We start from the raw sequence: 112,848 nt of genomic DNA on the forward strand, positions 1-112,848 counted from the left end.
TCATCGGACAGGGCCAGCGGCACGAGTTTCGGGTTCGGCACCAGCACAATCTAGTGCTGGCGCCGAATTAACGACTCAGGACACTAGAGAACGGCGCGCAGCTGGTCCGCGATGACCGCGATCCGGCCGAGCACACCGTTCACGAACCGCGGCGAGTCGTCCGTGGACAGGCCCTTGGCGAGCTCCACGGCCTCGTCGATCGCCACCGCGTCCGGCACGTCGGCCGCCCACAGCAGCTCGTACAGGCCGATGCGCAGGACCGCGCGGTCGACCGCCGGCATGCGCTGCAGGGTCCAGCCCTCGGCGTGCTCCGAGATGAGGTCGTCGATGCGTGCGCGATGAGCGTTGACGCCCTCGACGAGGGTCACCGTGTAGTCGTTCACCGGAGGAATGTCCGGGGAGCCGACTCGTTCGGCCAGCAGCGTCACCGGGTCGGTGCCCAGCAGGTCGGCTTCGTAGAGGAAGTCGACCGCGCGCTTGCGGGCCTTGCTGCGTGCGCCCATTACTTGTCGCTGACGCGGCCGAGGTAGCGGCCGTCGCGGGTGTCGACCTTGATCTTCTCGCCGGTCGTCACGAACAGCGGGACCTGGATCTCGGCGCCGGTCTCGAGCTTGGCGGGCTTGGTGCCGCCGGTGGAGCGGTCGCCCTGCAGGCCGGGGTCGGTGTGCTCGATGACGAGCTCGACCGACGTCGGGAGCTCGACGAACAGCGGCACGCCCTCGTGCGTGGCGACCATCGCTTCCTGGTTCTCGAGCATGTAGTTCGCGGCGTCACCGACGGTCTCGGTCGGAACCGGGATCTGGTCGTAGGTGTCACCGTCCATGAAGATGAAGTCGGTGCCTTCCTTGTACAGGTAGGTCATGCCGCGCTTGTCCACGGTGGCGGTCTCGACCTTGGTGCCCGCGTTGAAGGTCTTGTCGACGACCTTCCCGGTCAGCACGTGCTTGAGGGTCGTGCGCACGAAGGCGCCACCCTTGCCGGGCTTGACGTGCTGGAACGCGGTGACGGTCCAGAGCTGGCCGTCGAGGTTCAGCACCAGGCCGTTCTTCAGGTCGTTCGTGGTGGCCACGGGGGAATTTCTCCTGTGCTTGGACGGGGTGTCAGACGACCACGAGTTCCTTCGTGGTCAGGGTGAGGAGCTCCGGCCCGCTTTCGCGCACCACGAGGGTGTCCTCGATGCGGACCCCGCCCCGCCCCGACAAGTACACGCCGGGCTCGACGGTGACCGCCATACCGGCCGAAAGTGTACCGTCACCTGCCTTCGACAACGCCGGTGCCTCGTGGATCTCCAGCCCGACCCCGTGCCCGAGGCCGTGCAGGAAGTCCTCGCCGTGCCCGGCCTTCTCGATCACCTCACGGGACGCGTGGTCGACGTCGCTGAGCTTCACCCCCGGCTTGAGCGCACCACGCCCGGCCGCCTGCGACCGCGCGACCAGGTCGTACAGGTCGCGCTGCCAGTCGGCGGGCTTGCCGAGCACCAGCGTGCGGGTCATGTCCGAGTGGTAGCCGTCGACGAGCGCGCCGAAGTCGAGCTTGATGAAGTCGCCCGCGTGCAGGACGGCGTCCGTCGGCGAGTGGTGCGGCACCGCCGAGTTCGCCCCGAACGCGACGATCGACTGGAACGACCTCTCGTCCGCGCCGTGGTCGAGCATGCGACTCTCCAGCTCGCGCGCGACCTCGCGTTCCGTCGTGCCCGCCCGCAGCCCGCCGTGCCCGATCAACGCCGCCAGCGCCCGGTCGGCCGCCGCGCACGCCATCCGCAGCGCCTCGATCTCGATCTCGTCCTTGACCAGCCGCAGCTTCTCCACGAGGCCCGCGGCCTTCGTCAGCTCCGCCTTCTCCGCGGCGCTCGTGAGGGCTTCGAGGCCGTCGACCGTCACGTGGTGGCTCTCGAACCCGAGCCTGCCCTTGGCCTTCCTGGCGAGCGCGAGGTCGCACGGCCGGTCGATGACCCGCTCGAGGTCCGGCACCTGCTTCGCCGACTGCGTGAGATATCGGCCGTCCGTGCAGAACACCGTCTTGTCGTCACTCACCGCGTCGACGAGCACCGCGGCATTCGATCCGGTGAACCCCGTCAGGTACCGGACGTTCAACAGGTTCGTGACGAGCAGCGCGTCCAAGCCGGTGGCCTGGAGCTCCTGGCGCAGTGCGGTGCGACGTGCGGCGTAGGACGACATGTCTCGCAGCGTACGGCCAGTCCTAAGCTGTCCGCATGCGTCCTTGGTTCGTCCGTGCGTTGTGGATGGGGTTGCTCCACGGAGCCGTGCAGACCGGTGTGTCGGCCGTGGCGGTCCGCAGTCCCGAGGCGACCTCGGTGCGTCCCATCGCGATCGGATTGCTCGTGGTGGTCGCCGTGCTCTGGGGCGCGGTCGACCGGCTGCGCGAACTGCCGTCGCCGGGCATGCAGTGGTTCATCGCTTCGCTGATCGCCGGGCCGTTCGCCGGTGCGCTGGGCGTGATCGGGTCGGCGTTGCTGGTCGACCAGACCGGGCAGGAAGCTTTGTGGGTGGCGCTGACGGGTGGGGCGGCCTTCACGGCGTTGCTGGTGCTGGCGCCGGCCGGGCTCGGGTTGCTGCTGGGCGGGTTTCTCGGGTCCAGGGACTCAGCCCGCAACTAGCTCGACCTCGAAGCCGTCCTCGTTCTCCAGGAACGCGGCGTAGTGGTCTTCGCCGCCCGCGTGCGGGTGTTTGTCGGCGAACATCAGGTGCCAGCCGTTGTGCTGGGCCTGTTCGGTGAGGCGGTCGACATCCGCTTTGGTGCCCGCGTGGAGGGCCAGGTGGTTGAGGCCCGCTTTCATTCGATCGTGTGGACCTGTGCACGCCGGGGACTGCTCGACCACGACGTAGGTGCGATCGAGCCGCCACGACACGCCCGCGTCCCAGCGCTGGTGCTCGGCCCAGCCCAGCTCCTGGAAGAGCCACCCGAACGTGGCCTCGGCGCGAGCGAGGTCGGGCACCCACAGCTCGACGTGGTGCAGCACTTACTTCTGCCTGAGCGCCAGCCAGCGCAGCGCGAGCAGGTAGCCCTCCACGCCCAGCCCCACGATCACGCCGCTCGCGACCGCCGAGATGACGCTGTGGTGCCGGAACTCCTCGCGCTGGTGGATGTTCGAGATGTGCACCTCGACCAGGGGCGCCGTGAGCTGGGAGCACGCGTCGCGCACCGCGATCGAGTAGTGCGTCCAGGCGGCGCCGTTCAGCACCACCGGGATCGAGGCGTCGGCGGCCTCGTGCAGCCACCCGATCATCTCGCCTTCGTGGGCGGTCTGGCGGACCTCCACCTCGAAGCCGAGCTCCTTGCCCTCGGCCACGCACATCTCGACGAGGTCGGCGTGCGTGGTGCTGCCGTAGATGAGCGGCTCGCGGGTGCCCAGGCGGTCGAGGTTCGGGCCGTTGAGGACCAGGACCTTCACAGCAGCACCGTCCCCGAGGACTTGGGCTCGGCGGCGACGGCCGAGTAGGCGGCGGCGATCAGGGCCGGGTCCGGGCCCTCCAGGCGGCCCGGCTTGGCCAGGCCGTCGAGGACCACGAAGCGGAGCACGCCCGCCTTGTTCTTCTTGTCGACCTTCATGCCCTCCATCAGCTGCGGGAGGGCGTCCGGGTCGTAGGAGGTCGGCAGGCCGAGCAGTTCCAGGACGCGCTTGTGGCGGTCGGCGGTCTCGTCGTCCAGGCGGCCGGCCAGGCGGGCCAGTTCGGCGGCGAAGACCAGGCCCACGCTGATCGCGGCGCCGTGGCGCCAGCGGTAGCGCTCGCGGCGTTCGATGGCGTGGCCGAGGGTGTGGCCGTAGTTGAGGATCTCGCGCAGGGACGACTCGCGCAGGTCGTTCGAGACGACGTCGGCCTTGATCTGGATCTTGCGGCGGACGAGCTCCGCGAGCACGTCGCCGGTCGGGTCCAGGGCGGCCTGCGGGTCGGCCTCGATGAGGTCGAGGATGACCGGGTCGGCGATGAAACCGCCCTTCACGACCTCGGCCATGCCGGCGATGAGCTCGTTGCGCGGCAACGTCTCCAGCGTCGCGAGGTCGACGAACACGACCTCGGGCTCGTAGAACGTGCCGACGAGGTTCTTGCCCGCATCGGTGTTGATGCCGGTCTTGCCGCCGACCGCGGCGTCGACCATGCCGAGCATGGTGGTCGGGATGTTGACCAGGCGCACGCCGCGCATCCACGTGGAGGCGACGAAGCCGGCGAGGTCCGTGACGGCGCCGCCGCCGAGGCCCACGACCACGTCGGACCGCGACAGGCCGATCTTGCCGAGCACGTCCCAGCAGAAGCCCGCGACGGCCAGGTCCTTGCCGTCCTCGGCGTCGGGCACCTCGACGCGGTGCGCGTCGATCCCCGTCGCCTTCAGCTCGTCGACCAGCACCTCGGCCGTGGCGGCCAGGGGCGGCTGGTGCACGATCGCGACCTTGGCCGTGCCCTCGAGGTGCGCGACGATCTCGCCCAGCAGGCCCCGGCCGATCACCACGAGGTACGGCTTCTCGGCGTTGACCTCGACGGTCAGCGGCTCGGTCATGCTTGCTCTCCCTTGATCACCGCGTCGGTCACCTGTTCCGGATCGAGCGCGTCCGTCAGGACCTCGATCGTCGCGACCTCGCGGTACAGCGGCAGCCGCGCGTCCAGCAGCGCCTTGAACGTGGCGCGCGGGTTCACGCCGGACAGCAGCGGGCGCGCCGACGACAGGCCGGTGCGGCGCACGCCTTCCGCCATGCCCACGTTCAGGAAAACCACGGTGTGCTCACGAAGACGTTCGCGCGTGGCGGCGGACAGCACCGCTCCCCCGCCCAACGCCAGCACGCCCTCGTGTTCCACCAACGCTTTGGCGACGGCTTCTTCTTCCATGGCACGGAAAACGGGCTCGCCGTCGTCGGTGAAGACGTCCGAGATCGGCTTGCCGGCCAGTGCGACGATGTCGTCGTCGACGTCGCGGAACGGCAGGCCCAGGCGCGCGGCCAGCAACTGGCTGATCGTGGTCTTGCCCGCGCCGGGCGGGCCGACCACCACGTACCGAGGGCTCACATGCCCTCCCAACGGGCTTCCAGCGCCTTCAGGTACGCGTGGGCGTTGCGGCGCGTCTCGTCGAGCGAGTCGCCGCCGAACTTCTCCAGCGCGGCCTCGGCGAGCACCAGCGCCACGACCGACTCCAGCACGACACCGGCCCGCGGCACGGCGCAGACGTCCGAACGCTGGTGGATCGCGACGGCCGGCTCACCGGTGCGGACGTCCACAGTGGACAGTGCACGCGGGACGGTCGAGATGGGCTTCATGGCAACGCGCGCACGGAGGATCTCGCCGTTGGTGATGCCGCCTTCGAGGCCGCCGGCGCGGTTCGAGCGGCGGGTGACGCCGACCGGGCCGCTGCCGCGGTCGATCTCGTCGTGCGCCTGCGAACCCCAGCGCTGGGCCGACGTGAAGCCGTCGCCGATCTCCACGCCCTTCATCGCCTGCACGCCCATCAGCGCGGCGGCGAGGCGGGCGTCGAGGCGGCGGTCCCAGTGCACGTGCGAGCCGAGGCCGGGCGGCAACCCGTAGGCGAGCACCTCGATGACGCCGCCGACCGTGTCACCCGCCTCCTTCACGGCCTCGACCTCGGCGACCATCGCGTCGGTGCCGCGCTGGTCGAAGCAGCGCACCGGCGACTCGTCGATCGCGGGCAGGTCGTCGGGGGTGGGCAGCGCGCTGTCCTCGGGCGTCGCGGCCTTGCCGATCGACACCACGTGGCTCAGGATCTGCACGCCCAGCAGCTGCTGCAGGAACTGCCTCGCCACCGCGCCCAGAGCGGTCCTGGCCGCCGTCTCACGGGCGGACGCGCGCTCCAGCACCGGGCGCGCCTCGTCGAAGCCGAACTTCTGCATGCCGGGCAGGTCGGCGTGACCGGGCCGGGGCCGCGTCAGGGCCTCGTTGCGGCCGGTCGGCTTGAGCAGGCTCGGGTCGACGGGGTCCGCGGACATCACGGTCTGCCACTTCGGCCACTCGGAGTTGCCGATGGTGACCGCGATGGGGCCGCCCTGCGTCTTGCCGTGGCGCACGCCGCCGAGAATCTCGACCTCGTCCTGCTCGAAGCCCATGCGCGGGCTTCGGCCGAACCCGAGCCTGCGTCGCCCCAGCTGGGCGACGAGGTCGTCGGTCGTCACCTCGACACCGGCGGGCATGCCCTCCAGGACGGCGACGAGGGCAGGGCCGTGTGACTCTCCAGCGGTGATCCAGCGCAGCACGTTCACAATCCTTTCACAGCGTCGTCAACGCCCAGGTGGCGGCCAGCAAGCCTGGGCCGTGCGGCACTCTTCTGCTGCGCCTGACGGCCGCAACGCCGAGCGTGACCGCACTGGACAGAATCGCCGCAGGTAGCAGCGACGGCAGCGCGAGCGGCGCACCCAACCCGAACGCGAGCTTCACGTCGCCGCCGCCCATCAACGCGGGTCGGAAGCGTCGGACGGCGAGATGAGCGCCACCGAAGATCACCGCGGTGAACGCGGCTTCTCCCAGCCTGTGGAACTCCAGGAGCAGCAGCGCGGCGCCCAGGGGGAGGGTCAGCGCGTCCGGCAACCGGTGGTGCCGCAGGTCGATCAGCGCGAGCACGATGCCGAACCAGGCCAGCAGGTACGACGAGGGTGGTGCGTCCAGGGCGGCGGCGACCGTCCACAACGAACCCAGCACAGACGCGAGCAGGACCGTGGTCATGGCACCACGGTCCTGCTCGGTACGACTCGGGCACAAATCGCGCACCGTCGTGAACGGTCCATTCACGCACGGTCCAACGATGCCCTAGTTCGGGCTGGGAAAACGCCCGAACCGGCGGCACTGCAGGCTCGTGCAGGGGTACCCCCGGCCTGGGATCCCCTCGCAACCCAACCTAGCCAGCACCACCGACAAGATCAGCGAGACCAGTCGAAGAGGGCGTCGTTGGCCGTCACGTCCACGTCCAGCGCGAGGTCACCGAGGACGTCGGCGGAGGCGTCCAGCGCGATCACCGGGCAGATGGGCGCGAACCCGGCCGCCTCGACCTCGGCGGGGTCCCAGGTCACGATCCGCTGACCGGCCAGCACCTGCTCGCCCTTGACCACGTGCAGCTCGAAGCCCTCGCCCTTGCGCTTCACGGTGTCGATGCCCAAATGCACGAGCACGGCCGCACCGTCGCCAGTGGCCACGACGAACGCGTGCGGGTGCAACGTGACGACGGTGCCGTCGACGGGCGAGACCACATCGGACCGGGAACGGACCGGTTCGACGGCCACGCCGGGGCCGACCATCGCCTGCGAGAAGACCGGGTCCGGGACGGCGGAGAGCGCGACCACGCGACCGGCCACGGGGCTGCCGACGCGGAGGCTCACAGGAGGTCCTCGATGTCCGACGCGAGGGTGTCCGCCTCGGGGCCGACGACGACCTGGACGACGTTGCCGGAGCGCATGACTCCGTGTGCTCCCAACGCCTTCAGGGCCTTCTCGTCGACGACGGAACCGTCCTCGAGCTCACACCGCAGGCGGGTGATGCACGGTTCGATCTCGACGATGTTGGACGCGCCGCCCAGCGCGTCGATGATCTTCTGCGCCTTGTCGTCAGCCACGTTCGTACCTCTCGTTCCCGTAACAGCGGTTGACACCCGCTCAGTGTGCGGAGCATTCTCCCGCACCAACTGGTCTAGACCGGAAAGTACCACTAGCGAGGAGGTGAGCGAGTGCACGAGATCGTGGACGGGCCCAAGCCCAAGCACGCGCAGCTCCGCGAGATCCTGCGCAGGCTCGCCGAGCACGACCTCGCGCCCGGCTCGCCCATCCCGTCCGAGCGCGACCTCGCCGAGCGGTACGGAGTGTCCCGCATCACAGTGCGGGCCGCAGTCGGCCAGCTGGTCGCCGAAGGCCTGCTGACCAGGGCGAAAGGACGCGGGACGTTCACCGCACGGCGGCGCTACGACCTGCAGGTCCTGCTCAACTCGTTCACCTCGGAGATGCACGCGCGGGGGCTCGAACCCAGCACCGAGGTGATCAGCTGCGGTCAGGACGCGCCCGGCTCGAAGGCCTCGCTGGGCCTCGAGCCGGACGAGTACGCCTATCGCGTCGTGCGGCTGCGCAAGGCCGACGGGGCACCGCTGGCGCTCGAAGCCGGCTGGTACAGCCCGCACCTGCTGCCCGAGCTCGACCGGTGCGACCTGACCGGGTCCATCTACGAGCTCATCGCGGCGAAGTACGGGATTCAGCTCGACCACGCGCGGCAGACCGTGTGGGCCGAGACCGCCGACGCGGAGACCGCGAAGGCGCTCGACGTCCGCAAGGGCAGCCCGCTGCTCGTGTTCAGAAGGGTCGCCAGCTCGGCTGGGCGGCCGTGTGAAGACGTGACTTCCTGGTACCGGGGCGATCTCTACCAGGTGACCATGCAACTGGACCGGACCGTCCCGGGGACCGGACCGAACTCCGCCAAGGGAGGTACCCGATGAGCACCGACGCCGCACAGACAGGTGGTCGTGAGATCAAGGGCCTCGCCACGTTGCAACGCTTCGGTCGCAGCCTCATGCTGCCGATCGCCGTGCTGCCCGCGGCAGGTCTTCTGCTCCGCTTCGGTCAAGACGACATGCTGGGCAAGGACGGCCTCGGCTGGAACGAAGTCGCCGCGGTGATCGGCGCGGCGGGCGACGCGCTGTTCAGCAACCTCGCCCTGCTGTTCGCGGTCGGCATCGCCGTCGGGTTCGCCCGGCGCGGTGACGGTTCCACGGCGCTCGCCGGCGTCGTCGGTTACGTCGTGCTGACGAGCGTCTTCAAGGCCATGTCGCCGCTGGTCCTCGACCAGCCGACGGACCCTGCCGCGAAGCCCGTGCTGATCAACTACGGGGTGCTCGGCGGTATCGTCGTCGGTATCACGACGGCACTGCTGTGGCAGCGGTACCACCGCATCAAGCTGCCTCCGTACCTGGCGTTCTTCGGTGGCCGCCGGTTCGTGCCGATCATCGTCGCCGGTGTCATGGTGATCTTCGGTGTCGTGCTCGGCCTCGTGTACCCGTGGTTCAACGCGGGCATCACCGCGGTCGGCGAGTGGGTCACCGGCAGCACGGTCATCGGCGCGTTCATCTACGGCACGGTCAACCGCCTGCTGATCCCGCTCGGCCTGCACCACATCCTCAACAACGTCGTGTGGTTCCAGTTCGGCACCTACAACGACAAGACCGGTGACATCCCGCGCTTCCTCGCGGGTGACCCGACGGCCGGCACGTTCCAGACCGGCTTCTTCCCGATCCTGATGTTCGCCCTGCCGGCCGCCGCGCTCGCGATCGTGCACACGGCACGGCCGAACCAGCGCAAGATCATCGGCGGCATCATGGGCTCCGCCGCGCTCACCGCGTTCATCACCGGTGTGACGGAGCCGCTGGAGTTCGCGTTCATGTTCGTGGCGTGGCCGCTCTACCTGATCCACGCGGTGCTGACCGGTACCTCGCTCGCGATCTCGAACGCGCTGGGTGCGCACGACGGCTTCTCGTTCTCGGCCGGTGCGATCGACTTCATCCTGAACTGGAACATCGCGACCAAGCCGTGGCTGCTGCTCATTCTCGGCGCGATCTACGCGGTGATCTACTACGCCCTGTTCCGCTTCGTCATCACCAAGTGGAACCTGAAGACGCCGGGACGTGAGGACGACGAGTCCCCCGAGGCCGATGAGAGCATCGTCGGCAGCGGACGGGACGAGGCGAGCACCACGCGGACCGACGTGCGCAAGCCCAAGACCGACAAGTAAGCACCACAGCTCGAAGAGCTCTACCGAGAGGATCCATCATGGCCGAGCGACGGGTCACCGTGGCCAGCAAGGTCGGACTGCACGCCCGGCCTGCCGCATTGCTGGCGAAGGCCGCCGCCGACCAGCCGGTGACGGTCACCATCCGCAAGGACGGCGGCGAAGCCGTGGACGCGGCGAGTGTGCTGGGTCTGATGACCCTCGGCGCTATGCACGGTGACGAGGTGGTGCTCAGCGCCGACGGGGACGGAGCGGACGCCGCTCTGGACGCCATCGCCGAACTGATCGCCACCGACCACGACGAGTGATTCCGGTCGTGAGTGGTCATGGCCTCCCCGATCGCCATAGCCCGGTTTTCGGGAACCACTCACGGCCCACCCGAAGTGCAGCACGACGCCCGCAGTGACCACGCCGGAGAGAGTCGACGGCGTGGCCTGCGGGTACGTCACCATCAGCCACACCCCACCGGCCGCCAGCGCGGGCGGCACGACCAGCCCCGCGGTCCACCGGAACAGCACCAGGAACGCGATCGTCGAGACCAGCAGCGCCGCGCCGAGCGTGTCGCTGAACCGGTGCCAGCCGAGCGACACCGTCTCCGCGGCCACCGCACCGGCCCCGATCGCACCGGGCACCGCGACCCAGAGGGCGAACCGCTTCGGCACCGCCATGGTCACCGCGATCACCGACGCCACCGCGGCCGTGGTGTGTCCACTCGGGAAGCTGTTGTGCACCAGCACCGCGTCCTCGTCCAGTTCGGGCCGCACCAGCACGTAGAGCTTCAGCACCTGCGCGAGCAACACCGACCCGCCGAGCACCAGCAGCGGTGGAAACGCCTTCTTGCGCGCTATCAGGATCACGAGCAGCGCGGCGAAGATGATCGCCATGTCCACGTTGGACGCCCACGAACGCTGCAGTGACAGCTCGGGCAACGCGGCGTTCTCCGCCTTCTGCCCGAACGAGGTCCACACCAGCGCGAAGTACGTGAAGAGGAATCCCACCAAGCTTCCGACCATGCTGACGAGACTCCGCTGGTCGATCTACGGGAGCGTCCACGCGATGTCATGGTTCCGCTACAGAACCGGCACAGGTCCCGTCACACGCCGATAATGGATCTCGTGGCGATGGTGTTGCTGGTCGAGGACGACCCGTCTGTGCGTGAAGGGCTCGGGCTGGCGCTGCGCCGCCAGGGACACGACGTCCGGGCAGCGGGAACGGGCGAGGAGGGCGTGGAGCGGCTGCGCGAGTCCCGTCCCGACATCGTGGTTCTGGACATCATGCTGCCGGGCATCGACGGCTTCGAGACGTGCCGCCGGATGCGCGTGCAGGCCGAGGTGCCGATCATCATGCTCACCGCTCGCGGCGACGACTTCGACGTGGTCGCCGGTCTTGAGGCGGGCGCGGACGACTACGTGGTGAAGCCGGTCGAACCGCGCGTCCTGGAGGCCAGGATCCGCGCGGTGCTGCGGCGCACCGTCTCCGAACCGTCCAGTGTGGAGCGACACGGTTCGCTGCTGATCGACCGCGCGGGCCTGCAGGTGCTGAAGAACGACGTGAAGGTCGCGCTGACGCCCACCGAGCTCAAGCTGGTGCTCGAACTGTCCCGCACGCCGGGCCGCGTGCTGACCCGCCAGCAGATCCTCGAGGCCGTCTGGGAGCACGACTACCTGGGCGACTCGCGGCTCGTCGACGCCTGTGTCCAGCGGTTGCGCGCCAAGATCGAGGACGTGCCCTCCGAACCTCGCTACGTCCACACGGTGCGCGGCTTCGGCTATCGCTTCGGCCCGCGATGAGGTCGCTGCACCGCGGGCTCCGGCCCCGGCTGATGGCCGCGTTCCTGCTGCTGACCCTGCTGGGCGCGGTGGCGGCGGCGGGTGCCTCCTACGCGACCGCCCGCAACCTGTTGCTGGAGGACGCCCAGAACGGCTTCATGAACCCGCTGGTGGACGACGTCCGCTCCTACGCGACCCGGCTGCGGGTGCCGCCCACGCAACAGGACCTCGACGACTTCCAGTCCTCCCTGCGCAGCCCGACGGTCGTGGTCTTCGGCGACCTGCGTTCCCGCAACGGGCCTGATCCCAGAGCCACGCCCGCCGAGCTGCGCGAGGCGATGAAGTCGAGCAAGACGATCATCTGGCAACGCCGCACGGACGCCGTCGAACCGAGTGTGATCATCGGCATCCCGCTGCTGCGCGCCGACGGCACCGCCACCGGTGTCGAGGTGTGGGCGTGGGGCAACCTGGGCGGACCGCAGCGCGCCATCGACAGCTTCGCGACCGCCGCCTGGGTGGGCGTGAGCCTGGTGCTGCCGCTCGCGCTCGGGCTGGCGTTGTTCACGGCTCGGGGTGTGTTGCGACCGGTGCGCCGGCTGGGGACCGCAGCTCGCGCGCTCGGTTCCGGCCGCCTCGACACGCGGGTCGACGAACGGGGCTCCGACGAGCTCTCCGACCTGGCCCGCACGTTCAACCGGGCCGCGGCGCAGCTGGAGGCCTCGCAGGCCGCGTCCCGCCGGTTCGTGGCCGACGTGTCGCACGAGCTCCGCACACCGCTGACGGCCATGAGCGCGGTGACCGCGGTGCTGGACGAGGACGCCGACTCCCTTCCCGAGGACACCGCGGTGGCGGCACGTCTGGTGTCCTCCGAGACGCGCAAGCTCACCCGGCTGGTCAACGACCTGATGGAGATCTCGCGCTTCGACGAGGGCCGCAACCTCCTGGAGCTCGACGAATGGGACATCAGCACCGCGGTTCGAGACTCTCTCGCCGCACGCGGGTGGACCTCATCGGTGGAGGCCTCGCTGCCCGACGGCATCACGGGCCGGGTCGACCGCCGCCGGCTGGACGTGATCGTCGCCAACCTCGTCGGCAACGCGCTGAAGCACGGCGGCGCTCCCGTGCGGGTGGCCGTGCGGCCTGGTGTCATCGAGGTGTCCGACCACGGCCCCGGCATCCCGGCGGATGCCCTCCCCCACATCTTCGACCGCTTCTACAAGGCAGACACGGCCCGCGCCCGTTCCGAGGGCAGCGGACTGGGATTGGCGATCGCATGGGAGAACGCGCGCCTGCACGGCGGCAGCATCGAAGCGGCCAACGCGCCCTCGGGAGGCGCGGTCTTCACCTTGCGCTTGCCCTGGTGATGCTGGCGGGCTGCGGTATCCGGCCGACGCCCGTGCTGAGCGGCGCGGCGGCCCCGACCGTCTCCTCGCACGAGCTCACCATCTACCTGCTGACGGAGTCCCGGAACGAGCTGGTGCGGCGGACCCGGACCTACACCGGCAACGTCGACACCGCCACCGCCATCAACCTGCTGGTGCGGGGACCGGACGAGGAGGAGCGCAAGCTCGGGCTGACGACCGAGGTGCCGGCCACGACTTCGGCGGTGTACTCGCCGGTGTCGAACCTGATCGTGCTGCCCGACGACATGGGTCCGTTGTCGAAGATGGCGCAGTTTCAGCTGTACTGCACGGCGGTCGCGAGCCGGGCGAAGGTGGAGAACGTGCCGCTGTTGGGCATCAACTGCCCTTAACGCACGTAGACGACGTCCCGGAGGTCGTCGCGCGCGTACGCCGATGCATTGGTCAGATGACCGTCGAACGGGCCGACCTTCGTGATGCGCGCGCCGTCACGAAACACGATCTGCAAGCCGTGCTCCGGTTCCCACGCGCACTCGCACTCGACGGAGACGTAGACGGGCTCGCCGTCGTCGTCGCGTTGGACGCTGACCTCATGACGGTCGAACCGCACGTGGTTCCAGACCTCGCCGGGGCTCGCGATGGCCGGGAAGTCGTCCAGGTCGTCGCCGAACTCGTCCGCCATGTCCCGGTAGTACTCGAAAACCGCCGGACTCGCGTCCTCCAGCACCGTGCGGTCCAGGGCGAGGAACGTGCGGATCGCGGCGTGGAAGTCTTCCGGCGCCGGGTCGTCCGCGTAACCGTCGACCGCGAACGGCAGCGCCGCGTTGCCGAACACCGGTACGGGAATCGGCGCGCTGACGAGGCTGCCGTACTCGTCCTCGGTCACGGCCCCAAGCCCAGGAATCTCCACGCGGTGAGCATAGGGAAGGCGGGACGCACCGGCGGCCGTGGTGCTGCCGGTCAACCCCAGCGCCCGTGCGGAGTCCCCCGGCGGACACACCCGTGCGTCCCGCCCACCGGCACCCCTCGAGGCAGGGACGCCGGCATGCGATGACCCCGGAACGATCGGCATTCGTCCGGAGTCAAACGAGTCATGTCCAGGCAATCACACGACCCCGCACACCGGTGTTCCACAGCGCCGGAAGTGGACGAAAGTTGCGAACTACGAGCGTGCGGCCAGCTCGGCGGTCAAGGCGGCGCGCATGACGTCCCGCGGCGCCGGCTGACCGGTGAACTGCTCCACCTGACCGAACGCCTGGTGCAGCAACATGTCCAGGCCGGTGGCGAGCCGCGACCCGGACTCCTCGACGGCAGCGGCGACCGGCGTGGGCCACGGATGGTAGATCACGTCCAGCACGTACGGCGCCCGAGCCAGCGCGGAGGCCAGCGGCACCGTCGCCTCGGCGGGCACCGTCGACACCACGACGTCCGACGCGGCGGCCAGCGTCGCCAGGTCCACAGCGGACAGAGCGAGCACCTCGACCGCGACCCCGACGCGCGCCGCGGTCGCGACGGCCTCGGCGGCACGGGAAGGATCCCGCACCACAAGGGAAACCGAGGAGATCCCCAGCGAGGCGAACCCAGCGAGCACAGCGGTGGCCGTGCCGCCCGCGCCGATGACGACGCCGGCGGACCCGCCCGAGAAACCCTTCTCCCGCAACGCTCCCACCACACCGTCCACGTCGGTGCAGTCGGCGTGCCAGCCGGAATCGGTGCGCACCAACGTGTTCGCTGCACCGACCGCCGCGGCGCGCTCGGTGACCGACGAAGCGACGGCCAGGGCCGCGCGCTTCGTCGGCATCGTGCACGAGAGGCCGACCCACTCCGGTCCCAAGGAGGACACCAGCGCGGAAACCTCGGACTCGGCGCATTCCAGGCGCGTGTACTCCCAGTCGAGGCCCAGCGCGGCATAGGCGGCGTTGTGCAGCACCGGGGAAAGCGAGTGCTCGATCGGCGAACCGATCACTGCGGCACGACGCACTAGTAAATGCCGTCCTTCTGGGCCTTCTGGTCGTTCGCGTTGTGCTCGTCGAACGTCGTCGCGAAGCACGACGTGCCGTCCTTCTGGCACTTCACGAAGTACATGATGTCGCCGCCCTCCGGCTTCAGCGCCGCCGTCACGGCCTGCTGCGACGGCGAGCCGATCGGGGTGGGGGGCAGGCCCTGGCTGATGTACGTGTTGTACGGACCCGGCCGGTTGCGGTCCGCGTCCGACGTGCGGATGTGGGGCTGGTTGTTCTTGTAGTTGATGGTCGAGTCGAACTGCAGCGCCATCGGCTTCTTCAGGCGGTTGTAGATCACCTGGGAGACCTTGCTGAAGTCCTTCTCGATGGCTTCCTTCTCGATCAGCGAGGCGATGATCAGGACCTCGTACGGCCGGAAGCCGGTGTTCACGGTGCCGCCGGGGATGCCGGCACCCGCCAGCTTCTGCGCCGACGCCACGATCACGCTGCGGATCAGCTCGACCGCGGACACACCGGGCTTGACCTGGTAGACACCGCGCATGATCAGGCCTTCGAGGCGGTACTGGGGGTCGGCGCGCTTCACGTCGGCGATCGCCCAGTCCGGGACGCCGAGGGCGACCGGGTCGGTCTGCTCGGCCGCGGCCTTGATCTCGTCGACGGTCAGGCACTTCTTGGTGCCGTCCTTCTCCGTGCAGCTCGCGTCGGCCAGCTGGGAGTAGATGCCCTTGACGACCTTGTCGCCCACCTTGATGTCGGTGAGCTTGAGGCCGCCGACGATCTGCACGGCCGGGACGCGGGTCTTCGGGTCGACCATGCGGGCCACCGCCTGCTGGCCCGACATCTTCGTCTTCATCAGGTAGAAGCCGGGCTGGATCGACGTCACGCGGCCGTCGGTCTTGCTGGGCTCGGTGAAGGCGCGGGCGGAGGCGATGACGCCGTTGTCGTAGAGGGTCGACGCGATCTTGCTGACCACGTCACCGTCCTGGACCTCGACGATGACGTCGGTCTCGCCGCTGCCCGCGAAGTCGTCGTACGAACCGATGCCGCGCAGCTCCAGATAGCCGTAGTAGGCGCCGCCAGCGCCCGCGGCGAGCACCAGCGCCACGACGAGCCAGAGGATCGTCTTCTTGCGCCTCTTCGCCTTCGCGCGGGCCTTCTCGCGCTCACGGTCGCGTTTGAGCGGGCGTCGCTCGCGCGCGCGTTCGTCCACGTCGGGGTCGGTGAACAACCCGAGATCGTCGCTCACACCTCGTCCTTTCGGGCGGCCACAAAGCGTGCCCGTGCGTCCAGCCAAGACTGCAGGATCTCGACAGCGGCGGCCTGGTCGACCACGGCACGCTGCTTCTTGCCCTTCACACCGCGTTGCGCCAGCACCCGGCTCACCACGACCGTCGTCAGCCGTTCGTCGCTGAGCCGGACCGGCACCGGGGCGACCCGTCCGGCCAAGGCGGCAGCGTACGCGGTCGCCGCCTGGGCTGCCGGTCCGTGACGCCCCGCCAGTGTTTTCGGCAGGCCGACCACGACTTCGACGACGTCATGCTCGGCCACGAGACGTACGAGCTCGGTGAGGTCCGAGCCGCCCTTCTCGTCACGCTGGAGAGTAACCAGCGGAGTCGCCAAAAACGCACCCGGATCGCTGAGAGAAATTCCCACTCGAACTGATCCGACGTCGACGCCGAGCCTCCTGCCGAGGCCCGGATCGTCGACGCCGGCGACATCAGCGCTGCTCAAGCACCTTGTCCAGTTCGTTGGTGAGGGCCGTGATGGCCTCGGGAACACCGGCGGGGTTGGTGCCGCCGCCCTGGGCCAGGTCCGGCTTGCCGCCACCGCGGGCGGCGATGGCCGGGCCGAACACCGGGACCAGCTTGCCGGCGGCCAGGCCCAGGTCGCGGGCGGCGGCCGTGGTGGCGACCACGAAGCTCACCTTGTCGCCGTCGACCGAGAACAGGGCCACCACACCGGGCTTGTTGCCCAGGCGGTTGCGGACCTCGCCACCGAGCGTGCGCAGGTCGTTGCCCGACACGCCCTCCAGACCGAGGGCCACCAGCGACAGCCCGCGCACGTCGAGAGCCTGGTCGGCGAGCGACCCGGCGTTGCCGAGCAGCTGGGCGGCGCGGACCTTCTCGAGCTCCTTCTCAGCGACCTTCAGCCGCTCGACCAGGGACTCGATCCGCTCCGGCAGGCCCTCCGAACCGACCTTCAGCATGTCGGAGAGGTTCTGCACGATGGCGCGTTCCTTGGCCAGGAACCGCATGGCCTCGATGCCGACGTAGGCCTCGAGCCGGCGCACGCCGGAACCGACCGAAGACTCACCCAGCAGGGTGATCGGGCCGATCTGCGACGAGTGCTCGACGTGCGTGCCACCGCACAGCTCACGCGACCACGGGCCACCGATCTCGATGACGCGCACGGTCTCGTCGTAGGTCTCGCCGAACAGGGCGACGGCACCCATGTCCTGGGCACCGGCCATGTCGGTGTAGACGATGCTGACCGGCAGGTCCTTGCGCACGGCGAGGTTCGAGACCTCTTCGATCTCGCTCTTGGCCTCGGCGGACAGACCGCCGGTCCAGGCGAAGTCGAGCCGCAGGTAGCCGGGCTTGTTGTAGGAACCGCTCTGCAGGGCCGACGGGCCGAGCACCTGGCGCAGGGCGGCGTGCACGACGTGCGTGCCCGAGTGGCCCTGGCGGGCGCCGACGCGCCACTCCGGGTCGACGCGGGCCTCGACGTGCTCGCCCTCGCTGATCTCGCCGTTCACGACGCGCACCTGGTGCACCCACAGCTTGCGGGCGACCTTCTGCACGTCGAGCACCTCGAGCTCGGCGCTGCCCGTGACGATCGTGCCGGCGTCGGACTCCTGGCCACCGGACTCGGCGTAGAGCGGCGTGCGGTCGAGAACGACCTCGACGATGTCGCCTTCCTTGGCGGACTTGACGCGAGCGCCGTTCAGCACGATGCCGCGCAGCGTGGCCTCGGAGGCGAGCTCGCTGTAGCCGGTGAACTCGGTCGGGCCCTGCTCCAGCAGCTCCCGGTACACGGTCTGGTCGCCGTGGCCGGTCTTCTTGCCGGCGGCGTCGGCCTTGGCGCGGGCGCGCTGCTCGGCCATCAGCTTCCGGAAGCCGTCCTCGTCGACGCTCAGGCCGGCCTCGGAGGCCATCTCCAGCGTCAGGTCGATCGGGAAGCCGTACGTGTCGTGCAACTGGAAGGCGCGGTCACCGGGCAGCGTGGCCCGGCCGTCGGCCTTCACCTCGGCGGCGGCGTTCTCGAAGATCCGCGAACCGGCGTCGAGCGTGCGCAGGAACGTGTCCTCCTCGGCCTTGAGCACCTGCTGGATGCGGGCGAACCCGCTGACCAGCTCGGGGTAGGCCGGGCCCATGGCGTCGCGGACGACCTCGGCGAACTGCACCAGCACCGGCTCCGTCACGCCCAGCAGGCGGGCGGAGCGGACGATGCGGCGCAGCAGGCGGCGCAGCACGTAGCCGCGGGCCTCGTTGCCGGGGGTGACACCGTCGCCGACCAGCATGACGCCGGAACGAGCGTGGTCGGCGATCACGCGGAAACGGACGTCGTCCTTCTCGTCAGCGCCGTACTTGCGGCCGGAGAGCTCCTCGGCCTTGTTGATGACGGCGCGCACGAGGTCGGTCTCGTAGACGTTGTCGACGCCCTGGAGCAGGTAGGCGACGCGCTCGACGCCCATGCCGGTGTCGATGTTCTTGGCGGGCAGGGACCCGATCGGCTTGTGGCCCTCCTTGGGGCTCAGCTCGCCTCGGACGTCCTGCATGAAGACCAGGTTCCAGATCTCCAGGTAGCGGTCCTCGTCGACGACGGGGCCGCCCTCCTTGCCGTAGGCGGGGCCGCGGTCGAAGTAGATCTCCGAGCAGGGGCCACCGGGGCCGGGCACGCCCATGTCCCAGTAGTTGTCCTTGCCGTCGCGGCGCTGGATGCGCTCGAGCGGCAGCCCGGCGACCTTCTGCCACAGCTCGATGGCCTCGTCGTCGTCCTGGTAGACGGTGACCCAGATGCGCTCGGGGTCGAAGCCGTAGCCGCCGTCGTCCTGCGAGCCGGTGACCAGCTCCCAGGCGAACCGGATGGCGTCTTCCTTGAAGTAGTCGCCGATCGAGAAGTTGCCGGCCATCTGGAAGAACGTGAGGTGACGCGTCGTCTTGCCGACCTCGTCGATGTCCGGCGTGCGCACGCACTTCTGGATGCTCGTCATCCGCGGGGCCGGCGGCGGGGCCTCGCCGAGGAAGTACGGCTTGAACGGCACCATGCCGGCGTTGACGAACAGCAGGTTCGGGTCGTCGAGCAGCAGCGACGAGGACGGGATGTACTTGTGCCCGTTGCGCTCGAAGTGCTCGCGGAAACGCTTGATGATCTCGTGGGTCTGCACGGGAAGTTCCTTGCTATGTACTGGGAGTTGTCAGGGCGCGCTGATGAGGCGAACGGTGCTCTTAGTGCTTTCCGTTCGCCCTGGGCGCTCGACGCCCCGGCGTGAAGCCCGTCTGACGTTCCACGGTCTCCTGCAACTCCTGTTCCCGTTCGGCCATGCCCGCGCGCACCTCGGCCCCGAAGGAACCGATGGCGCCGGCGAGCTCACGCAGGCCTTCACCCACGTTAGCGCCGATACCGGCGGGAGTCGCCTGCTTTGTGACCTCGGCGGCCTTCTTGGCGACGAAGAGGCCCGCCGCCGCGCCCAGCCCGAACCAGAAGAGACGGCTCATTTCGCACCTCGCCTGCTGGGCCTGCGCTTGGCGTGCTTGTTCGGCTGCTCGGCGGCCTTGCGGCGGGCCTTCACGGCCTTGCTCACGCCGTAGGACAGCGCGGCGGCCTTGACCAGCGGCCCGCCGAGCGTGGCGGTGAAGAGGCTGGTGAGCGCGGAGACGTTGCCCGTGACGGCACGCGCGTTGGCCGTGATGCCGTCGACGCGCTCCAGCTGCGTGTTTACGTGCGTCAGCGTCGTGTTGGCCTCGGTGAACAACGGGTCGCTGTTCTCGTGCGCCTTGCGCATCGCGATCGTGGCCTCGTCGAAGAACCGCGCAGCCTTGACCGCCACGATCGCCAGCACGATGACGAGCAGCACGAACGCACCGGCGGCGACCAGCGCTGCGATCTGCCCTGGCGACACGGATCCTCCTGGTGACCGGCGTGGTGGCTTGATTGCCGGTGAGATTACCGGGTGGGTCCGACACCCAAATGAGCGGCACAGCGATTGATCTTCAGTTAGTTGATCTTCAGCGACCGGTGACGCCGTCGATCTGCTCCCGCAGGATGTCCGCGTGGCCCGCGTGCCGTGCGGTCTCTGTGGTCATGTGGGCGAGGATCCAGCGCAGCGTCATCCAGTTGCCGTCGATCGGGATCTTCATCAGCGCGTCCGGGTCGGCGGCGGTTTCGATGGCGCGGTCGCTGTCGTCGATCGCCGCGCGGTACGCCCCGATCACGTCGTCCGCACGGAGATCGGCGGGCACGGCCATGTCGAGCTCGTCCTCTTCGGACCAGTCGTTGCCGCCGAGGTGGTGGTCGAACCAGAGCCGCTCGGCCTCGGTGAGGTGCTGGATCAGGCCCAGGATGGACGTGCCGCTCGGCACCATCGGGCGGCGCAGCTGGTCCTCGGTCAGACCGGCCGCCTTCTTCAGCACGCAGTGGCGCTGGAACTTGAGGAACGCGTGCGCGACGTCGAGCTCGCCCGCGGTGACGCGCGGCACCGGTTCACGCTGGGTCTCCACCATGCCACGAACGTACCGAGGACCTTGGTTCGACCAAATGAAACGGACCACTCATTGACTCGGGCTTGTCACAGCCTGTGAAATACCCGTCACAGAGGGCTTGACACCGGCGGCTCTGCGCAGATGAAGTAAGGCAACCCTAAGTTGATCCGTGCAGGAGGCCCTGTGAAGCCGGTATCGCACCTGGACTCCTACCGGAAGCACGCCACGGCAGGCGCCCCGCCGATCCCGGAGCTCACGCACCCGTGGGAAGCCCGCGTCGCGCGGTCGGACGGCTACGACCTGCACCTCGTCCACCGCTGGCACCAGGCGCCGCACGTGGCTGCCTTCGCACGCCGGGCCTGGACGCTGCCGCAGTGGAAGACGCAGCTGGACCGGGACGACGTCCGCACGTTGCTGATCAGCTGGCACGGCCGCCCGGTGATCCACGCGGAGGTGTACCGGGCGGCGCGCAACGTCGTCGGGTCGAGCTACCAGGCGCGGCCGCACGACCTCGGGCTGACCGTGGCGGTCGGCGAGCTGGCGATGACCGACCAGGGACTCGTGCGGTCGCTGCTCCCCCGGCTCACCGACGCGCTGTTCGAGGCCGACCCGCACTGCACGCGGATCGTGCTGGATCCGGACGTGCGCAACACGCGCGCCATCAGGTCGTTCGAGGCCGGCGGGTTCGTGGCCGCGGACGAGATCATGCTGCCGGGGAAGGTCGCACTGCTGATGGTGTGCAAACGCTAGAACGCGGTGATGTCTTGCGGTGCGCGCTCTTTGCGGCTGAGCGCGCGCACGACGTCGATGGCCTTGTGACGGTTGAGCGACATGCGGGTCAGCAGGTCGATCACCGTCTCGTTGACGTGGCGCGGGAACTCCGGCGTGTCGAGGCCGACGCTCACGGCCAGGTCGTCGGAGTGCACGACGAACTCCATCAGTCGGGTGACCAGGTACTGGTCCAGCGACACCGCCCACGGACCCCAGTGCGGCATCCGGACGGGCCGGTTGTCCTGACCGGGCAACGTCTTCGCGAGCTCGTCCAGCGTCTGCTCGAACCGGTCGCACAACGCGGCCTGGCCTTCCGCCGCGAGCTTCTCACCGCCCGCGCGGATGCGGGTGTGGAACTCAGAGTCGACGTCCAGCTCCGTCCAGTTCGCGCGCGCGTAGTGCTCCATCAGGGAGACGACCGGCTCGTCGCCCACGGGTGCGGCGATCATCGACGGGAGCGGCAGCGCCTGGTAACCGATGTGGCCGGCGAGACCGCTGACGCCGAACTCAGGCAGCGCGCTCGGCTCGTCCCAGTTCTCGGCGACCTGCGGGTGGCGCAGGAGGTCCAGCGCGATGCGGGCGGTGGTCAGGAAGTCGTCTCTGATCGTCACTTCGCCGAACCTACGCGATATTTGGCGCAGACAAAGAGAATTAGGCCTTCCTGCGGCTCAGCGCCCACAGCATGACCGCCATCAGCACGATCCAGCCGATGACGGTCCCGGCGAGCGCCAGCCCCGCCAGGTTCGGACAGCGCCTGTAGTCGTCGTCGGCCACCAGGTCCCGGCCGCGGTGGACGGTGCTGACGGGAACCGGTTTCCCGATGTCGTCCGGGGTGAGGAAGCCGCGGGACTCCATGGTGCGCGGCGGTCCGCCGCGTTCACTCACGTCGACCTGGCAGATGTACCAGGCCTTGAAGCCACCGGTCAGCGTGATCGGGTCCTGCCGCTCGCACGACTTCGCGACCCCGAGCAGGATCTCGTTCTTCACCGCACCGTCGCCGACCTCGATCTGGTCCCCGAGGTGAGTCCACACCGTTGCCGCGGTCAGATAGCCGAGCGGCGGCATGACGAAGAGGACGAACATTCGATCAGCCAGCCGAAGCCCGCACTGATCAGGCCTGCCAGCGGGTCGGCAGGAAGCCCGCGACGCCCATCGCGCCACCGGCCGCGTTCATCAGGCCCTCTGCCCAGTTGCCCTGGCTGATCGCGGATAAGGTCTCGGCGGCGTCGTGGGCCAGGCCGAGCCCCTCGGTCGCCTTGGTCTCCTCACCTTTGACGTACAGCGGATTGCTCATCGGTGGATCCCGCCGAGGTGGGCGGCGTGCGCCTCGTCGCTGGACTTGATGTGCAGGGCCATGTCCGCGAACTCGCGGTAGTGCTCGACCGCGGAGTCCGACGCCTTCTCGACGGCGTTGGTGGCGATGGCGGCGGCCGCCGCGCAGATGCCGGCCAGCGGCATGCCGAGCAGGCCGAACGCCATCGGGTCCATCGTGGCGTTCGCGGAGGTGACGGCGGTGTTGATGCGGGCGCCCACGTCGTCGAGCTTGCCGAGGTGGGCCTTCATCTCCCCTTCGCTGCTGGCGTGCGTCATCGCAGGTACCCGCCCTCGCTGAAGTCGTCGTCGGGCAGGCGGGGCGGCTGCGGCGGGCGGGAAGCTTCGGGCTGAGCGCTGCGGAGCTTGTCCATCATCATGTGCATCGCCTCGGAGTCGGCACCCAGCAACGGCGCCATCGCCTCCTGCACGGTCGTGGCGACGCGGCCCTGCGCCGCCTGCACGACGCGGAGCACCTCGCGGCCGACGGTGTCGCCGTCCCTGCGCTGCAGGACATTGCCGAGCCTGAGGTCGACGAGGTTGCCCGCGTCGTTGACGGTGACCGAGATCTGGCCGTCCGTGCTGCGCTCGGTGACCTGCAACGTCGCCAGCGTCTCGCGGATCGCGTCACTGCGGCGTTGCGCCTCGGCGAGCGTCCCCCGTAGTTCGCCAGGACCTGATCGGGATCGGCTATCGTCGCTCCTGGTGTACGTGCGATCACTCAACGCGATCGCACTCCACTCCGTACGGCGCAACGTCACCCCGCGGCGACCACCTCGATCTCGACCAGCCAGTCGCTCTCCAGCGTCGTCACGACGATCGCCGTGGTCGGGACGACCCGCCCGCCGAGTGCCTGCACGCGTGCGGCGCCGTTGGCCTCGGCGTACGACGCGTCACGCAGGTAGCTGGTCAGCCGGACGATGTTGTCGACGGTCATGCCCGCCGAGGCGAGGATCGTGCGGATGTTGTGCCAGATCAGGTCGAGCTGCGCCGCGAGGTCGGCGCCGGGCCGGCCGGACGGGTCGAGGCCCATGGTGCCCGCGACGAACAGCAGGCGTTCGGCGCCGCGGACCTCCATGGCGTGCACGTAGTCGTCGGTGGCCGGGTAGATGCCGTCGGTCGGGTTGTGCGGCACGAGTTCCATGTGGCGATCATGCGACCCGGCGCCAAGCGATTTACTCGCCCCTGATCACCCGGCGCAACCGGGGCAGGCGCTCGGCCACCGCGCGTTCGGCACCGCGGCCGGTCGGCTCGTAGTAGTCGCGCCCCACCAGGTCGTCCGGCGCGTACTGCTGCGTCAGCACGCCCTCCGGCACGTCGTGCGGGTACCGGTACCCCTGCGCGTGCCCGAGTTTCGCAGCCCCCGCGTAGTGCCCGTCGCGCAGATGCGGTGGCACAGCGCCGATAGCGCCCTTCCGCACGTCAGAAATAGCGGCACCGATGGCGGTGGTCACGGCGTTCGACTTCGGCGCGGTGGCCAGGTGGATCGTGGCCTGCGCCAGGTTCAGGGTGCACTCGGGCAACCCGATCAGCTGCACGGCCTGAGCCGCGGCGACGCACGTCTGCAACGCGGTCGGGTCCGCCATGCCGATGTCCTCGCTGGCGTGGATCACCAGGCGACGCGCGATGAACCGCGGGTCCTCCCCCGCCTCGATCATGCGCGCCAGGTAGTGCAGCGCCGCGTCCACGTCCGAACCGCGGATCGACTTGATGAACGCCGAAGTCACGTCGTAGTGCTGGTCGCCGTCGCGGTCGTAGCGCACCGCCGCCTTGTCCACAGTGGACTCCAGCAACTCCAGCGTGATCACACCGGAGTTCGACGCCACAGCCGAGTCAGCCGCGGCCTCCAGAGCGGTCAGCGAACGACGCGCGTCCCCGCCCGCCAGCCGCACGAGGTGATCCTCGGCGTCCGGTTCCACGACGACCGAGTCGCCCAACCCGCGCGCGTCCGAGACGGCCCGGCGGATCACCGCGCGCACGTCGTCGTCGGTCAAAGACTTGAGTTGCAGCACCAAAGAGCGCGACAACAACGGCGACACGACCGAGAAGAACGGGTTCTCGGTGGTGGCCGCGACCAGCAGCACGATCCGGTCCTCGACCGCGCCCAGCAACGCGTCCTGCTGCGTCTTGGAGAACCGGTGCACCTCGTCGATGAACAGCACGGTCGCCTCGCCCGACCGCACGAGCCGGCGACGGGCCTCGTCGATCACGGCCCGCACCTCTTTGACGCCGGCGGACAGCGCCGACAGAGCGACGAACCGGCGCCCGGTCGCACGAGACACCAGGGTCGCCAGCGTCGTCTTGCCGGTGCCGGGAGGGCCGTAGAGCATCACGGACGCCGGGGTGGCGCCCTCCACCAGGCGGCGCAGCGGGGCGCCGGGGCCGAGCAGGTGGTCCTGACCGAGCACCTCGTCCAGCGCGGCCGGACGCATCCGCACGGCCAGCGGGGCGTTGGCCGCGATGCGCTCGGCCTTCTCCTCGTCGGTCGCGCCGAAGAGGCCCTCGTCGAACAGACCTTCGCTCATGCGTTCGAGCGTAGGCCATATGCGAAAATCGCGTCTCGTGCCCATCCCACGCGCAGTGCTGCTGGCCGGACCCTCCGGATCAGGCAAGTCGACCCTCGCCGCCCACCTCGGCTGGCCCGTCCTGCGCCTGGACGACTTCTACCGCGACGGCGACGACCCGCAGCTGCCGAAGGACGAGCACGGGCGCGCGGACTGGGACGCCATCGGCTCGTGGAACGCCGAGGCGGCGCTGAAAGCCGTCATCGAGCTGTCCGAGACCGGCAAGACCGAGGCGCCGGTGTACTCGATCAGCGAAGACCGGAAGGTCGGCACCCAGACGATCGAACTGGGCGACGCGCCCGCGTTCATCGCGGAAGGCCTGTTCGCCGACCTGCTGGTGGAAGGCGCGAAACAAGCAGGCGTCCTGAGAGACGCCGTGGTGCTCGCCCCCAGCGCCCCGGTCACGTTCGCCAGGAGGTTCGCCAGGGACGTGGCCGAGGCCCGCAAACCGGTCCCGACCCTGATCAGGCGCGGGCTCAGGCTCATGCGCGAACAGCCGCAGGTGGTGAAGAGGTGCGTCGACGCCGGCATGCGGCGCACGACACCGGGTAAGGCCAGGACCGAACTGGCCGTGTGAGACCAGCGACCACGGGTATCCGGAGCGAAAGTGAGGAGCTCCGGTGCGCAGAGACCTGGTGGTCGTCGGCGCCTCCGCAGGAGGTGTCGAGGCGCGGCGACTGCTCGTCGCCGCACTGCCGAAGGACCTGCCCGCCGCGGTGGTCGTCGTCCTGCACATGCCCGCGGGTGGCACTTCGGCGCTGCCCGCGATCCTGGACCGCAGCGGCCCGCTACCCGCGCAGGCCGCGGAAGACGGCGTGGAGCTGCGCAACGCCCACATCTACGTTGCTCGCCCAGACCACCACGTCATCGTCCAGGACGGCGTGCTGGGCCGGTCGAGAGGTCCCACGGAGAACGGTCACCGGCCCGCCGTGATCGGGGTGATCCCGTCCGGCGCGCGTCACAGTCGTGCAGGACCCGGGGGACGCCGTCCACCCCGGCATGCCGGAGAGCCTCCTGCAGCACGTCCAGGTGGACCACGTGCATCACTCGCGCATCGAATGGTCGACGTCTCCCGCGGCGCCGGTCGTGGCCTGGTGGCGGATCGGTACGTCAGGCAGGAAGAGGAAGCGCTGGCGGCGGCCGACATCCTCCGCAGGCATCTGCTGCGAGGCGGTGTGCGGGAGGAGACCGGCACATGAAGCTGGAGACGGCCGACTTCGCGGGTGTCGTGGTGGCGACCCCCGTGGGACGGCTTGATCTCGTTTCCTACAGCGCACTGCGCGACGGCCTGCTCAAGGCGGCGGCGGACGCACCGCTCGGCCTGGTGGTCCGGCTCGGCAGCGGCTTCGAGGTGCCGAGCCTGGCGATGTTGTCGGTGTTCACCACGGTGTGCGTGAAGGTCTCGCAGTGGCCTGACATCCCGATGGTGCTCCTCGCCGAGACCCAGCACCGCGAAGACCTGCGCGCCAGCGGCGTCACCAGGTTCGTGCGCACAGTGGCCGATCTCGAGGAAGCGTGGAAAGCCGTGGAACAGCCACCACCCTGCCAGTTCCGCCGGGTGCCGCTCCCCAACTCCCCCACCGCGCCGATCATGGCCCGCGCGGTCGTCCGGGAGGCGTGCGAGCTGTGGGACCTGCCGGCGCTCACCGAAGACGCTGTGCTGGTGGTGAGCGAGCTGGTCGAGAACGCGGTCCGGCACGCCCGCTCGGAGTCCCTGCTGCGAATCGAGCTGCGTCCGTCCGGCCTCTCGCTCGCGGTGCAGGACGACGACCCGGCACCACCGGTGCTGGAGTGGCCGGATCTGGACGTGCCGGGGCATCGGGGCGTGCAGCTGGTCGCCCGGATCAGCGTCGCGTGGGGTTGTGCGCCGTCATCCGACGGGGGCAAGATCGTGTGGGCGTTGCTCGGCCCGCGCGGGGGCGAGTAGGTCCTGCTGACGTGAGTGGCGGCCAGCCGGTCCCCGACGAGAACTTCGAAGAGGTACCGCACTACCTCTGAGGAGTCGCGCGGTTTCGACTTCACCGGGTACAAGCGCACCAGCCTGATGCGACGGGTGCGCCATCGCATGAACCAGATCGGTGTCGAGGACTACGCCGACTACATCGACCAGCTGCAGGTCAACGCCGACGAGTTCAGCGTCCTGTGCAACACGATCCTGATCAACGTCACCGCGTTCTTCCGCGACCCGGAGGCGTGGCAGCACCTGCGCGACGAGGTCGTCCCGGCGCTGCTCGCCGAACGTGGCCCGGACGACCCGGTCCGGGTGTGGAGCGCGGGCTGCGCGTCCGGCGAGGAGGCCTGCAGCCTCGCGATCGCGCTGGGATGCGGGTGCTGGCCTGGAACCGCGGCGCCGAGGAGCTGTGGGGGCATGCGCCGCGACGAGGCCGAGGGCGAGCACCTGCTCAACCTCGACATCGGGCTGCCGGTGGCGGACCTCCGCCCGGTCGTGCGGTCGGCGCTCAGCGACGGCGCGTTCATGGAGGAGGTCAAGCTCGCCGCGGTGAACCGTCGCGGCCGCGAAGTGGTCATCCGGGTGGTGTGCAGTTCGTTGCGCGCCAACGGAGGGGAACCGGACGGCGCGATCCTGGTGATGGGGCAGCAGGAGAACTAGCCCGTGGCGTCCTCGTCGCGCAGGAAGACTCCGGTGAACCCGCTGACCTCGAAGGTCCGCAGCACGCTGAACGAGCACTCGGCGAAGACCAGGTCGACGCCACGGCGCTTGCACTCGGCCCGCACCGCGAGCAACACCTCCAGGCCCGCCGACCCCAGGTAGTCGACACCGGAGAGGTCGAGCATGAACACGGCGCGTGTGTGGGCGAGCTGGTCGCGCAGGAACGCGTCGAACTGCGGCGCGGTGGCGAGGTCGATCTCGCCGGCCACCGTGACCACCGTCGACGATCCGGTGTGGTCGGCGCTGAGCTCGAGCGGTTCCACTTCGTGCACGCGCCCCACCTTCCTGCCCTGTTGGCTACCACGCACGCGGTCACGGCCAAACACGCTGAATCGTGATCAGATCCCGTTCAACTTGCGCTGTGACGTGCGCGTTGTTCTGGCAGGATGCCGCTCACACAACTACCGGGGGTAGCCGAGATGTCCGAAACGCCCGGCTGGTCCTCACCCGACCAGCAACCGAACCAGCCGCAGCAGCCGCCGCCTGGGCAGCCGCACAGCCAGCAGCCCGGTTACTACGCTCCGCCGCCTCCCCCGGCGCCGCCGACGATCAAGCCCGGCGTGATCCCGCTGCGCCCACTGGCCGTCGGCGAGATCATCGACGGCGCCATCACGACGATGCGCAAGTACCCGAAGCTGCTCATCGGCGCGGCGGCGATCGTCGCCGTGATCACGCAGGTGCTCGGACTGCTGGTGCAGCTGCCGTTCCTGGACGACATCGCCGCCGTGGCGACGCTCGACCCGAACACGGTGTCCCAGGAGCAGGCGCTGGACCAGGCCATGAGCGCCTTCGCCAGCGCCCTCACCGGCGCGGGGATCAGCGGCCTGCTGCTGCTCATCGGCACGGTGTTCCTGTCCGGCTTCATCACGGTGGTCGTGGGCCACGCGGTGCTGGGCCAGCCGGTCACCGCCAAGCAGGCGTGGGACGAGTTCAAGCCGCGGCTGCTGCCCCTGCTGGGCGCGACGCTGCTGGCCGCGCTCGTCATCGCCGTGGGCCTGGTCCTCTGCATCCTGCCCGGCATCTACGCCGCCGTCCTGTTCTCGCTCGTCGGCTCCGCGCTGGTGCTGGAGCGCTGCGGGGTCGGCACCGCGTTCGGCCGCTCGCGGGCCCTGGTGAACGGCGCGTGGTGGCGGACGTTCGGCATCCTGCTGCTGGCCAACGTGATCAGCTACATCATCAGCGGGATCATCAGCCTTCCGTTCGGACTGGCGAGCGGCCTGTCCGCGGGCCTCTCCGGCGACCCGACGGCGGCGCTGAGCGCGGGCTCGCTGGCGCTGTCGGCGGTCGGCGCGATCATCGCCTCGACGATCACGCTGCCGTTCACCTCCGCGGTCAACGTGCTGGTCTACGTCGACCGCCGGATGCGCGCCGAGGGCATGGACATCGAACTCCAGCGGGCCGCGGGACATGGCGGTAGCTGACGTACCGGTAGATCTCGACCGCGACGAGGCCAGGGAGGCGGCCGCACGGGAGCTCAGCAACCCCGCGTACGTCTCCGACGACCCGAACCCGATCGAACGCGTCATCAACTGGGTGCTGGAGAAGCTGGGTGAGCTCCTCGCGGGTGCGGGTGGCATGAGCGGCATCACCGCGATCACGATCATGGTCGTGGTCGCGGTGCTCATCGTGATCATCGTCAGGCTCCGCATCGGCCGCACCGCCCGAGCCGCGCGCTCACGGGCCGGTGAGGTGTTCGACTCCGAGCTGACGGCGGCCGAGCACCGCGCTGCTGCGGAACGTGCGGCAGCAGCCGGTGATCTCGCCGAGGCCGTGCGCGAGCGTTTCCGTGCTGTGGTGCGGGAACTGGAGCAACGCGGGGTGCTCGTGCCGCGGGCCGGCCGTACGGTGGACGAGGTGGCGATCGAAGCGGGGCAGGCACTTCCGGTGCTGGCGGACGACCTGCGCGGGGCGGCCGTGCAGTTCGACGACGTCTGGTACGGCGGCAGGACCGCGACCGAGCAGGGCTACCGGCAGCTGGTCTCCGTGGACGACAGGGTGCGCGGATGACGGCGGTGTCCCCCGACGCCGGGCGGATCTGGACGGCCGCGCGCGGTCCGCTGCTGATCGGCGTGATCATCCTGTTCGCGGCGATCGTGATCACGTTGCTGCGCGGCGGTGGTGAGGGCGGTTCGCTCGACCCCCGCTCGTACCGCCCGGAAGGCAGCCACGCGGTCGCCGCACTGTTGGAGCAGAACGGGGTTCGAGTCGAGCTCACCGACGACCCGTCCGCTGTCGACGGTGCGACGCTGTTCGTCCCGCGGCCGAACCTGATCGACCCCGAGCGGCTCGAGGACCTGAGCAAGCGGGCGGCGGCCACGGTGCTGCTCGCTCCCGCGCCCGGCATGCGTCAGGTGGAGGTCGACACCAGGCAACCGAACTGCCCGCTGGCCGCCAAGGCGGGTCCCGCCACGCTCGGCGGGCTCGTGTACAACGGCGAAGAGCGTTGCTACGACTCGACTTTGGTGCGCACCGGCACGGTCACGACGATCGGGTTCGGCGCGATCTTCACCAACCGCGACCTCGACGAGGAGGGCAACGCGGCGCTGGCGCTGACGTTGCTGGGCCAGCACGAACGGCTGGTCTGGTACGTGCCGTCGGCCGCGGACCGGTCGCAGCAGAAGGAGTTCACGGACCTGATCCCGGACGGCTGGAAGTTCGCCGCGTGGCAGCTGGGGATCGCGGCCGTGGTGATCGCGCTGTGGCGGGCGCGCAGACTGGGCCGGGTGGTCACCGAGCGGTTGCCGGTGGTGGTGCGCGCCGCCGAGACCGTGGAGGGCAGGGCGCGGCTGTACCGGAGGTCGCACGCATCGGCGCACGCTGCTTCGGTGCTGCGCCAGGCGACCCGCGACCGGCTGGCTCCGCTGCTGGGCCTGCCGGTGGGCGAGGACCAGACCGCGGAGGTCGCGCGCAGGACGTCGCGGTCCGCCGAGCGGGTGCGCACTTTGCTTTATTCGCAAGAGCCGGTGGACGACCGGGGGCTGGTCGCGCTGGCTGACGAGCTGGACGCTGTGGAGAACGAGGTTCGCAACGGATGACTGTCACCACTGAGGACGCACGCACGGCGCTGGTGGCGTTGCGCACGGAGATCGGCAAGGCCGTGGTGGGCAACGACTCCGCCGTGACGTCGTTGATCCTCGCGTTGCTGTGCAAGGGACACGTGCTGTTGGAGGGTGTGCCGGGCGTCGCGAAGACGTTGCTGGTGCGGGCGATGGCGCGTGCGCTGGACCTGTCGACGACGCGCGTGCAGTTCACGCCGGACCTGATGCCGGGTGACCTGACGGGATCGCTGGTCTACGACTCGCACAACGCCGCCTTCTCGTTCCGCGAGGGGCCGGTCTTCACGAACCTGCTGCTGGCCGACGAGATCAACCGGACGCCGCCGAAGACGCAGGCCGCGCTGCTGGAGGCGATGGAGGAACGGCAGGTGTCCGCGGACGGCAAGACGCGGCCGCTGCCCTCGCCGTTCATCGTCGTGGCCACGCAGAACCCGGTGGAGTACGAGGGCACCTACCCGCTGCCCGAGGCGCAGCTGGACCGGTTCCTGCTCAAGGTGAACATGCCGGTTCCAGCGCGCGAGCACGAGATCGACGTGTTGACGCGGCACGCTTCCGGGTTCGACCCGCGTGATCTTTCTTCGTTGTCTCCTGTCGCCGGTGCGGCGCATCTGGAGGCCGGTGCGGCGGCCGTGCGCGCGTTGACCGTGGCGCCCGAGGTCATTGCGTACGTCGTGGACGTCTGCCGGGCCACCCGGCAGTCTCCCGCCGTGCGGCTGGGGGTTTCTCCGCGTGGTGCCACGGCTCTGCTGGCGGTGGCGCGGGCGTGGGCCTGGCTGTCCGGGCGGGACTACGTGACGCCGGACGACGTGAAGGCGCTGGCCCGGCCGGCGTTGCGGCACCGGCTGGAGCTGCGCCCGGAGGCCGAGCTGGAGGGCGTGACGGCGGACGGCGTGCTGGACGGTGTGCTCGGCTCCGTCCAGGTGCCGCGCTGACGTGGCGCTCACGGGCCGCGCGGGGCTGCTCGCGCTCATCGGTGTCCTCGTCGTCGGGCTGCTCTTGCCGTCGTGGCAAGGGATTCTTCTCGTGCTCGGTGTGCTGCTGTTGTGCGTCTTCGTGGACCTGCTGTTGGCGGGCGGGGTTCGGCGGTTGACCTTCGTGCGCTCCGGGGCGTCCTCAGTGCGTACGGGTGAGCTCTGCACGGTGCTGTTGACCGTGCAGAACCCCGGACGTCGGGTACGTGGCGTTCTCCGGGACGCGTGGACGCCATCTGCCGGTGTGGTGGCCGACCGGGTTTTGGTCGACGTACCTGCCGGTGGCTCGCGGACGTTCTCTTTTGAGTTGCGACCCGTACGTCGTGGGGATCGCGTGTCGGACCGTGTGACCGTGCGATCCGTTGGCCCGTTGGGGATCGCGGCACGGCAGGGGTCGCACGTCGTGCCATGGACCGTGCGCGCGTTGCCGCCGTTTCACAGCCGTCGACACTTGCCGCCGTTGCTGGAACGCTTGCGCGAGTTGGACGGCCGTCGCGCTTCGCTGATCCGCGGCGCCGGCACGGAGTTCGACTCGTTGCGCGCCTACGTGATCGGCGACGACGTGCGCTCGATCGACTGGCGTGCGTCGGCGCGGTCGTCGGACGTCGTGGTGCGCACGTGGCGCCCCGAACGCGACCGCCAGGTGACGATCGTGCTCGACACCGCCCGCACGGCGGCTGGCCGGGTCTTCGGCTCGCTGGGCGGCCTCCCCCGGCTCGACACGTCGATGGACGCGGCGTTGTTGTTGTCCGCCTTGGCATCGCAAGCTCGCGACCAGGTCGACTTCCTGGCCTACAGCAACAAGGTCCGAGCGTCGGTGCCGCGCGCCTCCCTGCCCGTGCTGGTGCAGGCGATGGCACCGCTGGAAGCCGAGCTCGTCGAGTTCGACGCCCGCGGCCTGGTGGCGGAGGTGCTCCGGCGGGCCGGCCGCCGGTCGCTGGTCGTGCTGCTGACGTCGCTGGAACCGTCGATCGAGCACGGGTTGCTGCCGTTGCTGCCTGCTTTGGCGGCGCGGCACCGGTTGCTGATCGCCTCCGTGTCCGACCCCGCCGTGCACGCGATGGCTTCCGGTCGTGGCGACCTGGAGTCGGTTTATGCCGCTGCTGCTGCGGAACGGACGTTGGCTGAACGCCGCCATCTGACCGCTTTGCTCGCACGGCATGATGTAGACGTTGTCGACGCACTGCCAGACGACCTGCCGCGCGCTCTCGCGGACCGCTACTTGTCGTTGAAGGCCGCGGGCAAGCTCTGAACTTGTACCCGCTCCAAGAACTACTTCCTTCAGGGAGATTCCACCGGAAACGGTGGAGTGAAAGAGGTCCGTGCTCCTAGGTTCTGCGCCATGCCACGACGAAGCTCAAGCGTGGTGGGCAGGGAGTTCGGCAAAGGCGTTCGCAACCTGGTCGAACAGGAGCGCCTCGCCAACAAGATCTTCCACTGGGACCGCGAGTTCGTGTTCCTCAAGTCTGTTCCTCGAAGACAAGGCGTCAATCGGCCGATGGCGTTGCCCTATACGGCCGTCGGAGCGAGGTCCTCACGTTCGCTCGCATCCACGTCGCCCGTCTCCCCCGCCGCAGCCGCTCGCCGCCCGATCACGAACACGTACAACAGGAACAGCACCTCGGCCACGACCCCGATGCCGACGCGGGCCCACGTCGGCAGCCCGGACGGCGTGACGAACCCTTCCAGCACACCGGACACGAGCAGCACCACGATGAGCCCGAGCGCGACGGCCACCACCGCGCGTCCCTCGGCGGCCAGGGCGGCGGTGCGGGTGCGTTTGCCGGGGTCGATCACCTGCCAGCCCAGCCGCATGCCGATGCCGGCCGCGACGAACACGGCCGTGAGTTCCAGCAGTCCGTGCGGGGCGAGCAGTCCGAGGAACTCCGGGCCCCGGCCCGCCCCGGTCATCAGGCCGACGCCGACGGCGAGGTTCACCGCGTTGGTGAAGAGCAGGTAGATCGGCGGGAGCGCGAACAGCACGCCGAGCAACAGGCACGTGGCGGCGACCCAGGCGTTGTTCGTCCACACCTGCGCCGCGAACGACCCGGCCGGGTTGCTGGAGTAGTACGCCTCGTAGCCGCCGCCGACCTTGGTCATCTCGCGCAGCTCTTCCGGCGCGGCGATGGTGGCCTGCACGTCGGGGTTCGCCGCGATCCAGGCCGCCATGATGCCGGTGACCAGGTAGAACGCCACGCCGGCCGGTACCCACCAGCGCCAGCCGAGGTAGATCGCGGCGGGCAGCCGGTGCGTGAAGAACCTCGTGAAGACCCGCCACGCGGGCGTGTGCGTGCCCGTGATCGCCGACCGCGCCTGCGCGACCAGCGACGACAGCCGTTCCACTGTGGCCGGGTCCGGCGTCTGGCTGCGCACGACCGACAGGTGCGTCGTGACGCGCTGGTACAGCTCGATCAGCTCGTCGGCCTCGGCCCCGTTGAGTCGGTTGGCCCGCTTCACGAGCTGTTCGAGCCGCTGCCACGACGCGCGGTGGCGATCGATGAACACGTCCAGATCCACGATGAGTCACACTATCCGCGAAGTGACGTTTTCACACGTCAACCGCATGATGATCTTAGCGCGACTGGCCGATTCTTCTCTTGTAGGAGGTCGCCGCCGTGCCCGAGACCGTACGAACAGCGCTCGCAGCGTTCAAGATCACCGATCACTTTTTGCAGCTCTCCAAGAGCAGCCGTGAGCGGTACACCCTGATCTTGAACGAGGTCGAACGCGTTGCAGGCAGCTCCCTGCCGATCGGCCGTCTCAACCAGGGCCACGCGTCCGCTGCTCTCCACGCGCGACGACAGGCCGGAGCTGGTGAGGCCACGCTCAACACCTACCGAAGCGCGCTTCGTTCGATAGCTCAATGGTTGATTGATACGGGATACACCAAAACAAACTTTGCAACAGGTATCCGCAACGCCAAGACAGTGGTAGCGCGCTCGAAGCGTAAGCCGATCTCTGCTGACCAGGCACGGGAAATGCTGAAACTGGCGTTCGAGATTCACCCGCGTGATGGAGTAACCGTGGCACTTCTGTTGTTCACTGGTTGCCGTGGTTCTGAGGTTACGGGCCTGAAGTGGCATCACATCGATTTCGATTCCGGGATCTTGACAGTGTTCCGGAGCAAGGTTCGCGACGAAATCACTATGCTCATGCCAACCGAACTCCGCACCATCCTTTTGGACTGGTCTGCACACGAGCTGAACAACGGAGCTAAGCCCTCCGATTTCGTTGTGCCAGCACTCAAGAATCGTGGTTTCCACAAGGGACTGCCGTACCGCATGACGGCCGATTGGCCCCTGAACCACAGTGCCAAACAGACAGGGATGCGCAATCGGGTGAAAGAGCTTCTGAGGGATGTTGGGGAAACCGATTTGGTCGGCAAGGGCTCACACACGTTGAGGCGCACTTCAGCGAACCTGTTCCTCAACGCCACAGGGGACATTCGAGCCGTACAGCACTTGCTCGGACATTCGTCCGTCGCAATGACTGAAAAGTATCTCGACGTTGACGCACAAGCGGCCAAGTATGGCGCGATGATTCAAAGCTGGACCATCTGAGAACTCCCAGGTCATTCGTTCCTGGGCTATCTCAAACACACAAGTAACACCAAATAGAGAAGAGGAAACGCAACATGTTCACTTTCATTGGATTCATCGTTAAGGCTGGTCTGTGGATGGCAGCGGCTATCTCGTTCGGCAACGCTCTTGGCGAGGCCCTGATCTCCAACCAGGCTTACGCCGCGCTGGCGTGGCTCACGTACGGCGGTGCTGCCCTGGTCGCACTGGTCGTGATCCGCGTGGCTGGTAGGCGAACACGGCGAGCCTGACCCGCTTCACCCCCTGAGAGCCCTCCTGATCTCGTCAGGAGGGTTTTCTCATGCCCGCACTACAACCAGGCCTGCCAGAGGCCTACAGGACAGCGCAGCCTTGATCCACACACTTCGTAAGAGGGAGAAGTGCATAAGGCGGAGGAAAGCATAACCAGTACGACTTAGCGTGGTTCTTGACGTCTGCTCCGATTGGCTCATCATTGAGTAGCAATCAGTGCCAATCACAGGAGGTGTGAAGTGGACCGAACATCGGTGTCACTGAACACGAGAACGGTGGCGAGGTTGAAATCTCTCGCTTGGGACCTGTCCATCACACAGGGCCACAAACTTTCGATGAGCGCAGCATTGGACAAGATGATGATTGCGTTTGCGAAAGAGTTCTACAAAGAAGATCCGAACACACTACAAGAGCTTTTGAAGGAGTATGACAGTGAATAGACAAGGATTCCCTAAGGACACTGAGACGATATGGGTGCTTTCGATAGTGCCGAACATTCCCGTTGAGGTAGACGAACGTACCAACAGGGTTGTTTCAGTTCTGGGCCATCCTGGCACTCTGTCGCGCGCACAACGTCGCGACTGCGTGATCTACGTGACGAGCAAGGGTGATGAGGTCATGTGGTGGATCACGAGGAAGGGGAAGACCTCAGGCGATCACAAAGCGTTGGCCAACGCATCACGTGGGCGATGGCAACGGGTGACACGCACCAACAGGGCCTATGAATACCGAGAGATCGCCGACATTGACCCTCCGACGCTTCAGGTGTTGTCGGACGAACAAGCGTGGAAGGTGATCAGACACGAGTGGCCCGTCGAGTGAGGAAACGAAGAAAGCCCCCTACGTGTTCGACCGTAGGGGGCATTACTCTCAACTGGGAGAACTATCAGGTACGACCTCACCAAACCGCATTGTGAGGATAACACAAAATGGGCGAACACCTTGACCGCTTACGCCGTAGGGCGAACCGCCAGACACTTCACCTATTACGTGAAGTCGAGAGCATGCAAAAGGCCCACATAAGCGACGATGCCTCTTGGCTGAAAGCATTCATGCTATACCCAGACGTATCCGAGTACATCACCTCAAAGCATCCTGGTCGTGACCGTGGTGCCAAAATTCTTCAGCAGAGGGAAGCTATCGCCCTCTTAGAGAACGGAGTCGAATTCTTGTTCACAACACTGCCTGAACGCGTTGAATCGGTCTTCTCCTACTATGAAACGTCTGGCCTGTTCGACACCCTCCCGCTTAGCGACTCCCTCATGCTGAAACTCCTCCTCTGGAGACATCATGAGTTAGGAGAGTCGATTGTCACGGGATACGGATACATGGCTGTAGCGATTGAGAGTGCTTACGGGAAGAGACTCAGCCTCACACTAGTCGGTAAGTCGTTCCAACGCCTTCACAATCGAGGACTGATCCACTTCAGGAAGGGCAGGCCCGGAGGACTCCCCAGTCGGTGTGATCTGGTGGTCCCAGATGATCTCACTAGACCTCCTTCCCTGGGAGAAGGGTCTTCTACTGCTGGTCAGAGCATTCCAGCAATCATGGAGGGCTCAGGGAAAGATCACTTCCGAGCTTGGAAAGAGATCCACATAACGGATGATGTGATTGAAGCACTCGCGCGGTACGCGGCCGAGGCAACAGAGAACACAAAGATCCGCTATGAACGCTATGAGGAGGCTTCCAAACAGAAGGAATCAGCATGGTTGGAAGGAATCATCTGATGGACATTCCAATCCAGCGTGTGATGCTTGAAGTGGCGGATAGAGATAGACCAGAAGTCGTAACCGGCTCTGTTCTTTGTTGGATGAGTACGGCCGCGCCTGGTCCAGGTGTGGATCTCGATAACGAACAAGACATCACCGACGTAGCCATTGCCTGGTTCCGCAAGATTGTGCTTCCGAGAGATCCCGGTTGCAGCTTCACCGAAGTTCAATGCAGTGTGGACAACGGACTCCTCACGCTTGCGGTTCCCTGCACTGGGGCAATGTCGTGAGCGCTCGCATTCTGGGCGAATGGCCGTGCGAGGTGTCCTTTCAGGACGGGATAGGGCTCGTAGGGGAAGTCAAAGCGTTCGAACACCTCGTAGTCGTCGGTGACGGCCCGACGACATGCGATTGCTCGCTGTTCGAGCACAACGGCACCTGTAGGCATTCTGTGAAAGTCGCCGAACTCTGGGACAAGTTCTTAGCGGACACATACGGCATTGTGACAACTAAGAGGTACGGGAGACCCCACAAGCGGTTCGATGATCCCTCAGAGCCTGTGAAGTCCTGCCGTACGTGTTCTGTCACCAAACCACTCTCCGCGTTCTACAAACACCCCGCTAGCAAAGATGGCCGACAAACACAGTGCAAAGAGTGTGTCAAGGCTTACGAGAGAGCGCGCTATGTAGATTCCACCCGTTTGCAACTACCTTCGAATCCACCAACATGGCAGGAAGCTTTCAGCACAGATCCCACTTATGTGATAGCGATTCTGACAGAAGCCAGGAAGAGCCTACGCAGGAAAGCCACATGGCGCGCGAAGCGTGAGTCGCTAGGTGCCGATCTGTGAGGTATGGGCAAATCCATCAACTGGCCGAACGGTGGTTCCCGCACCTGGAGAAAGATCCGGGTTGCGGTACTCGAACGCGATAACCACACCTGTCAGTTACGCATATCGCCCAACTGTGAAGGCACTGCCACTCAGGTCCACCACACAAGGCCACGATCTCAGGTTGGGGATGACCCTCAATACCTGGAGTCCTCGTGCTGGCCATGCAACAGGATGGCCGGAGAACCGGGTAGCAATCAGGGCACCGAACCGCAACCTACTCACATGACGGAGTGGTGACACATGTCCACTCCCGAACGCATCGTGTCTATATCTGAACTCCTCGGGGAAGACACTTCACCCGAACACACACGTCAACCCGTTACAACTCCATTTTCCCCATCTATCCACACTCCTGGCCAGGCCGCCCTTTCCGTTTTTGTTTCCGCTGAGAATCCTGAAGCCGAGGAAACCTCCACAGAAGAGGAACCATCCTCGGAAGAATCCCCGAAAGACACACGATCCCTCGAACAAATCTTCCAGGATGTTTTGAACCAGGAACCAACGTTTCCTGAGCTTGTCGGTATCACAGAGCCTAGGCTGTGGACAGAACCGCTTCGACCCCTCACGCCTGAGACCTCTCTGGGGTTCGACGTGGTGCGCTGGTGCGTGCAAGAGGCGGGATGGATGCCGATGCCCTACCAGGCATGGCTCTATGTGCACGCATTGGAACTCCTCCCGAACGGATTCCTCCGTTTCTCGTACATCTTGCTTCTGGTGTCCAGGCAGAACGGGAAGACCGAATGGGCGAGTTACCTTATTGCGTATTTCATCGCACACGGCCGTAAGGCAGTGCTAGGGACTTCTGCCACGCTGGAAACCGCCCTTGAAAGCTGGGAAGACTGTGTTGCGGTACTGGAGTCCTTAGAAGACATCTTCGGTTCCGTGCACGTGGTGAAAGGCGCGGGTCGAGTCTGTGCCACGACACAAAAGCAAGGTGCCAAGTACAAAATCGCGAGTGCTAACCGTAAGGGCGGGCGTGGTAAGAAGCGGATTGACATACTGGTCGAGGATGAGTTGCGTGAGCATGAGACGTTCGAGGCACATGCCGCTGCGGACTCGACTACGACAGCGGTACCGGATTCGATAACGCTGCTCTTGAGCAACGCGGGCGATGTCCGCTCTGTGGTGCTGAATCACTTCCGCAATCTTGCGATAGCGGGCACAGATCCTCACGTGGGGCATTTCGAATGGTCGGCGGATGCCGAAGCACCCGGATTCGAGATCTCCGATAGACAACAGTGGCGGCAGGCAGATCCCGCACTGGGATTCACCATCACGGAGGATTCGTTAGCGTCGAAGATGACGGGACCGCCACAGATCTTCAAAACCGAGAACTTGTGCATTGGCGTCCCCATGCTGAAGGCGCTGGTTCAGCCGTCCTTCTGGGCCTCATGCCTGGACCCCGGCACCCTCGACCCCTACCGCCGTGCTCTGGCCGTGTGCGTGGCGCTGAGCCCCGATCTGAGCCACATCAGCTTGGTTGCTGCGGCTGTGCTGCCTGATGATCGGGTCAGAGTCGAGACCGTGAGGGTATGGGACTCCACCACCACTTTCCGAAGTGAGATCAAGGCACTCCTCACCCGCATCAATCCTCGGGTGTTCGGATGGCTCAAACAGATGCCAGCAGGACCGAACCCGTTATCTCAGGAGCTAGCGAAACTCCCGCGTAGCACTCCTCTCACTGCCGCTAACACAGCAGAAGCCGTTACCACCCTCGCAGAACTCATCGGTGCCGCACGTATCGCCCACAACGGGGATGAGTTGCTACAGCATCAGATCTGCGCGGCACCACCTAAGCCACAGGATGCGGTAACCGGTGTACCGCAAGACGGCACATTGGCCGTAGCGGGTGCTGTGTGGCTTGCGAGAGGACTCCCCAAAGCGCCGATGTTATGGATGGTGACAGAGAACGGCGTGATGGTGGGCTCCGATAAGGTGGAGTGAGCGAACGTGGGCTTTTGGCAGTGGTTAATGGAATCACCTGGTGTTGAGACTTCTCTCAATGCCGAATCTCCCGCTGTTCAATTCTCCGGCATGCCCGTTGGTAGTGACTATGAGACCTATAAGGCATTGGTAGGCAACGATTACGCAAGCGGAAGAGTCACTAGAGACCAGATTCGCAGAATCCCAGCTTTCCGTAGGGCAAGAGATCTCATCTGTGGCGTGCCCGCCCAGCTCCCTCTGCACGCGATCAGGGAGCGCGACGGCAAAGAGGTCAGTCACGATCTTCTGGTCCAGCCGGAGAGCCCCAACGGACTCGTACGCGTGGTCACGGTGGCCCGGACGCTCGAAGATCTCTGGTACGACTCCCGATCTCTGTGGCTTGTGTTGCAACGCAATGAGAAGGGGTTTCCTACTGCGGTCGAACGCATCCCTGTGGGCGAGTGGACGCAAGACGAGGACGGCTTGATCCGGGTACGCGGTAGGGAGCTGCGGATTGAGGATGGGAAGTTCCCTGGGATCTTGTTCATCTCACCAGCAGATCCGATGGTGGAGAGTGCCGCTCCGACCGTGAAACGGTTGCTGCGCTTGGAAGCCGCCGTGGAGCTGTACAACCAATCCCCAGAGGCCGCCGAGTACTTCACGGCCCCCGGCATCCTGCCGAATGATCCGATGCTGACTGAGTTCCTCACCGCGTGGAATGCCTCACGGCAGGCTCGATCCACCGGCTTCATTCCGGACGGCGTAGAGCGCCACGAGGTACAGCGGATGACTCCGCAGGAACTGTCCCTTATCGACAGTCGTGAGTTCGAGATCAAAGAGTGTGCGCGGTGCACTGGTATCGACCCCTCGTGGTTGGCAGTCAACCAAACTACGCGGTCATACACCAACGAACAGGACATCAGACGCGCGTTCACTGATCTCACAGTGGGACTGCTGACGTCCGCACTCGAACAACGCTTGAGCCTCAACGATGTCACCCCGCGCGGACACAAGGTCCTGATCAACTGGGATGCGTTCCTCCGTGGCAACACAAAGGAACGCTACGAGACATACAAGATCGCTGCGGAGATCGGGCAGATCACGGGCAAGCCTCCTGTCACGGGCGATGAAATCCGCGAGCTGGAGAACCGCTCTCCCTTGGGAGACAACAACAACGGGGAGCAGACCGATGAATGATCGCGTCACGTTCGAGTTCGCTCCGAGCACCACACTCAGCGTGGATCAGGAGTCCCGAATGATCTCGGGTATCGCCATCCCGTTGGGTCAGACAGCGTGGAAGAAGGGCAAGAAGTGGCGCTTCCTCCGTGACAGCGTCCAGTTCGGACAGCGGACTCCCGCACTGCACAACCACGACGTGAACCGTGGTGTCGGCAAGCTTGCCTCTCACGAGTGGACTGATGACGCTCTGCGCGTCAAGGTCAAGGTCAGCAAGACAGCACGCGGCGACGAGATCCTTGCCCTTGCTGAAGATGGCGCTCTCGGGTTCAGCGTTGGCCTCGATGTCCCGCGTGGCGGAGCCAAGACCGTAGGCGACGAGTTCGTTGTCTCCCAAGCATTCGGCGGAGAGATCTCTCTGACGCCGTTGCCCGCCTACGCGGGTGCGATGGTGGAAAGTGTTGCGATGCAAGAGGAAGGGGTGGCCCCGATGGGTGCCGACTCGAAGGTAACCTTCGACATCACGGAGGGTGCTGCCCCCGTGATCAATATCGAACTCAATTCCAACGACATGGCTGATGCCATCGTGAAGGCGATTGGCGCTCAGACTGCCGCACCTGCTGAGGGTGGCGACGGACCGCAGTTACAAGCCGTCCCGCGTGTGCACGTGGACGAGGAACTCCCTTACCGCTTCAACGGTTCCCGTGGTGCTCACAGCTTCGTGCAGGACGCGTGGAACGGCTACTACAAGAACGACAGTGACGCGCGTACCCGTATGGACAAGTTCCTGAGTGTGGCGTTCGTGGATACCGGCGATGCTGCAACCCTGACACCCAAGGGTTTCCGCCCTGATCTGTATGTGGATGAGAGAGATGTCAGACGTCCGCTTGCCGGGATGATCAGCGGCGGAACCCTGAGTGATATCCAGACATTCACTGTGCCCAAGTTCGGCACAGCGGCTGATCTCGTTGCACCGCATGTGGAAGGTGTCGAACCGGAACTCGGTACCTTCACCGCGACTGATCAGGATGTTGTGCCACACGCGCTGTCCGGCAAGGTGGAGATCACCAGGGAGCTTGCCGACAAGGCCGGTCCGCAGGTCGACGGAATGATCTGGAGCAAGATGCTGCGCAGTGCCGCGAACGGTGCAGAGGACCGCATCGCAGACATGTTGGCAGCCTTCACTGATCCGTCCCCGCTCGCACTGAACGGTGTGGACGTTGCTCTTGCGGATGATCTCGAAGAGACCACGGTCGACGTTGATGATCTCGACCGCTTTGGTGTGCTCGCTGCGGAACCGGCTCTCTTCAAGGCACTGGCAACCGCCCGTGACACCACGGGCCGCAAGTTGTTCCCTGCCACTCCTGTGGTCAACGCGGACGGCACACGCTCGAACCTGTGGACTCTCGACCTGGGCAACGGCCTTACCGCCGTGAAGGTGTCCTCTCTGTCGGATTCCTACCTGATCGAACGTGGTGCCGTATATCAGTGGTTGTCTGCTCCGAGGAAGCTGAATTTTGATATTCAGGTGAAGTCGGTCTTCCTGGGCTTCTGGCAGTACTCGGCGGAAGCGATCATTGATGATGCCGGTGTCCGCAAGGTCACCTACACGGCCTGATTCGTTGGCGGGTAAGGGAGTTGGCGATGAGTAACCCGATCGGCGACAAGGGTGAGTACCTACAGGAAGTCGCGGAGCAGCCAAGTGAGAAGGCCGTGAAGCGCGAGAAAGCCAAGCCGGACGAGGCAAAGCGCGCTTCACGGAAGACCGCTACACAGGCGGACGCTCCGAAGCGCGCCAGGCGTTCCACCACGGCACGCAAGCGCAAGGCTTGATCAACGATCAAGAAATTCGCCGACAAAAGTTGGAGGTGTGGATCATGGCGGTGACGCTGCAACAGGCGGCCAACTACGTTGGTGCGTCTGAAGAGGATGAGTTCCTGATCCTCTTCTTCAACGCTGCTCCGGAGCTGATCAAGGACTACTTGCGCGGCGGGAAGGTCCACCCGTACGTCTTTGACAGCGCGCATCTTCAACTGGTGTCGGAGTTGTGGATCAGGCGGAACAACCCTGGCGGGATGGTTCAGTATGCAGAAGGTATCCCCGCCAGGTTGGCTCGTGACGCCATGTTGTCGGTAGCCCCACTGCTGATGTCCAAGCGTGGATTGGGGACGCCAGGATGATCGAGGAGATGCGTTCTCAGCTCATAGAAGACCTTGGCGCGCTTGATGTTCCGGTTCATCCGCCGTGGCCTGGTCGGGTAGCGCCTCCCTGTGCCATCGTCGGTTTTGAAGATGGTCGTTACGTGGTCGCTGGTGACACGTACGGCTCGTTCGAGGTCCTCCTCACGGTCACCCTGCTGGTGGGCGTCTCCGCTACCCGTGTGGCCGATCTGGAGGCCTTGATCGAGGGAACCCTTGCCAACACTGGGGATTGGTCCCTCAAAGGGGTCGATGAGCCCACAGAGTTCGTTGAGTCGGGGATGTCCCTACTCGGAACCATCGTTCACATAGGCAAGATCGGGAAGCTGTGAGGAGTGAAACACCATGGCAGCAATCAAGAAGAACATCCTTCGGCTCACGATCGAGGACGAAGAGCGTAAGTTCGAGGTGTCGAAAGCCGTCTTCACCAACAAGAAGTCGGAGTCAGACTTCCTCTCGTTCGGTGACGCTGAAGCGGGTGGCGGGCGAGACTGGGCGCTCGATCTCACGTTCGTTCAAGATCCGGGTGATCCGGACTCGCTCTGGAATCTCATGTACGACCACGCGGGTGAGGAAACCGAGGTGGCGGCCAACTTCTACGGCGCAGACACACCAACGGCTACCGAACCTTCTTTCACTGCAACATGTCGCATCGCATTGCCTGATGGTGACGCACTCGGCGGTGAAGCGGATGCGAGTGATTCAGCTCGCCAGGTGGTGTCCGTGTCGTGGCCTTCCACAAGCGGAAAGCCTGAGCGGGACACGGGTGTCTGATGGCAAAGGCGATCAAGGCTGAACTCGAAGGCATGTCAGAAGTCGTGGCACGTCTTAACAGTCTTGGCCTGAAGCTGACCGACATCCCCACCATGCCTGTTGTGGCGCAACGGTATGCGGAGGTAACCGCATCCTTGGCACCTAAGCGTTCCGGCTTCCTGGCAGGCAAGATCAAGGCTGTGAAGTCGAAGAAGAACCAAGCGGCTGCACGATCTTCCGCGAAGTACAGCGCTGTCATCAACTACGGCAACCCGAAGCGGAACATCCGCGCGCAACACTTCATGAACAGAGCTGATGACGTTCTGGCACAAGAACTTATCGCCCTGATCAACAAGGGCATTGATCAGCTCATCGCAGAACAGGATCTTCAACCATGACGGACAGACTGCCGCTCGAACAGAGCATCAAGGGTCTCACAGGCTTTGAAGTCATTGCGGCACAGAAACGCTACGGGATGGACTTCGAGAAGCTGGGAGGCATCCGCACGCTGGTGGCCACGGTGTGGGCGTACGAGAACAGAGCCGAAAAGACGTCGTGGCAAGCAATCGAGGGGATGACGCTCTCCGAGCTGGAGTCTTACTTCCCCGAACCGGACCTTGATCCTGAGTCAGACCAGGGAAAAGGATCAACTCTCTTGAACGAGAGTCCCGACGACTAGCCAACATCATGGTGAGCCTGCCTGGTTGGAAGCCTGAGGATTGGTACCGGCTCACCATGAGAGAGCAAGCGGACATCGTTGCAGCACTGAGGAAAGCGAGGAGGTGAACACACATGGCGGGCACCGTGCTTGTGAGGGTGACTGCGGACGTCTCCAAAGCCACGTCAGGACTTCGGGACGTCGGAAACCAGACTCGGGACCTGGGAGAGAAGTTCGACTCCGCAGGAGGCCACTCAGCCAAGCTTGCGGGTGCCCTGGGTGACCTGGGTGGTTCCCTCGCTGCCGCTGGTGGGGAAGGCAGTGCCCTTGCCAGCATTGGAGAATCGCTCGAAGGTGCGCAGCCGCTGATCATGGGTGTTGCCGGAGCGATGGACATCCTCACTCTCGCAACGAACCTCGCTCAAGCTGCGTCCGTGAAAGCGGCTGCATCCTGGGTAGCACAGAAGGCTGTTCAGGTAGCGAGCACGGTTGCTACGGGTGCGATGACAGCAGCACAGTGGTTGCTGAACGCGGCCTTGAACGCCAACCCGATCGGTCTGATCATCCTTGCGATCACCGCACTTGTGGCCGGAATCGTCTATCTCGCAACACAAACCCAGTTCTTCCAGACGATCTGGGCTGGACTTCAACCTGTGTTCGAAGCTGTCGGAGAAGTCGCAAAGAAGGTGTTCGAGGGCATCAAGTTCGTGGTAGAGAAGGTGATCGGCTTCATCGTCGGTTACGTGAAGTTCAACATTGCGATCTTCGTGAAGACGTTCGAGATCATCAAGCAGATCCCCGAGTTCGTGAAGAACGCCTTCAACGCTGCGGTGGACTTCATCAAGAGCCTGCCTGGTCGGATGATCGAGCTAGCGAAAAACGTCATGCGTGGCCTGGTCGACGGCATCAACGCCGGTCTCCAGTGGGTGAAGGACAAGGTTTCGGGACTGGGCAACCTGATCCCCTCCTGGTTGAAGAAAGTCCTTGGTATCTCTAGCCCTTCACGCGTCATGAAGACGTTGGGACAGCAGACGATTGATGGTTTGGCTGAAGGTCTTTCGTCGCGCACACAAGCCGTAGAGCGTGCCATGTCCGGCATCAGTGATGCGGTAGCGGGTGCAGACCTACGCGCCAACGCGGACATAGAGATTTCCGGCAGTAGCAAGGGTTCTGGTGGTTCCCCGATCACGATCAACGTATATGCGCATCCCTCGAACAACCCTGCTGAAGTGGGACGCGAGATCGAGAAGTTGTTGCAAGCCAGGAAGTTCGTAGCGGGAGGACTCGATCTCTGATGCCATACGTTGCTTACGACCCAACACTCTTCACGGTGGAGACCGCAGAAGTGGTCCCCTCGACCGTTGGTGGGTTCGTAGGCAGCGGCCTTGTGGGGCAAGAGGTTCAGGACTGGGTGCCAGAGAACGGCTTGGCTTCGTTCGACTACACGAACGGCTACCGGTTCGATCCTGCCTCACAGACATTGATCGTGGACTCAGAGACGGCCACTGTCAGCATCGCCCGCTACGTTTCCTCTGTGGTGCAGGGACTTCCTGAGAACCCTCTCCGCACGGGCGACAAGGTTCGAGTCACGTACGGAGCGTACTTCCGTTACCTGGGCACAGTCACAGGCACCACGATGACCTACACAGAGCGTCCGGAAGCGTTGAAGCATCAGGCTCGGTTCGTGGTTCGGTTCACCGCGCAGTTGCTTGGCACATATGCCATTGCGTTGAGTAAGAGGGTGTGCTGGCAAGAACTTCCCGAGGAATCCGCAGAAGACAGGATCACCCGTTGGGTGAACATCATCACTGACCCTGGTCCGTGGGATGGTGACTGATCATGCCTTCCATCAGCACATGCCAGGCTGCGGTACCGCCCGCGTGGTTCTTCACGTACGGCGGAGTTGGCGGGAACGCACCTGATCCTGAAGTGATCACAACCGACTACGGTCCGGCGTTCCGCTTCAGCTTGAACGGGCAAGGTGAAGCGGTCTCGTCTGCTGCCTTCACGTTCGACGCACCGTTGGTTATCCGGGTGGATCTCCCAGAGGCACAAACCCTTACGTGGGAGGAACACAACGCAGTCATCGTCCTCACGCCGGATCTTGCATGGGGGTTCCCGGAACCTGGGGAGACCGGTCCAGAGTGGTTGGCGCGCAACACAGGCCGCACTGTGGACTCACGCGGGTGGTTTCTGGTCCAGCTGCTCACCGAGTACGACGAACCGTTGTGGGTTGGCCTGGTGGTCGAACAGGTAGACGACACGGACCGCATGCGACTGGCTATCTTCCCGCGTGGTCCCGAGTACCCGGCTGAGACCGGATCGTGGATGCTCCCCGCGTACTTCGGTCCGGAAGATGTTGGCTCTCTGTCAGCGTTCTACGTGAAGATCGAGCGTTGGGGCGAGGGTGGCACCACAACAAAGATCTCCTTCTCCGAAGATGGCGCTACGTGGGATGTGCTGAACGAGGCCTACGCGGATGTTGAACTCTGGTCCACATCACCGGTCTACCTTGGCGTGTCCAACAACTACAGCGCTTTGAACTCCTCGACGCTTTCTGTTGTCATGCAACCACAAGAGCCTGTGGAACATCCCGGTTGGGACCCTGGTTGGGGTGAGGACTGGGACGACAACGCACCCTATGACAGCGATTTCGACTCGAACTGGGATCTTGACGCTATCGCTCCGGCCGTGCCTCAGTTCGGGTGTGACAGCGTGCTTTCGTTGGTACAGCAGTACTCGGCTTTGATCAGGCGTCCGGTTCGGATCATCTCAGGAACTGAGATCTCCCTGGTTGACCTCGACACTGAAGGCATACCGACAGGTTTCCTCACGTATGAGGACAAGTTGTACACCAGTGCTACCAAACAGGTTTCCGCTGGAGCACACACGTTGAGCCTTGATCGTGCAGACCGCACGGTAACGGCTTCTGCCGAGTTCAAACAGGATGACGTAAGACTCCTGGTGTCTAGACACCGTGTGCCACAAGCACTTCCCACCTTTGGTGGTATGCCTCCCGCACCGGTTTCCCGTGTGTCACTGCACTTTGATCCCGAGCACTTTCAAGCATCCGTGGAGTTTTGGATCTCAGATGAGGGAGGCGAGTGATGTCTTACCGGGTGTACTCAGACGGCGATGATTGGGATAGCGCTGACTTCAACATGATGACCTCACAAGGCATCGCGAGGTTCCCTGATGCTGCGGCGAGATCTGCGTCTATCGCTTCCCCTGCAACAGGGCAGTTCACTTGGCTGGACTCACCAGGAGTCCTACAGCGTTGGTCTGGTAGCGCATGGGTCACCTACGCGCCGATTCCTGCTGGTGGCACAACTGGGCAAGTGCTCACGAAAGCCAGCGGCACCGACTATGACTTGACGTGGAGTACGCCATGACGACTTTCGATCTCCACGTTGACCGTGGCGCCACCTTCAGGGCCTCTTTGCTTTGGGGCACAAGGGAAACCTCAGAGTCCGAGACGGAACCGTTCGACCTCACTGGGGCTACGGTGTCCCTCCTCCTGTGGGGGCAAGAGGGCTACTCGGGTGTTCGGTCGTGGCCGTGGCATCAGGCTTACGACTGCACCGTTGATGAGGACAATCGGATCAACGTTGTCTTGTCCGATAAGGAAACCAACGAACTTCCGTCTTCACGGCTTGAGTACGTCATCCGCGTTCTGATGCCCTCACAAGAGGTCCGACATGTTCTTGAAGGGCACATGATCGTGAACCACGCGGGAGGTGTTCCCAGTGATTGAAGTCATTGAAGTCACCGTTCCCGAATCAGTGGATCTCGCGCTGGACTTTGGCGACGCTGAGGTGATCGAGCTGGGCCGGACCGGTCCGGCCGGACCGCCTGGACCCGCTGGTGCGGATGGTGAGCCTGGTCCTCAGGGCATACAAGGTGTTCCTGGCCCCCAGGGACCTCCTGGAGCTGCTGGCGCACAAGGTCCGGCCGGAGAACAGGGGCCGATCGGTCCTCAGGGTCCACAAGGGCTCACAGGCCCTGCTGGTCCTCAGGGAGAAGCCGGGGCCACGGGCGCTACTGGTCCTGCGGGTCCGGCTGGACCTCAGGGTGAACCGGGTGAGGATGGTGCAGACGGATCACCTGGTGCTGATGGTTTGTCAGCGTATGAGGTTGCCGTTGACAACGGATTCGTTGGCACTGAAGCCGAATGGCTCGATTCGCTAGTAGGTCCGGAAGGTCCCCAGGGTGAAACAGGTGCCACGGGACCAGCAGGACCAGAAGGGCCACAAGGTGACGTAGGCCCGCAGGGTGAAACCGGACCCGAAGGACCAGCAGGACCAACCATCGGCGTACGTGTGTTCACGGGTAGCGGTGCCCCCGGAACTATCACCGGTGCCGTAGCAGGAGATCTCTACGTGGACATCTCCACACCAACAAACCCGGTCTTCTACGTCTTATCGTGAGGTGAGTTCCGATGCCATGGAATGTCTTAGGTGCGGACTTCCCCGCGCTGGTCTCCAGCCGTATCAGTGACGGCACCGACAACGCGGAGGTGTTCGCGGGAGATCAGAACGGCCTAGTGGTTGGTGGCGGAAACAAAACTGTCACAGTGAACATCACCGCCACGGGTGCCATATCAGCTATCGACGTGTCCAACTATGCGTTGATCTCGTTTCAGTGGTCAGCCGTAGGCGGAGGCTCTCCCACTTTCGCTTTCCAGCAGTCGAACGACGGCGTTGTGTGGTCGGCTTGTTCCATGACTCCGGTCTCTGCCCTTGCAACGTTCTCTACCGCATCCAACGGTGCATCGGTCGGAACAATGTGGGTTGGCCAAAAGGTTGGCAAGTATTTCCGATTCAATGTGACCGGTTCGGTTTCCGGTACGTACACAGCGGTCTTCACCCTTCACTCCGTTGCTGCTCCGCTGACGCACTCCGTGATCATGCCCTCAGCTCCGACCACTGCTGTGACTCTCGGGTCAGGTTCGGTGAACACGAATGCGTTCGGTAGCAACGTGGGCAACTCAGACGGCCAGTTCATGTCCACACAAGCCGCTTTGGCTGTGTACAACTACGTCCACAGTGGTGGACAGGGGTCCAATCCCAGTTGGGACCGGTTGAAGGTCCCGAACATTGCCAAGACAGTGACTGCGACCGCTAGTGGAAACACCGCCGTGTGGACTCCTACATCAGGCAAGAAGTTCCGGTTACAGCGCTACCGCATTGATGTGACTGCGGATGCTGCTACGTCGGGTGGAGCTGTGATTGATGCAGTGTTGAGGGATGGGTCCACTACAGAACTGGCAGCGGCGTTGTCCCTCTATGTTCCGTCTGCCGCAGGTACGGGTATCGGCGTGGTCTCTACCGGCTGGGTTGACCTTGGGCAAGGCGTTCTTAGTGCTGCTGCTAACAACGTGCTGAATTGCAACCTGAGCGCTGCCCTTACCGCTGGAAAGGCAAGAGTCGTGTGTGCGGGTATCGAGGAGTGACAATGCCTCGAATAAGGATCAAGACGAGTGACGGAAGAGCCTGGGGTGGCGAGACAGCCGATCCACAGGCGTACGCGCAACGCCTCGCGAACAGTCTTAGTCGTGAGGTGAGCTACGCGGTTCAGATGGCCAATGGCACGTATCAACCGTGGACCGATGTGTTCCCAGACGGAAAGCTTCCGCACCTCGACCAGTAAGGAGTGATCATGCGTCAGCTCACAATGATTTTGCTGGTGGTCGCAGTGATCGCTGTGCTGGCTGCGGGCTACCTGCTGATCACGATCACCTAGCGGTACTGCGTCACCTGATCTTGCTTCCCCCTCGAACGAGCCCCGTGCACGGCCCACCCTCTCCCGTGCACGGGGCTCTCCTCTGGTTGATGGTGGTCACCCGACCGGGTGAACCTCAGGCGACCCGCATGTGAGCCCTGACACCGCGTACGCCTACGCGAACACTGAAGATCCACGATCTTGTCTCTGATGCCGTAAGGTGTCCTCATAACAGCAGGTCAGCGGCGTTAAGTACACTATCCGCGTGGGGGACCTCGTCACCGGTGAAGCCGTAGTTCTGGACCTGCGCGTCGCACAACTCGCCAGCAGGGCGGTCGCGTTCGCGTTCGACGTCCTCGTCCAGTTCCTGTTGTTCCTGCTCGTCTTCCTGATCGCGCCGATCGGGTTCGACGACGCGCTGCAGTCCGCGCTGGTCCTGGTGCTGGCGGTGTTCGTGCTGATCGGCTACCCGACGCTGGTCGAGTCGCTGTCGCGCGGCCGTTCCGTCGGCAAGCTCGTGATGGGCCTGCGGGTCGTCCGCGACGACGGCGGTGCCATCCGCTTCCGGCACGCACTGGTGCGCGCGCTGGGCGGGTTCTTCGTCGACTTCTGGGCGCTCGGGCTGGGCGGCGCGGTGGCGTTGTTCGTGTCGCTGTTCTCGCCGCAGGGCAAGCGGGTGGGCGACTACCTGGCGGGCACGCTGGTGATCCACACGCGGGTGCCCCGCCAGGACGTGGAGCTCGCGGAGATGCCGCCGCAGCTGGCCGACTGGGCGCGCGGGCTGGACCTGTCGCAGCTGTCGGACGAGCTGGTGCTGGCGGCTCGGCAGTACCTGGCGCGGTATCACGAGCTGAGCGAGCAGGCGCGGTTCGACCTCGGCACGCGGCTGGCGGACGACGTGGGTGCCGCGATCCGGTCGCCTCGGGTCGAAGTCACGCATCCGCATCCGTACCTGGCCGCGGTGCTGGCGGAACGCCGGCGCCGCGCGGCCGGACCGGCCGGTTACTGAGCCGGCAGGTGTGCGGCGGTGATCGGTGACTCGACCGTCCACCCGAGCTGCTCGTACAGCGCGCGCCCTGCTTCGGTGGCGACCAGCACGGCGCGCGCCGCACCGCGCTCCGAGGCGACGCGGGACAGCTCGGACATGACGACACTGCCGAGACCGCGTCTGCGGTGCGCGGGGTCGGTCTCCACCATGTCGATGACGGCGGCACGCCTGTGCACCGCGGCCCGCCCCTTCGCCGCGTGCTCGCCGCCGGTGGTGCGGACGACGGCATCGTGCACGGCACCGTTGCTGCGCACGTCCACCGTGTAGTGATCCGAAGGCGTGACGGCCGGGTGGTCCCCCAGTTCGATGCTCATCAGGTACTCCGGCGCGCTGAGCGTCCACCTGGGGCCCAGAGCGGGCCGCACCTGGTCCGGAGCGGCGCAGACCTTCAGCCACGTGCCGGGTTCGCTGATTCCGGCGGCGCGCCCGCTGACCGAGCCCAGGTCCAGCAGGACGTGTCGCACCCGATGCCGGGGCAGACCGACGTCGATGCGGTATCCGTCGGGTTCCTCGACCGGATCCGGGGTACCGCGGGACAACGCCCAGCCCCACACCCAGTCGGTGACGATCTGGATCACGCCATGATCCTGTCATGAACCCCTGGTTCAGGCGTTCGCTTTGCGGAGGCGTTCCGCCGCCTGCTCGCGCACCGCGTCGAGCGAGATCGGCGCGTCCCCGTGCAGGGCTTCCCAACGGGCGTTGTGCACCGCCGTCCACAGGCTCGCGGCCCACGCGATCTCCAGCTCCTCCGCGGTGAACGCGCGGCCGCGGTGTTCCTGGTAGGCGTCGAGGAACGCGGCCGAGCTCGCCACCGGGACCAGTGACGGTGGCGGGTCGTTGGCGAACGCGCCGCTCGCCGCGCCCACCAGTGCGGCTTCCGGTTGCCATCCCAAGCTGTCGAAGTCGTGCACGGCCCACACCTCGCCGTCCCGCCACCGGAGGTTCTGCGCCTCGAAGTCCGCGTGGCCCAGCACACACGGCAGGTTGGTGGCCAACAGCCGTTTGCGGACTCTCTCGGCCATCTCGACGACGAACTGGGGCACTACGCTCTGGTCCCGCTCGTCGAGGAAGTCGATCTTTGGCCACAGCCCGGAATCGGTGTGGTCCCACCGCGACCAGCGCGGGTTCGGCAACGGCGGCTCGACCTGCACGTCGGCGAGTTCGGCCATCAACCGCGCGAACACGGCCGCATACCGCCGGGCGACGGACGGCGTGTCGCCACGCAGGATCTCCCCGCCGGGCAGGGACTCCTCGGCGTGCACGGCGAGTGCACCGACCGCGACGACAGGTGTGAGCGGCCGGGCGCACGGGAACCCCCGCTGCGCGAGCTGGGCCTGCGCGGCGACACACGACGCGGCACGACCGTCGTCCTCGCGGGCCTTCACCACGACCTCCCGCCCTCTGGCCAGCCGCAGGCCGAACACCGCCGAGATCGACCGCGCCTCGAACAGCACGCCGACCGGCTCGTCCCCGAACTGGTCCACGCACCAGTCCGGCAGCCAGTCCGGCAGTTCGTCCACCCGCACGGTGACGACTGTGCCAGACAGCACCGAACGGAGTGATCATGACGACCACGCTGCCCGGCCGCCCGCCCGTCGTCGACCGCGCCACCTGGCAGGCCGCCCGGGACGAGCTGCTGATCCGCGAGAAGGCCCACACCCGTGAGGGCGACGCCATCGCGGCGGCCCGGCGCAGGCTGCCGATGGTGGAGTTCGACGCGAAGACCGAGGTGGTCGGATCCGACGGTCCCGTGCCGTTCCTCGACCTGTTCCAGGGCCGCGACGAGCTCGTGGTCTACCAGCACATGTGGTACGACGGCGCGCCGCCGCAGGGCCAGTGCGAGGGCTGCACCACCACGGTCTGGCACTTGAAGGACGCCCTGTACCTCAACGCCCGCGGCGTCTCGTTCGCCGTCCTGGCCACCGGCGGATGGGACGAGCTGGCCGCCTACGTCGAGTTCATGGGCTACACCCAGCCGTGGTACTCGGTGCGGGACGAGGTCGCACCGGTGGGACCGGGACACCTCAGCAGCTTCCTGCGCGAGGACGACCGGGTGTTCCTGACCTACTCGACCACGGGCCGCGGCACCGAGCGGCTCAACGGGTCCATTGGCGTGCTCGACATGACGCCCTACGGCCGCGGCGAGGCGTGGGAGGACAAGCCGGAAGGATGGCCGGAGGGCGACGTCCCCTGCTGGTACTGGCGCACGGCCGCGGACGGCCACGCCACCTGGGACGAGACCAGCCGCCCGGTGCCGCAGTGGAGCCGTCCCGGCGCGACGCCCGTGACGACGCTCGGCCGGCACGCCGACTTCCACTGACCGGCGCCGGTCAGACTGCGAGAAGTTCCTGCAGCAGCAGCGGGTTCATGTAGTCGTCGTAGCGGGTGATCTCACCGTCGCCCAGGGAGCGGGTCTGGCGCTTGTGCCGGCCCGCCCAGGCGTGATCACGCCGCTGCCAGGTGCAGCGACGTGATCAGCTTCTGGGTTCACTCACCGGCCGGGGATGTCGGGGCCCCGTCCCGGCAGGCTCCCCTGGCTCACGTCGCGGATCTTGGACCTGGCGAACGAGTACTGGTTGAGGATTGTCTCGTTCGGAATCCAGCGCTTGGTGCGGCCCACCAGGTAGACCCTGCCCGTTTCCCTCTCCCGGGCGAGGTAGGACCCGGAGAGCAGCGGCGACCCGATGTCGATGACGGCGCCGCCGGACTGCACCCCGCTGAAGTCCACCCACAGGTTGAAGTAGGTCAGCTCGTCGGGGACGTGGTGCCGTTCACCGTCGATCACCAGGTAGATGGCCCGTTCACCGGGGTTCTGGTAGCGGAAACCGTTGCAGGTGTGGCAGACCACCTGAACCACCGGCTCGCCGGCCGGAGGCGGCACAGCGGCTGATGCCGGCGCTTGGGGTGCGCAGATCAGGGACAGCGCCGCGAGAAATGCGAGTGACGACCGTGCGGACGTTCGCATAAAAAGACCCCCTCTTCGGTCAGTTCGTGAGGACTGACTGCCGGGCGCAGATCGGTTCTCTCGCCGATCGAGGTTCGTCCGGCTGTCATGTCCTCGAAGAGTGGTCCTGGCGCGGGTCCAGCGGTTGCGGCATGTCCGGCATCCTGCGAATCCTGTCCCCCGTGACCCCGTAGTGATCCAGGAACGCCTGCCGCAGGGTCTCGGCCGAGCGCAACCCGCACCGGCGTGCGATCGCCGCGAGTGACAGTTCGCTGCTGCGCGCCAGGTGTGCCGCGGCCTCGGTCCGGGCGGCTCGCACGGCACGGGCGGGGGTGGTGCCCAGGTGGGTGGCGAACAACCTGGTGAGGTGGCGTTTGCTCACTCCGGCCCGAGCCGCCAGCGCGGAGGAGCCCAGGTCCTCGGCGAGGTGCGCGGCGATGTGACCGAGCAGGTCGCGCACCAGCCGGTCGCCGGGCGGCGGTGCGGACAGGAACATGCTGATCTGCGCCTGGTTGGCCGGGCGGTGCAGGTAGGTCACCAGCTCGCGGGCGACGTTGCGCGCCAGCGTGGGACCGTGGTCGTCCTCGATCAACGCCAGGGTGAGGTCCAGCGCGCTGGTCACCCCGGCCGAGGTGTAGACGTTGCCGTCCTGGATGTAGAGCGGAGCGAGATCCACCGCGATCGAGGGGAAGGCCTGGGCGAGGAGCTCGCCGTACCCCCAATGCGTGGTGACCCGCCTGCCGTCCAGCAGTCCGGCGGCAGCCAGCACGAACGTGCCGGTGCACACCGACGCGATCCGGCGGCTGCGCAAGGCCAGCCGCCGCACCTGGGTGAGAATCCGCTCGTCGGACATCGCCGCCCTGGTTCCGTGCCCGCCCACGACCAGCAGCGTGTCGATCTGCCCGGTCACCGCGGCCAGCCTCCGCCCGCCCGCGAGCACGATTCCCGACGAACTGCGCGACCCGCGCCCGGAGACCGAGGCCAGCTCGATGGCGTAGGGCGGTGCCGCGCCGTGCTGGTTCGCGCTGTCCAGTGCCCCGCTGGGGCAGGCCACGTCAAGGATCTGGGCGTCGTCGTAGGCAACGATCACGACTCGCCGCGCTCGACTGTCTGTCACAAGGACAGGTAACCAAGACCACGCGGCCAGGAGTGGTGTTTTCGTTCAGCTGACGGATGTTCGGCATCCCCGTGGATTCGGGGTGACGTGGAACCTCGGCGACTTGCGGTCCACATCGGACTGATCCGGTCAGAAGGGCGGAGTCTGCACTGACACGACCGGCTCCGTTCCCCGGTCGGGCAGCCCCAGCAGTTCGGCCAGCAGCAACGGGTTCATGTAGTCGTCGTAGCGGGTGATCTCGCCGTCGCGCAGGTGGATGATCGCGACGGCCGTGAACGTGTAGTAGTCCTGCTTCACCTTGGACCAGCCGCGGTGCGTGATCTCCGCGACCGCGACGGCCGGGTCGTTGGTGCGCCAGCAGTTCGCCCGGACGTCCTGGACCTCGATCCGCTCTCGGACCCCCGAGCCGCGGACCTTGCTGAAGTACGCGCGGATCTCCTCGCGCCCCTTGAGCTCCTCCGGTTGCCACTGCGTCGGGAACCTGTAGGCCATGACGCCGTCCTCGGCGAAGAGGTCGGCGAAGTCGCCGTGCGACTGCTCCCCCGCCACCATCCTGCGGACGAACTCGACGATCTGTTCTGGTGTGCGTGTCATCTGGTCGTGCCCCCATCTCTAGAATCGGAACGGTGACCCCGGTTATGACGATACGGAACGCACGCCCCGGTTGGCAACGATGAGGGCCGACGCCGCTCGCAATCGCGAGAAGGTGCTGGAGGCGGCACGGGAGTTGTTCGCGGCTCAGGGCTTCGAGGTGCCGCTGGACGAGATCGCGGCTCGCGCCGGGGTCGGGCCCGGCACCGTCTACCGCCACTTCCCGACGAAGCAGGCGCTGTTCCAGGCCGTCACCGAGGCGCGGGTGGCAGCCATGATCGCGTCGGCCTCACTACCCGCCGAAGACCCCCAGGCCGCACTGTTCGCGTTCCTCGAACGGATGGCGGAGGAGGCGGCGGCGAAGCGGGACATGTCCGACGCGATCACCGTGACGCCCGAGCTGCGCAAGAGCCTGCACGCGGCATTGGGCGACCTGCTCGACAAGGCTCAGGCGGCGGGCAGCGTTCGTGCGGACGTGACAGCCACCGACCTCGTGGTGCTCATGAAGGGGATGTTGCAGAGCCTGCACGAGGGCGGAAACCCCGAGGTGCTGCTGGGGATCGTGCTGAGCGGGCTTCAGTCGAGCCGGAAGCCGTAGGGCAGTTCGAGGCGGTGCCGGGCGAGCAGGTCGGCGTCGGCGAGGAGCTCGCGGGTCGGGCCGTCCGCGACGACCACGCCGTCGTCGATCAGCACGCTGCGGGGGCAGATCTGCAGCGCGAACGGCAGGTCGTGCGTGACCATCAGCATCGTGCGGCCGAGACCGAGCAGCAGTTCGGCCAACTCCCTGCGCGCCACGGGTTCCAGGTTCGCGGACGGTTCGTCCAGCACCAGGATCTCGGGGTCGCACGCGAGCACCGAGGCCAGCGCGACCCGGCGGCGCTGGCCGCCCGAGAGGTGCAGCGGCGAGCGGTCCGCGACCGATTCCATGCCGACGGCGTGCAGTGCCTTGCGCACCCGGCCGTCCACATCGGACAGACCGAAGTTCTGCGGGCCGAACGCGACGTCCTCGCGGACGGTCGGGCAGAACAGCTGGTCGTCCGGGTCCTGGAAGACGAGGCCGACGCGCCGCCGGATCTCCTTCAGATGCTGCTTCGAGACCTCAAGTCCCGCAACGGAAACCGTGCCGGAGCCGCCACCCAGCACCCCGTTGAGGTGCAGGGCGAACGTCGTCTTGCCGGCACCGTTCGGGCCGAGCACCGCCACCCGTTCGCCGCGCTCCAGCCGCAGGTCGATGCCGAACAGCGCCTGATGGCCGTCGGGGTAGGCGAAGGCGAGCTTGGAGACCTCCAGCGCGGGCGCGGCCGGGGTCTCCGCGACGATCATCGCCGAACCTCCGGGACTGCCCGTCCAGCCGCGCGACACCATCGCGAGGTGCACCCTCTCTCCGCGTTCGTAGGACCGGATGAACAGTGTGCCGACCGCGCGTGCGGTGGCGCCCGCCTGCCACAGGAAACGGGGGTCGTCGCCGCGCGAGATGCGGGCGACGCGCATGCGTTTCGCTTCGCCCACAACAACTTCGCCGTAGCGGAGCATCAGCGTGGCGATCATGATCAGCGGCGCCGGCACGCGCAACGTCTGCAGGCCGCGCAGCAACTCCCCCGGCGCCGTAGTCGCTGCCAGAGTGAGGCTGATCAACACACCGAGGGTGCCCTTGGCGAGGATGTTCCAGCCCGCCAGCGCTCCCTCGACGGACACCGATACACCCAGGAAGTCCGTGCGCGGATCGGTGCCGAAGATCGGCAACAGGAACGCCAGCACGACGAACGGCGCCTCGATCACCGCGCGTTTCACGAACCACCGCACGGAAACGCGCGCGACGGACCACACCGCGATGATCAGCAGCAGGTACAGGCCGAAGAGCGGGAACCACGTGCGCGGGGTCGCCACGACACCCAGCACCGCCCCGAACGCCACGAGGATCTTCACGTGCGGCGCGAGGCGGTGCACCAGCGAGTCGCCGGCGTGGTGCAGGAGGTCGTGGCTACCGCTCATCAGTCCGCCAAATCAGTCTGAGGAGACCGCTTGCGCAGGAACCAGAAGAGGCTGAACGACACGGCCAGCACGACGATCACGCCGAGCACGCCGGCCAGACCGGTGAACTTGTCGTCGCCGCCGAGTGCGTAGTCGGCGAACGCGCTGCCCGCGAACGGGTGTTCCTGCGCGTGCTCGGCGATGCCGGTGTCCTCAACGGTCTTGTCGAGGCCGTCCGGGTCGCCGGACGCGAAGTACGACAGCACGCCCGCGATCAGCAACGACACGAAAGCGAACCCGATGAAGAACTTCTTCACGACCGGACCTCCAACGGCTTCTTGGTCCCGCGCAGCAGGTAGACGAGATCGGGCCGGATCGACGCGACCGACGTGACGGTGACGGCGGTGATCAGCCCCTCACCAATGCCGATCAACGCGTGCAGCCCCCACATCAGCAGCGCGACCTTGCCGATCTCCACCCCACCCGCGCCGCCGATCGCGTACTCGACGACGAAGCCGGTCGCGGCGACCACGGTGTTGACGAACGCCGAGACGAACGCGACCGCGGCCAGCCCGCCCTTGCCCCGCTGGGCGAGCCTGCGCAGGGCGAGCGCGACGACGAACCCGGTCGCGGTGCCGATCAGCGCCATGTTGGTGACGTTGGCGCCGAGCGCGGTGAGCCCGCCGTCCGCGAACAGCAACGCCTGCACCACCAGCACGATCGTCACGCACAACGCGCCGACGTACGGCCCGACCAGGATCGCCGCGAGCGCGCCGCCGAGCAGGTGCCCGGACGCGCCGGGCAGGATCGGGAAGTTGATCATCTGGACGGCGAAGATGAACGTGGCCACCAGGCCCGCCATCGGCGCCGTCCGGTCGTCAAGGTCGGCCCGCGCCTTGACCAGCGCGAACCCGACGCCCATCGCCGCGATGACGAGAAAGGCGACGGAGACCGGCGCGTTCAGCAGACCGTCGCTCATGTGCATGGCAACAGGTGACATGAGCGATCACGCTAATTGCCGGGACTCGACTATGGCCAGAACTGTGCAACAACAATTTTGAGGTAAGTACGAGTTGGTGGTCACAACGAGGCGTTCGGGGCGCGCGGCCGCCCGGTTCGCTAGGGTGTCGCCAGAACTGGGGGGTTCCACTGATGAAGCGACTCACGCTGCTGCTCGTCCCTGTTGTCGTGACGGGGCTCGCGGCCTGCTCACCCGCACCTCGCGATGACACGCCACCGCCGGTGAAGCCGCTCAAGGTGTACGCGGACTCGGCACTGACCGAGACGTTCACCCGGATCGGCAAGGACTTCAAGGCCACGAAGGGTGGCGTCGAGGTCGAGTTCGTGTTCGGCGCCAGCTCGGCGCTGCAGAACCAACTGGGCGACGCCGACGTCTTCGCCTCCGCGAGCCGCGAGCACATGAAGTTCGACTCGAAGGTCTTCGCGTCGAACCGGCTGGTGCTCGCGCTGCCGCAGGGCAACCCGAAGAACGTCAGGGTCTTCGACAGCTTCGCCCAGGGGGCGGACCAGAGGTCGTTCGCGATGTGCGCCGCGGAAGAGCCCTGTGGCGCGGCGGCCAGGGCCGCCTTGGCGAACGCCGGGCCCGCCGACCCACCCGCCGCCAAGGCGGTCGGGCAGGACGTCAAGCAGACGCTCGCCAAGCTGACGTCGGGCGAGGTCGATTCGGCGTTCGTGTACGCGTCCGACGTGAAGACGAACCCCGCTCTCATCGCGGTGCCCATGCGCGCGGCCGGCGGAGAACCCTTGAGGTTCCCGATCGCGGTCGTGTCCGGTTCGCCCGAGTCGAAGCGGTTCTACGACTACGTTTTCAGCGAGCCCGCCAGGAAGGTCCTGACCGACGCCGGGTTCGAGCTGCCCTAGTCATCCGATGAATTCTGCGTAAGATCCCTTCCGCCGCCGCCACGGCCTGGAGGGACGAACAGTGACAGAGCTGTCGCGTAGAACCTTTCTGTACGGGACAGGTGCGGCCGTGGGCGCGTCCGCACTGGGTGTGGGCACAGCGGTTGCGCAACCGGAAACATCGGGTCACGGCGTCCACAAGGACGTTGTGCGCGACGCCCGGATGGAGTGGAAGCGGCTGCCGAAGAACTGGGGCGACAGCCCGTTCCTGGCCAACGGCTTCCTGGGCGTGCAGATCTACGCCGGGCGCACGCCGAACGAGCTGAAGCTCATGCTCAGCCACTCCGAGGTGCAGGACCAGCGCGAGCACTGGGAGGCCGCGATCGGCCTGTCCAGGCTGCCGATCGGGTACCTGACGCTCCAGTTCGCCGGCGCGATCACCGCGGTCGACTGGACGCTGGACCTGTGGAACGCCGAGCTCACCGGCACGGTGACCACCACACAAGGCAGCGCCAGCTTCACGATGCTCGTGCACAACGCGCGCAGCACGTTCCTCGCGAAGGTGAAGGGCGACGTGACGTGGGGCTTCCAGCCGCTGGAGTCGTCGACGACCCGCCAGATCCGCAGGCCAACGGACTACACGGCCAACCCCGCACCAACGCTGGACACGGCCAACGGCGTCTCGTACGCCGCCCAACCGCTGCACGCCGGCGGTGGCTACACAACGGCCTGGCACACCCGTGACGGCCGGTTCGCGGCGCACGTCGGGTACACACACCCTGCGGACACGCACACGTCCGACGCGATCCGCGAGGTGCGTCAGGCGTTGTCGATCCCGTTCGAGATCTTGACGCTGCAGCATCGCCGCTGGTGGAACGCCTACTACGCGAAGTCGCTGGTGTCCGTGCCGGACAAGCTCGTGCAACGCTTCTACTGGGCGCAGCTCTACAAGATGGCCGCCGCCACCCGTGCCGACGCGCCGGTCATCTCCGAGTGGGGCCCGTGGTTCCCCGAGCAGGGCAACAGCTGGACGGCCGTGTGGTGGAACCTCAACGTCCAGATCTCGTATCCGCTGGTCAACGGCTCGAACCACCACGAGCTCGACGCCGTGACGACCACGTTGAAGCGGTTCGAGCACCACCTCGAGCTGAACGTGAACCCGGCCTACCGCGACGGCAACTCGTACGCGATCTGCCACCCCGGCGACCGCACGCTGCGCTCCGGCCCGCGCTACTGCGGCGTTCCCGGCGTGGCGCCGAATGACCACACGGGCAATCTTCTGTGGGCCTGCCACAACGTGTGGCTGGGCTACCGGCACACGATGGACAAGAAGATCCTGTCCGACGTCCTGTTCCCGATCCTGACCAAGGCGGTCAACTACTACGCGCGGTTCCTCGTCGAAGGCGCCGACGGCAAGCTGCACCTGCCGGAGACGCGCTCACCGGAGTATGCGAACGCCACGGACACGACGTACGACCTCTCGCTGATCCGGTGGGGTGTGCGCACGTTGCTCTCCATCGAGGAGAACGCGCGCTGGCGGGACGTGTTGAACCGGCTCGTGCCCTACCACCAGGGTCCGAACGGCGTGCTGATCGGTCGCGACGTGTCGCTCAACGACTCGCACCGCCACTTCTCGCACATGCTCTGGTTCTACCCGTTGCGCGAACTGACGTGGGACATGCCGGAGCACCGGGACCTGATCAACCGCACGTTCGACCACTGGGTCTCCCGCCAACAACTCTGGGCCGGCTACAGCTACGGCGCCGCCTCCGCCATGGCCTCCGCCATGGGCCGCCCGGAGGAGGCGCTGTCGTTCCTCCGCTACTTCCTGGACCGCAAGCAGGTCGGCTCGAACGCCGTGCTGACCGAGAACACCTTCTACCGCGAGGGCGGCAACCTCGCCATCGAGTCGCCGCTGATGTCCGGCCAGGCCGTGCTGGAGATGATGGTCCAGTCGCACAACAACGTCGTGCGCGTCTTCCCGTCCGTTTCCTCCACGTGGGCCGACGCGTCCATCTCGTCGTTGCGAACTCAAGGCGCGTTCCTGGTCGACGCCTCGCGTTCGGGCGGCCGCACCGAGTGGGTCCAGGTCCACTCGGAGGCGGGCTCTCCGTTGCTCCTGGAGCACGGCATCACCGGCGACATCGACGTCCGGGACTCGCGCGGCCGCCGCTTGGACTACAAGCCTCGCGGCTCGGCCATCGAAATCCCACTACGCCGAGGTCAGACGGCCATCGTCTCCCGCCGCGGCACCCGTCCGAACGTCTCACCACGCGATGTGGCCGCCAACGGCTCGTCTTCGCGCTGGGGTCTGCCGTAACGTACAAATTCGAACATTCAGCCAAAGTTCAACTGTTTCGGCGGACGGGTGGGGTGTGCGGTGGACCTTCAGCACTGGCTCAACGAGGCGCTGGCCAACCACGAGAAGTGGACCGCGGAGTACGGCGCCTACACACCCCACTCGTCCCTGCAGGTCGACCCGTCTCTCTTCTCCTCGGCGCTGACCGAGCTGCAGGACCGCCTGCGCGACAACTACCCGTTCTTCCACCCGCGCTACGCGGGCCAGATGCTCAAGCCGCCACACCCGGCGGCCGTGGTCGGGTACCTGTCGGCGATGCTGATCAACCCGAACAACCACGCCCTGGACGGCGGCCCCGCGACCGCGGCGATGGAGCGCGAGGTCGTCTCCGGTCTGGCGGACATGTTCGGCTACGGCGACGAACACCTCGGCCACCTCACGTCCAGCGGCACGATCGCGAACCTGGAGGCGCTGTTCGTCGCGCGCTCCCTGCATCCGGGCCGTGGTGTCGCGTACTCCTCCGAGGCGCACTACACGCACTCACGCATGTGCGGCGTACTCGGCATCGAGGGTTTCCCCGTACCCGTGGACGGCCGCGGCCGCATGGACCTGGACGCTCTAGAAGAGCTCCTGCGCACCGGCAAAGTCGGCACAGTGGTGGTGACGCCCGGTACCACCGCGTTGGGCGCCATCGAACCGGTGCACCTGGTGCTGGACCTCGCACGCCGCTACGACGCACGGGTGCACGTAGACGCCGCCTACGGAGGGTTCTTCGCTCTTCTCGCGGGCACAGACCTGGCTCCTGAGCCGTGGGAGGCCATCGGCTCGTGCGACTCCGTGGTGGTAGACCCGCACAAGCACGGCCTACAGCCCTATGGCTGCGGCGCAGTCCTGTTCCGCGACCCGTCCGTGGGCCGCTTCTACCTGCACGACTCCCCCTACACGTACTTCACGTCCGACGAACTGCACCTGGGCGAGATCAGCCTGGAGTGCTCCCGCGCCGGAGCAGCCGCCGCCGGACTCTGGCTGACCCTCAGGCTGCTGCCGTTGACCCGCGACGGGCTGGGCGAGGTACTCGCAGCCGGACGGCGGGCGGCCGTGCGGTGGGCGTCGATCATCCGGGAGTCGTCCGAACTGGAGCTCTACCAGGAGCCCGAGCTGGACATCGTGACGTACTTCCCGCGGACCACCCCGCTGACGCTGTCCGCTGTGGACGCCGCCTCGCACCGGGTCATGGAGACCGGCATGAACGCCGCCGTCGACCCGGTCTTCCTGAGCGTGGCACGGGCGTCGAAGTCGGCGTTCGCCGCCAGGCACCCCGAGGTGGAGGCCGATGTGGACGGCGCGCGGGTGCTGCGCAGCGTGCTGATGAAGCCGGAGTCCGAGGACTACCTGGACACGCTGCACGCGCGGGTGCTCAGCCTGCTCTGAAACGGGACAACGCCGAAATGGGCGACTCACCGACGGGGCGGTGATTCCCCGACCAGGCAAGTCGCCCACCACGGGCAAGAACGTCAGCCGTGCTTGGCCCGGCGACCGGACCGACGCGGAGGCAACGGCGTGTCCCCGCGCAGATCCAACCGGCGCTGCTCTCCGTTGGCCTCGAGGTGCGTCACCATCCGGCGCAGCATCTCAGCCAGCGACTGAGCCTCGGAGGACTCCAGCGGGTCGGAGACGAAGACCTCTTCCTCGTTGAACTTGGGGAAGAGGTCGCCCATCAGTTCTTCACCCTCAGGGGTGAGCCGCAGAACCGCCAGCCGACCGTCAGTGGGGTGCCCGAGGCGCTCCAACAGCCCCCGCGACTGCAGCGTCTTGGCGACGCCCGTCAGGGTGCCCTTGGAGATGCCGGCCTCCTCGGCCACGTAGCGCGTCTCCATCTCGCCCCAGATCCACACGACCCAGAGCACGACGAAGCCGGTCCAGGTCAGATCGCTGGTGCGCAGCACCGAGTTCTCGAGGTGCTGGCGGATCGCGGTGGCGGCGCGGTGGATGTTCGACACCGCCGCCATCTGCTCGCGATGCAGCGGCACCGCACCGAGCTTCGCCTGGACGGCTTTCTCGGTCTCGGCAATCGTGTGGTGACCAGACAACTCAAAGTCTCCCGTGCTCGAGCTCAGGGTGTTCCCGGCACAATACTTGCGGTTCCGAACTATGTCTGTGTTGTGGCGCGAGTCGGTCCGCACGCGGTTTGATCACGATCCCACATCGTGCATGATCTCGTGACGGTCGTCACCCGTCCAGTTACGGACTGTTGCCCCGTGGTGGACGATGAGTGTGGAGCACCCACTGAGACCGATCATGGTCTTTACTCCACGGACGGGTCGATAGCGTTTGCCCCTCAACGTTATCCCCTCCGCGCCAGCGACACACTGTGCCGGAAAGGTAGTTCGACGTGGTCGGTGAACAGGTGACACGGGAACTCGCGTCGCGGCTCGGCGAAGACGGGATCGACGTGGTGCGCGTCGTCTTCCCCGACCTGCTCGGCACCGACCGGGGGCGTGACGTCCTCGTGGAGCATCTACCTGCGGTTACGCAGCGCGGGCTGTCGTTCTGCCGGGCCGTTTACAGCACCACGCCCGGCGGCAAGACCACCGAGAACGGGGGTGTGCTCGACGCCGGGCTGCCCGACGTGATCGTGGTTCCCGACCTCGACACGTTGCTCCCGATTCCGTGGGAGCCGGGCGTCGCGTGGTGCATCGGCGACGCGGTGAGCCCGGCTGACGAAAGACCTGTCGACGAATCGCCGCGGCAGGTGCTGCGCCGGGCGCTGGAGATATTCGAGACGACGGGACTGTCGCCGGTGGTCGGTCCCGAGTTGGAATATTTTCTCTGCGAACCCGACGAAGATCGCCCGAACGGGTGGCGGCCCTACTGCGATGAGCCGGGCAACGTGTATGCGACCGGACGAAGGGGCGACTCAGACGGTCATCTGTTGAGAACTCTTCGGACGCTCAGCTCCGCCGGTCTGCAAACCACGGGCGGCAACCACGAGTACGCGGGCGGTCAGTTCGAAATCAACCTCGTCCATTCGCCCGCCATGGACGCGGCCGATCGCGCGTTCCGGTTCAAGACGAGCGTCAAGGAGCTCGCGCGCCGAGAGGGCCGGCTCGCCACGTTCATGGCCAAGCCGTTCAACGACGGCGGCGGCAGCGGGTTCCACCTGCACCTGTCGTGCCACGAGAAGGACGGGCGCAACGCGTTCCAGGCCCCCGCGACCTCGCACGGCCTCTCAGACGAGGCGCGCTGGGCCATCGGCGGCATCCTCAAGCACGCCCCGGCACTGGCGGCGCTGCTCAACCCGACGGTCAACTCCTACAAGCGGTTCGGGCCGGACTCGCTCGCGCCGTGGTTGATCGACTGGGGGCTCGACAACCGCAGCGCGATGCTCCGGGTGCCGGCCGAACGAGGCGAGACGACCCGGCTGGAGCTGCGGCTCGGTGACGCGAGCGCCAACCCCTACCTCGGCATCGCCGGCCTCATCGCGGCCACCTACCTGGGCATTCGCGACCGGATCGAGCCGCCGCGGCCGTCCGCCGGATACGGGTACGACCCGTCGAAGGCGCCGACGCTGCCCGCGACGCTGCCCGACGCGCTCGCCTATCTGGAGGAGGACACGGCGATGGTCGAGGTGCTGGGCAAGGACTTCGTGCGGTCCTATGTGGACTTCAAGTGGGAGGAGGTGGCCCGGTTCCAGCGGTACGTGACCGACTGGGAGTTCACCGAGTACGCGTACCACCTATAGTTCACCTGCGATGACTGCACTTACGGACCGGCTCACCTCGATCGCCGACGAAGACGAACTGTTCGACGCCTTCTCCCACTGGGCGGGTGAGCGCGGCCTGGCCCTGTACCCGGCGCAGGAGGAGGCGGTCATCGAGCTCGTCTCCGGGGCCAACGTCATCCTCAGCACGCCCACGGGGTCCGGCAAGAGCCTGGTGGCCATCGGTGCCCACCTCGTCGCGATGGCGGGCAACCAGCGCAGCTTCTACACGGCGCCGATCAAGGCGCTGGTCTCGGAGAAGTTCTTCGCGCTGTGCGAGGTGTTCGGGCCGGAGAACGTCGGCATGATGACCGGCGACGCCAGCGTCAACGACCAGGCGCCCATCATCTGCTGCACGGCGGAGATCCTCGCGAACATCGCGCTGCGCGACGGGGCGACGGCCGACGTCGGCCAGGTCGTGATGGACGAGTTCCACTTCTACTCCGAGCCCGACCGCGGCTGGGCGTGGCAGGTGCCGCTGATCGAGCTGCCGCAGGCGCAGTTCCTGCTGATGTCGGCGACGCTCGGCGACGTCACGTTCTTCGAGAAGGACCTGACCAGGCGCACCGGCCGCCCCACTGCGGTGGTCCGCTCGGCGCAGCGCCCGGTGCCGTTGAACTTCCAGTACGTCTCCACGCCGTTGCACGAGACGATCGAGGACCTGCTGCACGGCCGTGAGGCGCCGATCTACGTCGTGCACTTCACCCAGGCCGCCGCACTCGAACGCGCGCAGTCGCTGATGAGCATCAACGTCTGCTCGAAGCAGGAGAAGGAGGCGATCGCCCAGACGATCGGCAACTTCCGCTTCAGCGCCGGGTTCGGCAAGACGCTGTCGCGGCTGGTGCGGCACGGCATCGGCGTGCACCACGCCGGCATGCTGCCCAAGTACCGCCGGCTGGTGGAGCAACTGGCGCAGGCCGGTCTCTTGAAAGTCATCTGCGGCACGGACACGCTGGGCGTCGGCATCAACGTCCCGATCCGCACGGTCGTCTTCACGGCGCTGTCGAAGTACGACGGCACCCGCACCCGGATCCTGAAGGCCCGCGAGTTCCACCAGATCGCCGGACGGGCGGGCCGCGCGGGCTACGACACCGTGGGCACGGTCGTCGTACAGGCGCCGGAACACGAGGTCGAGAACCTCAAGGCGCTCGCCAAGGCGGGCGACGACCCGAAGAAGCGCCGCAAGGTCGTCCGCAAGAAGGCTCCGGACGGCTTCGTGTCGTGGAGCGAGACGACGTTCGAACGGCTCGTCGGCGCCGAACCGGAGCCGTTGACGTCGTCGTTCCAGGTCTCGCACGCGATGCTGCTGAACGTGATCGGCCGCCCGACCGGCGGGGCCTTCGCGGCGATGCGGCACCTGCTCGAGGACAACCACGAGGACCGCGCCAAGCAGCTCAAGCACATCCGCCGCGCGCTGGCGATGTACCGGGCGCTCGTCGCGGCGGGCGTGGTCGAGCGCGACGGCGACGACTTCCGCCTGACCGTCGACCTGCAGTTCAACTTCGCGCTGAACCAGCCGCTGTCGCCGTTCGCGCTGGCCGCGATCGAACTGCTGGACCGCGAGGCGCCCGGCTACCCGCTGGACGTGCTGTCGGTGATCGAGTCCACTTTGGACGACCCGCGGCAGATCCTGGGCGCCCAGGAGCACAAGGCGCGCGGCGAGGCGATCGGCGCGATGAAGGCCGACGGCATCGAGTACGACCAGCGGATGGAACTGCTGGAGGAGGTCACGTACCCGAAGCCGCTCGCCGAGCTGCTCGACGCCGCGTTCCTGACCTACCGCCGCGGCCACCCGTGGGTCGGCGACTACTCGTTGTCCCCCAAGGCCGTCGTGCGCGACATGTTCGAGCGCGCGATGACGTTCACGGAGTACGTGTCGTTCTACGGCCTCGCGCGCTCCGAGGGGCTGGTTCTGCGGTACCTGGCCGACGCCTACAAGGCGCTGTCGCAGACGGTGCCGGAAGAGGCGAAGACCGAGGAGCTCAACGACCTGATCTCGTGGCTCGGCGAGCTGGTGCGCCAGGTCGACTCGTCGCTGATCGACGAGTGGGAGAAGCTCACCAACCCGGACGCGCCCGACGCTCCCGAGGTCCGGGTCGACCTGCCGCCCGCCGTCACGAGCAACGTCCGCGCGTTCCGCGTGCTGGTCCGCAACGCGCTGTTCCGCCGCGTCGAGCTGGCCGCGAAACGGGACTGGTACTCGCTGGGCGAGCTCGACCACGAGTCGGGCTGGACCGCCAAGGAGTGGATGGACGCCCTCGAGCCGTACTTCGAGGAGCACTCCGACATCGGCGCGGGCCCCAACGCGCGCGGCCCGGCGTTCCTGATCATCAACGTCGAGCGCGAGCGCTGGGTGTGCCGGCAGATCTTCGAGGACCCGGCCGGCGACAAGGACTGGGGCTTCAACGCGGAGATCGACCTGATGGCGTCGGACGAGCTGGGCGAGGCAGCCGTGACCATCACGGACGTCGGCCGCCTGTAGCTTCAGCTGATCGTCCACCGGTCGATCAGCCGCTGCGCCTCGGCAGGGCTGATCGGCAGGTACTCGTCGTCGGACTTGCCGCGGTTGATGTCGTCCAGCACGAAGGAACCTGTCCACTCACCGTTGTGGCAGACCCGTTCCCGGTAGGTGCCACCGGCCTCGGTCCGGACGAGCTGATGAGCGTTCGCCAGGTCGAGCGCGGTGACGTCGTCCGGGAAGACCGCGAACGGCAGGTCGCGCGTGTCGTTGCCGGACAGCACGTGGTAGCACACTGAAGAGCTGCCGCGGGTGGAAGCACGACCTGGGCCACAAGGTGAAGTACTTGGGCCCGCCACGGCCGCGCTGCCGTTCGGCTCGCACGCCGATCTCGATCGCGGCTCGCGGGTCCTTGGCGCATCACCGCGGTCACGTTGATCAGTTCGTCGCTGCGGTAGCTCGTGGAGAACACCGCGAGGCACGGCAAACCCGCCCGGGCTCAGGCCGGGCGCGAAGGCTGGACTCGACGCCCTGATGTGCCCGGACGAGAGCACGCGGAACCGGGCCGCCGTCCTCGATCACGAAGCACCTCACCGCATCCCCCCAGATGATCGGCTGAAGTCAACTCGTACCACGAGCTCTGGCCCGGTCAGAAGTCGAACGGCGCCTGCAGGTCGTGGGCGCGGAACAGGACGGCGTGCTCGACGCCCATGGCCTCGCCGCTCATCGCGGCGAACTTCGGGATGAACTCCGCGGGGGCGGGGTGGTCCGGCAGCGCGGCCAGGTAGGCGGCGTGCGCCTCGAGCGAGGCGACGCCGCGGCGCAGCGGCTCGCCCGTGACCTCCACGCCGTGCGTCGCGGAGCCGGGGAGCCCCGGGACGATGTACCAGCGCGCGGAGTGTGGTTCGAGGCCCTCGTCGTCGACCTGCTCCGGGAAGACCCACCGGTTGCCCGCGTCCCGGATCGCGTCGAGCGTCGCGAGCCCGGCCGCGCGGTGGTCGGCCTGGTCGAAGCCGTACGGCGTCTCGATCTCGTAGCCGGTGCCGAGCACGACGTCGGGCTTGAACCGGCGGATCTCGCGGCAGATGTCCCGGCGCAGGTCCAGGCCGTAGACGAGCACGCCGTCCGGATGTTCGAGCACGGTCAGGTGCTGGACGCCGACGACGGCACAGGCGGCCTGCTGCTCGGCGACGCGCAGGCGGGCCGTCTCCTCCGGTGGGTTCGGCATGCCGGCTTCGCCGCGGGTGAGCAGGAGATAGCCGACCTCGATGCCGCGGGCGGTCCAGCGCGCCACGGCCGCGGACGTGCCGTACTCCATGTCGTCGGGATGCGCGACGACGCAGAGCACGCGCTGGAAGGACTCCTCGGGAAGGGCGGGCAGTGTCATGCCCGCCATCCTCTCGCTACTCCGGTTCCCAGGCGATGAGTTGATCGAACACCTGACGGTCGCCGTCGAGCTTCAGGCCTTCCCCCGTGTTGCGGGCGTAGAACCACAGCACGAAATCGCTGGCCGTGCCTCGCGCGGACGCGTCGGCCACACCGTCGACGTGGCCGATCTGTGCGCCGTCGGCCGACAGCCGGAAGCGCCACGAAGGGCCCTCGCTGACGTGGTAGTCGACGGTCGCGGGCGCGTGCGGCCAGGGGCTGGTCGTGGCGACGCAGGTGTGCAGGAACTCGTCGACGCCGTCGAGCGCGATCTCCTCCGGCAGCGGCTGCGGGTCGCCGACGGTCAGCTGGGCGTCGTAGGTGTGGACCGCGAGCTCCTGGAGTTGGTGGCGCGCAACGGCTCCGGCGTTCTGCGGCGCCTGCGAGCCGCCCCACCACGTCCAGCACGCGCCGTCCGGACCGGCCTCCCGCAGGGCGGTCAGCAGCAGATCAGTCGCCTTGGCCAGCCAGTCCACGAGAACTTCCGGGTCCTGAGGCGCCGTGGGGAGCTCGATCGCAGGCCTGGCCGTGGTCGGCCCTGCGGCGACGATGCCGGCCCACCGGTGGCGTCCCTCACCGATGTGCCTGGCCAGGTCGAACAGCGTCCACTCGGGGCAACTCGGCACCTGCGCACCGAGGCTCGGAGCCGAGGAGATTACCTGGCGGAAGGCGGTGGACCGTTCGTCGATCAGACGCAGCAGATCGGGGAACCCCAGAGCGTTGTGCACAGCGGGTGTCTACCACTGGTCGATCAGCAGGTGTAGCGATTTAAGGCCGCGCAACGCGGGGTCGGGCCGGAACTCCGGTTTTCCGGCTTGTGGGTCCAGGCGCAGGTGCGGGAACTGTTGGGCGAGCATCGGGAACAGCACCTGGCCTTCGAGCCGGCCCAGGAACGCGCCGATGCAGTAGTGGATGCCCGCGCCGAACGTCAGGTGCGTGACGGCCGACTCCCTGGTGAGGTCGAGGGTGTCCGGGTCGGTGTACCTGGCAGGGTCGCGGTTGGCCGCGCCGAGCACCGGGAACAGCAGCTCCCCCGCCCGGATCCGCCGGCCGCCGACCTCCATGTCCTCGCTCGCCAGTTGCGGGGTGATGATCGGCGCGGGCGAGTCGTAGCGCAGCAGCTCCTCGGCCGCCGTCACCGCGAGCGGCCAGGAGCGCAGGAGCTCGTACTGGGCAGGGTTGCGCAGCAGGGCGAGCACGCCGTTGCCGAGGTAGTTCGCCGTGGTCTCCAGGCCCGCGTTGATCAGCGAGATGATGTTGACGATCAGCTCGTCGTCGCTGTCCCACTCGCCGCGCTCGCCGAACAGGTCGGCGTCGGAAACCTTGAGCTGCTCGGAGATCAGGTCGTCGCACGGACGTTGCCGACGACTGGCCATGAGCTCGCGCAGGTACGCCATGAGCAAGTCCATCGCGGCCGACGAGGTGTGCGCGACCGCGATGGGGTCCGCGCCGTACTGGCCCTCCCCCAGCGTTTTCATGACGTCGGTGCCCCACTGCGTGAGCTGCTGCTGGTCTTCTCGTGGCACACCAACGAGATCCATGACCACGCGGGCGGGGAACGGATAGGCGACCTCGGCCAGGAAGTCGCCGCCGGTGAAGCCGTCGAGCAGCTCGCGACAGGTCTTCTCGACCACCGTTCGGCGTTGCTCCATCGCGCGCGGGGTGAAGCTGCGGTTCATCAGCTTGCGCAGCCGGGTGTGCGACGGCCGGTTGCTGAAGGGCAGCGACGAGTCCAGGCGCCGGATGAACGGGTTCATCTGCTCCAGAACGTCTTGGGGCAACCGGGCCATGAGCGTCGCGGTGGACGGGCGGACGACGGTCGTGCGGCGAAGCACGTCCGTGACGTCGGCGTGCCTCGTGAGCACCCAGCCGTCGAGCGCGTCGTCGTAGTAGACCGGCGCGAGGTCACGCAACAGCGCGTAGAACGGGTACGGGTCCGCGAGGAAGTCCGGGTGCATCGGGTTGATGTGGATGGACGACTCGACGTGCGCGGCGGGTGGCGGTGGAGGCGGCGGCACCTGCGCGATGGCGGTGCGCACGGCGTCGGCCAACGTCGTGAGTGCGGGCGGGACGAGCATGTTGAAGTGGTCGCCGGGGACGTTGACGACGGTGAGCTCGCTGGTGGCGACGCGCTCCCAGCCGTTGGCGGGCGAGTCGAAGAACAGCTCGACGTGCCGATCGTCCTTGAGCACCTGGGGAAAGCCGCCGTCGGCCTTGATCAGCGTGACGGCGAGATCAGAGGGTTTTGGCTCGTACCGCACGAGCGCCTCGACCTGGGCCTGGTAGACGCCCATGATCGTGGCGATGTGCTCCTCGACCGGCCGCGTCCCGGACGCCCCGAGGAACTTGCCGAGCTGCTCGCGTTGTTCCTTCGGCGTCAACGACTGGTCGACGCGCCGCCGCGGTGCGCCGTCGTCCTGGAACGCGTGCTGCCGGATCGTCCACAGCTCCTCGATGACCGCGCGCTCGTCCCACGGCGGCTCCGACTGCCCCGGCACGGCGGGATACGCGTCGATCATGATGACCCGCGCGACCTCGTCACCGCCCCGCCGCAGTTGCCGGCCGACCTCGTACGCGACGATGCCGCCGAATGAGTGCCCGCCGACGACGTACGGCCCGTACGGCTGGATCTGCTTGATCTCCTCGATGTACCGGCTCGCCAGCTCTTCGACGTCGTCGACGGGTTCCTCGCTGCCGTCGAAGCCCGGCCCCTGCAGCCCGTAGAACGGTTGCCCCTGCCCGACCGCGCGGGCCAGCGGCAGCAGGTAGTACGCCGCCCCGACCGCGCCGCCGATGCAGAAGAACGGCCGCGGCGTGGTGAGCGCAAGCGCGAGCGGGGAGCTCGTTGGTGGAACATCTTGGCGTGCAAGGTGTGCTGCCACTGCGTCCACTGTGGGCAGTTCGAGGAACAACGTGTGCGGCACCCGGAACCCGAGCCAGTCCGACAGCTCGCTCTGCAGGGTCGCGACCGACAGCGACTCCAGGCCGAACGAAGTGAGCGGTGCCGACGGTGCGATCGCTTGCTCCGGCACGTGCAGCTCGGCCGCGATGTGCTTGATCAGCCACTCGCGGATCGTCTGCGCGGTCGTGACCGTGCGGCTCGTTGGTGCGTGAAAGTGTTTGGCGACCAGGTCTTCCGCGTACGCGATGGTGCACTCGACCAGTTCGAACGCGGGCAGGCTGCCGACGTGGAACGTGTTCAGCTCACCTTGCATTGCCTCGACGCGATCCAGCACGCCTTCTTGCAGGTCCTCGGATCCGAAGTGCGGCAGGAACTTCCAGTCCTTTCGCACGTATGTCGCCTTGGTCTCGCCGCCCAGCGTGCGCACGTCATCGGTGAACCCGTCGTCGTCCGCCCCGTAGGCGTAGCACGCGTAGACGTCGCTGTCCTCGTAGCGGTGGTGGAACGACACCACCTTCTTCGGCTGTGCAACAAGCGAGAACGCCTCGCGCGGCAACCCGTCCGCCGCGCACATCATGGTGCGGTAGTCGAGGTACCGGACCCGTTGAGCGATGTCGCGCTCCTCCGGCGTCGCGTCGAGCGCAGGGACCTGGTCGATCGGCACGGTCAGCACGAGCGCGTCGGCTTCGAGCCACTCTTCTGCGGTCTTGACCCGCACCCCTGCTCCGCCGTGGCGCACGATCTGCTCGATCTCGACGTTCAGGCGCACGTCGAGGTCCTGCGCGACCTTCTGCCAGAGCGTGCCGAAGCCACCCTTGATCGTGAAGCTGCCCGCGTGGCCGAGCAGGTCGCGGGCGCTGGACAGCAGGCCGGTCATCTCCGCGTACTTCAGGAAGTACAGGGCGGGGATCTCGTCGAGGCTGCCGTACCCGGCGGCCGTGTAGCCGGTGCCGAACGACTCGGCCATCGCTTCCAGACCGTGCTCCTGCAGCCATTGCTGTGTTGGCGTGGCGAGGGCTTTCGCCGAGTGCGCGAGGCCGGGGTCGCCGAGGCGCGGGAACTCGGCGTCACGAATCCTGGTGTAGCGCTGGAAGTTCTCGTAGGTGAAGAACGCCGAGCTCTGCGGCCGTGACTCGCCGGTCGCGGCGTCGAAGATCCGGTGCGGCGTGGTGGGTTCGGTGTCGAGGCCGAGTTCCGTGGCCAGTGCGGCGAGTCGCCGGTACTGGGTGGTGCAGACGTGGCCGCCCAGGTCGAACGCGTGGCCGTCGATGTCTGTCGAGGCGCACTTGCCGCCGACGTCGCTGCCGCGTTCGAGGACGATGGGGCGGTGGCCGGCTCGGTGGAGAGCGCGGGCCGTGGTGAGGCCGCTGACGCCCGCGCCGATGACGATGACGGTCTTCATGTCAGACCCGCTCACTAAGCTTGAAATTGGGGGTACCCGGCCGGTGTCGTGTGTGGCGGGCGCTCACACGCGGCCTTCGAGGAACGCCTGCCGGCACGCCCGCCGCCGCACCTTCCCGCTCGTCGTCTTCAGCACCAGCCCCTGCGGCCGCACCACCACCTCGTCGACCGCGAGTCCGTGCGTCTCGAACACCCGCCGCCGCACCGCCTCCGCGATCTCCGCCCGTTCGGCGTCCGCGGTCTTCTTCGCGCGGGTTTCCACGAACAGCACCAGCCGTTCGCCGTCCTCGTGCGGCACCCCGAACGCCACCACCCCACCCGGCCGGACCAAAACGTGGCAGTCGCGCACGGCGTCCTCGACGTCCTGCGGGTAGTGGTTGCGGCCGTTGATGATGATCACGTCCTTGAGCCGCCCGGTGATGAACAGCTCGCCGTCCGCGAAGAAGCCGAGATCGCCGGTCCGCAAATAGCGCCGATCATCGCCCGGCACCTGGGCCTCGAACGTCCGCCGGGTCTCGTCCGGAAGGCCGAAGTAGCCGGCCGCCTTCGTTCCCGACGTCACCCAGACCTCGCCCACGCGGTCCGGTGCGCAGACCTCCAGGGTCGAGGGGTCGACGATCAGCGCGTGGGCACCGGGCTTGGTCAACCGGCCGCAGCCCACCACCGGCAGGCCGTCGAGGGACTGGAGCACCTCGCCGCGTTGAAGAGCCGCCCGGTCGAGGCGCAGCACGGACTGGCCGCCCATCGACACGCTGACGGTGTGCTCGGCGAGACCGTAGGCCGGGTAGAACGACGAGCGGCGCAGGCCGGACGAGGCGAAGGCGGTGTAGAAGCCGTCCACAGTGGACGCTCGGATCGGTTCGGCCGCGGACATCACCACGCGCAGCGCGCTCAGGTCCCACGCGGCGCGTTGGGAGGCGGTGGTCTTGCGGACGGCCAGTTCGAAGGCGAAGTTCGGGGCCGCGGTGTGCGTGGCGCGGACCCTGGCCAGCACGTCGAACCACAGGGCCGGGCGGTGCAGGAACGACAGCGGCGACAGCAGGTACGTGTGCGAGTTGCCGGTCAGGGTGCTCAGGATGACGCTGATCAGGCCGAGGTCGTGGTACTGCGGGAGCCAGAACACGCCCACGGTGTCGTCGCCGAGGTCGAGGTCGGCGGCGTTCGCGGTGATCTCGCACGCCAGGTTGGCGTGGGTCAGCACGACGCCCTTGGGGGACGCGGTCGAGCCGGACGTGTACTGCAGCAGCGCCGGTTCGGCGGTCGAGGAGGGCTGGTGCCAGTCGACGGTGGCCGGGCGGACGCGGTCGGCGCGGTGCCAGCGCAGGGACGGCCACTCCGGCTTGACGCGGTCGAAGAAGCCGGTGACGGCGCCGACCGTGCGGGCGCGTTCGTAGGCGCCGTTCGTCAGCACGGCGTGGGGCTTGCAGCTGTCCACAACGGATCGGAATCCGGTCAGGTCGTGGCCCAGCCGCACGGGGTTCGGCGGGTAGACGGGCACCGGGACGACGCCCGCGGCGAGGCAGCCGAGCAGGGCGCGCACGAAGTCCGGGCCCGGCGGGTAGACCAGCAGCGCGCGGTCGCCGGGGCGGAAACCCCAGCCGCGCAGCGCACTGGCGACGGCTGACGCGGCCTCGCCCAGGGCCCCGGCGGTGATGATCTCCTCGTCCCGGCCGCGGTCGTCGACGAACGTGAACAACAAACGTTCAGGAGAGCGTTTCCATATTGCCCGGAATTCGGAGACCACAGTGCCGGCGGCGTGGTCGAGCGAGGCGCTTGTTTTCATCGTGATACCCGATCTGACCGGCGAAACCTTTCAGCGGCAGGACCGTAGCAACGCTCATGCGGACTACGGAACCCTCCCGTACCCAAAGAGCCGAACCTCGTGTCACGACGAGACAAACTACTTGACACGAACAGCCCTGGGACATTCCCTATTTATCCCCCAAGCGGCCCGCGAAAGCATGCTGACCAGGCAATATAGTTCGTTTGTCCACAAATACATCCCGCTGACCAGGTCCGTGGCGGAGTTTCCAAATGAGACAACGTGCACTGCGGTACCTTCACCGAAGGCAAAACCGAGGAATGAGGTGGCACGTGTTGCTGGCACTCGTGTCCGCACGGACAGGACGCCCCGCCGCACTGCTCACCGAGGACCTCGAACTGACCACCGATCTGCGCCTCGACTCACTCGCGCGCGTCGAATTGCTCGTCGCGCTGCGCACCGGAATTCCGGACCTGCCGGAGATCACCGTCGCGGACGTGCTCGGCTTCCGCACCCTCGGCGAACTGCAGGCCGCGGTCGAAGGCCGGCCACACCGGGTCCGCCACGTCCGGACCGCAAGACCGAGAACACTTCCCGGACTGCACATCGCGGGCCTGCGTGGCATGCTCGTGATCACCGACGACGGCCGCGGGACGGCGCACGAGGTCCGTGCAAACCTTGCCGCGCACGGGATCGCGGCCACCGTGGTCGACGAGGTTCCGTACGGCGCGACCGGCGTGGTCTTCCTCGGCGGCCTGCGCGACGACGTCACCCACGTCCACGCCGAGGCATTGCACGCCGCACGTGAGGAACGCCGGCTCTTCGTCACGGTGCAGGACACCGGCGGCGACTTCGGCCGGGGCGGGACCGCACGGGAGCAGGCCGCCGGCCTCGCAGGGCTGGCGCGGCACCTCAGGACCGAATGGCCGGACAGCACGATCCGCGCGTTCGACATCCCGCGCGGCCCGGACACCGCCCGGCTCATCACCACCGAACTGCTGCACGGCGGCGCGGTGGAAGCGGTCGGCTACCCGGACGTCCGCCACGAGCTGACTCCGGACGAAGAGGCACGGAGCCACGACTTCCGCGCCGAGGTACACCCCGTTCCCCTCCTCGACGAGACGCACAGCCCGATCTCCTGGTTGATCGAGTGGTTCGTCGCCACCTCGGGCGCGACCACGCTGCGTGACGTCTCGTTGCTGCGCGACCTCGCCACCGGAACCGGCCCGATCACCGTGCGGGGCCACGGAAAGCGGCTCGCACTCGTCTCGAATGTCACGCACGGCCGCGCCATGATCGCCCCGGCAGCGCCGCCGGTATCCTCCAGAACGACACCCGCCGTCACTGTCCGTGGTGCCCGCCTCCTCGGCTGGCCCCTGGAACACAGCCGCACCGACCCCGCCGCGACGGACGAGTGCCTGTGCCTGGCGACGAGATGGGCGCACGAGGAGTTCGGCGGCACCGCGGTCGTGACCAGCGTGCGCGAGGTCAGGGTGCACTGCACCGGGCTCCTGACCACGTCGGGAGCGGCCGTGCTGACGGCCGGCAGAACGCAGGACGGGCACGCCGAGTGCGACGTCGCGCTGACCGATGGGGACGGTTCCGCACTGCTGGACCTGCTCGGCGTGCGACTGCTGCGCCACCCCCGCTGAGACGGCGCCACTCTCGTCCGGAGAACCGTTCGGAAATCCTGTATGAACCCGAACGACTGAACTCGCAACACCACCGTTCACACCGGCGGCACCGCACTGCAGCAAAAGAGTTAATACGTGTGACGAGAAGTCGCTCGACCGGTGAACTCAATGCACTGATTGATGCGATCCAGGACACACCGATTCGGCCCAACACCCCGAGCGCCACCTGGCCTACCAGGCACGTAGAACCGACTCCGGGCCGAGTGACCCCCGCTAAACGTCGAAACCCGTCCATTTCAGCGGACCGCCATAACAGCGCCACCAATTGAGACGAAGGCCTGTTGAGACGGAATGGGTGCGCGATTGACTGAGTGGTCCTGCTGGGGCAACATCATTGCGCTGGACCACAGCGTTCAGGATATGGTGGTGCCCAGTGGGGGCAATTGTCCTGGGACGGGAGGAATCCGTGGACCCGGCACTGGACGCATTGCGCGACCGGCTGGCGGAGATCATCGCGTCGCCGCCGGACAACACCGACGACCTCGTCGACGCGCTGAGCGGTCTCGCCAAGCTCTCGAACCAGTGGTCCGAGGCGATCCAGGCCTTGCGCGCGCCCACCCGCAGACTCGTCGGACCGGCCGCGGCCGCCTCGGTCAGCGTCGCCGCCCGCCGTGCCGAGGAGTCCTTCATCGAGCTGGAGATCACGCTCGGTGACGCCCTGGCCGCACAGCCGCGCGCCCTCCGCCAGTCCTGAGCCGGCCCGTCCCGGCGATGAGCCTGACCAGGCAAGTGCACGCTGTGTGATGGCGGTTTCGGTCTGCCATCCGAGACACACCCGTTCGGAGGGTTTCCGCACCTCGCCCCGCTGACGGATGATGCGCCCGATCGGGCGTTTCCGGGGCGGAGGGGGTGATTCGTGCACACCTTGTGCAATCAGACCCCCGCAGCGGGTCACCCTCCGTGACGGTGCATGATCGCGTATCCGACGCCCTCGGCCCACCAGGCGCGCGATGACCGAGCGTGGTCTAATCGCCGCCACGTGAGGATCGGCCGTACACAGTTTGGACTCGATCTCGAATGACCTCAGGTCTGCCCTGCCCCCTCTGCGAGGGGCCGGATCGACGTGGCAGCCTCGAGCGCTCCCTCCGGGTGCTCGCCGTCGACGACGAGGCACCCGCGCTGGAAGACCTCGTGTACCTGTTGCGCTCCGATCCGCGCATCGCGCACGTGGAAGCGGTCACCGACGCCACGAAGGCGCTTCGGGTGCTGCACCGCGCGATGGACGCCGGGCAGCCGTTGGACGCGGTGTTCCTCGACATCCGCATGCCGGGCCTCGACGGTCTCGACCTCGCCCGCGTGCTCTCCCGGTTCGCGCAGCCGCCGCCCGTCGTGTTCGTGACGGCGCACCAGCAGCCCGCCGTCGAGGCGTTCGAGCTCAAGGCTCTCGACTACCTGCTCAAGCCGGTGCGCCAGGAACGGCTCGCCGAGTCCGTGCACCGCATCGTGCACGAGGTCTGGGACTCCAAGGCTCCCACCGAACCCGTCCCCACCGCGCCTGCGCAGCCCACGAACGCCACGCCGCCGGAGATGGGTGACGAGGTCATCCCCGTCGAGCTCGGCGGCGTCACGCGGTTCATCCGTCTCGCCGACATTCGTTACGTGGAGGCGCACGGCGACTACGCCCGCCTGCACACCGCGACCGGCAGCGGCCTGGTGCGCGCGGCGTTGAACGGGCTCGAAGAACGCTGGCGCAGCGCGGGATTCGTCCGCATCCACCGCAGCCACCTGGTGTCGCTCGGCCACATCGACGAGCTGCGGCTGGAGGACGGCCACCTCAGCGTGACGATCGGCGGCGCGGTGCTGCCGGTCAGCCGCCGGCACGCGAGACACCTGCGGCAGCTGCTCGTGCGGCGCGCCCGGCCGACTCCCGTGTCCGGTCAGGCCACCCCCGCCGGTGTCGTCCAGCCGAGGAACGGGCTCGGGTCGTGACCACGCCACCACCCGGAAATGGACCGGCTCCGAAGCCGACCCAGCGCGTGGTGGTGACCAGCCCGCGCACCAGGGCACCGCGCGCCCGCCGCCCGTACTCGGGCACGCGCGAGATCAACGAGCAGAGCGAGCTCGGCGCCGTCTACATGCGCACGCTGATCCGCGCGCAACGGCGGCTGGGCCTGTCGGTGTGCCTGGTGGTGTGCGGGTCGCTGGGCGTCCTGCCGCTGCTGTTCTCGATCGAGCCGGACCTCGGCAAGGCGCGGGTGCTCGGGCTCGGGCTGCCGTGGTTCCTGCTGTGCGTGGCGACGTTCCCGATGCTCCTGCTGGCCGGCTGGTTCTACGTGCGGCAGGCCGAGCGCAGTGAGCGCGAGTTCGCGGAGCTGGTCGAACGTCCATGACGAGTGGTTACGCCATCGTGGCGGTGCTGGTCGTCGCACTGGGCACGATCCTGATCGGTACCTACGGACTGCGCGTTTCCCGCACCACGTCTGACTTCTACGTCGCCTCGCGCACGGTTTCCCCGTGGTGGAACGCTTCCGCGATCGGCGGCGAGTACCTGTCCGCAGCGTCGTTCGTCGGCATCGCCGGGCTGATCTTCGCCTACGGGCCGGACATGCTGTGGTTCCCGGTCGGCTACACGGCCGGATACCTGGTGCTGCTGACGATGGTCGCGGCGCCGCTGCGGCGGTCCGGCGCCTACACGTTGCCGGACTTCGCCGAGGCCCGCTTCCGCTCCAAGGTGGTGCGGGCGGTCGCGTCGATCCTCGCGCTCGCGATCGGGTGGCTGTACCTGTTGCCCCAGCTGGAAGGCGCGGGCCTGACGCTGAACACCGTGACGGGCGCGCCGGACTGGGTGGGCGCGCTGGTCGTCACCGTGGTCGTGACGGTGAACGTGATGTCCGGCGGCATGCGGTCGATCACGTTCGTGCAGGCGTTCCAGTACTGGCTCAAGCTGACCGCGATCACCGTGCCGATCATGTTCCTGATCGTCGTCTGGCAGGTGCACGGCGCGGAGTCGCTGACGAAGCCGGAGTTCCCGACGTTCCCGCACGACACCGTGGTCAAGTTCCACAAGGAGACCACGATCCACGCCGAGCAGGCCATCTTCATCAAGGGCAGCGGCGCGATCGACGGCATGCGCATCGAGAACGCCGGGCACACGCTGCCCGACGGCTACCACCGCATCGGGCTGGGTTCGGAGTTCACCTTCCCGCAGGGCGCTCCCGTGCCACACCTGTCCACAATGGACCACAACACCAACGAGTCGTGGGCGCTGCCGGACTCGGGGGCCCAGCGGTTCCCGTTGTACGGCGTCTACTCGCTCATCATCGCGACGTTCCTGGGCACCATGGGCCTGCCGCACGTGATCGTGCGCTTCTACACCAACCCGAACGGCACAGCCGCGCGCCGCACGACGTTGATCGTGCTCGGCCTGTTGTCGGTCTTCTACCTGATGCCACCGATCTACGGCGCGCTCGGCCGGCTCTACACGCCGGAGCTGCTGATGACCGGCCAGACGGACGCGGTGGTGCTGGTGCTGCCGACCCGGATGATCGAGGGCATCGGCGGCCAGCTGCTCGGCGCACTGGTCGCCGGTGGCGCGTTCGCGGCGTTCCTGTCGACGTCGTCGGGTCTCGTCGTGTCGCTGGCGGGTGTGCTGTCCCAGGACGTGCTGCGGCTGGGCGGCGTGCGCGGGTTCCGCATCTCCACGATGCTCGCGGGCATCGTGCCGCTCGCGATGACGTTCGTGTCGACCGGCATGCCCGTGGCGGACATGGTCGGCCTGGCCTTCGCCGTCGCGGCGTCCTCGTTGTGCCCCTTGCTGATGCTGGGCATCTGGTCGACGCGGATCACCACCATCGGCGCCATCTCCGGCATGCTCGCGGGCGGCGTTCCCGCCCTGACCGCCGGTCTGGTCACGATGTTCACCGACACCGGCAACGCCTGGTACGAGGTGCTGCTCTCGCGTCCTGCCGCGTGGACGGTGCCGCTCGGCTTCACGGTCATGTACGTCGTCTCCCTGCTCACCCAGCGGCACGTGCCACCCGGCGTGCAGCGGACGATGGTCAAGCTCCACGCACCCGAGAACCTCGGGTTGGACGGCTCCGGCCCCGCCTCGGCCGACGAGCGAAGCTAGATAGGTGATGTGAGATGCAGGACTTCCTCACCGCAGCCGCGATCCTGGTCGTGGGCGGAGCGGCCGTGCTCGTCCTGTGGCGGGGCACGCGCAACAAGCAGTCGCTGTCGACCGAGGCCCAGCGCGTCACCTACGAAACACTGCACACGGCCTGGTCCGCCGCTCCCCCGCTGCGCGCCGGTCTCGTGCCCGACGCGGCGAAGAAGTCCGCGCGGCACCTGCGGACGCTGTTGGACACGCCGGCGCTGGCGTTGACCGACGAGACGGAAGTCGTTGCGTGGGAAGGCGTTTCCGACCACCACGCGGCCGAGGCGATGACCCAGGCCGAGGACGTCTTCCTCACCGGACGCACCCAGGCGTTCGACATCGGCTGCACCGAACCGAACTGCCCGATCAACTGTGCGGTGGTCGCCCCGCTGACGGTGGAAGGGCGCGTTGTGGGGACGCTGGCGGCCTACTCGCGCGAGGCGTCGGCCGGACTCGTGCGCGCGACCAACCAGGTGGCGCGGTGGGCCGCCGGGCAGCTGGAGCTCGCGGAGCTCGACCGTTCGCGGACCCGGTTGGTGGAGGCGGAAGTGCGGGCACTGCGCGCGCAGATCTCGCCGCACTTCATCTACAACTCGTTGTCCGCCATCGCTTCTTACGTGCGCACGAATCCGGAACGCGCCCGGACGTTGCTGCTCGACTTCGCGGACTTCACCCGGTACTCGTTCCGCCGGCACGGTGACTTCACGACGCTGGCCGAGGAACTGCGGTCCATCGACCAGTACCTGGCGCTGGAGCGGGCGCGCTTCGGCGAGCGGTTGAAGGTGACGTTGCAGGTGGCGCCGGAGGTGTTGCCGGTGACCGTGCCGTTCCTGTGCCTGCAGCCGTTGGTGGAGAACGCGGTCCGGCACGGAATGGAGGGCAAGGTCGAGCCCGGCCACATCCAGATCCACGCCAACGACGGCGGCGCGGAAGCCCAGATCACCATCGAGGACGACGGCATCGGGATGGATCCCGAGAAGCTGCGCCGCACGCTGGCCGGGCAGGTGGACGAGTCGGCGGGGATCGGGCTCGGCAACATCGACGAGCGGCTGCGGCGGGTGTACGGCGACGAGTACGGGCTCGTGGTGGAGACGGCGTGCGGGCTCGGTACGAAGATCACCGTGCGGGTGCCGAAGTACCACGCCGGCATCAACGGCATGTGAGCCTGTGGTGAAGCCGCCGCCGAGAGCGCCGTCGTTCCGCTACCACCCCGAGCCGCTCGAGACGGGTTCCGTCGACTGGTCCGACCAGGTGTGTGCGTGCTGCGGAGAGGCGCGCGGGCTCATCTACAAGGGACCGGTCCACGCAACGGAGAAGGTCTCGCTGTGCCCGTGGTGCATCGAGGACGGCAGCGCGGCCGAGAAGTTCGACGCCACCTTCACCGATGCCGACGCCCCCGCCGGCGTGCCCGAGGCCGTGGTGGACGAGATCTGCCGGCGCACACCGGGGTTCTCGGGGTGGCAGCAGGAGCGGTGGCTGTTCCACTGCGGCGACGGGGCCGAGTTCCTCGGCTCCCGTGGAGGGGACGAGTTGAGCGCGGCGGCGCGCGACGCCGTGCGGCAGGAGCTGCGCGGCTGGTCGGACGGCGACATCGGCTGGTACCTCGACGCCCTGACCAGAGACGGGTCGCCCACCGCCTTCCTGTTCCGGTGCCTGGTCTGCGGCACGCACCTCGCCTACACCGACTCCACCTGACCGCTCGGCCCGCGATGAGCGGTCATCGGCACGATAAGCGGTAGTTGGTTAGCAACGCGCATGAAAACGCCGGGGCCACCCTTTCTCAGGATGACCCCGGCGACGATCGCGAGAAATCAGCTGGCGGCCTTCGCGGCCCGGCGGTCGGCCGCGTCCAGCACCGCGCGGATCCAGTCGATCTCCTCGGTACCGCAGGCGCCCTCGGCCGCCGCCCGGCGCAGGCGCACCCACAGGCCCAGGTCGGTCCACTCCTGGAAGCGGCGGTGCACGGTCGGCACGGTCACGCCGAACGACGCGGGCAGGTGCCGCCACGCGCAACCCGAGGACAGCACGAAGACGATGGCGGTGAAGACCGAGCGGTTGCACACGCGGCCGCGGCCACCGCCCTGGCGACGGATCTTGGCCGGCGGGATCAGCGGCTCGACCACTGCCCACAGGTTGGGGCTGACCAGGCGTGACGACAGCTGCTCGATGACGTCACCGCGGCCGGTCTCGCACGCGTGCTCCGGCCAGGACGCGGCGCGCATCCAGGAGTCCTGGCGCGGCGCGGCGTCGGCGGGCCGGGTGTCCTGGCGGGCGGACTCGGCGCGCTGACGGGAGCGGAGCAGCGTGGCCAGTGCGGTGTCCTCGGCCGTGGTGCGGCGCTGCGGGACGGCGTAGGCCGAGTGCTGCTGGGCGTGCCGGGCGATCTCGGCGCCGACCGTGCGGCGGAACGAGGGGTTGCCGGCCAGGCGCGGGTCCACGGGCTGGCCGTAGCGGGTCGGCACCTGGCCGACCGGGGCCTGCCGCGGGGGCACCGGCCGCTGGGGCACTTGACGGGGCGGGACCTGCCGCGCGAGTCGCGGGTCCGGGGTGCGTGCGAACTGTGAGTCGGTCATGGTGTGGTCCTCCGCCAGGACTTTTCCGTCAGGTGACAGCGCTCACAGTAAGAAGCGGGCCAGAAAACAGGTAAGTACGCAGACCGTGAAAGGCGATGAGCGGACGTGCGGAGGCGATACACGGCCTGTCCTGTTGAGACGAGTGGCCCACGGTCTGCGACGAACGGATAACCGGTCGTGTGGTTGAACCACGACCGGGTGGAACCGACCGCTCACGGAGAGCACACCCGTCGGACGGTGATGATCCGGTCGTTGACGCCCCGGCTACCGTTCGAACTGTGAAGCTTTTGGCCACCAGCGACCTGCACGTCTCCTACCAGGACAACCGCCAGGTTGTGGATGCGATCGCCTCACCCGATCCGCAGGACTGGTTGATCATCGCCGGAGACATCGGCGAACGGTTTGCCGACGTCGAGTGGACCCTCCGCACGCTGCGGCCGCGGTTCGGCAGGGTCATCTGGTCGCCCGGCAACCACGAGCTCTGGACCACGAAGGACGACGAGAACCAGGCCCGCGGCGAGATGCGCTACAAGCAGCTCGTGGAGCTGTGCCGCAGCCTCGACGTGATCACGCCGGAAGATCCGTACGTGGTGTTCGACGGGGACAACGGTCCGGTCACTGTCTGTCCACTGTTCCTCGGCTACGACTACTCCTTTCGGCCGCACGGCGCCACGGACGTGAAATCGGCCCTCGCCATCGCGCACGAGGCGGGCGTGGTGTGCACGGACGAGTACTTCCTGCACCCCGACCCGTACCCGTCCCGGGAGGCCTGGTGCCAGGCGCGGGTGCAGGAGACCGAGGAACGCCTCGCCCAGGTCACCGGGCCCACCGTGCTGATCAACCACTACCCGCTCGTCCGCGACCCCACGTTCGTGCTGCGCTACCCCGAGTTCGCGCTCTGGTGCGGCACGACGCTGACCGCCGACTGGCACCGCAGGTTCAACGCCGTCGAGATGGTCTACGGCCACCTGCACATCCCCCGCACGACGCACTACGACGGCGTGCGCTTCGACGAGGTCTCGCTCGGCTATCCGCGCGAGTGGAAACCGCGCGGCACCACCCGGGTGAAGCTGCACGACGTCCTGCGGGAGTCATAGGTGCTGGAACAGCTGCTCGCCCCGCCCATCGCGGCGGTGGAACGCTACGACGACGAGCTGCCGGTCGAGCTCTATCCCGAAGAGGAGGCGTTGCTGGCCAACGCCGTCCCGAAGCGGAAGTTCGAGTTCGGCACGGCGCGGTGGTGCGCTCGTGAAGCCATGAAGCGCCTCGGCGTCGCACCGGGGCCGATCCTGCCCGGCCCCAAGCGCGAACCGCGGTGGCCGGACGGCGTCGTCGGCAGCCTCACCCACTGCGCCGGCTTCCGGGCCGCCGCGCTGGCGTTGACGAGCGACTACCGGACCATCGGCATCGACGCTGAGCCGCACGGTCCCGCACCGGACGGCGTGCTGGAGGCCATCGCGATCCCGGCGGAGCTGCGGCGGATGCCCGGCCTGAAGGTCGACGACCCGAAGATCTGCTGGGACCGGTTGCTGTTCAGCGCCAAGGAGTCGACCTACAAGGCCTGGTACCCGGTCACGCAGCGGTGGCTGGGCTTCGAGGACGCCGACATCACGCTCAACGCCGACGGCACGTTCCACTCGCGGATCCTGCTGCCGGACACGCCGATCGCCGGGTTCGACGGCCGCTGGCTGGTGCAGGGCAACATCCTGATCACCGCCATCGCCGTGAGCGTGTAGGGGACGTGTAGCGGCGGTCATCAGACTCGCGAGTCATGGTGACCCTCCCTCCGGTACCCGCCGGGCGGCACGAGATCGGCATCGACGTCGACGTGCTGTTCGGCGCGGTGCCGCACCGGCAGCTGGACGCGGTGGCCCGGCAGCAGGAGAGCCACGGGATCCGGCGCGGCCTGCTGTGCTCGTTGCGCAGCCCGTTGTTCGACGTCTGCTCCGGCAACGACGAAACGCGCAAGGCGACCGAGCTGCAGCACCGGTTCGTGCCCGTCGGCAGTGTCGACATCCGTGACGCCCTGGGCGCGGAGGACGAGATCGGCAGGCTCGCCGAGTCCGGTGTGCGGATCCTCCGGCTGTTCCCGCCGGAGCAGCGGGCCGAGCCCTGTTCCCCCGGCCTCGCGGCGATCATCGACCTCGCCGTCGGCCACGACCTGGTGCTGCTGACGAGCGGCGACTTCAGCCGGTTCTGGCGGCCGTTCGCCGATCGCGGCGCGCGGGTGTGCTTCCTCGACGTGCACGCCTGTCAGGTGGCGGACTTCGTCGTGATGGCCCGGCGTGAGCCTGGCTTTGTGGCCTCGACCCGGATGCTGGTCGGCCCGGACTCGATCGAGCGGGTCGCCGGTGAGGTCGGCGCTCAACACCTCGCGTACGGGTCGCGGACACCGTTGCACGACATCACGCCGTCCGCGCTGCGTCTGCGCCTGGCCGGACTCACCAAGCAGGAGTGGAACCAGGTGGCCGGCGGAACGGCGGCGGCCTGGCTGGGGGAACTTTGATCATCGACGTCCACGCGCACGCCGGACCGTGGTTCTTCGCCACCGACGTCGGTGCCGCCGAGCTCAACCTCGCGCTGATGGACCGCTACGGCATTGACCGCCAGATCGTCGCCGCGTCGGAGGCCGTCACCTACGACACGGTGTCCGGCAACAGGTGGATGGCCGAGGTCCTCGAAGTCCACCCGCGGCTGCTGGGCTACGTCGTGCTGAACCCCGACGACCTCGCCGCCGCCGCGCGCGAGCTCGAGAAGTACCTGCCGTCCGGCCGGTTCGTCGGTGTCGAGGTGCCCGGCCGGCTGCTGTCCCGGGCCGTGCAGGACACCGTGGCGCTCGCCGCCGAGGCCGGGCTGCCGGTCCTGGTGCACACCTGGGACGACAGCGTGCTCGGCCTGGTCGACGTGCTGGAGCGGCACCCGGACCTGCGGGTGGTCGCCGGGCACATGGGCGGACCGGCGTGGCGCACGGCGGTCGAGGCCGCCACCCGCACCGACCGGCTCTACCTCGAACCGTGCTGCGCGATCACCGACGCGGGCCGCTACCGGTACGCGCTCGACCGGGTGCCGTTGGCGCAGATGCTGTTCGGCACGGGCAGCACGGCGGTCGATCCGGCGATCGCGCTGGGGGCGGTGGTGGACGCCGGCCTCACCGAGGACGAGCACGAACACGTGATGTGGCGCAACGCCGCGCGCCTCTTCGGCATCAGCACGGATCAGGTCGCGTCGAGCTCGCCTGCTCTCTCCCTGGCGAACACCCGCAGCAGGTCGTGGAAGCGGTAGCGGCCCTGCCAGACCTCCAGCAGGTGCACGTCGGCGAGGCTGTCGACGATCTCCTCGGCGTCGGAGACCTCGACGTCGAGCAACGCGGCGGCGACCGAGCCGGGGAAGTCCGGCACGTCGAGCAGGCCGAGCAGCCGGAACGCACGCTGCTGCGTCTCGTCGAGCGCCTCGTAACTGCACGCGAGGCTGGCGCGGGCTTCGAGGTCGTCGATGCGCAGCTCGTTGAGCCGGGTGCCCTCACCGGCCAGGCGTTCGGCGAGGCGGCGAACGGTCCAGTGGCCGCGGCGGGCGAGCCGGGAGGCGGCGATGCGCAGCGCCAGCGGGAGGTTGCCGCAGTAGCGGGCGACGGCGGCGGCCGCGTCCGGTTCGGCGGCCACGCGATCCCGGCCGGCGATGTCGCCCAGCAGCCGGATGGCGTCCTCGGCGCCGAGCACGTCGAGGTGGACCATCTGCGCGCCGACCAGCTGCACGCGGCTGGTGACCAGCACGGCGGACGAGTCGGAGCCGGGCAGCAGCGGGCGGACCTGGGCCATGCTCCTGGCGTCGTCCAGCACGATCAGCACCTGGCGCGCGGCGAGCTGCGACCGGTAGAGCGCGGCGCGGGCCTCGACGTCCTCCGGGACCGCGTGCGGGTGCACGCCGAGCGCGATGAGCAGTTCGGCGAGCACGGTCGCCGGGTCTCGCGGTGACGACCCAGTGCCGCCGAGTCGGACGTAGAGCTGGCCACCGCTGAACTGGTCGCCGACCTCGTGGGCGGCACGAACCGCCAGTGCCGTCTTGCCGACGCCCGCCTTGCCGGTGATCGCGGCCGCGGTGGACTTCGAGCGCTGGGTGAGGACGCGGCGCAGCTCGGCGAGCTCGGCGGCGCGGCCGGTGAAGTTGTCGACGTCGGACGGCAACTGCATGGGGCGCACCTGGTTCAGGGCTTCCGGTCTGCCTCCGCGCAGGATCTCCTGGTGCAGGTCCTGGATCTGGTCGCACGGGTCGACGCCGAGCGCGTCGACCAGCACCTCGCGGACGGCGCGGTAGGTCTCGAGCGCCTCTGCCCTGCGCCCTGCCTGGTGCTGGGCCCGCATCAGCCGCCACCAGAGTCCTTCGCGCAACGGGAACTGCCGCACCTGGACACCCAGCTCGGTGATCAGCGGGCCGTACTGGCCGGCGGCGAGCCGTGCGTCGGCGGAGTCCTCGCGCGCGGCGGCGGCCATCTCCTCCAGCCGGACCACGTCGGCTGCCAGCCACCCGGCACGCGGGACGTCCTCCAGGACCGTGCCGTGCCAGACCTGCCACGCCTCCTGCCACCAGGACACGGCCTTGCCGGCGTCCCCCGCTGCCAGCGCCTCGCGGGCTTTCCCGGCGGCGGCTTCGAAGACCTCGGTGTCCAGCTCGTCCGGCTCGACCTGCAGCCGGTAACCCGCGCTGTCGGTGGTGAGCCTGCCGGGCAGGCCGATGTCGGTGAGGTCGCGGCGCAACCGGCTCACGTAGGTGTGCACGTTCGCGACGGCGGACACCGGCGGGTTCTCGCCCCACAGCGCGTCAACGAGGCCCGCGAGGCTGACGGACTGCCCGGCGCGCACGAGCAACGCCGCGAGCAACGCGCGTTGCCGCGGACCGGCCGGCTTGAGCGGCTGACCGGAGTTGGCCACCCGCAACGGACCCAGAATCTCGAAACTCGCCGTGTTCCCCACGCCGCGGAGCGTCCAGCACCTCCCTTGCAAGGAACCTTGTAGAACGCTTGTAGGTGCCGTGTAGAACAGCTTCATAAATTCCGTTTCCGGGTCCACCGACGAGCAGAAACGGAATTCTTGAAATGGCATCCAGATTAGGTAGAACGGTCATCGGCAGCGCCGTGGCCGCGCTGGCGGTGACACTCGCCCCGAGCACCGCTCAGGCCGCCGCTCCCGCACTCGAGCTGCCGTTCATCTGCGGCACGTCGTGGGTGGGCAACTCCGCCGGCAGCAGCGCCCACCGCAACAACGAGATCGACTGGAACATGTCCGGCACCAGCGGCGACGAGGACCTCGGCGAGCCCGTGCTCGCCGCGGCGGCCGGCACCGTGCGGTGGGAGGGCGGCGAGTCGTCCGCCTACGGCAACTACGTGGAGATCGACCACGGCGGCGGCTACTCGACGCTCTACGCCCACCTCGACCGCAAGTCCGTGCACCTCAACGACACCGTGCGGCAGGGAGAGGTGATCGGCACGGTCGGCAACACCGACGGCAACACGTCGGGCCTGTCGGCGCACCTGCACTTCGAGTTCCGCAACCGGGGCAGCGGCCAGAGCTACCCCTACTACATCCGCCCGGCCTCGTTCCACGGTGACCCGTTCGACTACGCCGCGGGCACCGAGACGTACGTGAGCCAGAACTGCGGCACCGCGAACAAGGCCGCCAAGAGCATCAACGGCGACATCTACGACGACGCGATCGGCGTCGACTCCTCCGGTACCGCGTGGATCTACCACGGCAGGGCCGGTGGTGGCTTCTCCGCGGCCGTCCGGCTCGGTCCGGGCTGGGGCGGCTTCCCGGTGATCGCGATCAACGACTCCAACGCCGACGGCTGGGCGGACCTGTTCGCCGTCAGCAACGGCACCCTCCACTACTGGCACAACCGCGGCGACGGCACGTTCGCCGCGTCGAAGGAGGTCGGTCCCGGCTGGGGCGCGTTCGAGCACGTGTCCTTCGTGGACATCAACGGCGACAACAAGACCGACATCCTCGCCCGTGACGGCGGCAAGATGTACGTCTACACCGGCCAGGGCGGCGGCGTGTTCGCGGCGCGGTCACTGCTCGGCGAGGGCTGGTCGAGCCTGGTGCGGCACACCGCGGGCGACGCCGACGCGGACGGCGACGGCGACATCTGGGCGACGAACTCCGCCGGTGAGCTCTACTTCTGGCGCAAGGACTCGTCCGGCTACGCCACGGCGGCGCAGGTCGGCTCCGGCTGGAACGGCTTCCGCCAGCTGGTGTCCATGGACGTCAACGGCGACGCGAAGTCCGACCTCGTGGCGGTGCGGACCTCCGACAACACGCTCTGGCAGTGGCTGGGCGGTGGCGCCGGCACGTTCGGCAAGGCCGTGCAGATCGGCAGCGGCTGGGCCGGCTTCGACCTGGCGGTGAACTGACATGAAGCTCCTGTCCTCGGTGCTGGCTCTCGCTGCTGCGGCAAGCGTGGCCTTCGTTCCCTCCGCGCACGCAGCCGGTGACATCGACCTGTGCGTGTCCAACGGTCGCAACGCCGGGTTCTCCGGTGACAACCTCGTCACCGCGGTGGCGGTCGGCATGGCGGAGTCCCGGTGCGACCCGTCCGCTCGGTACGTGAACAACGACAGCCACCGATCGGTCGACCGCGGTCTGTGGCAGATCAACGACTACTGGCACAGCGAGGTCAGCGACTCCTGCGCCTACAACGCCGCGTGCAATGCTCGTGAGGCGTACCGGATCTCCGACCAGGGCACCGACTGGACGCCGTGGTCGACCTACAAGTCGGGCTCCTACAAGCAGTTCCTCGACGACGCCCGCGCGGCCATCGGCGCTCCCCCGGCACCGGTGCTGCCGTCGAAGAGCGTGAACGGCGACAAGTACGACGACGCGCTGGGCGTCGACCCGTCCGGCACGGCGTTCCTCTACAAGGGCAAGGCCGGCGGCGGGTTCATGGCCGCTACTCGGCTCGGCCCCGGCTGGGGTGGCTTCAGCCGCATCGGCATCGGCGACTCCGGCAACGACGGCTGGGCCGACCTGTGGGCCATCGGCGGCGGCACGCTCTACTACTGGCACAACCGCGGTGACGGCACCTTCACCGCCGCGGCCGCTGTGGGCAGTGGCTGGGCGGCCATGGAGAACGTGTCGTTCGGCGACGTCAACGGCGACAACCGGACCGACATCCTCGCCCGCGACGGCGGCAACATGTACCTCTACGTGGGGCGCGGCGCCGGCAGGTTCGCCGAGCGGGTGCTCGTCGGTGCGGGCTGGGCGTCGCTGGCCCGGCACTCGGTCGGTGACGCCGACGGTGACTCCGACGGCGACGTCTGGGCGACGAACTCGGCCGGTGAGCTCTACTTCTGGAAGCGCAGCGGTGCCGACTTCGCCACGGCCGTGCAGGTCGGTTCCGGCTGGAACGGGTTCCGGCAGATGACGGCGATGGACGTCAACGGGGACAACAAGGCCGATCTCGTGGCGATCCGGTCGTCGGACAACACGCTCTGGCAATGGCTCGGGACCGGGTCCGGCGGGTTTTCCTCCGCCACGCAGATCGGGTCCGGCTGGTCGGGCTGGGACCTCGCGGCCAACTGATCAGGCTCGTGGCCGGTCGCTTTCCTGCGGCCGGCCACATTCAGATTCCACGTGAACATGCGGGCGACGTTCCGTCAATTCCCTTTCACTTCGTCTCGCAAAGCGGAGAACCACCTGGAATTCAGGGGAATGGTCCGACCGCTCGTGAGGGAGAGTGCCTCGTCGCGACCAGCTGATCACCCGGCGGGCCGTCCCCCTGGACGGCCCGCCGTTCCAGATCGCGACACACGGGTGTCGGATTGATCAACCATGGTGCACAGTGGTGGGGTGAACCCTCGACCGTCGGGAGGCCACCATGGGCGAGGACGTCGCGAAGCACGAGTTCACGCGCGAGGACCGCACGCGGTACCGCACGAAGGTCCGGCGGTGCCTCGACGTGTTCGCCCGGATGCTGCGTGAGGCGCGGTTCGACTTCGAGCGGCCGATGACCGGCCTCGAGATCGAGATCAACCTCATCGACGAGCACGGCGACCCGGCGATGAAGAACCACGAGGCGCTCGAGGTCATCGACGACCCCGACTTCGTGACCGAGCTCGGCCAGTGGAACATCGAGATCAACGTGGCGCCGCGCCGCCTCGCGGGCGGGGGCATCACCTCGTTCGAGGAGACGGTCCGCCGCAGCCTCAACTCGGCCGAGGAGAAGGCGCGCGAGGTCGGCGCGCACATGGTCATCAACGGCATCCTGCCGACGTTGCGCACCAAACACGTCACCCCCGACCAGCTGTCCAGCAACCCGCGGTACGCGCTGCTGAACGAGCAGGTGCTGGCCGCGCGCGGCGAGGACCTGCAGATCTCCATCGACGGCGTGGAGCGGCTGCACCTCACCGCCAGCTCGATCGTGCCCGAGGCGGCCTGCACCAGCACGCAGCTGCACCTGCAGGTGTCGCCGGAGCAGTTCCCCGCCTACTGGAACGCCGCGCAGGCCATCGCCGGCGTGCAGGTCGCGATCGGCGCGAACTCGCCGTTCTTCCTCGGCAAGGAACTGTGGCGCGAGACCCGCATCGCGTTGTTCCAGCAGGCCACCGACACCCGCGGTGACGAGCTCAAGGCACAGGGCGTGCGGCCGCGGGTGTGGTTCGGCGAGCGGTGGATCAACTCGATCTTCGACCTGTTCGAGGAGAACGTCCGGTACTTCCCCGCGTTGCTGCCGATCTGCGACGACGAGGACCCGCTGGCCGTCCTCGACCACGGCGACACCCCGGCTCTGAGCGAGCTGAAGCTGCACAACGGCACCATCTACCGCTGGAACCGCCCGGTGTACGACGTGGTGCGGGACCGCCCGCACCTGCGCGTCGAGAACCGCGTGCTGCCCGCCGGGCCCACGATCGTGGACACGCTGGCCAACGGCGCGCTCTACTTCGGCCTGGTGCGAGCCCTGGCCGAGGACGAGCGTCCACTGTGGTCGCAGATGAGCTTCCAGGCCGCCGAGGAGAACTTCAACGCCGCCTCCCGCAACGGCATGGACGCGCAGATGTACTGGCCCGGTGTCGGCACCGTGCCGGTTGTGGAGTTGGTGTTGCGGCGACTCCTTCCTCTCGCGCACGAGGGTTTGATCCGCTGGGGTGTCGACTCCGCGGAACGGGACCGGCTGCTCGGCGTGATCGAGCAGCGTTGCCTGACCGGCGTGAACGGCGCGACCTGGCAGGCGCGCGAGTTCCACCGGCACTACGACCACACGCACCTGGACCGCGCGGACGCACTGCGCGCGATGCTCCGGTCCTATGTGGAACTGATGCACGCCAACGAGCCCGTGCACACGTGGCCGCTCACCGGCGCCTGAGCAACCAGACCCCGACCAGCGCGACCCAGGCGATCGTCAACCCGGACACGACGATCACCAGCACACCGACGCCGACCACCGCGGCCACACCGACGACACCCGTGACGATGCCGACGTAACGGGTGAGTCCGGTCAGTTCGACGCTGATCAACGCGATGCCCAACGCGGGGATGCCGATCGCGTAGGTAGCGAACAACCCCGAGCCGAGCACCGACGCGGCATAGGTGGCCGCGCCTGCCAGCGACGCCTGGTCTGGTTGGACGCTCATCCGGACCAGGGCCGCGTAGTTCGGCCACGTGACGGCCAGGTCCAGCAGGACGAAGAGCAGCAGGAACCCGGCACCGAGAATCAGGGGCAGTGAGCGTCGCGCCGCCAGGAACAACGCCGGCACCACCGGCAAGAACAGGATATCGGTCAGCACCGACAGAAAAATGATGAGCGTCCAGACGAGGGTCTTGTCGGCGAAGTACGCCAGCCACGCGGCCCCGTCCTCGTTGGGTGGAACCGCGCCCGCCGCGACGTAGAGGCCCGTGATGGCCAGGTAGCACAACGCGAGGAGCAGTGCGGCGAACCCGCCGGCACGCCGCACTGCCCCGTCACTCGCTGAACCGGACACCCGTCAATCGTGACCGGCTGTCATCCGGTTGGGAAGTTGTCCGGCGTGCGCTTCCGGTCACGCACCAACCGTGACATCAGCCGGTCGGGAAGTCGTCCGGCGTGCGCTTCCGGTTGAACACCGCGCCCGCGGTGCCGGCAAGACCCGTGATGACCAGATAGCCCAGAACAAAGAGCGGTGCGGAGCACCCGCCGGCCCTCCGCACCGCTCCGTCATTCACTGAGCCTGTCACCCGCCAACCGTGACATCAGCCCGTTGGGAAGTTGTCCGGCGTCCGCATCCGGTCACGCACCCAAACACCCGCGGGCTTCAACACACCGGTGCCCGCGAAGGTGTTACCGGCACACGTACCGGACTTGAACACCGCACCAGAACGACTGTCGTCGGAGAAGTTCCAGTTGGCCCAGGAGATCTTCTTCTGCGCCATCAGGTCGATGTACCGCTGCGACGTGGTGAAGTCGTTCGCGCCGTCACCGGACGCGGTCTGCGTCCCGAACTCGGTGACGAACACCGGCACCTCGCTCGACACCCGGTTCAGGGCGTCGATGTACTGCTGCTTGTGCGAGTTCGCGTAGAAGTGGAACGAGTACATGAAGTTGGTCGCGTTGACCTTGTTGTTCAGCACGGAGCTGACGTCCTGGCCGTCGGAGATGCCGAACGTCGACCAGCCGTGCGTGCCCGAGACGATCAGGCTGTCCGAGTCGATCGCCCGGATCACTGGGACCATCTCCTCGGCGTAGGCCTTGACCCGCGACCACGAGACGTTGTTCGGCTCGTTGGCGATGTCGTAGATCAGGTTGGTCTTGTCCTTGTGCCGCTGGGCGATCTCGGTGAAGAACGTCTTGGCGCGGGACAGGTTCGCGTTCGGGTCGCCCGGCGTGAGCTGGTGCCAGTCGATCAGGACGTAGATGCCGCGCTCGGTGGCTTCCTCGATGTAGGCGTGCATCATGTCGGTGAACTTGCGCGGGTTGGTCTCGTACCCGCCTTCCTGGATGTACATGGCGACGCGGATGAAGTCGCCACCCCAGTCGTTCACGAGTGCGTCGAGCGACGCGTCCTTGATGCACTGGCTGTACCACTGGATGCCGTGCGTGCTCATGCCGCGCAACTGGATGGGCTTGCCGTACTGGTTGCACAGGTTCACGCCGCACACGCGCAGCTGACCGTTGATCTCGGCGGGCCGTCCGCCAGGCGTGCCCGGCGAGGTCTTCACGGTCACCGAGTTCGACGCGCCGGACAGGTTCCCTGCCGCGTCACGCGCCTGCACGGTGAAGGTGTACGAGGTGTCCGGTGTCAGGCCGGAGACCGTGTGGGTGGTGCCGGTCGCGGTCTGCCCGTTGGACAGCACGTAGCCGGTCACGCCCACGTTGTCCGTGGACGCGTCCCACGCCAGCGACACCGAGGACGAGGTGGTGCCCGTCGAGCGCAGGTTGCCGGGAACCGTCGGGGCGACGGTGTCCGGCGGGCCCGACGGCGGTTCGACGTCGAGCCGGTCCAGGTTCGGGCCGCCGTTCGCGGTGGTCGCAACGGTCTTGATCGTGTTGGTGCCCGCGTTCAGGGACACGGTGGTGGTGCGGGTCTGCCACGTCGTCCACGCGCCCGTGCCGGGGAACGAGAGCTCGTCCGCCGCCAGCGAGCCGTTCACCGTGATGTCCATCGGGCGGTTGGCCGTGGTGCCGTTGGCGAACCGGAACGTGAGCGTTGCCTGCCCGGCGCTCGGTGAGGTCACGGTGAACTCGACCGAGCTGCCGACCTCGTTGTCGTAGTTGACGAAGCCCGAGCCGGTGAAGCCGGCGTGGTTGGACTCCACGAGGCCGTTCGAGACGGTCGCGCTCTCCGCCTGGTACTGGACCGGTGCGGCGACGGCGACGGCTGGGACGGCGAGCGCTAACGCTGCCGGTAGAGCCAGGAACAGGGATCTGGCCACAGGGTGCCTCCTGTGTGTGGGAACAGCAGGGCGCGGCGGCGATTTAGTTAAGAAGGTTTCCTATCTGTTGTGCGTTGAATCACAGCACTGGACCACTGCCGCTGTCAACAAATTCGGGCGACCGGAACGAGCCCGGTCGGGCATTCTCGACCAGCCATGAGATCCACAGTCACCGTGACACCAGCACAGCTTCCGGAGGTGCTGCTGCACGTCGCCGTCGTCCGACCGGTCTTCCTCTGGGGAGCACCGGGTATCGGCAAGTCCTCACTCGTGCGCAAGTTCGCCGCCGAGCTGGGCCTCGAGTGCGTCACGTTGCTGGGCACACAGCTGGCGCCGGAGGACCTCATCGGAGTTCCGGAACTGGTCGGTGGCCGATCCCGGTTCGCACCACCGGAAACCATCGCGCGCCACGACCCGTACTGCCTCTTCCTGGACGAGCTCAACGCGAGCAGCCCCGAGGTGCAGAAGGCGTTCTACTCGCTGATCCTCGACCGCCGGATCGGCTCGTACGAGCTGCCGAAGGGCTCGATCGTGATCGGCGCCGGCAACCGCGCCGTCGACAACGCGCTGGCGCGCCCCATGGCGTCCGCACTCGTGAACCGCATGGTCCACGTGCACCTCACGGCGTCGGCGCGCGACTGGCTGGCGTGGGCGCGCGAGAACAGCATTCACCCGTGGGTGCTCGAGTACCTGACGCAGCGCCCGGACCACCTGTGGAGCGCGGCGCCGAAGGTCGAGGAGACGTTCTCCACGCCGCGTGGCTGGCACATGCTGTCCGACGCGCTGCACTCGTTCGGCGACGACATCTCCGAGGACCTGCTCGGGGTGCTGGCGTTCGGCACGGTCACCGCGAACCACGCGTCGATGTTCAAGGCGTTCGTGAAGACCGTGCGGCACGCCTACGGGCTCGAGGCGGTGCTGCGCGGGGACGTGCGCTGGCCGTCCGCGCCCGGCGACCGCGACCTGCTGTACTTCCTGGCCGAGGCGTTCCGCGCCCGGCTGGTGAAGGAGCTGCCGCACGACAAGGCGCACGCGCCGGCGGCGGGCAAGCAGCTCGCGCACCGGGGCAAGGCGCTGCTGCTGGAGCTGGCCGAGCTGTCGCTGGAGATCGCGCAGATGGTGATCGCGGCCGACGACGACGGCAATCCCGTGCTGCCCGCGTGGTTCCTCGTCGAGGTGACGCGCGACCTGCCACGACTGGTGGCGGCACGGGCATGAGCCGCCGCGCTCGGGTCGACCCCGCCGCGGAGGCGTTCACCGCGGCGAACCGGCGGATCGACGCCCATCCGCTGTTCGCCGCGCTGAACGGCTATCTGGTCCGGCGATCCGAACACGAGTGGGCGGACGTCTCGCTGGACGGCTCACTGCTCGCGCATCCCACGCGGAAGGCGAGCGCGGACGAGTGGGCGTGGGTGTTCGCGCACTGCCTGCTGCACCTGGGTTTCGGCACCCACTCCTGCGAGGACGTGCTCGACTTCCAGCCCGCGCTGAAGTTCGGCACCCGCCCGGCCTCGTGGGAGCCGGGCCGCTGCGTGCGCGGTGGCGAGTCGGCGGACCCGAAGAAGTGGGCCAGCCGGTTCGCGGCGGGCCTGTCGAACGCCGCCGTCGCCGCGATCGACGTGGCGGGCGGCGCGCGCTCGTCGTTGTCCGACGAACGACCGGCGAAGACCGAGTGGAATCTCGCGCTGAGCTGGTTCGTGTCGAACTACCCGCTGCTGGGCGCGCTCGCGTCGGCGATGACCGTGGTGGCGGACGCGGAACTGGCGCGGGGCTGGGACATCTCGATCGCGGCGGTGTCCACGGCGTCGGCGGAGATCTACGTCAACCCGCTCGCCGGGCTGTCGCGCCAGGAGTGGCGTTTCGTGCTGGCGCACGAGATGTTGCACGCGGCGTTGCGGCACTGCGACCGGGTCGGCGGGCGCGATGCGTACCTGTGGAACATCGCCGCGGACTTCGTGGTCAACGGCTGGCTGGTCGAGATGGGCGTCGGTGCCGCACCGGAAGGCGTGCTGCACGACCCGTCGTTGCGGGGGCTGTCGGCGGAGTCCGTGTACGACCGGATCACGACGGATCTGCGGCGGTACCGGAAGCTGTTGACATTGCGCGGCCGTGCGGGCGACCTGCTCGACGAACCCCTGCGCGGCCCTTCGGACATCACCGACCTGGACGAGTTCTACCGGCGCGCGTTGCTGACCGGACTCGGCCATCACACGGCTTCCCGCGGTCTGTTGCCCGCCGGGCTGGTCGAGGAGATCCGCGCGCTCGAGCACCCTCCCCTGTCGTGGGACGCGCAGCTGGCCCGGTGGTTCGAGGAGTTCGTTCCGTCCGTGGAGAAACGGCGGACTTACGCCCGTGCGTCGCGGCGGCAAGCGTCCACTCCGGACATTCCACGACCTGGCTGGGTGCGCCCGGAGACCCTGGAGTCGCGGCCGACGTTCGGGGTCGTGCTCGACACGTCCGGGTCGATGGATCCCAAGTTGCTGGGCAAGGCTCTTGGTGCGATCGCTTCCTATGCGGCGGCACGTGACGTGCCCGCCGCACGCGTGGTTTTCTGTGATGCGATGGCATATGACGCCGGATATTTGCCCGTCGAGGACATCGCGGGCCGGGTGACGGTGCGCGGGCGCGGCGGCACGGTGCTGCAGCCCGGCATCGACCTGCTCGAACGCGCGTCCGACTTCCCTTCCGCCGGCCCGATCCTGGTGATCACCGACGGTTGGTGCGACGTGCTGCGTGTTCGGCGCGACCACGCGTTCCTGATACCTGCTTCGGCGCACCTGCCGTTCCGCGCTCGTGGCCCCGTGTTCCGGATGTCCTGATGGAGATCGCCTGCGACGAGTCGGGATCCGAGGGCGAGAAGCTCGTCGGCGGCGTCACGGCGGTCTTCGCGCACGCGGGTGTGCGGATGTCGTGGGACGAGGCTGCTTCGTGCGTCGAGTCGCTGCGGGAGATGATCAAGTCACCGGCCGTGGAGTACAAGGCGAACCACCTGCTGCGCGCGAAGAACCGGTGGGTGCTGCTGTGGTTCCTCGGGCCATCGGGTCCGCTGGCCGGTCGAGCGCGCGTGCAGCTCGTGGACAAGCGGCGGTTTCTGGCCTCGCGGGTGCGCGCGGAGTTCGGTGCCGTTTCCGGGCCTCTGGAGCACTACAACGACCTGCTGCGCGCTCGCGGACCGCGCGGGACGTTGGATCCGCTGTTCCCGGCGATCCTCAGGGCCGTCGGGCAGTGGGCCGGCCCGGTCTCGATCGTGCACGACCAGCAGCTTTCGTTGACCGACGGCCGGATCCGGCAGCTCAAGAAACTGGCGCCGCGGCTGGAAAGCCTGACCTTGGTGGACTCGCAGTACGACGCCCGCGTGCAGGTGGCCGACTTCCTGGCCGGCATCGCCCGTCGCGTCGCGGAGGAAGAACTGAACGGGCGGCCTGACCGGGAAGTGATCGAGTTGCTGATGCCGTTCGTCGTCGGGCCTACCATGTGGCATGCCTGATGCGATTTTCGCCGACCCGCGGTTGGCCCGGATCTACGACGCCTTCGACGGGCCGCGCGGGGACCTGGACCTGTATCTCGGGATCGCCTCCGAACTGAAGGCGTCGAGTGTGCTCGACATCGGGTGTGGAACGGGGTCCCTGGCGGTGCTGCTGGCCTCGTCCGGACGGTCGGTCGTCGGGGTGGATCCGGCGCTGGCGTCACTGGAGATCGCACGGGCCAAGGACTCCCGCGTCACCTGGATCCACGGGGACGCGACTTCCCTGCCCCCGTTGTCGGTCGATCTCGCGACGATGACCGGGAACGTGGCACAGGTGTTCCTCGGTGACGACTGGGCCGCCACGCTTCGAGCTGTGCACGGTGCGCTGCGCCCCGGCGGGCACTTCGTGTTCGAGACCCGGCGGCCGGAGCGACGGGCCTGGGAGGACTGGGCGCGGGCGAAGCCACGGGTGCTGGTCGGAGTCCGCGAGCAACTCGAACTGCTCGGCGTGAGCCTGCCGTTCGTGTCGTTCCGCCACACCTACAGCTTCCCGGACGGCTCGGCGATCGACTCGGAGTCGACCCTGCGTTTCCGCTCGCGTGCGGAGGCCGAGCAGGACCTGGTTCGCGCCGGCTTCAAGGTCGTCGACGTGCGGGACGCGCCAGACCGGCCCGGCCGGGAGTACGTGTTCGTGGCGCAGCGCGTCAGCTGACGAGCGCGGGCTGCATCCAGGCCCGCACCAGCCACGGCAGGATGCGCGGCATGCGGTCGGCCACGATGTCGTGCAGCGCCAGGATCATCCGGCCGGACTGCGCGGGGCCGGCGTCCAGCCACACGGCCTGCATCAGGACGCCCGCCTGGAGGTCGAGCCCCGCCTCCGCCCGCGCCAGTGCGGCGTCCGTGGCGGCGGCGGGGTCCGTGACCTCCAGGTGCGTGAAGCCGGAACGACACAGTTCGGGATGCAGTTCCACCAGGGAATCCACGGCGGTGGCCAGGCGTCCCACGCCCAGGCCGGCCCGAACCTGCACCGTAATCGCTCTCACGTTAGGGGAGCCTAACTCAGCCCCCAGGCTGGGTCGCGCCCACTGAGTCCAAGGACACGGTCGAGCAGTGGCGCGTCCGGGTCCACCTCGACCGCCGCGCCGAACAACGAGCCGTCGCGGTCGCCCGGTCCGATCTCCGACACGAAGCCGTGGACGACCTGGAGCAGGTCCGGCTCGACGTCGAACGGTTGCCCCGTCGCGCGGGCCAGGTCCCAGCCGTGCAGCACGATCTCGTCGAGCGCCACGGCAGCCGCGACCTCGCCCGGCAGGTCGACGCCGCCCGCCGCGGTCATGCCCTCCCACGCGTCCTTTGAACGCCACGCTTCCGCCAGCTCGGCCAGCCGGACGGGAATCGACTCGCGGAAGTCCAGCGGCAGCCGGGAGGCGTCACCGGAGCCAGAGCCCTCCAGAGGCGTCTTCAAGGCCGCCATGGTGAACGCCACCGACAGACCGTTGACGTGGTCGAGCAGGTCGCCGACCGTGTAGTCCGGACAAGGCGTGGGGGCCTTGAGGTCCCCGTCGGTCACGTTGCGCACCAAGCCCGCCAGCCGATCGGCCGCGGGCGACAAGTCGAACATCAGTAGCCGTCTCCTCCCCAGAACTGTTCCTCGAGCATGTCCGCCGTGCCGGCGAGCAGCTGGAGCGGGTCGGTGAACTCGTGGATGTCGAGGTCCGCCAGCGGCAACGAGTGCCGGACCACGACGTGCTCCCCCATGATCGCGAGGCCGCACGCCACCGTGGACTTGCCGACCTCCTCCAGCACGTCACGGAGGTTCACTTGCGAGGCCAACCCGCACGGGGAGGCGATCTGCACCCATTCGTGCATCTTGTCGAGCACTTCACGGACGATGATCACGACCTGCGTGCGGTCGTCGTCGTCCTCGTCTTCGTCCCCGAACGTGAAGAGGACCCTCAGCTCCTCGTCCTCGTCGTGGATGACGTCGTACTCGGCGCGGATGTAATCCGCGAGGTCTCCCCAACTCGCCATGGCGCAACCCTACTTGCCGCGATGGCCCACAGCCCCACGACGAGCAGGGCGGCGACCTCGGCGATGAGCAAGATCCTCTCGATGTAGCCCAACGGGAACACCCGCCACCACCGAACGCCGCCCATCGAGCCCATCACGATGGCGTAGAGGATCGGCATGAACGCGATGACGCTCAGCACACCGGACGCCATGGTGAACCTCGCGTGCTTTCCCCACACGTGGTCCTTCAGCCACGGCCGCGCCAGCGCGATCACGGCGATCGGCAGGCTGACGAACGCGATCATGCTGCCGAACCGGTGGATGCTGCCGCTGAGCTGGTTGGTGCCCATCGCCCAGTTCGTCTTGGGGAACACCACCACGAGCAGCAGCCCGATCGACCACAGGATCAGCGCGATCGAGCCGGTGGACCGCCACTTCGCCAGCCCCTTGTGGACGAGCGCGACCAGGATCGCGACGGAGCCCGCGGCCAGCAGCAACACCGCGACGTCGAAAACGGGCCGGTAGTCGCCCAGGGCGTACTCGCTGATCGTGCGGCGCAGCGGGCCGACGGTCAGGTCGAGCAGGCCGACCATGGCCACCGTGACGACGACGGCGAGTGAACCGCCGGTGGCGGCTAGTCGTGGAATCAGCACATAACGGCCAACGCTGGGACGAACCTCCGGGGTTCCTGGGTTCAGGAAGCCGACAGGATGCTCCCAGCTTTTCGACAGGTTCAGTCGAGGACGCTGCCGCATGTGATGTTGACCTGCGTTCCCGTGATGGCGCGGCCCCAGTCCGAGGCCACGAAGACCGCTGTTCGTCCGACGTCTGCTTTCGTGGCGGCCCGGCCGAGCAGCGTGTCACCGACGATGTCCGCCTCGATCGGTGCGCGGTGCTCGGCGGGGATGGACTCGGGGATGCCACCGGTTTGCAGGGTCACCACCCGAACGCCGTGCGGACCGAGCTCGGCCGCGAGCTGGCGGCGCATGGACTCGACCGCGTCGAACGCCGCGAGCAGGCCCCCGAGCCGCCACTTCCGGTGCGCCGACGCCTCCCCCGTGCCGCCGAAGAACAGGATGACGCCGGAGCGCTGCCTGATCATGTGCCGTGCGGCGGCCCTGGCCGTGAGGAACTTCGACCGGACGGCCGAGACGACCGGGCTGAGGTAGTCCTCGACGCTCATCTCCACCATCGGCGTGCCCTGGACGTCGTTGTCGGTGGTGACGTTGACGGAGATGTCGAGGTGCTCGAACGTGGCCGCGTGCGCGTCGACCGCCTGCTCGTCGAGCGCGTCGACCACCGCGTACCGGGCACCCAGTTCGTCGGCCCTGGCCTTGAGCGTGGCTTCGGTGCGTCCTGCCAGGTGCACCTCGGCACCTGCCTGCACGAACGCCTCGGCGATCGCGCCACCGATGGTGCCCGCGCCGCCGTAGATGACGGCGGTCTTCCCGTTCAGCGGTAGGCCCGGAACCATTCGACCTCGAACTCCTTCGGGTAGCGCCCGGTCCGCTCCGGCCCGAACTCGAAGATCGCCAGCTGGAACTGCATCGGGTAGTCCGGCGCCTGCCCCACCGTGTTCACCAGCTCGCCGTCGACGAAGAAGTCGACCCGGCCGGGCTGCCAGTCGGCGGCGTAGGTGTGGAACTGGCGCGCGTCGATCGGCACGTCCACGACCTCGAACTCGTCCTTGATCGCCGGGTCGCCGAACGGGTGCAGGCCCATGCCGACGCCGGTGTTGGCCGGGTGGACGTGCTTGCCGAAGATCTCGGCGACGCAGATCTCCGCGGACCGCTCCGGCACGTCCTCCAGGCCGATCATCCAGAGCGCGACCATGCAGCCGGGGTCGTCGACGGCCTTGCAGCGGATCTCGAACCGGCCGTACGTCGGGGTGTAGAGGCGCAGGTGCTGCTGTGGTTCGCGGACCTGCAGGTCGGGGCGGAAGCGGGACTGCCCCTCGGTGAGCGCGGTCTGCAGGCCGGAGACCCTGGTGTCGCCGTCGAACTCGGGGCACCACGGCTCCTGGTCGGCGTCGATCCTCAGCGTCAGGCCGTTGTCGTGGGTGTAGCGGGCGGCGGTGGCCGCGCTGGAGCTCCAGTGCGGCAGGTAGTGCGGATACCACCGGTCCAGCGTGGTGAACCGGTCCTCGAACTCGAGCTCTCGTCCGGTCATGTCACCGAGGGTAACTCCTAGCGCAGCGCTTCAGCGGCTTCGCCGGCCACCGCGTCGGCGACTGCCGTCAGCGCCGGCGAGTCGAGCTTCCACTGCTGCCAGTAGAGCGGGATGTCGACGGTGCGGCCGGGCGCGAGGTCGATCAGGCCTTCCTGCAGTTGCTGCGGCGGCACCATGCCCCACCCCAACCCCGCCACGATCGCCCGCACGTACACCTCTGATGACGGCACGTAATGGCGGTGGTCGGACGCGCCGCGGCCGCGGGTCAGCGTGCGCACGAACCGGTCCTGCAGGTCGTCGTTGCGGTCGAACACCACGACCGGCGCGTCCGGGAGCCACGACTTCACCGGACCGGCGGCGTGCAGCTCTACAAAGGACTCGGTTGCCATTGCGGCGTAACGGATGCTGCCCAGTTTACGCACCGTGCAGCCCGCGACCGGCTCGCGCGAGGACGTCACGGCCGCCATCACGACACCTTGGCGCAGCAGCGCCGTCGTGTGGTCCTGGTCCTCGCGGTGGAGGTCGAACGAGATCTTCAACGACGACGGAACCCGTTGCAGCGCAGGGAGGAACCACGTGGCGAGCGAGTCGGCGTTGACGGCGATCGGCACGCGGACGACGGCGTCCGAGCCCAAGGCGGCGTCCAGGTCCTGGTCCAGGACGAGCAGTTGCCGACCGTAGCGGACCAGCACCTCCCCCGACGGCGTCAGCCGCACCGGTCGCACGCGCACCAGCAGCACGCGGCCGGTGCGCTGCTCCAGGGCTTTGATCCGTTGCGAGACAGCGGAAGGCGTGACGTGCAGCGCAGCGGCGGCGGCGTCGAACGTGCCCGCGTCGACGACGGTGAGCAGCGTGCGCACGAGGTCGAGGTCCATCACAGCTGCTAATGATACGTAAGAATCTTTAGCTGGTCTCATCAAGGCGGCGTAACTACCGTCGGGGGCGTGACTGATTTCCTGCTCGGCTTCGGCACCATGATGACCTTGATCGTCGCGATCGGCGCGCAGAACGCTTTCGTGCTGCGCCAAGGACTTCGACGCCAGGCCGTGGCCGGGGTCGTCGCCGTGTGCGCCATTTCGGACGCCGTCCTCGTCGCGGTGGGTGTCGCCGGGTTCGGGGCGATCGTGAAGATGTTCCCGCAGGCCATCACCATCGCCGCCGTCGTGGGCGGGATCTTCCTGCTGGGATACGGGTTTCTGGCGGCGCGCCGGGTGTTCCGGCCGCAGTCGATGCAGGCCGGCGACACCAGCACCAGGCCAGTGCTCACCGCGCTTGCACTGACGTGGCTCAACCCGCACGTCTACCTGGACACCGTGCTGCTGCTCGGGTCGATCGCGGCCGGCCGGTGGCTGTTCGGAGTGGGCGCGGTGACCGCCAGCGTCACCTGGTTCGTCGCGCTGGGGTTCGGCGCGCGGCTGCTCAGCCCGCTGTTCGCGAAGCCCCGCGCGTGGCGGGTGCTGGACGGCGTGATCGCGGCCGTGATGATCAGTCTCGGGGTGACCCTGATCGCCGGGTCGTGATCATCACCAGCACCGCGGACACGGCCAGAACACCGCTCGTCACCGGCGCCCCGGCACCGATGACGAGCGAGGCCGAAGCCAGTCCCGCGCTGACGACAGCACCCGCGACGACTCGCGGCCGAAGATCATCCACGGAGATCACCCTAACCCACGACACGCCCATGTTGGGTGGTGATCCAGACCCCACCCCTACATGTAGTATCTGCCGCGCTGGTGGTTCACCGACTCGGAGCAACGGGCTCGGTGAGGCAAGAGGGAACCCGGTGCAAGTCCGGGACTGCCCCGCAGCGGTGAGTGGGAACGAAAGCCGTCAACGAAGCACTGGGTCGCGAGACCTGGGAAGCGACGGCCGGTAGGCGCGAGCACGACGCCCACGAGTCCGAAGACCTGCCACTGGTGTGTGCGCAAGCCTGCGCGCACGACACGGTGCCCCGAGGGAGGGCGGCTGTGTGCACCAGTGGTGTGCGCGCATGCGTTTCCTCGGGCTCAGCTCGCGAGGAGAGAGCGTGCCCGACCGCCTATCAGTGGTCATCAACGAAGCTTGCGCCGACCTGCCCAACGCGTCAGCCGAGGCGGTGCTGGCCGAGACCAAGCGTAACCTCTACGCCGGGATCACCGACGCCGAGCTCGCGTTGGCGCCGATCATGGCCGCCCGCACGATGGTCGAGCAGGATCCCGACTACTCGTACGTCAGCGCCCGGTTGCTGCTGGACAAGCTGCGCGCCGAGGCCTGCGGCGTCCCGCTGTCGCACGCCGAGATGAGCGAGCGCTACCCGTCGTACTTCGCGTCGTTCGTGGGTTACGGCATCGAGCTCGGCCAGCTCGACCCGCGCCTCGCGGACTTCGACCTGGCCCGTCTGGGTGCGGCGCTGCGACCGGACCGCGACCTGAACTTCCAGTTCCTGGGCATGCAGACGCTGTACGACCGCTACTTCCTGCACCACGACGGCCGCCGCTACGAGCTGCCGCAGGCGTTCTTCCTGCGCGTCGCCATGGGCCTGGCATTGGAGGAGGACGACCGCGACGCCCGCGCGATCGAGTTCTACGAGCTGCTCTCGTCGTTCGACTTCATGTGCTCGACGCCGACGCTGTTCAACTCGGGCACCACCCGGCCGCAGCTGTCGTCGTGCTTCCTGACCACAGTGGACGACGATCTTGCCGCCATCTTCCACGGCATCAGCAACAACGCGCTGCTCAGCAAGTTCGCCGGCGGTCTCGGCAACGACTGGACGCCGGTACGGGGCATCGGTGCGCACATCAAGGGCACCAACGGCAAGTCGCAGGGCGTGGTGCCGTTCCTCAAGGTTGCCAACGACACGGCCGTAGCGGTCAATCAGGGCGGACGTCGCAAGGGCGCGGTCTGCGCGTACCTCGAAACCTGGCACATCGACGTCGAGGAGTTCCTCGACCTGCGCAAGAACACCGGCGACGAACGCCGCCGCACGCACGACATGAACACCGCGAACTGGGTGCCGGACGAGTTCCTGCGCCGGGTCCGCGCGAACGGCCAGTGGACGCTGTTCTCGCCGGACGAGGTGCCGGACCTGCACGACGCGTTCGGTGACGAGTTCGCGCGCAAGTACCGCGCGTACGAGGCGAAGGCGGACAACGGCGAGATCAAGGTCTTCCGCCGGGTGCAGGCCGTCGACCTGTGGCGGCGCATGCTGACCATGCTGTTCGAGACCGGCCACCCGTGGATCACGTTCAAGGACCCGTGCAACCTGCGCTCGCCGCAGCAGCACAGCGGTGTCGTGCACTCGTCCAACCTGTGCACCGAGATCACCCTGAACACCACGATCGACGAGGTCGCGGTGTGCAACCTCGGTTCGGTCAACCTCGCGCAGCACGTCACTGCCGAGGGCATCGACCACGCACGGCTCGAGCAGACGGTGCGGACCGCGGTTCGCATGCTCGACAACGTGATCGACGTGAACTACTACACGATCCCCGAGGCGCGGAACTCGAACCTCGAGCACCGGCCGGTCGGCCTGGGCCTGATGGGCTTCCAGGACGCGCTGTTCACGCTCGGCACGCCGATGGCGTCGCAGGAGGCCGTCGAGTTCGCCGACCGCAGCATGGAGGAGATCAGCTACTACGCGATCACCGCGTCGGCCGAGCTCGCCCGGGAGCGCGGCGCGTACCGGTCGTTCGACGGATCGCTGTGGTCGCAGGGCATTCTCCCGATCGACTCCATCGGGATCCTCGCGCAGCACCGCGGCGACGGCGAGCTGGCCGTGGACCGGGAGTCCACGATGGACTGGAGCGTCGTTCGCGAGAAGGCCCGCAGGGGCATGCGGAACTCGAACGTGATGGCCATCGCGCCGACCGCGACCATCGCGAACATCGCCGGCGTCAACCAGTCGATCGAGCCGCAGTACCGCAACCTGTACGTGAAGTCGAACATGTCCGGCGACTTCACCGTGATCAACCCGGATCTGGTGCGTTCTCTGAAGCAGCGCAAGCTGTGGGACGAGCAGATGATCGCGGACCTGAAGCTGCACGACGGCAGCCTCGGCGCGATCGACCGCGTGCCGCCCTACCTCAAAGCGTTGTACGCCACCGCGTTCGAGGTCGGCAGCTCGTGGCTGATCGAGGCGGGCGGGCGGCGGCAGAAGTGGATCGACCAGGCGCAGTCGCTGAACCTGTACCTGGCTCAGCCGAGCGGCCGCAAGCTCGACGAGCTGTACCAGCTGGCGTGGCTGCGCGGCCTGAAGACCACGTACTACCTGCGCACGCAGTCCGCCACGCACGTCGAGAAGTCCACCCTGCAGGGCACCGACGGCAAGCTCAACGCCGTCTCCCCCGTCGCCTGCTCCGTCACCGAACCCGACTGCGAGGCTTGCCAGTGAGTATCGAAGCAGGCGCCGCGCGCGTCTCCGTCGACGACAAGGCGATGATCAACTGCCGCGCCGACGTCAACCAGCTGCTGCCGCTCAAGTACCACTGGGCGTGGGAGAAGTACCTCAACGGCTGCAACAACCACTGGATGCCGACCGAGGTGTCCATGCAGGCCGACATCAGCCTGTGGAAGTCTTCGGACGGGCTGACCGAAGAAGAACGCCGCATGATCAAGCGGAACCTCGGCTTCTTCGCGACCTCGGAGTCGTTGGTGGCCAACAACATCGTGCTCGCGGTGTACCGGCACCTGACCAACCCCGAGTGCCGCCAGTACCTGCTGCGCCAGGCCTTCGAAGAGGCCGTGCACACCCACACGTTCCAGTACATCTGCGAGTCGCTCGGCCTGGACGAGGGCGAGCTGTTCAACATGTACCGCGAGGTCCCGTCCATCACGGACAAGGCCGCCTGGGCGCTGCAGTACACGCAACACCTGGAGGACCCGGAGTTCAGGACCGGCACGCCGGACAAGGACCAGGCGTTCCTGCGTGACCTCGTGGCGTTCTACGTGGTCTTCGAGGGCATGTGGTTCTACACGGGCTTCGCGCAGATCCTGTCGCTGGGCCGGCGCAACAAGATGGTCGGCATCGCCGAGCAGTACCAGTACATCCTGCGCGACGAGTCGATCCACCTGAACTTCGGCATCGACGCCATCAACCAGATCAAGCTCGAGAACCCGCACCTGTGGAACGACGTGTTCCAGAAGGAGGTGCGCACCATGCTCGCCGAGGGCTGCGAGCTGGAGATCGCCTACGGCCGCGACACGATGCCGAGCGGGATCCTCGGGCTCAACGCCGACCTGTGCGAGCAGTACATGCGGTTCATCACCAACCGCCGGTGCGCGCAGCTCGGGCTGGAGGCGGTGTGGGAGCCGACGGAGAACCCGTTCCCGTGGATGTCGGAGATGATGGATCTCAAGAAGGAGAAGAACTTCTTCGAGACGCGCGTGATCGAGTACCAGAACGGCGGCTCGCTGGAGTGGTGAGCTAGCGGTCCCGGTAGGCGACCTGCCCGGCGAGCGCGCACAGCTCGTCGTGCCACACGTCGCTGATCGGGGCGGCAGGTGGTCGCGCAGCTCGTCGAACGCATCCTGTTCGACGAGCACGCGCCCCTCCGCGTCGGCGAGCCGAAAGCCAGGTGCGACCTGACCTACCGGCTCCGCGACTGAGTCATGCGAGTCGAACCGCGCTGGGCAGTTCGGCGCGGTCCGCGACCGGCCACCGCAACGGGTCGGGCCCCAGCTGCACGAGCTCGGCGACCTGCAACTGGGCCCACCGCGAGATCTCGCGCGAGCCGTCGAGCACGGAGGCCGCGAACTCGGTCCACGGCACGCGCTCGGCCGAGTCGACCTCGTCCGGGTTCGGGACCGGCTCGTCGTCGGAGAGGACCCGGAACACCGGGCACATCTCGTTCTCGACGACGCCGTCCATCTCGGCGCGGTAGCGGAAGCGCGGCAGCAGCAGCTCCGGGTCCGAGCACCGCATGCCCAGCTCGTCCTGCAGCCGCCGGAGCACGGCCTGGGCCATGTCCTCGCCCGGCAGCGGGTGACCGCAGCAGGTGTTGGTCCACACACCGGGGAACGTCTTCTTGTGCAACGCGCGGCGGGTCAGCACGATCCGCCCGGCCGAGTCGAAGACGTAGCTGGAAAACGCGAGGTGCAGCGGGGTGTCCGCGTGGTGCACCACGGCCTTGTCCTCGACGCCGATGGCCGAACCGTCCTCGGCCAGGAGAACCACCTGTTCCACAGTCACGACGCAACGTAATCACACGAACTACCGGATCGGGAAATGTGAGCTCGAGCGCGGAGATAGCCGGACCATAGGTGGCCCACGTCACTCTGGAGTCATGACTTCCCCGTTCGCTCAGGCTCACACCATGTTCCTGGTGCTGGTCAGCCCAACGGGCCAGTACTCGATCTGGCCGGCGGTGCTGCAGGTGCCCGCCGGCTGGCAGGTCGTCCACGGTGTCGCGTGCAAGCAGTCCTGCGAGGACTTCGTGGGGGCCGCCCGCGCCGGCCTGCCGGCGCGGGCTGCCGCTTAGGTCACCTGCGTCCGGCCAGGGTGGACCGCAGGGCGTGATACGCGGGCTTGCGGGTGTAGTCGTTCCACATCACCGTGGCCGCGCCCTGCCCCTGGAAGAAGACCGGCACCCACGAGTACTTGTCGGTGAAGCCCCAGATGGTGAACGACCGGCAGGTGCGGACGTTCAGGCAGGCGGTGAGCATGCGCTGGTAGTAGTCGGCTTGCTGGCGCAGCTGGGCCTCGGTGGGCACGCCGCTCGCGGGCAGGGTCATCCGCACGTCGACCTCGGTCATCGCGGTCTCCAGGCCGAGAGAGGCGAACCGCTTCAGGTTGCGCTCCAGATCGTCCGGGAAGCCGTAGTCCAGGCTGAGGTGCCCTTGGGCGGAGAAGCCGTGCACGGGCACGCCGGCGGCACGCAGGTCCTTGATCAGCGCGTAGTACGCGTCGCTCTTCGCGTTGACGCTTTCGACGTTGTAGTCGTTGAAGAACAACTTCGCCTTGGGGTCGGCCTGGTGCGCCCACCGGAACGCGTCCGCGACGATGCCGGGGCCGAGCTCGCGGATCCAGATGTTCTCCGTGGTCCGCAGCGCGCCCGAGTCGGTGAAGATCTCGTTGGCCACGTCCCACTGCTGGATCCGGCCCGCGTACCGCCCGACAACGGTCTTGATGTGCTCGCGCAGGATCGCGCGGAGTTCGTCCGCGGTGAACTTGCCCTGCTCGAGCCACTCCGGATTCTGGCTGTGCCACAACAGGGTGTGTCCGCGGACGACCTGCCGGTTCTGCTTGGCGAACCGCACGATGGCGTCCGCCGTGCCGAAGTTGTACCGGTTGCGCTCGGGATGGATGTACTCCCACTTCATCTGGTTCTCCGGCGACACCGAGCTGAACTCGGCGGCCAGCACGCGCCGGTACGGCCGGTCCGAGGTGAAGGGGTCCGGGTAGGGCTGTTCCTCGTGGTGACCGCCGCCGGCGACCGCGCTTCCGATGTGGAAGCCCTTGGGCGCCGCCCAGCGCAGGGTGTGGTGGTGGCCGTCCGTCTCGGGTGCGGCCGAGGCCGTCGAAGCCAACGGCACCGACAACGTCACGGCGGTGAACAACGTCATGATCAGTCGAGCCGGCTTCATCAGACCTCGTTTCGCGACGACTGGTGACCGAGCTTTTGGCACCATATGGCGCTCGTCTCGGCAGCGTCAAGCGCCGGAAACCGTTGGGACAGCGTCGAATCACGAGTTGGCGAATCGACAGGCGTATTCGACGGAACCGCTGTCGATGATTCGATGCGTCAGCAGATCAGCCGCGCGTCACCCCACACCGCGTGGTCGAGCGCGGCGCCGTCACCGCCGTCGGTCACCCGCAACGTCAGCGACTTCACCCCGGTGACGTCCACGCTGATCGGCAGCGCGGGATCGACGGATCGCCGCAACGGGCTCTCGTGCAGCACGCGACCGTCACCCACGATCGCGAACGTCACCGAGCCGCCGACACCCGCCGCACGATCCACGCGACCGTCGACCTCGTCGTCCACCCCTGCCGTGGCGTCGAACCTCGTGCACGCCCCGATCTCGAAGCTCTTGTCCGCGGGCGTCGTGCCGATGCCCTTGCCGAACCTGACGCCACCGGTCGTCAACGTCCTGCCCTCGACGGAACGATCGTTGCCCGCGACGTAGGACTGCCCTGCGGGCAACGGTTTCCAGACGTGCGTGCGGGTCGCCTTCTCCGCCTCCACGCTGGAGCTGAAGCGGTAGGGCTGGAACTGGGCCACGGCAGGCACATCTGTCAGACCAACGACAGGGTGGGCGCCGACCTTCACCGTCCACCTGCCACTCAGCGACTCACCCGGCGCGACCCGGAACGCCCTGGCAGCAGGGGAAGCGCTCCACCCGGACGGTACGCGCGGTGCGAACGTCACGTCGTAGAGCGGCTGGGCCGAGGTGTTCGTGAAGGTGCTGCTCATCTCGAACGTCTGACCGGGCTGCACCGACACGAGCTCGGGCGTCGTCACGACCGTCGTGGACGGAATTCCGTACGTGGGCCGCGCACAGGTATCCCGCACCGGGCGGCACACCAGTGCGACGAACCCGCCGTCCTTCGCCACCGGGATGGTCAGTTTCTGGTCGGTGACCTGGGTTTCCCTGACCAGTCCGGCAGCACCGTCCCGCACGACCTCGACCAGCCAGCGCCCCTTGCCGAGCGCCGGGAGGTCGAGCGTCCTGGCCTCCCCCGCGATCGCGCCGCCGACGAACCACCGGTCGTCGC

Annotated in this window: 119 protein-coding genes, 5 pseudogenes and 1 riboswitch (1 of these 125 only partly in view); of the genes and pseudogenes, 65 read left to right on the plus strand and 59 right to left on the minus strand. The window is 67.5% G+C overall.

Annotated elements, in window-relative coordinates; all coding sequences use genetic code 11:
• Positions 1-83: 83 nt before the first annotated feature.
• Genes nusB through DI276_RS48340 form a run of 3 tightly spaced genes read right to left on the minus strand, consistent with a single transcriptional unit; the run spans position 84 to position 2,177 of the window.
• Entirely contained in the window at positions 84-503 is a 420-nt protein-coding gene (gene nusB / locus DI276_RS48330; protein WP_112277047.1) for a transcription antitermination factor NusB, read from the minus strand.
• Positions 503-1,069, minus strand: a complete 567-nt coding sequence (gene efp / locus DI276_RS48335; protein WP_112277049.1) for an elongation factor P — start codon at positions 1,067-1,069, stop codon at positions 503-505. The genes nusB and efp overlap by 1 nt, the downstream gene beginning before the upstream one ends.
• A gap of 31 nt (positions 1,070-1,100) precedes the next feature.
• Complete coding sequence (locus DI276_RS48340; RefSeq protein WP_112277051.1) at positions 1,101-2,177, minus strand: M24 family metallopeptidase; 1,077 nt, start codon at positions 2,175-2,177, stop codon at positions 1,101-1,103.
• Positions 2,178-2,212: 35 nt separating this feature from the next.
• Here DI276_RS48340 and DI276_RS48345 point away from each other — a divergent pair, with 35 nt between their 5' ends.
• On the plus strand, positions 2,213-2,617 hold the full coding sequence (locus tag DI276_RS48345; RefSeq protein ID WP_112277053.1) for a B-4DMT family transporter: 405 nt from the start codon (positions 2,213-2,215) through the stop codon (positions 2,615-2,617).
• Here DI276_RS48345 and DI276_RS48350 read toward each other — a convergent pair.
• The 8 genes and pseudogenes from DI276_RS48350 to DI276_RS48385 all read right to left on the minus strand — a co-directional run bounded on the left by DI276_RS48350 (position 2,603) and on the right by DI276_RS48385 (position 7,563).
• A complete protein-coding gene (locus tag DI276_RS48350) occupies positions 2,603-2,980 on the minus strand; it encodes a VOC family protein (protein WP_112277055.1) in 378 nt (125 codons plus the stop codon). The genes DI276_RS48345 and DI276_RS48350 overlap by 15 nt on opposite strands.
• Positions 2,981-3,412, minus strand: coding sequence for a type II 3-dehydroquinate dehydratase (aroQ, locus tag DI276_RS48355; RefSeq protein ID WP_112277057.1), 432 nt, complete (start codon positions 3,410-3,412; stop codon positions 2,981-2,983).
• Positions 3,409-4,467 (minus strand): 3-dehydroquinate synthase, encoded by a 1,059-nt coding sequence (aroB, locus tag DI276_RS48360; protein ID WP_408610654.1) that lies wholly within the window; start codon positions 4,465-4,467, stop codon positions 3,409-3,411. The genes aroQ and aroB overlap by 4 nt, the downstream gene beginning before the upstream one ends.
• A 25-nt stretch (positions 4,468-4,492) precedes the next feature.
• Positions 4,493-5,018: pseudogene (locus tag DI276_RS48365) on the minus strand (shikimate kinase); the annotation flags it as partial.
• On the minus strand, positions 5,015-6,214 hold the full coding sequence (gene aroC, locus DI276_RS48370; RefSeq protein WP_112277320.1) for a chorismate synthase: 1,200 nt from the start codon (positions 6,212-6,214) through the stop codon (positions 5,015-5,017). The pseudogene DI276_RS48365 and the gene aroC, both read right to left, overlap by 4 nt.
• A 13-nt stretch (positions 6,215-6,227) precedes the next feature.
• The gene (locus DI276_RS48375; protein ID WP_112277063.1) at positions 6,228-6,680 is read right to left on the minus strand and encodes a prepilin peptidase; all 453 of its coding nucleotides are present in this window, start codon (positions 6,678-6,680) and stop codon (positions 6,228-6,230) included.
• 194 nt (positions 6,681-6,874) lie between these two features.
• Positions 6,875-7,330, minus strand: a complete 456-nt coding sequence (locus tag DI276_RS48380) for a PTS sugar transporter subunit IIA (protein WP_112277065.1) — start codon at positions 7,328-7,330, stop codon at positions 6,875-6,877.
• Positions 7,327-7,563, minus strand: a complete 237-nt coding sequence (locus tag DI276_RS48385) for a glucose PTS transporter subunit EIIB (protein WP_112277067.1) — start codon at positions 7,561-7,563, stop codon at positions 7,327-7,329. Before DI276_RS48385 ends, DI276_RS48380 begins: the two co-directional genes overlap by 4 nt.
• 111 nt (positions 7,564-7,674) lie before the next feature.
• On the opposite strand from DI276_RS48385, the gene DI276_RS48390 reads away from it, so the two are divergent.
• Genes DI276_RS48390 through DI276_RS51715 form a run of 3 tightly spaced genes read left to right on the plus strand, consistent with a single transcriptional unit; the run spans position 7,675 to position 10,024 of the window.
• A complete protein-coding gene (locus tag DI276_RS48390; protein ID WP_112277069.1) occupies positions 7,675-8,430 on the plus strand; it encodes a GntR family transcriptional regulator in 756 nt (251 codons plus the stop codon).
• Complete coding sequence (locus tag DI276_RS48395) at positions 8,427-9,719, plus strand: PTS transporter subunit EIIC (protein WP_112277071.1); 1,293 nt, start codon at positions 8,427-8,429, stop codon at positions 9,717-9,719. Before DI276_RS48390 ends, DI276_RS48395 begins: the two co-directional genes overlap by 4 nt.
• 38 nt (positions 9,720-9,757) lie before the next feature.
• Positions 9,758-10,024: an HPr family phosphocarrier protein gene (locus DI276_RS51715; protein WP_170155338.1), complete on the plus strand. Its 267-nt coding sequence runs from the start codon at positions 9,758-9,760 to the stop codon at positions 10,022-10,024.
• Positions 10,025-10,231: 207 nt separating this feature from the next.
• Here the strand turns inward: DI276_RS51715 and DI276_RS52880 are convergent.
• Positions 10,232-10,729 (minus strand): annotated as a pseudogene (locus DI276_RS52880) (phosphatase PAP2 family protein); the annotation flags it as partial.
• A 102-nt stretch (positions 10,730-10,831) separates the two neighbouring features.
• Here DI276_RS52880 and DI276_RS48405 point away from each other — a divergent pair.
• From DI276_RS48405 to DI276_RS48415, 3 genes are read left to right on the plus strand one after another with little or no spacing between them, the layout of a single operon-like run.
• The gene (locus tag DI276_RS48405; protein ID WP_112277321.1) at positions 10,832-11,506 is read left to right on the plus strand and encodes a response regulator transcription factor; all 675 of its coding nucleotides are present in this window, start codon (positions 10,832-10,834) and stop codon (positions 11,504-11,506) included.
• Complete coding sequence (locus DI276_RS48410) at positions 11,503-12,849, plus strand: sensor histidine kinase (RefSeq protein ID WP_112277076.1); 1,347 nt, start codon at positions 11,503-11,505, stop codon at positions 12,847-12,849. The genes DI276_RS48405 and DI276_RS48410 overlap by 4 nt, the downstream gene beginning before the upstream one ends.
• Entirely contained in the window at positions 12,846-13,238 is a 393-nt protein-coding gene (locus DI276_RS48415; RefSeq protein WP_157985406.1) for a hypothetical protein, read from the plus strand. The genes DI276_RS48410 and DI276_RS48415 overlap by 4 nt, the downstream gene beginning before the upstream one ends.
• Here DI276_RS48415 and DI276_RS48420 read toward each other — a convergent pair.
• The 8 genes from DI276_RS48420 to DI276_RS48455 form a co-directional block, all read right to left on the minus strand.
• On the minus strand, positions 13,235-13,756 hold the full coding sequence (locus DI276_RS48420) for a DUF6985 domain-containing protein (protein ID WP_112277322.1): 522 nt from the start codon (positions 13,754-13,756) through the stop codon (positions 13,235-13,237). The two genes, DI276_RS48415 and DI276_RS48420, sit on opposite strands and share 4 nt — an antisense overlap.
• 252 nt (positions 13,757-14,008) lie before the next feature.
• Positions 14,009-14,827: a shikimate dehydrogenase gene (locus tag DI276_RS48425; protein ID WP_232837441.1), complete on the minus strand. Its 819-nt coding sequence runs from the start codon at positions 14,825-14,827 to the stop codon at positions 14,009-14,011.
• Positions 14,827-16,056, minus strand: coding sequence for an endolytic transglycosylase MltG (gene mltG / locus DI276_RS48430; protein ID WP_112277082.1), 1,230 nt, complete (start codon positions 16,054-16,056; stop codon positions 14,827-14,829). The genes DI276_RS48425 and mltG overlap by 1 nt, the downstream gene beginning before the upstream one ends.
• Complete coding sequence (gene ruvX, locus DI276_RS48435) at positions 16,053-16,541, minus strand: Holliday junction resolvase RuvX (RefSeq protein WP_112277084.1); 489 nt, start codon at positions 16,539-16,541, stop codon at positions 16,053-16,055. Before ruvX ends, mltG begins: the two co-directional genes overlap by 4 nt.
• Entirely contained in the window at positions 16,528-19,197 is a 2,670-nt protein-coding gene (gene alaS, locus DI276_RS48440) for an alanine--tRNA ligase (protein WP_112277086.1), read from the minus strand. Before alaS ends, ruvX begins: the two co-directional genes overlap by 14 nt.
• A 61-nt stretch (positions 19,198-19,258) precedes the next feature.
• Positions 19,259-19,528 (minus strand): hypothetical protein, encoded by a 270-nt coding sequence (locus DI276_RS50625; RefSeq protein ID WP_030471638.1) that lies wholly within the window; start codon positions 19,526-19,528, stop codon positions 19,259-19,261.
• Positions 19,525-19,932, minus strand: a complete 408-nt coding sequence (locus tag DI276_RS48450; RefSeq protein WP_112277090.1) for a DUF948 domain-containing protein — start codon at positions 19,930-19,932, stop codon at positions 19,525-19,527. The genes DI276_RS50625 and DI276_RS48450 overlap by 4 nt, the downstream gene beginning before the upstream one ends.
• 106 nt (positions 19,933-20,038) lie before the next feature.
• The gene (locus DI276_RS48455) at positions 20,039-20,533 is read right to left on the minus strand and encodes a DinB family protein (protein WP_112277092.1); all 495 of its coding nucleotides are present in this window, start codon (positions 20,531-20,533) and stop codon (positions 20,039-20,041) included.
• Positions 20,534-20,695: 162 nt separating this feature from the next.
• Between DI276_RS48455 and DI276_RS48460 the strand changes: the two genes are divergently transcribed.
• Positions 20,696-21,262, plus strand: coding sequence for a GNAT family N-acetyltransferase (locus DI276_RS48460; protein ID WP_157985407.1), 567 nt, complete (start codon positions 20,696-20,698; stop codon positions 21,260-21,262).
• On the opposite strand, the gene DI276_RS48465 is transcribed toward DI276_RS48460, so the two are convergent.
• From DI276_RS48465 to DI276_RS48495, 7 genes are read right to left on the minus strand one after another with little or no spacing between them, the layout of a single operon-like run.
• Positions 21,259-21,894 (minus strand): maleylpyruvate isomerase N-terminal domain-containing protein, encoded by a 636-nt coding sequence (locus DI276_RS48465; RefSeq protein WP_112277096.1) that lies wholly within the window; start codon positions 21,892-21,894, stop codon positions 21,259-21,261. The two genes, DI276_RS48460 and DI276_RS48465, sit on opposite strands and share 4 nt — an antisense overlap.
• A gap of 40 nt (positions 21,895-21,934) precedes the next feature.
• Positions 21,935-22,366, minus strand: a complete 432-nt coding sequence (locus DI276_RS48470; protein WP_112277098.1) for a DUF6346 domain-containing protein — start codon at positions 22,364-22,366, stop codon at positions 21,935-21,937.
• A gap of 28 nt (positions 22,367-22,394) precedes the next feature.
• Positions 22,395-22,577 (minus strand): hypothetical protein, encoded by a 183-nt coding sequence (locus DI276_RS48475; RefSeq protein ID WP_112277100.1) that lies wholly within the window; start codon positions 22,575-22,577, stop codon positions 22,395-22,397.
• On the minus strand, positions 22,574-22,873 hold the full coding sequence (locus DI276_RS48480; protein WP_112277102.1) for a hypothetical protein: 300 nt from the start codon (positions 22,871-22,873) through the stop codon (positions 22,574-22,576). Before DI276_RS48480 ends, DI276_RS48475 begins: the two co-directional genes overlap by 4 nt.
• A complete protein-coding gene (locus tag DI276_RS48485; RefSeq protein WP_157985408.1) occupies positions 22,870-23,355 on the minus strand; it encodes a YbaB/EbfC family nucleoid-associated protein in 486 nt (161 codons plus the stop codon). The genes DI276_RS48480 and DI276_RS48485 overlap by 4 nt, the downstream gene beginning before the upstream one ends.
• Positions 23,352-23,738 carry a RidA family protein gene (locus DI276_RS48490; RefSeq protein ID WP_112277106.1) on the minus strand — a complete coding sequence of 129 codons (387 nt, stop codon included), beginning with the start codon at positions 23,736-23,738 and terminating at the stop codon, positions 23,352-23,354. Before DI276_RS48490 ends, DI276_RS48485 begins: the two co-directional genes overlap by 4 nt.
• Before the next feature lie 31 nt (positions 23,739-23,769).
• Positions 23,770-25,119 (minus strand): replication-associated recombination protein A, encoded by a 1,350-nt coding sequence (locus DI276_RS48495; RefSeq protein WP_112277108.1) that lies wholly within the window; start codon positions 25,117-25,119, stop codon positions 23,770-23,772.
• A gap of 37 nt (positions 25,120-25,156) precedes the next feature.
• Between DI276_RS48495 and DI276_RS48500 the strand changes: the two genes are divergently transcribed.
• From DI276_RS48500 to DI276_RS52885, 4 genes and pseudogenes are all read left to right on the plus strand, one after another.
• Positions 25,157-25,735, plus strand: a complete 579-nt coding sequence (locus DI276_RS48500; RefSeq protein ID WP_232837442.1) for a uridine kinase family protein — start codon at positions 25,157-25,159, stop codon at positions 25,733-25,735.
• 43 nt (positions 25,736-25,778) lie between these two features.
• Positions 25,779-26,357 (plus strand): chemotaxis protein CheB, encoded by a 579-nt coding sequence (locus DI276_RS48505; protein ID WP_232837443.1) that lies wholly within the window; start codon positions 25,779-25,781, stop codon positions 26,355-26,357.
• Positions 26,354-27,085, plus strand: a complete 732-nt coding sequence (locus DI276_RS48510; protein ID WP_112277112.1) for an ATP-binding protein — start codon at positions 26,354-26,356, stop codon at positions 27,083-27,085. Before DI276_RS48505 ends, DI276_RS48510 begins: the two co-directional genes overlap by 4 nt.
• Positions 27,086-27,096: 11 nt before the next feature.
• Positions 27,097-27,478, plus strand: a pseudogene (locus tag DI276_RS52885) (CheR family methyltransferase); the annotation flags it as partial.
• A 287-nt stretch (positions 27,479-27,765) separates the two neighbouring features.
• Here the strand turns inward: DI276_RS52885 and DI276_RS48520 are convergent.
• Positions 27,766-28,101: an STAS domain-containing protein gene (locus tag DI276_RS48520; RefSeq protein ID WP_157985409.1), complete on the minus strand. Its 336-nt coding sequence runs from the start codon at positions 28,099-28,101 to the stop codon at positions 27,766-27,768.
• A gap of 147 nt (positions 28,102-28,248) precedes the next feature.
• On the opposite strand from DI276_RS48520, the gene DI276_RS48525 reads away from it, so the two are divergent.
• From DI276_RS48525 to DI276_RS48545, 5 genes are read left to right on the plus strand one after another with little or no spacing between them, the layout of a single operon-like run.
• Positions 28,249-29,250 (plus strand): hypothetical protein, encoded by a 1,002-nt coding sequence (locus DI276_RS48525; RefSeq protein WP_232837444.1) that lies wholly within the window; start codon positions 28,249-28,251, stop codon positions 29,248-29,250.
• Positions 29,237-29,836 (plus strand): DUF4129 domain-containing protein, encoded by a 600-nt coding sequence (locus DI276_RS48530; protein WP_112277324.1) that lies wholly within the window; start codon positions 29,237-29,239, stop codon positions 29,834-29,836. The genes DI276_RS48525 and DI276_RS48530 overlap by 14 nt, the downstream gene beginning before the upstream one ends.
• A complete protein-coding gene (locus tag DI276_RS48535) occupies positions 29,833-30,864 on the plus strand; it encodes a DUF4350 domain-containing protein (RefSeq protein ID WP_112277118.1) in 1,032 nt (343 codons plus the stop codon). The genes DI276_RS48530 and DI276_RS48535 overlap by 4 nt, the downstream gene beginning before the upstream one ends.
• Positions 30,861-31,817 carry an AAA family ATPase gene (locus DI276_RS48540; protein ID WP_112277120.1) on the plus strand — a complete coding sequence of 319 codons (957 nt, stop codon included), beginning with the start codon at positions 30,861-30,863 and terminating at the stop codon, positions 31,815-31,817. The genes DI276_RS48535 and DI276_RS48540 overlap by 4 nt, the downstream gene beginning before the upstream one ends.
• 1 nt (position 31,818) lies before the next feature.
• Positions 31,819-33,108 (plus strand): DUF58 domain-containing protein, encoded by a 1,290-nt coding sequence (locus DI276_RS48545; protein WP_112277123.1) that lies wholly within the window; start codon positions 31,819-31,821, stop codon positions 33,106-33,108.
• A gap of 257 nt (positions 33,109-33,365) precedes the next feature.
• On the opposite strand, the gene DI276_RS48550 is transcribed toward DI276_RS48545, so the two are convergent.
• Positions 33,366-34,373, minus strand: coding sequence for a stage II sporulation protein M (locus DI276_RS48550; protein WP_112277125.1), 1,008 nt, complete (start codon positions 34,371-34,373; stop codon positions 33,366-33,368).
• A gap of 98 nt (positions 34,374-34,471) precedes the next feature.
• Here DI276_RS48550 and DI276_RS48555 point away from each other — a divergent pair, with 98 nt between their 5' ends.
• The 19 genes from DI276_RS48555 to DI276_RS48635 all read left to right on the plus strand — a co-directional run bounded on the left by DI276_RS48555 (position 34,472) and on the right by DI276_RS48635 (position 51,725).
• Positions 34,472-35,416: a site-specific integrase gene (locus DI276_RS48555; protein ID WP_112277127.1), complete on the plus strand. Its 945-nt coding sequence runs from the start codon at positions 34,472-34,474 to the stop codon at positions 35,414-35,416.
• 116 nt (positions 35,417-35,532) lie between these two features.
• Positions 35,533-35,685, plus strand: coding sequence for a hypothetical protein (locus tag DI276_RS48560; RefSeq protein ID WP_157985410.1), 153 nt, complete (start codon positions 35,533-35,535; stop codon positions 35,683-35,685).
• A 1,005-nt stretch (positions 35,686-36,690) separates the two neighbouring features.
• Positions 36,691-37,413 (plus strand): hypothetical protein, encoded by a 723-nt coding sequence (locus tag DI276_RS50630; RefSeq protein WP_157985411.1) that lies wholly within the window; start codon positions 36,691-36,693, stop codon positions 37,411-37,413.
• Positions 37,413-37,685, plus strand: a complete 273-nt coding sequence (locus tag DI276_RS50635) for a hypothetical protein (RefSeq protein ID WP_157985412.1) — start codon at positions 37,413-37,415, stop codon at positions 37,683-37,685. Before DI276_RS50630 ends, DI276_RS50635 begins: the two co-directional genes overlap by 1 nt.
• Positions 37,625-38,245, plus strand: a complete 621-nt coding sequence (locus DI276_RS53585; RefSeq protein WP_408610655.1) for an SWIM zinc finger family protein — start codon at positions 37,625-37,627, stop codon at positions 38,243-38,245. Before DI276_RS50635 ends, DI276_RS53585 begins: the two co-directional genes overlap by 61 nt.
• Before the next feature lie 282 nt (positions 38,246-38,527).
• The gene (locus DI276_RS48570; RefSeq protein ID WP_157985413.1) at positions 38,528-40,231 is read left to right on the plus strand and encodes a hypothetical protein; all 1,704 of its coding nucleotides are present in this window, start codon (positions 38,528-38,530) and stop codon (positions 40,229-40,231) included.
• 90 nt (positions 40,232-40,321) lie between these two features.
• Positions 40,322-41,407: a phage portal protein gene (locus tag DI276_RS48575; RefSeq protein ID WP_269814381.1), complete on the plus strand. Its 1,086-nt coding sequence runs from the start codon at positions 40,322-40,324 to the stop codon at positions 41,405-41,407.
• A complete protein-coding gene (locus tag DI276_RS48580) occupies positions 41,400-43,004 on the plus strand; it encodes a phage major capsid protein (RefSeq protein ID WP_112277143.1) in 1,605 nt (534 codons plus the stop codon). The genes DI276_RS48575 and DI276_RS48580 overlap by 8 nt, the downstream gene beginning before the upstream one ends.
• A gap of 26 nt (positions 43,005-43,030) precedes the next feature.
• Positions 43,031-43,219: a hypothetical protein gene (locus DI276_RS50640; RefSeq protein ID WP_157985415.1), complete on the plus strand. Its 189-nt coding sequence runs from the start codon at positions 43,031-43,033 to the stop codon at positions 43,217-43,219.
• 44 nt (positions 43,220-43,263) lie between these two features.
• On the plus strand, positions 43,264-43,566 hold the full coding sequence (locus DI276_RS48585) for a hypothetical protein (protein WP_157985416.1): 303 nt from the start codon (positions 43,264-43,266) through the stop codon (positions 43,564-43,566).
• The gene (locus DI276_RS50645; RefSeq protein ID WP_157985417.1) at positions 43,563-43,916 is read left to right on the plus strand and encodes a hypothetical protein; all 354 of its coding nucleotides are present in this window, start codon (positions 43,563-43,565) and stop codon (positions 43,914-43,916) included. Before DI276_RS48585 ends, DI276_RS50645 begins: the two co-directional genes overlap by 4 nt.
• 13 nt (positions 43,917-43,929) lie before the next feature.
• On the plus strand, positions 43,930-44,358 hold the full coding sequence (locus DI276_RS48595) for a hypothetical protein (RefSeq protein ID WP_112277146.1): 429 nt from the start codon (positions 43,930-43,932) through the stop codon (positions 44,356-44,358).
• On the plus strand, positions 44,358-44,735 hold the full coding sequence (locus DI276_RS50650) for a hypothetical protein (protein WP_157985418.1): 378 nt from the start codon (positions 44,358-44,360) through the stop codon (positions 44,733-44,735). The genes DI276_RS48595 and DI276_RS50650 overlap by 1 nt, the downstream gene beginning before the upstream one ends.
• Positions 44,732-45,016, plus strand: a complete 285-nt coding sequence (locus DI276_RS48605) for a hypothetical protein (RefSeq protein ID WP_112277148.1) — start codon at positions 44,732-44,734, stop codon at positions 45,014-45,016. Before DI276_RS50650 ends, DI276_RS48605 begins: the two co-directional genes overlap by 4 nt.
• A 113-nt stretch (positions 45,017-45,129) precedes the next feature.
• Positions 45,130-46,290 carry a hypothetical protein gene (locus DI276_RS48610; protein ID WP_157985419.1) on the plus strand — a complete coding sequence of 387 codons (1,161 nt, stop codon included), beginning with the start codon at positions 45,130-45,132 and terminating at the stop codon, positions 46,288-46,290.
• 35 nt (positions 46,291-46,325) lie between these two features.
• Complete coding sequence (locus DI276_RS48615; RefSeq protein WP_157985420.1) at positions 46,326-46,832, plus strand: hypothetical protein; 507 nt, start codon at positions 46,326-46,328, stop codon at positions 46,830-46,832.
• A gap of 2 nt (positions 46,833-46,834) precedes the next feature.
• Positions 46,835-48,103: a hypothetical protein gene (locus DI276_RS48620; protein WP_157985421.1), complete on the plus strand. Its 1,269-nt coding sequence runs from the start codon at positions 46,835-46,837 to the stop codon at positions 48,101-48,103.
• A 1,330-nt stretch (positions 48,104-49,433) separates the two neighbouring features.
• Positions 49,434-50,447, plus strand: a complete 1,014-nt coding sequence (locus DI276_RS50660) for a hypothetical protein (RefSeq protein WP_157985422.1) — start codon at positions 49,434-49,436, stop codon at positions 50,445-50,447.
• 534 nt (positions 50,448-50,981) lie between these two features.
• The gene (locus tag DI276_RS48635) at positions 50,982-51,725 is read left to right on the plus strand and encodes an RDD family protein (protein ID WP_232837445.1); all 744 of its coding nucleotides are present in this window, start codon (positions 50,982-50,984) and stop codon (positions 51,723-51,725) included.
• Here the strand turns inward: DI276_RS48635 and DI276_RS48640 are convergent.
• Together DI276_RS48640 and DI276_RS48645 are read right to left on the minus strand one after the other, a co-directional pair.
• Positions 51,719-52,342 carry a GNAT family N-acetyltransferase gene (locus DI276_RS48640; RefSeq protein WP_112277154.1) on the minus strand — a complete coding sequence of 208 codons (624 nt, stop codon included), beginning with the start codon at positions 52,340-52,342 and terminating at the stop codon, positions 51,719-51,721. The genes DI276_RS48635 and DI276_RS48640 overlap by 7 nt on opposite strands.
• Positions 52,343-52,369: 27 nt before the next feature.
• Positions 52,370-53,290: a phosphotransferase enzyme family protein gene (locus tag DI276_RS48645; protein WP_112277326.1), complete on the minus strand. Its 921-nt coding sequence runs from the start codon at positions 53,288-53,290 to the stop codon at positions 52,370-52,372.
• Between the two features lie 38 nt (positions 53,291-53,328).
• Here DI276_RS48645 and DI276_RS48650 point away from each other — a divergent pair, with 38 nt between their 5' ends.
• Positions 53,329-54,084 carry a DUF899 family protein gene (locus DI276_RS48650; protein ID WP_112277327.1) on the plus strand — a complete coding sequence of 252 codons (756 nt, stop codon included), beginning with the start codon at positions 53,329-53,331 and terminating at the stop codon, positions 54,082-54,084.
• A gap of 171 nt (positions 54,085-54,255) precedes the next feature.
• Here the strand turns inward: DI276_RS48650 and DI276_RS48655 are convergent, their stop codons facing one another.
• The 3 genes from DI276_RS48655 to DI276_RS48665 all read right to left on the minus strand — a co-directional run bounded on the left by DI276_RS48655 (position 54,256) and on the right by DI276_RS48665 (position 56,419).
• Positions 54,256-54,729 (minus strand): hypothetical protein, encoded by a 474-nt coding sequence (locus tag DI276_RS48655; RefSeq protein ID WP_157985423.1) that lies wholly within the window; start codon positions 54,727-54,729, stop codon positions 54,256-54,258.
• Positions 54,730-54,814: 85 nt separating this feature from the next.
• Positions 54,815-55,798: a GlxA family transcriptional regulator gene (locus DI276_RS48660; protein ID WP_198681361.1), complete on the minus strand. Its 984-nt coding sequence runs from the start codon at positions 55,796-55,798 to the stop codon at positions 54,815-54,817.
• Between the two features lie 156 nt (positions 55,799-55,954).
• Entirely contained in the window at positions 55,955-56,419 is a 465-nt protein-coding gene (locus DI276_RS48665; RefSeq protein WP_112277157.1) for a nuclear transport factor 2 family protein, read from the minus strand.
• A gap of 79 nt (positions 56,420-56,498) precedes the next feature.
• On the opposite strand from DI276_RS48665, the gene DI276_RS48670 reads away from it, so the two are divergent.
• Positions 56,499-57,014 (plus strand): TetR/AcrR family transcriptional regulator, encoded by a 516-nt coding sequence (locus tag DI276_RS48670; protein ID WP_112277158.1) that lies wholly within the window; start codon positions 56,499-56,501, stop codon positions 57,012-57,014.
• Here the strand turns inward: DI276_RS48670 and DI276_RS51720 are convergent.
• The 4 genes and pseudogenes from DI276_RS51720 to DI276_RS48685 form a co-directional block, all read right to left on the minus strand.
• A complete protein-coding gene (locus tag DI276_RS51720) occupies positions 56,993-57,739 on the minus strand; it encodes an energy-coupling factor ABC transporter ATP-binding protein (RefSeq protein WP_198681380.1) in 747 nt (248 codons plus the stop codon). The genes DI276_RS48670 and DI276_RS51720 overlap by 22 nt on opposite strands.
• A 30-nt stretch (positions 57,740-57,769) precedes the next feature.
• Positions 57,770-58,408 (minus strand): annotated as a pseudogene (cbiQ, locus tag DI276_RS51725) (cobalt ECF transporter T component CbiQ); the annotation flags it as partial.
• Entirely contained in the window at positions 58,408-58,704 is a 297-nt protein-coding gene (locus DI276_RS48680; RefSeq protein WP_112277160.1) for a PDGLE domain-containing protein, read from the minus strand. The gene DI276_RS48680 and the pseudogene cbiQ, both read right to left, overlap by 1 nt.
• Complete coding sequence (locus tag DI276_RS48685) at positions 58,701-59,387, minus strand: energy-coupling factor ABC transporter permease (protein WP_112277161.1); 687 nt, start codon at positions 59,385-59,387, stop codon at positions 58,701-58,703. Before DI276_RS48685 ends, DI276_RS48680 begins: the two co-directional genes overlap by 4 nt.
• A 152-nt stretch (positions 59,388-59,539) precedes the next feature.
• Here DI276_RS48685 and modA point away from each other — a divergent pair, with 152 nt between their 5' ends.
• The 3 genes from modA to DI276_RS48700 all read left to right on the plus strand — a co-directional run bounded on the left by modA (position 59,540) and on the right by DI276_RS48700 (position 63,977).
• On the plus strand, positions 59,540-60,268 hold the full coding sequence (modA, locus tag DI276_RS48690) for a molybdate ABC transporter substrate-binding protein (protein ID WP_112277162.1): 729 nt from the start codon (positions 59,540-59,542) through the stop codon (positions 60,266-60,268).
• A gap of 61 nt (positions 60,269-60,329) precedes the next feature.
• On the plus strand, positions 60,330-62,567 hold the full coding sequence (locus DI276_RS48695) for a glycosyl hydrolase family 95 catalytic domain-containing protein (protein ID WP_112277163.1): 2,238 nt from the start codon (positions 60,330-60,332) through the stop codon (positions 62,565-62,567).
• Between the two features lie 60 nt (positions 62,568-62,627).
• Positions 62,628-63,977 carry a pyridoxal phosphate-dependent decarboxylase family protein gene (locus tag DI276_RS48700; protein ID WP_112277164.1) on the plus strand — a complete coding sequence of 450 codons (1,350 nt, stop codon included), beginning with the start codon at positions 62,628-62,630 and terminating at the stop codon, positions 63,975-63,977.
• A gap of 83 nt (positions 63,978-64,060) precedes the next feature.
• On the opposite strand, the gene DI276_RS48705 is transcribed toward DI276_RS48700, so the two are convergent.
• A complete protein-coding gene (locus DI276_RS48705) occupies positions 64,061-64,636 on the minus strand; it encodes a MarR family winged helix-turn-helix transcriptional regulator (RefSeq protein WP_109641700.1) in 576 nt (191 codons plus the stop codon).
• A 317-nt stretch (positions 64,637-64,953) separates the two neighbouring features.
• Here DI276_RS48705 and DI276_RS48710 point away from each other — a divergent pair, with 317 nt between their 5' ends.
• Both DI276_RS48710 and DI276_RS48715 read left to right on the plus strand, forming a co-directional pair.
• Positions 64,954-66,288 (plus strand): glutamine synthetase family protein, encoded by a 1,335-nt coding sequence (locus DI276_RS48710; RefSeq protein WP_232837446.1) that lies wholly within the window; start codon positions 64,954-64,956, stop codon positions 66,286-66,288.
• 10 nt (positions 66,289-66,298) lie between these two features.
• Positions 66,299-68,788, plus strand: a complete 2,490-nt coding sequence (locus DI276_RS48715; RefSeq protein ID WP_112277166.1) for a DEAD/DEAH box helicase — start codon at positions 66,299-66,301, stop codon at positions 68,786-68,788.
• A gap of 2 nt (positions 68,789-68,790) precedes the next feature.
• Here the strand turns inward: DI276_RS48715 and DI276_RS48720 are convergent, their stop codons facing one another.
• The 5 genes from DI276_RS48720 to DI276_RS48740 all read right to left on the minus strand — a co-directional run bounded on the left by DI276_RS48720 (position 68,791) and on the right by DI276_RS48740 (position 76,275).
• Positions 68,791-69,060, minus strand: coding sequence for a hypothetical protein (locus DI276_RS48720; RefSeq protein ID WP_112277167.1), 270 nt, complete (start codon positions 69,058-69,060; stop codon positions 68,791-68,793).
• 353 nt (positions 69,061-69,413) lie between these two features.
• Positions 69,414-70,160 (minus strand): PIG-L deacetylase family protein, encoded by a 747-nt coding sequence (locus tag DI276_RS48725; protein ID WP_112277168.1) that lies wholly within the window; start codon positions 70,158-70,160, stop codon positions 69,414-69,416.
• Positions 70,161-70,167: 7 nt separating this feature from the next.
• Complete coding sequence (locus tag DI276_RS48730) at positions 70,168-70,917, minus strand: maleylpyruvate isomerase family mycothiol-dependent enzyme (RefSeq protein WP_112277169.1); 750 nt, start codon at positions 70,915-70,917, stop codon at positions 70,168-70,170.
• Between the two features lie 9 nt (positions 70,918-70,926).
• On the minus strand, positions 70,927-74,493 hold the full coding sequence (locus tag DI276_RS48735) for a cytochrome P450 (RefSeq protein WP_112277170.1): 3,567 nt from the start codon (positions 74,491-74,493) through the stop codon (positions 70,927-70,929).
• 63 nt (positions 74,494-74,556) lie between these two features.
• The gene (locus DI276_RS48740) at positions 74,557-76,275 is read right to left on the minus strand and encodes a fatty acyl-AMP ligase (RefSeq protein WP_112277171.1); all 1,719 of its coding nucleotides are present in this window, start codon (positions 76,273-76,275) and stop codon (positions 74,557-74,559) included.
• A 311-nt stretch (positions 76,276-76,586) separates the two neighbouring features.
• Here DI276_RS48740 and DI276_RS48745 point away from each other — a divergent pair, with 311 nt between their 5' ends.
• The 7 genes from DI276_RS48745 (at position 76,587) to DI276_RS48775 (ending at position 83,739) form a co-directional block, all read left to right on the plus strand.
• The gene (locus DI276_RS48745; RefSeq protein ID WP_112277172.1) at positions 76,587-77,906 is read left to right on the plus strand and encodes an acyl carrier protein; all 1,320 of its coding nucleotides are present in this window, start codon (positions 76,587-76,589) and stop codon (positions 77,904-77,906) included.
• Between the two features lie 415 nt (positions 77,907-78,321).
• Positions 78,322-78,642, plus strand: coding sequence for a hypothetical protein (locus DI276_RS48750; RefSeq protein WP_157985425.1), 321 nt, complete (start codon positions 78,322-78,324; stop codon positions 78,640-78,642).
• Between the two features lie 323 nt (positions 78,643-78,965).
• Positions 78,966-79,877, plus strand: coding sequence for a LytR/AlgR family response regulator transcription factor (locus DI276_RS48755; RefSeq protein WP_112277174.1), 912 nt, complete (start codon positions 78,966-78,968; stop codon positions 79,875-79,877).
• Positions 79,874-80,278 (plus strand): DUF485 domain-containing protein, encoded by a 405-nt coding sequence (locus DI276_RS48760; protein ID WP_112277175.1) that lies wholly within the window; start codon positions 79,874-79,876, stop codon positions 80,276-80,278. The genes DI276_RS48755 and DI276_RS48760 overlap by 4 nt, the downstream gene beginning before the upstream one ends.
• The gene (locus DI276_RS48765) at positions 80,275-82,017 is read left to right on the plus strand and encodes a sodium/solute symporter (protein ID WP_112277176.1); all 1,743 of its coding nucleotides are present in this window, start codon (positions 80,275-80,277) and stop codon (positions 82,015-82,017) included. The genes DI276_RS48760 and DI276_RS48765 overlap by 4 nt, the downstream gene beginning before the upstream one ends.
• A gap of 14 nt (positions 82,018-82,031) precedes the next feature.
• Positions 82,032-83,207: a sensor histidine kinase gene (locus DI276_RS48770; RefSeq protein WP_112277177.1), complete on the plus strand. Its 1,176-nt coding sequence runs from the start codon at positions 82,032-82,034 to the stop codon at positions 83,205-83,207.
• 7 nt (positions 83,208-83,214) lie between these two features.
• Positions 83,215-83,739 carry a CbrC family protein gene (locus DI276_RS48775; protein WP_198681362.1) on the plus strand — a complete coding sequence of 175 codons (525 nt, stop codon included), beginning with the start codon at positions 83,215-83,217 and terminating at the stop codon, positions 83,737-83,739.
• A 119-nt stretch (positions 83,740-83,858) separates the two neighbouring features.
• Here DI276_RS48775 and DI276_RS52890 read toward each other — a convergent pair.
• Positions 83,859-84,266: pseudogene (locus DI276_RS52890) on the minus strand (transposase); the annotation flags it as partial.
• A 629-nt stretch (positions 84,267-84,895) separates the two neighbouring features.
• On the opposite strand from DI276_RS52890, the gene DI276_RS48785 reads away from it, so the two are divergent.
• The 4 genes from DI276_RS48785 to DI276_RS48800 are packed head-to-tail and all read left to right on the plus strand — an operon-like array spanning position 84,896 to position 87,899.
• A complete protein-coding gene (locus tag DI276_RS48785; RefSeq protein WP_112277180.1) occupies positions 84,896-85,714 on the plus strand; it encodes a metallophosphoesterase family protein in 819 nt (272 codons plus the stop codon).
• Complete coding sequence (locus tag DI276_RS48790; protein WP_112277181.1) at positions 85,715-86,353, plus strand: 4'-phosphopantetheinyl transferase family protein; 639 nt, start codon at positions 85,715-85,717, stop codon at positions 86,351-86,353.
• Between the two features lie 35 nt (positions 86,354-86,388).
• Positions 86,389-87,123 carry an amidohydrolase family protein gene (locus tag DI276_RS48795; RefSeq protein ID WP_112277182.1) on the plus strand — a complete coding sequence of 245 codons (735 nt, stop codon included), beginning with the start codon at positions 86,389-86,391 and terminating at the stop codon, positions 87,121-87,123.
• Entirely contained in the window at positions 87,120-87,899 is a 780-nt protein-coding gene (locus DI276_RS48800) for an amidohydrolase family protein (protein WP_112277183.1), read from the plus strand. The genes DI276_RS48795 and DI276_RS48800 overlap by 4 nt, the downstream gene beginning before the upstream one ends.
• On the opposite strand, the gene DI276_RS48805 is transcribed toward DI276_RS48800, so the two are convergent.
• On the minus strand, positions 87,833-89,584 hold the full coding sequence (locus DI276_RS48805) for an AfsR/SARP family transcriptional regulator (protein WP_198681363.1): 1,752 nt from the start codon (positions 89,582-89,584) through the stop codon (positions 87,833-87,835). The two genes, DI276_RS48800 and DI276_RS48805, sit on opposite strands and share 67 nt — an antisense overlap.
• A 122-nt stretch (positions 89,585-89,706) precedes the next feature.
• Between DI276_RS48805 and DI276_RS48810 the strand changes: the two genes are divergently transcribed.
• From DI276_RS48810 to DI276_RS48820, 3 genes are all read left to right on the plus strand, one after another.
• The gene (locus DI276_RS48810; RefSeq protein WP_112277185.1) at positions 89,707-91,020 is read left to right on the plus strand and encodes a peptidoglycan DD-metalloendopeptidase family protein; all 1,314 of its coding nucleotides are present in this window, start codon (positions 89,707-89,709) and stop codon (positions 91,018-91,020) included.
• 1 nt (position 91,021) lies between these two features.
• On the plus strand, positions 91,022-92,188 hold the full coding sequence (locus tag DI276_RS48815) for an FG-GAP-like repeat-containing protein (RefSeq protein WP_112277186.1): 1,167 nt from the start codon (positions 91,022-91,024) through the stop codon (positions 92,186-92,188).
• Positions 92,189-92,483: 295 nt separating this feature from the next.
• Positions 92,484-93,968, plus strand: a complete 1,485-nt coding sequence (locus DI276_RS48820) for a glutamate--cysteine ligase (protein ID WP_112277187.1) — start codon at positions 92,484-92,486, stop codon at positions 93,966-93,968.
• On the opposite strand, the gene DI276_RS48825 is transcribed toward DI276_RS48820, so the two are convergent.
• The 3 genes from DI276_RS48825 to DI276_RS48830 all read right to left on the minus strand — a co-directional run bounded on the left by DI276_RS48825 (position 93,955) and on the right by DI276_RS48830 (position 96,511).
• Positions 93,955-94,584, minus strand: coding sequence for a hypothetical protein (locus tag DI276_RS48825; RefSeq protein ID WP_157985426.1), 630 nt, complete (start codon positions 94,582-94,584; stop codon positions 93,955-93,957). The two genes, DI276_RS48820 and DI276_RS48825, sit on opposite strands and share 14 nt — an antisense overlap.
• Positions 94,585-94,660: 76 nt before the next feature.
• Positions 94,661-94,816: a hypothetical protein gene (locus tag DI276_RS50665; RefSeq protein WP_157985427.1), complete on the minus strand. Its 156-nt coding sequence runs from the start codon at positions 94,814-94,816 to the stop codon at positions 94,661-94,663.
• Positions 94,817-94,831: 15 nt separating this feature from the next.
• Positions 94,832-96,511 carry a cellulase family glycosylhydrolase gene (locus tag DI276_RS48830; protein ID WP_112277189.1) on the minus strand — a complete coding sequence of 560 codons (1,680 nt, stop codon included), beginning with the start codon at positions 96,509-96,511 and terminating at the stop codon, positions 94,832-94,834.
• Between the two features lie 156 nt (positions 96,512-96,667).
• Between DI276_RS48830 and DI276_RS48835 the strand changes: the two genes are divergently transcribed.
• From DI276_RS48835 to DI276_RS48850, 4 genes are read left to right on the plus strand one after another with little or no spacing between them, the layout of a single operon-like run.
• Positions 96,668-97,729, plus strand: coding sequence for an ATP-binding protein (locus tag DI276_RS48835; RefSeq protein WP_198681364.1), 1,062 nt, complete (start codon positions 96,668-96,670; stop codon positions 97,727-97,729).
• Positions 97,726-99,330 carry a vWA domain-containing protein gene (locus tag DI276_RS48840; RefSeq protein WP_112277191.1) on the plus strand — a complete coding sequence of 535 codons (1,605 nt, stop codon included), beginning with the start codon at positions 97,726-97,728 and terminating at the stop codon, positions 99,328-99,330. Before DI276_RS48835 ends, DI276_RS48840 begins: the two co-directional genes overlap by 4 nt.
• Positions 99,330-99,998, plus strand: a complete 669-nt coding sequence (locus DI276_RS48845; RefSeq protein ID WP_112277192.1) for a DUF3800 domain-containing protein — start codon at positions 99,330-99,332, stop codon at positions 99,996-99,998. Before DI276_RS48840 ends, DI276_RS48845 begins: the two co-directional genes overlap by 1 nt.
• Positions 99,991-100,689 carry a class I SAM-dependent methyltransferase gene (locus DI276_RS48850; protein ID WP_112277193.1) on the plus strand — a complete coding sequence of 233 codons (699 nt, stop codon included), beginning with the start codon at positions 99,991-99,993 and terminating at the stop codon, positions 100,687-100,689. Before DI276_RS48845 ends, DI276_RS48850 begins: the two co-directional genes overlap by 8 nt.
• Here DI276_RS48850 and DI276_RS48855 read toward each other — a convergent pair.
• From DI276_RS48855 to DI276_RS48885, 7 genes are all read right to left on the minus strand, one after another.
• A complete protein-coding gene (locus DI276_RS48855; RefSeq protein ID WP_157985428.1) occupies positions 100,682-101,020 on the minus strand; it encodes a condensation domain-containing protein in 339 nt (112 codons plus the stop codon). The genes DI276_RS48850 and DI276_RS48855 overlap by 8 nt on opposite strands.
• Before the next feature lie 11 nt (positions 101,021-101,031).
• Entirely contained in the window at positions 101,032-101,598 is a 567-nt protein-coding gene (locus tag DI276_RS48860; protein ID WP_112277195.1) for a TIGR03086 family metal-binding protein, read from the minus strand.
• Complete coding sequence (locus DI276_RS48865) at positions 101,598-102,008, minus strand: type III secretion system chaperone family protein (protein ID WP_112277196.1); 411 nt, start codon at positions 102,006-102,008, stop codon at positions 101,598-101,600. Before DI276_RS48865 ends, DI276_RS48860 begins: the two co-directional genes overlap by 1 nt.
• Positions 101,933-102,640, minus strand: a complete 708-nt coding sequence (locus DI276_RS48870) for a DUF998 domain-containing protein (RefSeq protein ID WP_232837447.1) — start codon at positions 102,638-102,640, stop codon at positions 101,933-101,935. Before DI276_RS48870 ends, DI276_RS48865 begins: the two co-directional genes overlap by 76 nt.
• An 80-nt stretch (positions 102,641-102,720) precedes the next feature.
• Positions 102,721-103,461: an SDR family NAD(P)-dependent oxidoreductase gene (locus DI276_RS48875; protein ID WP_112277198.1), complete on the minus strand. Its 741-nt coding sequence runs from the start codon at positions 103,459-103,461 to the stop codon at positions 102,721-102,723.
• Positions 103,440-104,156, minus strand: coding sequence for a glycoside hydrolase family 16 protein (locus tag DI276_RS48880; RefSeq protein ID WP_112277199.1), 717 nt, complete (start codon positions 104,154-104,156; stop codon positions 103,440-103,442). Before DI276_RS48880 ends, DI276_RS48875 begins: the two co-directional genes overlap by 22 nt.
• Before the next feature lie 17 nt (positions 104,157-104,173).
• The gene (locus DI276_RS48885) at positions 104,174-105,031 is read right to left on the minus strand and encodes a LysR family transcriptional regulator ArgP (RefSeq protein WP_112277328.1); all 858 of its coding nucleotides are present in this window, start codon (positions 105,029-105,031) and stop codon (positions 104,174-104,176) included.
• 99 nt (positions 105,032-105,130) lie between these two features.
• On the opposite strand from DI276_RS48885, the gene DI276_RS48890 reads away from it, so the two are divergent.
• The 3 genes from DI276_RS48890 (at position 105,131) to DI276_RS48900 (ending at position 109,556) form a co-directional block, all read left to right on the plus strand.
• Positions 105,131-105,676, plus strand: coding sequence for a LysE/ArgO family amino acid transporter (locus tag DI276_RS48890; RefSeq protein WP_112277329.1), 546 nt, complete (start codon positions 105,131-105,133; stop codon positions 105,674-105,676).
• Positions 105,677-105,873: 197 nt separating this feature from the next.
• Positions 105,874-106,085: riboswitch (cobalamin riboswitch) on the plus strand.
• A 97-nt stretch (positions 106,086-106,182) separates the two neighbouring features.
• Positions 106,183-108,525 carry a ribonucleoside-diphosphate reductase subunit alpha gene (locus DI276_RS48895; RefSeq protein ID WP_408610656.1) on the plus strand — a complete coding sequence of 781 codons (2,343 nt, stop codon included), beginning with the start codon at positions 106,183-106,185 and terminating at the stop codon, positions 108,523-108,525.
• Positions 108,522-109,556 carry a ribonucleotide-diphosphate reductase subunit beta gene (locus DI276_RS48900; protein WP_269814379.1) on the plus strand — a complete coding sequence of 345 codons (1,035 nt, stop codon included), beginning with the start codon at positions 108,522-108,524 and terminating at the stop codon, positions 109,554-109,556. Before DI276_RS48895 ends, DI276_RS48900 begins: the two co-directional genes overlap by 4 nt.
• A 184-nt stretch (positions 109,557-109,740) precedes the next feature.
• Here the strand turns inward: DI276_RS48900 and idi are convergent, their stop codons facing one another.
• Entirely contained in the window at positions 109,741-110,316 is a 576-nt protein-coding gene (gene idi / locus DI276_RS48905) for an isopentenyl-diphosphate Delta-isomerase (RefSeq protein WP_112277201.1), read from the minus strand.
• A gap of 100 nt (positions 110,317-110,416) precedes the next feature.
• On the opposite strand from idi, the gene DI276_RS48910 reads away from it, so the two are divergent.
• On the plus strand, positions 110,417-110,611 hold the full coding sequence (locus tag DI276_RS48910; RefSeq protein ID WP_112277202.1) for an MbtH family protein: 195 nt from the start codon (positions 110,417-110,419) through the stop codon (positions 110,609-110,611).
• Between the two features lies 1 nt (position 110,612).
• On the opposite strand, the gene DI276_RS48915 is transcribed toward DI276_RS48910, so the two are convergent.
• Both DI276_RS48915 and DI276_RS48920 read right to left on the minus strand, forming a co-directional pair.
• Positions 110,613-111,716, minus strand: coding sequence for an endo-1,4-beta-xylanase (locus DI276_RS48915; protein ID WP_112277203.1), 1,104 nt, complete (start codon positions 111,714-111,716; stop codon positions 110,613-110,615).
• 158 nt (positions 111,717-111,874) lie between these two features.
• On the minus strand, positions 111,875-112,848 hold the final stretch of the coding sequence (locus DI276_RS48920; RefSeq protein WP_157985429.1) for a glycoside hydrolase family 97 catalytic domain-containing protein. Its footprint extends 1,555 nt past the window's final position; 974 of the gene's 2,529 nt are visible here — the last part of the coding sequence; the start codon falls outside the window, past its right edge; its stop codon occupies positions 111,875-111,877.

This window comes from Lentzea terrae, assembly GCF_003265345.1.
Taxonomy (GTDB): Bacteria; Actinomycetota; Actinomycetes; order Mycobacteriales; family Pseudonocardiaceae; genus Lentzea; species Lentzea terrae.

Coding starts and splice junctions, on each gene's coding strand:
- DI276_RS48475 (WP_112277100.1), bottom strand. CDS start 22,577: ATGAGCAATCCGCTGTACGTCAAAGGTGAGGAGACCAAGGCGACCGAG.
- DI276_RS48340 (WP_112277051.1), bottom strand. CDS start 2,177: ATGTCGTCCTACGCCGCACGTCGCACCGCACTGCGCCAGGAGCTCCAG.
- DI276_RS48910 (WP_112277202.1), top strand. CDS start 110,417: ATGACTTCCCCGTTCGCTCAGGCTCACACCATGTTCCTGGTGCTGGTC.
- DI276_RS48620 (WP_157985421.1), top strand. CDS start 46,835: ATGCCTTCCATCAGCACATGCCAGGCTGCGGTACCGCCCGCGTGGTTC.
- DI276_RS48670 (WP_112277158.1), top strand. CDS start 56,499: ATGAGGGCCGACGCCGCTCGCAATCGCGAGAAGGTGCTGGAGGCGGCA.
- DI276_RS48605 (WP_112277148.1), top strand. CDS start 44,732: ATGACGGACAGACTGCCGCTCGAACAGAGCATCAAGGGTCTCACAGGC.
- DI276_RS53585 (WP_408610655.1), top strand. CDS start 37,625: ATGCAGTGTGGACAACGGACTCCTCACGCTTGCGGTTCCCTGCACTGG.
- DI276_RS48665 (WP_112277157.1), bottom strand. CDS start 56,419: ATGACACGCACACCAGAACAGATCGTCGAGTTCGTCCGCAGGATGGTG.
- DI276_RS48650 (WP_112277327.1), top strand. CDS start 53,329: ATGACGACCACGCTGCCCGGCCGCCCGCCCGTCGTCGACCGCGCCACC.
- DI276_RS48795 (WP_112277182.1), top strand. CDS start 86,389: ATGGTGACCCTCCCTCCGGTACCCGCCGGGCGGCACGAGATCGGCATC.
- DI276_RS48585 (WP_157985416.1), top strand. CDS start 43,264: ATGGCGGTGACGCTGCAACAGGCGGCCAACTACGTTGGTGCGTCTGAA.
- DI276_RS48470 (WP_112277098.1), bottom strand. CDS start 22,366: ATGTTCGTCCTCTTCGTCATGCCGCCGCTCGGCTATCTGACCGCGGCA.
- DI276_RS48595 (WP_112277146.1), top strand. CDS start 43,930: ATGGCAGCAATCAAGAAGAACATCCTTCGGCTCACGATCGAGGACGAA.
- DI276_RS48490 (WP_112277106.1), bottom strand. CDS start 23,738: ATGGAACTCGTGCCGCACAACCCGACCGACGGCATCTACCCGGCCACC.
- DI276_RS48480 (WP_112277102.1), bottom strand. CDS start 22,873: ATGACGCACGCCAGCAGCGAAGGGGAGATGAAGGCCCACCTCGGCAAG.
- DI276_RS48850 (WP_112277193.1), top strand. CDS start 99,991: ATGCCTGATGCGATTTTCGCCGACCCGCGGTTGGCCCGGATCTACGAC.
- DI276_RS48740 (WP_112277171.1), bottom strand. CDS start 76,275: ATGAAAACAAGCGCCTCGCTCGACCACGCCGCCGGCACTGTGGTCTCC.
- DI276_RS48735 (WP_112277170.1), bottom strand. CDS start 74,493: ATGAAGACCGTCATCGTCATCGGCGCGGGCGTCAGCGGCCTCACCACG.
- DI276_RS48655 (WP_157985423.1), bottom strand. CDS start 54,729: ATGCGAACGTCCGCACGGTCGTCACTCGCATTTCTCGCGGCGCTGTCC.
- DI276_RS48880 (WP_112277199.1), bottom strand. CDS start 104,156: ATGACCGGACGAGAGCTCGAGTTCGAGGACCGGTTCACCACGCTGGAC.
- DI276_RS48530 (WP_112277324.1), top strand. CDS start 29,237: ATGGCGGTAGCTGACGTACCGGTAGATCTCGACCGCGACGAGGCCAGG.
- DI276_RS48715 (WP_112277166.1), top strand. CDS start 66,299: ATGACTGCACTTACGGACCGGCTCACCTCGATCGCCGACGAAGACGAA.
- DI276_RS50625 (WP_030471638.1), bottom strand. CDS start 19,528: ATGAGCCGTCTCTTCTGGTTCGGGCTGGGCGCGGCGGCGGGCCTCTTC.
- DI276_RS48845 (WP_112277192.1), top strand. CDS start 99,330: ATGGAGATCGCCTGCGACGAGTCGGGATCCGAGGGCGAGAAGCTCGTC.
- DI276_RS48725 (WP_112277168.1), bottom strand. CDS start 70,160: ATGGCGGGCATGACACTGCCCGCCCTTCCCGAGGAGTCCTTCCAGCGC.
- DI276_RS48685 (WP_112277161.1), bottom strand. CDS start 59,387: ATGTCACCTGTTGCCATGCACATGAGCGACGGTCTGCTGAACGCGCCG.
- DI276_RS48835 (WP_198681364.1), top strand. CDS start 96,668: ATGAGATCCACAGTCACCGTGACACCAGCACAGCTTCCGGAGGTGCTG.
- DI276_RS48580 (WP_112277143.1), top strand. CDS start 41,400: ATGAATGATCGCGTCACGTTCGAGTTCGCTCCGAGCACCACACTCAGC.
- DI276_RS48770 (WP_112277177.1), top strand. CDS start 82,032: ATGCAGGACTTCCTCACCGCAGCCGCGATCCTGGTCGTGGGCGGAGCG.
- modA (WP_112277162.1), top strand. CDS start 59,540: ATGAAGCGACTCACGCTGCTGCTCGTCCCTGTTGTCGTGACGGGGCTC.
- DI276_RS48525 (WP_232837444.1), top strand. CDS start 28,249: ATGTCCGAAACGCCCGGCTGGTCCTCACCCGACCAGCAACCGAACCAG.
- DI276_RS48865 (WP_112277196.1), bottom strand. CDS start 102,008: ATGGCGAGTTGGGGAGACCTCGCGGATTACATCCGCGCCGAGTACGAC.
- DI276_RS51720 (WP_198681380.1), bottom strand. CDS start 57,739: ATGATCGTCGCGGAGACCCCGGCCGCGCCCGCGCTGGAGGTCTCCAAG.
- DI276_RS50630 (WP_157985411.1), top strand. CDS start 36,691: ATGCAAAAGGCCCACATAAGCGACGATGCCTCTTGGCTGAAAGCATTC.
- DI276_RS48815 (WP_112277186.1), top strand. CDS start 91,022: ATGAAGCTCCTGTCCTCGGTGCTGGCTCTCGCTGCTGCGGCAAGCGTG.
- DI276_RS48375 (WP_112277063.1), bottom strand. CDS start 6,680: ATGACCACGGTCCTGCTCGCGTCTGTGCTGGGTTCGTTGTGGACGGTC.
- DI276_RS48915 (WP_112277203.1), bottom strand. CDS start 111,716: ATGAAGCCGGCTCGACTGATCATGACGTTGTTCACCGCCGTGACGTTG.
- DI276_RS50640 (WP_157985415.1), top strand. CDS start 43,031: ATGAGTAACCCGATCGGCGACAAGGGTGAGTACCTACAGGAAGTCGCG.
- DI276_RS48535 (WP_112277118.1), top strand. CDS start 29,833: ATGACGGCGGTGTCCCCCGACGCCGGGCGGATCTGGACGGCCGCGCGC.
- DI276_RS51715 (WP_170155338.1), top strand. CDS start 9,758: ATGGCCGAGCGACGGGTCACCGTGGCCAGCAAGGTCGGACTGCACGCC.
- DI276_RS48560 (WP_157985410.1), top strand. CDS start 35,533: ATGGCAGCGGCTATCTCGTTCGGCAACGCTCTTGGCGAGGCCCTGATC.
- DI276_RS48395 (WP_112277071.1), top strand. CDS start 8,427: ATGAGCACCGACGCCGCACAGACAGGTGGTCGTGAGATCAAGGGCCTC.
- DI276_RS48810 (WP_112277185.1), top strand. CDS start 89,707: ATGGCATCCAGATTAGGTAGAACGGTCATCGGCAGCGCCGTGGCCGCG.
- DI276_RS50650 (WP_157985418.1), top strand. CDS start 44,358: ATGGCAAAGGCGATCAAGGCTGAACTCGAAGGCATGTCAGAAGTCGTG.
- DI276_RS50660 (WP_157985422.1), top strand. CDS start 49,434: ATGCCATGGAATGTCTTAGGTGCGGACTTCCCCGCGCTGGTCTCCAGC.
- DI276_RS50635 (WP_157985412.1), top strand. CDS start 37,413: ATGGACATTCCAATCCAGCGTGTGATGCTTGAAGTGGCGGATAGAGAT.
- DI276_RS48510 (WP_112277112.1), top strand. CDS start 26,354: ATGAAGCTGGAGACGGCCGACTTCGCGGGTGTCGTGGTGGCGACCCCC.
- DI276_RS48410 (WP_112277076.1), top strand. CDS start 11,503: ATGAGGTCGCTGCACCGCGGGCTCCGGCCCCGGCTGATGGCCGCGTTC.
- DI276_RS48875 (WP_112277198.1), bottom strand. CDS start 103,461: ATGGTTCCGGGCCTACCGCTGAACGGGAAGACCGCCGTCATCTACGGC.
- DI276_RS50645 (WP_157985417.1), top strand. CDS start 43,563: ATGATCGAGGAGATGCGTTCTCAGCTCATAGAAGACCTTGGCGCGCTT.
- DI276_RS48540 (WP_112277120.1), top strand. CDS start 30,861: ATGACTGTCACCACTGAGGACGCACGCACGGCGCTGGTGGCGTTGCGC.
- DI276_RS48820 (WP_112277187.1), top strand. CDS start 92,484: ATGGGCGAGGACGTCGCGAAGCACGAGTTCACGCGCGAGGACCGCACG.
- DI276_RS48575 (WP_269814381.1), top strand. CDS start 40,322: ATGCCCGTTGGTAGTGACTATGAGACCTATAAGGCATTGGTAGGCAAC.
- DI276_RS48610 (WP_157985419.1), top strand. CDS start 45,130: ATGGCGGGCACCGTGCTTGTGAGGGTGACTGCGGACGTCTCCAAAGCC.
- nusB (WP_112277047.1), bottom strand. CDS start 503: ATGGGCGCACGCAGCAAGGCCCGCAAGCGCGCGGTCGACTTCCTCTAC.
- DI276_RS48495 (WP_112277108.1), bottom strand. CDS start 25,119: ATGAGCGAAGGTCTGTTCGACGAGGGCCTCTTCGGCGCGACCGACGAG.
- DI276_RS48755 (WP_112277174.1), top strand. CDS start 78,966: ATGACCTCAGGTCTGCCCTGCCCCCTCTGCGAGGGGCCGGATCGACGT.
- DI276_RS48345 (WP_112277053.1), top strand. CDS start 2,213: ATGCGTCCTTGGTTCGTCCGTGCGTTGTGGATGGGGTTGCTCCACGGA.
- DI276_RS48890 (WP_112277329.1), top strand. CDS start 105,131: ATGATGACCTTGATCGTCGCGATCGGCGCGCAGAACGCTTTCGTGCTG.
- DI276_RS48860 (WP_112277195.1), bottom strand. CDS start 101,598: ATGTTCGACTTGTCGCCCGCGGCCGATCGGCTGGCGGGCTTGGTGCGC.
- DI276_RS48765 (WP_112277176.1), top strand. CDS start 80,275: ATGACGAGTGGTTACGCCATCGTGGCGGTGCTGGTCGTCGCACTGGGC.
- DI276_RS48840 (WP_112277191.1), top strand. CDS start 97,726: ATGAGCCGCCGCGCTCGGGTCGACCCCGCCGCGGAGGCGTTCACCGCG.
- DI276_RS48455 (WP_112277092.1), bottom strand. CDS start 20,533: ATGGTGGAGACCCAGCGTGAACCGGTGCCGCGCGTCACCGCGGGCGAG.
- DI276_RS48885 (WP_112277328.1), bottom strand. CDS start 105,031: ATGGACCTCGACCTCGTGCGCACGCTGCTCACCGTCGTCGACGCGGGC.
- DI276_RS48570 (WP_157985413.1), top strand. CDS start 38,528: ATGTCCACTCCCGAACGCATCGTGTCTATATCTGAACTCCTCGGGGAA.